Consider the following 111,757-nt stretch of genomic DNA (forward strand, 5'->3'; position numbering starts at 1 on the left):
CGCTGACGACTGTGCCGCCTGTGACACGAAGGCGGGCAAGATAGACAAGATCAGCCGGGAGATCATCATTGAGGGGCCGCTCGACGCGGAGCAGCGGCAAAAGCTCCGGGAGATTGCCGACAAGTGCCCGGTCCACCGGACCCTGCATTCGGAAATCGTGATCGAGACAGAGATGGTCGAAATCGTTTGATGATGGCTTGAGGAGGGGCGGAGCTTGCCACTTTGCCGGCAGCCTGTAGCTCAAGCGTCACCCCGGTGCGCTTTTTGCTCCAGGATTTTCTCGACCATCGCGGTGATTTCAGAGCGCTCTACACCGATATCCAGGAGCTGACGGTCGCTCATGCCTTGAAGTTCCTGGATGCTGGCGCGCCGCTGTCGCTCGCGGGCGATCTTGCGGAAGCCCCGGCGTATCGCTGTATCCGCGGCCTGGATGAGCCGTGACACGCTTCCAAAAATCGGGTGCCCGAGCTGATCGAGACGCGGTTGCTGGAAGTCGCAGGCGGGTTCGGGGTGCTGGTGGCGTAGGTGCATGATGTCCTCCAACGGCTTAAGGTTTCACCGGCCGTCGACTTTTTATGGGAGAGATTTATTTGATGATTTCATCCGCCATTCCTATCGGGGGGGAGGCGCGGTGTTTGATGTATTGTTGGGAAATTATTGAGTATTATCGTTGCCGACAAACGAGAAGATCTCGGTTGATGTATTAGAAAAATTTGGGTGTAAGTCATGGGGCGACCGCAGCCGCCGCTTAATGCGCTGAGGGCTTTCGAGGCCGCCGGGCGGCACCTCAGCTTCACAAAGGCGGCGGCCGAGTTGAACGTCACGCCGGCCGCAGTCAGTCATCAGGTCAAATCGCTTGAGGAGCTGCTTGGGGTGCCATTGTTCCGGCGCCTGACCCGGGCGCTTCGGCTCACAGAGGCGGGGCAGGTCGCCCTGCCAACATTGGGGCAAGGCTTTGACAAGTTGGCCCAGGCGGTGGATCAGATACGCAGCCATTGCGAAAGCGGGGTTCTGACGATCAGCGTCAGCCCTTCGTTCGGCGGCATGTGGCTGCTGCCTCGGCTTGAGCGGTTCCGCAGCAGGCATCCGGACATCGAAATTCGCATTAACGGAACCGATCGTCTGGTTGATCTGACGCGCGACGATGTCGACGTGGCGGTGCGCTATGGGCCCGGCGGCTATGAGGGGGTTCGGGTCGACCGTTTGTTCGGTCAGCGCAACACGCCGGTCTGCAGTCCGGCACTGCTGGAAGGGGAACACCCGTTACGCAAGCCCGAGGATCTGCGCCACCATACCCTGCTGCATATTGACTGGATCGAAGCCGAAGCGAGCTGGCGCATGTGGTTGCTGGCGGCCGGCCTGCACGATATCGACCCGGCCCGGGGCCCGCGCTTCAGTATGGAAAGCATGGCTGTTCAATCTGCGGTCGATGGCCACGGTGTGGCTTTGGTGGGCGAGTTACTGGTGGCGGATCACATCGCGGCGGGCCGTCTCGTGCGTCCCTTCGATCAGAGCCTGAGTACACCGCTGACCTTCGCCTTCTATCTGCTGAGCGCGAAGGATCGTGCCGATATTCCAAAGATTGCCGCGTTTCGCGACTGGCTGATGGAGGAAGTGCGGGCGGTGAATGGGGAGTGAGGCCCGTACCTATATCGTCATACCGGCCGAAGAGCCGGGACCTGGGCGATCATAAAGCTGCACACTCCGTCCCTGGGTCCCGAATCAAGTGCGGGATGACGATGAGGGGTAGATGATCCGCTCAGTCGTCGTAGGCGATCAACGACGTAAGGGGATGTCGAGCCAGTCGCGGCCCTTCAGGAAAGTCAGTTCCATGATGCCGGCGCCGCCGGTGACTTTCCTGCGAATTAAGTTGTGTGTCCCCTTAATTGAGGTGAGGTGAGGTGATGTGAGGGAGGGCGGCGGAGCAGGCCGCTTCGCCGACGACCTGCACATTGAAACGTCATCCCGAAACCGTGGAAGGCGGGCGCGGTTCTAGAGAATTAAGTTGTGTGTCCCCTTAATTGCCTTAATTGCAAAAGTTGTGTGTCCCCTTAATTGCAATGAATACTCTTCTGGAGTAAAATTGTATGAAACAGGAATTGTTTGTTGATCAGTCATATTCACTCAACCTTCTTGAATTCGTCACTAATTGAATTAGAATAAAAATCGATAAATTCGCCAAACTTCTCCTCACTATCAAATGGAAAACCGCCTTTACCGCGAATAAGGATCATTATGCCGATACTCATATGAAATCTAACTGAAAAACTTGACGCATAATCCATCCCATCAAATAAATTTATCTTAAGAGATGACCTATTTTTGTATTTTGGTCGAACAATATAACTTGTTACTATTCCTTCTCTTTTTTTAAATACCCTAGAAAAGCCTGAAAACCCGCCACCTGAAGTATCAAATTCTTGTAATTTCTTGTATTTTCCGATAATTTTAACTGCTCTATCAATTATTTCATAATCACAATCCTCAAACATAGTAACCAAAAAAATTTTCGAACGAAAAAAATTGGACATATCAATATTTTTTGAATCAATGAATGTATTTTTTGAAAATTCTGTAGATCCATGTTTTGTCTTTATGAAAATACTTCTATTATGCGAGTAAACATCTCCACATATATCAATATATTCAGTATTGGATTTTTCTTTATTATTTTCGCCAGATAAAATTCCTTTAGAAAGAAATAAGCATGATAACAATGGAAGATAAGCAAGATTTTTTATTTTTATAAATGAGCTTATGTTTTTCCTCACATCCCTCATCGCTCCCGCATCCCTTCGCTCGCATAACGCAGCACCGGCTGCAGCACATATTCCAGCACCCGTCTCTCTCCCGTCAGCAGGTCCGCTGTCACGGACATGCCCGGCTACCAGGCGCACGTCCCTGCCGTCCACGTTCAGATGTTCCCGTTCGATTTCGATCCGCGCCGTGTAGGACAGCATTTGCGGGGCCGCCTGCGGGCCCGTGGTGGCGGCACCCGCCGCGCCGGCGGCGTTGTTCGCGTCCTGGGGCACGACTGCATCGGCGCTGAGGCTGATGATCGTGCCCTCGATGCTGCCGTAGCGCATGTAGTTGAAGGCATCGACCTTCACCGCCGCCCGCTGGCCGATCTCGATAAAGCCGATATCCCGGTTCGTTACCGTCGCCTCGACCGTCAGACGGTCCCCGTCCGGCACGATCCGCATCAGCGGCGCGCCCGGCTGGACAGTGCCGCCGAGCGTGTGCACCGAGAGGCCGGTGACCTCCCCCGCCACCGGGGCCGCGAGGGTCAGGCGGCCGACCCGGTCGCCGGTTTTCCGGTAACGCCCCATTCATTCGGCTCCGACGCTGTTTCGACGCCAGGAATATTGGGCGGTGCGGTTCTGTCTGTCTTCAGCGAACAGCGAGGATGACGGATGGAAGTCAGGAGGCCGGGACATGGCGTCCCGTGTCGCCTCAGTCGTCGTAGGCGATCAGGGAGGTGAAGGGGATGTCGAGCCGGTCGCGGCCCTTGAGGAAGGTGAGTTCCATGATGCTGGCGGCGCCGGTGACTTCGCCGCCGACCTTCCGGACCAGTTCGATGGCGGCAGCAAGCGTGCCGCCGGTGGCGAGCAGGTCGTCGAGGATGACCACGCGCTGGCCGGGCTCGATGGCGCCGTCCTGCACTTCGATCGTGTCGCTGCCATATTCCAGGTCATACGTATAGGGAATGGTCTTGCCGGGCAGCTTGCCCTTCTTGCGGACCATGTGGAAACCGAGGCCGAGCTCCAGGGCGAGCGGGGCGGCGACCAGGAAGCCGCGCGACTCGATACCGGCCAGCACGTCGGGCTTGTAGCCGTCGACGACGGTTTTCAACTGGTCCACGGTCGCCTTCCAGGCTGCCGGATGGGCGAGCAGGGTCGAGATATCGTAAAACAGGATGCCCGGCTTCGGAAAATCGGGCACTTCGCGGATATGATTCTTGAGGTCCATGCTCGGATTCCCATGCCATCTGTTAAGCAGCGGCCTTGATAGGTGAGAGTTGCGATGAATTCCAGTATCTTGTGAAATCTTCGCGTTTTCAGGCGCATGGGCTGTGCCTGAAATAATCTTTGCGTCGATCGGCCAAGTGCCGGTGTCCTTGGGCTGGGGGGAACAAGACGTGGCGGCTGTAGCCGAAACCTCGCTTTCGATCACGGAAGCCGGTGGTGAACTCAAGCTCGGCATTGCCGGGCCGTTGACCATTGAAGCGGTCGCACGGCTCGACCGGCAGTTCCGCCAAGCTGTGAAAGCCTCCCCGCGTCAGGTGGTGATAGACGCTGCGGGGGTTACCGCGCTGGATAGTGCAGGGGCCTGGACTCTTCGCCGCACGTCCGAGGCGTTCTCCGGGCGCGGAATCGAGGTTCGGCTGGACGGTTTGCAGGCGGAATATTCAGCGCTGCTGGAGAAAGCCTTCATTCCCGATCCGGACGTGCCGACGGATGAAGACAGGCCGAACCCGCTGATCGTGATTACTGCCCGGGCCGGGAAGGCGATGTTCGACATGGCCCATGTCGGGCGCGATTTGTTCGGCTTTTTCGGACTGACCATCGTCTCGCTGCTGGCTTTGCTGACGGGCCGTACGAAGCTCCGATTCGTCGCGCTGGTCAGCCAGCTTGAATATGTCGGTCTCAATGCCGTCGGTATCGTTTCGCTCCTCTGCTTTCTGGTTGGCGTGGTGCTGGCCTATATGGGCTCTCTGCAGCTTGAGCGGTTCGGCGCCGCGATCCTGACCGTGAACCTTGTCGGCATTTCAGTCCTGCGCGAGATCGGCGTGCTGCTGACGGCGATCATCGTCGCGGGCCGGTCCGGCAGCGCCTTTACCGCCCAGATCGGCACCATGAAGGTGAACCAGGAGGTGGATGCGCTGGAAACACTCGGCCTCTCGCCGGTGGACGTGCTGGTCCTTCCGCGCCTGATCGCGCTGTTCATCGCGCTGCCGATCCTTGTCTTCATCGGCGATATCGCCGGGTTGGCAGGGGGCGCGATGATCTCGGTCATGAAGCTTGATCTGACGATCCAGCAGTTTCTGATTCAGCTCAAGGGGTCTGTCGATTTCTGGGATTTCGGCACCGGCATCCTGAAAGCGCCGGTCTTTGCCTATGTCATCGCGGTCGTCGGCTGCCATCAGGGCCTGAAGGTTTCGGGCAGTGCCGAAAGTGTCGGCTTCCGGACAACCAAGGCCGTGGTTGAATCCATCTTCATCGTGATCGTGCTCGATGCGCTGTTCGCGATCTTCTTTGCCGAAGTCGGGATCTGAGCGATGGCGGCGATGACGGACGAGAGCTTTACAAGCGAGACGGCGAGCCAGCCTGCCATCCGGTTGCGCGGCATCCGGAACGCATTCGGCACACAGGTCGTGCATGACAATCTCGATCTGGATGTTCTGCGCGGCGAGGTGCTGGGGGTTGTCGGCGGGTCCGGCTCCGGCAAGTCCGTTTTGCTCCGCACCATCATCGGTCTGCAGATCCCGGCGGCGGGCGAGATCGAGTTGCTTGGCGAGAAGATCGAAGCCGGGCGCGGCGAGATGCCGACGCGCAAGCTGCAGGGCCGGTTCGGCATGATGTTCCAGGACGGAGCCCTGTTCAGCTCCTTGACGGTGGCGCAGAACATCATGGCGCCGATGCGGGAGCGTGGCGGTATTCCGAAGTTGCTGATGCGAGAGCTCGCACTGCTGAAGATCAACATGGTCGGCCTGCCGCCGAACGCGGCGGACAAGTTCCCCTCGCAGCTATCCGGCGGTATGCGCAAGCGGGCAAGCCTCGCCCGGGCGCTGGCGCTCGACCCGCAGGTGGTCTTTCTGGATGAGCCGACGGCCGGTCTCGATCCGATCGGCGCCTCCAATTTCGACATGCTGATCCGGGACCTGCAAAGCAGCCTCAACCTGACTGTGGTCATGGTCACCCACGATCTCGACAGCCTTGTGGCAATCTGCGACCGGATCGCGGTGCTGCTCGACAAGCAGGTGACGGTGGGGACCATGTCGGAGCTGGTTGCCAACCCGCACCCCTGGATACAGGAATATTTTCACGGGCCCCGCGCGCGGGCCGCTTTCGAAACCCCGGGCCTGAAGGGCTAGGGGAGGGAGACGGAACTGCCATGGAAACACGCGCAAGCTATGTCGTCGTCGGAGTGTTCGTCTTCGCGATGTTCGCGGCCGGGATGGGGTTTGTCGTCTGGCTCGGCAAGGTCGAGCTGGACCGGGATGTCGCCACCTACGAGATTACGTTCGAGGAGCAGGTAACCGGCCTTTCGGTCGGCAGCCCGGCCCGCTATCGGGGCATTCCGGTTGGCCAGGTGACCGATATCACCATCGACCCGGACAATATCGAGATCATCCGGGTCCGGGTCGAAATCGACAGCAAGGTGCCGATCAAGCGGGACGTCTATGCCACCCTTGAGAGCCAGGGGCTGACGGGCGTCGGCTATATCCAGCTTGCTGGCGGCTCCAAAGACGCTCCCTTGCTGGCGGCACGTCCAGGCGATGACGTGCCGGTGCTGGAATCCCGACCATCGGTCTTGCAGGAAGTGGCTGAGGCCGCGCCCGAGATCGCCTCGCAGCTTGTCGTGCTGGTGAACCGGGCCAATCAGCTGCTGAACGAAAAGAACAGAACGTCGATCCAGAACACGCTGAAGAATCTTGAGAGCGTTTCCGCCATTCTCGCGAACCGTAGCAGCGAGATCGAAGCAATCATCGAGAACGCCCATACGACAATGCTGGTGCTGGACGAGACCGTGGCGCAGGTCGGCGGTGATATTTCGGTGATGAGCGAGGAAATATCCCAGACCATGGCAACGACGCGGGGCACGGTTTCAGCCGTCGATGCGGAGATCGCGATTGTCTCGGCCGATCTTCGCGACACTCTGAAGAATATGAGCAAGGCGTCTGGCGAAGCGGCGACCCTGATTTCGGAGAACCGCGAGGCGGTGAACGATTTCGCGGTGACCGGGCTATACGAGCTGACGGAGTTCCTTGTCGAGGGGCGCCAGCTGATGAATGACCTTGACCGTTTGGTGCGGCAGGTCGAGGCGGATCCGGCGCGAATCCTCTTTGGCAACAGAAACAAAGGTGTGGAGACAGACTAATGAGTGAGCAAAACGTCCCCTCCCTGAGCCGCCGCCGGCTGCTTGTCCTTGCCGGAACAGCCTTGCCGGCTGCGGCTGTTTCCGCCTGCGGCGTCATACCGACGCCACAGGCGCCATCGCAGCTCTATCGGTTGTCGCCGAAAAGCACGTTCGCCGACGATATTCCCAATGTGTCATGGCAGTTGGGTGTGGAGCCGCCGCTGGCCCCGGCGGGCCTCAATTCCTCCCAGATCGCGGTTATGCGCGGTGAGCTGACGATGGATTATTTCGCGCGGGCGAAATGGGTCGATACGGCGCCCTCCATGGTCTATCGGCTGTTGGTGGAGTCTTTCGAGAATTCGGAGAAAATCGTCGGGGTCGGCCGCAGCGGTGTGGGGCTGCGCAGCGATTACGAGTTGCAGACCGAGTTGCGGGAATTCCAGGCCGAGTATCTTGGGGGGGCGACTGTTCCGACCATCAGGGTCCGGATCAATTGCAAGCTGGTGAAGATTCCGCAGCGGGTCATTATCGCATCGCACTCTTTCGAATCCCTTCGGGAGGCTCCGGACAACCGGATGGAGAGCATCGTGAAGAGCTTCGATCTGGCGCTTGGCAGCGTGATGAAGAAGATCGTCGGCTGGACCCTGAAGAGTGCCGCGGCGCTCTGAGCCGATGGCTTGACCGGAAGCGGAATCCGGGAGCACTGTCTCAGAGTATTCAAACGCAACGCCCCAATCGAAAGTGTCCGTCATGAACCACGTCTTTCATCGCAGTGCGGTTGCCTCCTATCCCGTCGCAGCAAGCGGCGAGGGTGTCTACATCAAGGATACGGACGGCAAGAGCTATCTTGATGCCTGCGGTGGGGCTGCGGTGTCCTGCCTCGGTCACAGCGACAAGCGGGTGATCGAGGCGATCAAGGCGCAACTGGACGAAATTCCGTTCGCCCATAGCGGCTTCTTCTCGAACGAGCCGATGGAGCGTCTGGCGGATCACCTGATCGCGCGGGCGCCTGGCGACCTCGACAGGGTTTATTTCGTCTCCGGCGGCTCCGAAGCCGTCGAGGCGGCGTTGAAGATGGCACGCCAGTATTTCATGGAGATCGGCCAGCCGGAGAGGCACAAGATCATCGCCCGCAAACAGAGCTATCATGGCAATACGCTCGGCGCGCTGGCGGTCGGCGGCAACGAATGGCGGCGCGAGCAGTTCCGCCCGCTGCTGATCGACATCACCCACGTCTCACCCTGTTATGCCTATCGGGGCCGGCAGGATGACGAGAGCGAAGAGGCTTACGGTGAGCGGGTCGCGAACGAGCTGGAGACGGCCATCCAGGAGCATGGTCCCGAGACTGTCGCGGCGTTCGTATGCGAGCCGGTCGTCGGTGCCACCCTCGGTGCGGTGCCGCCCGTTCCCGGCTATCTGAAGCGCATCCGCGAGATCTGCGACACTCACGGTATCCTGCTGATTTTCGATGAGGTCATGTGCGGCATGGGGCGCACAGGCTATCTCTTCGCGTGCGAGGAAGACGGCGTTGCGCCGGATCTTCTGACCATCGCCAAGGGGCTCGGTGCCGGATATCAGCCTATCGGGGCGACCCTGGTCTCGAAAAAGATCTTCGAGGCGATCCGCGACGGCAGCGGTTTCTTCCAGCATGGCCACACCTATATGGGCCATCCGGCCGCTTGCGCCGGGGCACTCGCGGTGCAGCAGGTTATCGAGGAAGACGGTCTGCTGGATAAGGTCCGCGTCATGGGAGAGAAGCTGAAGGCGGCCCTTGAGGAACGGTTCGGCAACCATCCCCATGTCGGCGATATCCGTGGTCGCGGTCTATTCATCGGCATCGAGTTGGTGGAGGACAGGGCGAGTAAACAATCCTTCGATCCGGATCTGAAGCTCCACGCAAAGGTGAAAGCCAATGCCATGGCGAACGGGCTGATGTGCTACCCGATGGGCGGCACCATCGACGGCCGGGTCGGCGATCATATTCTGTTGGCCCCGCCGTTCATCATTGATGACAGCCATGTCGCTGAAATCGTCGAAAAGCTTGGTGTGGCGGTGGAGAGCGCACTGTCTTCCCGCTAGCGACAGCCGGTAGCTTGCTCGGGCCGAATGCGGCGCGGGTGGTGCGCCATGCCAGTTGTTCGGTCCTGGTGGTCCGCTAAACGAAAAAGCCCCGCCGGTCAGGAACGCGGCGGGGCTCTCTATAATCTATTGATCTAGGTACGTGGCGGCTGAAGCCGTTCTGTTAAGAGCGGAACAGGCCGAGAAGTGCTTGCGGGCTGCGGTTGGCGATCCCGAGCGACAGTGCGCTCAGCTGGCCGCGGACCTGATCTGCCGCAAGCTGGGCTGCTTCCCGACCGAGATTTGCATCGACAATATTGCCGAGGCCTTCTTCGGTTGCATCCGCGATGCCCTGCAGCTGATCGTTCTGCGCGGTAATACGGCGGCCGCTTGCGCCCAGCTCTCCGAGCGAGGTGTTCAGGGCTGCCTGGAAGTTCGTGAACTCATTTTCAAGAACCGCAGCGGGATCGCTGAAATCGGCGGCAGCCAGCGCTGCGAGGCTATCCGCGACAGAGCCCTGGCCGGAGACGGTCAAGACGTCCCCGTCGCCGTTCTGAAGCGTGTTCAGATCTCCGGCTCCGGACTCCAGCAGATTGGTTCCGTTGAAGCTGCTGTTGTCGACAAAGCCCTGAGCCTGTCCCAGGAGTGCATCCAGATCGTTCTGCAGGATGCCCTGTTGCTCAGTCGTGTTTGCGGGGTTGGACAGCTCAACCAGCTTGCCCTGAATGTCGGATGTCAGATTTGAGATAGCCGTCGCGCCGGCTGTTGCGACTTTCACCGCGCCTGACGTCTGGTTCAATCCCTGCTGCACGGCTGCATTGGCGCTCAGCTCACCCCGGATGCTCTGCGCGATAGCAAACAGAGACGCCTGATCCAGCGCGCCTGCAACATTTTTGCCGGTCGAAATACGGTTCTCAGTTTGGCTCTGATCGTTACGCGCGGAGTTGAAACTCCGGAGCGCCGAAAAGGCGCCACCATTCGTATTGATCGAATTGTTAATAGCCATATCTACGCACTCTCTCTAACGGTGCACGAACAGGGATGTCCGATAGTCGCTTAAATCTCAACTTATAATATAGCATTTTTTCCGTCGTTTGTAAGTCGTGATCGGAAAACCACCCCAAACCAGTGTGACACAAGTCACTCGACCAGCTCTGGGGAGGGTTTGCTTGCTATCTCTGTGGCTCCGAGGCGTCGTTTCCACTCGGGTCAATTTGAGCGCGAATTGGCGTGGAATTAGCGCGGAAGTCGCGGTCAGATTCACAGAAATTTTGAGATCCGGATGATGTGCCGATACCTCCGAAGACAACGAATCTACGTCGGCATGACGCGGTTTATACTTGCTTAATTTTTATTAAATAGTTGCTTTAGAGCGGTTTATTTCCGTACCGGGGCGCTTAGTGATTCGATTGGCTTACTGGCAATACGCTTACTTTTTGTTAATGAAATTTTAGGACAACTTTAAAATATGACTGTCTATGTGTTTAATCGCATTGTTTTGGGTGACTGCGATACGCACATCTCTGGTTGTGGAAAGTTGTGTAATTTGTGGCACTTGCGGCAATGTGTTGCGACATAGCATTGAGGGTTGCATTTCTTTCTGCTAATGTAGAATTCACTTGTTGATTGTGGGAGCGCCCTTCAGGGGCACTCTTTGGGCGGGATTTAGATCAGTGGCCGTTTGGGAACAGACAGAAGACAGCGTCGCGGAAGCACTTTTCCGATCAGTTATGCGTGTGGTCGCTCTGGTTTCTTTAGCTGTTATTCTGGTTGGTCCGATTGTGGTCGGCGGGTGGATGGCAAATGCCTATATCGTCTACCGCACGAGTGCTGACGAATTGCAGCTGCCCGTGATTGAGAAGCAGATCAAATCACCGGCTGAACTGATCAGCGCTGCAATCGACGACAGATCCCAGCTTCACCATTAAGCCTTTTGTCTGCGAACGACGTTTTCAAGAAATGTCACGGCGGCGGTAGTCGTCGCTGCCATGTTCGATTGAGCTGTGTGGCCTGAGGCTTTTCGTGGCGACAGGTCATGATTGCCGTCCGGGATCCACTCAAGGGTGATCGCTTCCGATAACCGATAGCTCTCGACTTCTGTTCGGTTCCCAAAAGGATCCCGCTCGCCCTGAAGGATCAACGTCGGGCAGGTGATGCCCTCCAGATGCTCCGTGCGAAGCTTGTCCGGTTTGCCTGGCGGATGAAACGGGTAGCCGAGGCAGATCAATCCATCGACACCGCTCTCGTCGGCGACAAGGCTCGCCATGCGGCCACCCATGGATTTTCCGCCTATGACGAGGGCGCGGTCTGCTGCCGCTGCCGCAATAGCGTTCCGCCAACTTTCCAGAAGAACGGGTTGCCGGTCGGGCGGCCGTTTGCTGCCGCCAGTACGTCGTCCCGCCATATAGGGGAATTCAAAGCGGAGCACCCGGAAGCCGGCCGCGGCGACGCCTTCTGCGATCTGGTTCATGAAGGGCGCGTCCATCGGCGCGCCAGCGCCGTGGGCCAGAACGAAAGAGGCCGGCGCATCCGCCGGCCCGTCCGTCAGAAAATCAGGCGCTGTCATACGCGTCGCATCGTCAGATACATGCGCACCGCATCGTCAGATATTGGCGAAGAAGTCATTACCCTTGTCGTCCGTAACGATAAAGGCGGGGAAATCTTCGACTTCGATACGCCAGACCGCTTCCATGCCGAGTTCCGGAAACTCCTGAACCTCGACCTTTTTGATGCTTTCCAGCGCCAGTTTGGCGGCGGCCCCGCCGACGGAGCCGAGATAGAAGCCGCCATATTTCTTGCAGGCTTCGCGTACCTGGGGGGAGCGATTGCCCTTTGCCAGCATCACGAAGCTGCCGCCGGCAGCCATGAAGGGATCGACATAGGAATCCATCCGTCCCGCCGTGGTCGGACCGAACGAGCCGGAGGCATAGCCTTCCGGGGTCTTGGCCGGGCCTGCGTAATAGATCGGATGGTTCTTCACGTAGTCAGGCAGGCCTTCGCCGCTGTCGATCCGTTCTTTCAGCTTCGCATGGGCGATGTCGCGGGCAACGATGATCGTGCCAGACAGTGAAACCGGGGTCTTGATCGGATACTGGCTGAGCGTCTTGCGGATCTCATCCATTGGCTGACCGAGGTCGATTTTGACGACATCGCCCTCGAACTCGCTCGGATCGATATCCGGCATGTACTTGGACGGATCTGTTTCCAGCCGCTCGACGAAAATGCCGTCCTTGGTGATCTTGGCGAAGCACTGGCGGTCGGCGGAACAGGAAACCCCGATGCCGACGGGCAGGGATGCGCCATGGCGCGGCAGGCGGATAATCCTGATGTCGTGGCAATAATACTTGCCGCCGAACTGGGCGCCAATGCCCATGTCCTGGGTCATCTTCAGGACCTGCTGTTCCATCTCCACGTCGCGGAAGGCGTGGCCGGACTCGCTGCCCTTGGTCGGCAGACCGTCGAGATACTTGGTTGAGGCGAGCTTCACGGTCTTCATGTTGAACTCGGCCGAGGGGCCGCCGATCACGATGGCGAGGTGATAGGGCGGGCAGGCTGCAGTGCCGAGTGTGCGGATCTTGGTATCCAGGAACTTCATAAGCGCGTCCGGATTGAGGATCGCCTTGGTTTCCTGGAACAGGAAGCTCTTGTTCGCCGAGCCGCCGCCCTTCTGGCAGAACATAAACTTGTAGGCATCGCCTTCGGTCGCATAAAGCTCGATCTGCGCCGGCAGGTTGTTGGACGTGTTCTTCTCGGTGAACATGTCCAGCGGTGCCATCTGGCTGTAGCGCAGATTGTGGTTTGTGTAGACGTCGTAAACGCCCTTCGCGATGGCTTTTTCTTCGTTGAAGCCGGTGAAGACGTTCTGGCCCTTTTTGCCCATCACGATGGCGGTACCGGTATCCTGGCACATCGGCAGCACGCCGCCGGCGGAGATGCCTGCATTTTTCAGCAACTCGTATGCAACGAACTTGTCGTTGTTGGTCGCTTCGTCATCCTCGAGGATATTGCGCAGTTGCTGCAGATGCGCGGGGCGGAGCAGGTGGGAGATGTCCCGGAAAGCCTGTTCCGTCAGCATCGTGAAAGCTTCGGGCTCTATGGTCAGGATATCCTGACCGCGAAACTTTTCCACACCGACATAATCGCTGGTGAGCTTACGATATTCCGTTGTGTCCTCCGCAAGCGGGAACATCTCGGTGAAATTGAAGTCGGCCATTGGGGCTATTCTCCAGCGTATATCTCTCTTGCGGAAGCGGTGCCGCCTCCGTCGAAATGTATCCGGTCTTTACCGTGAGGCGGCCGCCGGACTTATTTCTTCTTCCGAAAAGTATCGAGGGAGACGACTTGGCCCATGGCCGCACCATCGTCTTCACCCTCTGGCGTTGGATCGTCGGTCTCGTCGTCGGACGTCTCTAGCAGCTCCGCTTCGCTGAGCTCACCGTCCTCCAGTGTCTGGAACTGAAGGCCGAATTTCACCGACGGGTCGGCGAAGCCGGTGATCGCGGCGAACGGGATCACAAGCCTTTCGCGAACATCGTTGAAGCTGAGCGCGACGCTGAAGAACTCTTCCTCGATTTCCAGGTCCCAGAACTGGAACTGGAGCACGATGGTCATCTCGTCCGCATATTTTTCAAGCAGGTAGGGAGGGATCGAAACGCCTTCTCCCCGGGTCTTGAAAGTGATGTAGAAATGGTGATTTCCGGGGAGGCCGTGCTGGGCGACCTGCTTCAGCGCGCGCCGAACAACGCCGCGCAGCGCTTCATCCACCATCATATCGTACTGGAAAGGTTCTTCCAAAATTTCCCCCGGTATTCGTCCGTCAGCATACTCAAATTCAGCGGGACGCTTCTGTTGCCAGGTGCGCCCCAAACCCCGCCTAAAGGTGCGAACCCTTAGGACTTAAATGAAGACATCTGACTGCTTACGCAGCGAGACGTGCTTCCGCATAGTTGTTGTCATTTGCAACTACTATAATGGCCCGATATCGGTGGTACCATGCCGAGCGAAAGTTCTGTCTTTACTACACGCGTCGATCCTATTTCGCCCCCAAGGAGCCGGTCGAGAGACCGGAGATCTTTGGTGGAGGCGCCGGGTACCGCCCCCGGGTCCGCAATGCCTATTCCACAGGCCGTTTATCGCCATAGTCGGTTTCCCGACGCACTGAATATAGGCGCTTGTTGCCTCAGGAAAAAGAGGAGAGTTGGCAAGATCGTGGGGGGTTACCGTTTCCGTAGGTGCGTCAATGCAAGCTCTCGCACCCTCTCGACGGGATAAATCCAGTCACCAAGCTGCTGTTGCGCCACCCGGTGGGTCGCCCCAAGAAAAGAATCCCGATCGTTCAGAAGAGGGACCCAACCCGGAGATGCCAGTAATTCCAATGTTTTTGTGCCCACCGCACCTGAGAGTGCGGCAGTGGCATTCCCGACGGACAGTACCAGATCAAGCGATGCTTCGAGTGCGGCCAGTGCTTCCAGATCGTCGCGCAGATCGAGTTCCTCAAGCTGTAAAACCTTGTGGCCAGTCGCTTCTTCTATCTCTTTCACGGCCCGGGCAGCCGCGCCATATTGAAGAGAAACGAGGCATATATCCGGCAGGTCCAGCAGGCGCCGCCATGATTCGGGAGGTGGGTAGTTGGTTGCCCTTCCGAATTGCCGGGCGCTGCTCGCCCAGGACAAGCCGACGAGGGAGCGCCCCTTCGCGGCCACCCTCAGCTTGTCGTCGATCTCGTCCTGTAATGTGACCGACGGCACCAGAAAGCCGCCCACATTCTCGGGCATGGTAAGTCCATGGCCGAGCATCAGCGGCAGGCTACCGATTTCAATATAGCATTCCGGGCCGCCGTCGCGCGGGAGCCAGCCATAAGTGTAATGTCCGCGACCGCTTTTTTTGATCCGTGAAAAGGCGTGAAAATTTACGCTCGGGATGGACCGTTTGAAAAGAGAAACCAGGCGAGGATCGCATTCAACAGTGAGGGCACGCGCCTTCCCGGCAAGTTCCGGCAACATCGCGGCCAGTCTGATCTCATCGCCCAACCCTTGCTCGCTAACGACTAGAATATGCTTGTCGGCAAGCGTGTTACCGTCCCAGCGGGGCAGGGAGAGTATCCGGATGGGGGCGTCGGCGACATCGGGATGAAGGCGTGCCTCGAAATATTTCCAGCCTTCGTTGGTTTTTCCCTGCGTGAGCAAATGGACCGCATAATTCAGCTGCAGTTTGGCCGAGCCGGGCGCTTTGGCGAGCGCCCTCTGGTAGTGCTGTTCGGCCAGTTCGAAGGAGCGTTGGAGGCTGAGGGATTCTGCGAGGTTGCCGAGATTATCCGCTGTGGGAGCGAGTATGGCTGTTGCCTTGAAAGTGCGTGTCACTGCAGCGAAAACACCGGACTTCATCCAGATCTCCGCAAGCGCCCCGTAAGCCGAAGCCTGCTCCGGATGCCGCACCAGATACTGGCGGAGTAGATTTGTTGCCTCGTTGGCCCTGTTGAGTTCGGCGAGGCTGAAGGCCAGTCCGGTCGCCGCCTCTGCCATATCGGGGAGGGCGGTGTGGATGGCGTGGAATAGCAGCGCGGCACGATCCGATGCGCCTGAAAGGCGACAGGCCGATGCGAGGGTATAGGCAATCAGAACATCGTTGGGGGATGCCGTGAACGCATTTTCCAGACGGGAGCGCGCCTCATTCCACTTTCCGTTGGCCATGAGCTGTTGGCAGTCGGCCAAAAGGGAGTCGCGGTTTTCTGGCATTTAGGCGGTCCCGGTCCGGTTTCGGAGCGAAGGAATTGCGAGGCAAAAGTGCGAGCGGATTCAGGGATCTGTCAATCGTCATTGCCATACTGTCCTGCAACCTCTTGCGTTAGCGTGGTCCCGGTTCACAATATGTGCCGTTTCTCAATGAGCGTGACGGGACTGTCTATCCATGCGGCAATATCTCGATCTGATGGCGAAGGTACTGGAGGAAGGCGCCGACAAGACTGACCGGACCGGGACCGGTACGCGGTCGATCTTCGGCCATCAGATGCGCTTCGACCTGGCGCAGGGCTTTCCGGTTTTGACGACCAAGAAGCTGCATCTGAAATCCATCATCCATGAGCTGCTCTGGTTCCTCGCGGGCGATACCAACATCGCATACCTGCAAGAGAACGGTGTCCGGATCTGGAATGAATGGGCGGACGAGAACGGTGACCTCGGGCCGGTCTACGGGCATCAATGGCGCTCCTGGCCGGACAAGGATGGCGGGACTATCGACCAGATCCGGAACCTGCTTGACGATATCCGCGAACGGCCGGATTCTCGGCGCCTGATCGTTACCGCCTGGAACCCTGCAGACGTGCCGAAAATGGCCTTGCCGCCGTGTCACTGCCTGTTCCAGTTCTATGTTGCGGACGGCAAGCTGTCCTGCCAGCTCTACCAGCGCAGCGCGGATATCTTTCTCGGCGTGCCGTTCAATATCGCATCCTACGCTTTGCTGACCCTGATGATGGCTCAGGTCACCGGTTTGCAGCCCGGCGATTTCGTCCATTCTTTCGGGGATACCCACCTCTACCGTAACCATTTCGATCAGGCCCGCGAGCAGTTGCAGCGTGTACCCGGACGTCTGCCCATCATGCGCATCAACCCGGAGGTTACTGACCTGTTTGCGTTCCGCTATGACGATTTCGAGCTTGTTGGCTACGAGGCCGCACCGCATATCTCCGCGCCGGTCGCGGTCTAGAGATGGGCATGGACGATAAGGTTGTGCAGTTTCCGGTGCCGGTCATCGTTGTTGCAATGTCCGACAATGGCGTAATCGGGGATGGCGAGAAGATGCCCTGGCACCTGCCGGCGGACCTGAAGCGGGTGAAGCGGATGACCATGGGGAAACCCCTGGTGATGGGCCGCAAGACCTTTCAGTCAATCGGCAAACCCCTGCCGGGCCGAACCAATATTGTCGTCACCCGTGATCGTGGCTTCAAGGTCGAGGGCGTCGAGGTGGTGCATGATCTCGACGAGGCGCTGGACGTCGCCCGCCGTGTGGCGCTGACGGATGGTGTCGACGAGATTATCGTCTTTGGCGGTGCCGAGATCTATCGCCAGGCCTTCGACAAGGTGAAGCGCCTGCATTTGACGGAAATCCACGTCGACGTGGAAGGTCAGACCCGCTTTCCCGATTTCGACCGGGCAGAGTGGCACGAGACGGAGCGGGAAGATCACCCGGCGGACGGCGATACGCCTGCGCACAGTTTTGTCACGCTGGAGCGGGGCTGAGAAATGAACGACAGAGTGGTCAGCCTGCGCGCCATGGAGCCGGGTGACGCGGAGCGGGTGCTTGCGATCTATCAGGCCGGGATTGATACCGGCCATGCAACTTTCGAAGCGCAGGCACCGGACTGGGCCGCGTTCGATGCGAAATATCTGTCCGAATGCCGGCTGGTGGCGCTTGCTGACAATGTTGTCGTCGGTTGGCTCGGCTTGACGCCGATTTCAAGCCGCGCAGTCTATCGCGGGGTCGCGGAGCACAGCATCTATATCGCGCCGGAGGCGCGCGGTATGGGGGTCGGGCGGATTCTGCTCGAAACGCTCATCAAGCAGTCCGAGCAGGCCGGGTTCTGGACCCTGCAAACCAGCATCTTCCCGGAAAACAAAGCCAGTATCCGGCTGCATGAAGCCCATGGCTTCCGTATCCTCGGTACGCGTGAACGGATCGCGAAGATGACCTATGGCCCGATGGCAGGGCAATGGCGCGACACCACGATCATGGAGCGGCGCAGCGCCATTGCCGGTCTCTAAGTTAGCGCCTAGTTGAAGACGATGTTCGGAGCCGCCCGGCTCCCGGTGTCACCGCTGCCGATCTTGCTCCAGACCTTCTCTGCAATTGCCTTGTAGGCAACTGAATGCGCGCTGTCCGGGGCCGAGACCACGATCGGGTTTCCGGCGTCCGAGGTCTCGCGGATATCCATGTGCAGCGGGACTTCGCCGAGGAAGTCGACACCGATCCGCTCCGCTTCGTCGCGGGCCCCGCCATGCCCGAAAATGTCTGAGCGTTCGCCGCAACTCGGGCAGAGGAAGTAGCTCATGTTCTCGATGATGCCGAGCACCGGCACATCGACTTTGCGGAACATGTTGAGGCCCTTGCGGGCATCCAGCAGGGCAATGTCCTGCGGTGTCGAGACGATCACCGCGCCGGCCAGCGGAACACGTTGGGACATGGTGAGCTGGGCATCGCCTGTGCCCGGCGGCATGTCGACGACGAGCACGTCAAGCTCGCCCCAGAGCACATCACGCAGCATCTGTTCCAGCGCGCTCATCACCATCGGGCCGCGCCAGATGGTCGGGGTGTCTTCCGGCACCAGGAAGCCGATCGACATGCATTTGACGCCGAACCGCTCGAGCGGCTTCAGGATCTTGCCGTCATCCGTCGTCGGGCGGCCGGAAATACCCATCATGCGGGGCAGGGACGGGCCGTAAATGTCCGCATCCAGAATGCCGACGGTGAGGCCCGAGGCCTTCAGCGCGAGAGCGAGGTTGATGGCGGTGGTGGATTTTCCGACACCGCCCTTGCCCGAAGCAACGGCAATGATCGACTTGATACCGGGTACCAAGGTCTTTTGCGTATTTTGCGCCGGGCGGGACTGCGGGGCTCCTGCCGGGGCCTGTGCCTGCGCTTGAGCCGGCTGCGGGGCCTGCTGACCTTGGCCACCCGGATTGTGCGCCGTCAGCACGGCGGTGACAGAAAGGACTCCCGGAATTGTGTCCACGGCCTTCTCGGCGGCCTGACGCAGTGGCTCCAGCTGAGGGCCCCGCTTCGGGTCGACCTCGATAGCGAAGCCGACATTGCCATCTTTCACGACAAGGCCGCTCACCATGCCTAGTGAGACGATGTCCTGCCCCTTGTCAGGGTCTTCTACAGCCTTCAGGGCTGCCAGGATCTGATCTTCGGTTACCCGTGCCATGCTTGATTTCTCCGGCTTTTGGCCAATATGCGGTTGCACTGTATTGTCGTGCGCAAGCAGATATACGCTTCCCCTATTCCTTTGCAACAGGTGGGGCATCTGCTAAGAGCGACGAGCGCTTTATGATGAGGGGAAACATAGATGCCTTGGAGTAATCAAGGTGGTGGTGGCGGCGGCGGTCCTTGGGGCGGCGGCGGTGGTAACGGGTCTGGCGGCGGCAGCGGCGGTGGCGGTAAGTCCCCGTGGGGTGGTCGCGGGCCAGGCGGAGGCGGTCAGCAGCCGCCTGACATTGACGAGGTGATCCGTCAGGGTCAGGAACGGCTGAAGCGCTTTTTGCCGCGCGGCATGGGCGGGCCGACGGGAGTTACACTGGTCGTCATCGGCCTTCTGGCTCTTTGGCTGTTTTCCGGACTTTATCGGGTGCAACCGAACGAACAGGGCATCGAGCTTGTGTTTGGCCGCTATACCGGTGTGCCGACGGAGCCTGGTTTGCACTGGAATTATCCGGCTCCGATCGGAGGTGTGATCCGGCCTGACGTGACCCGCGAAAACCGGGTCGAAATCGGTTATCGCAGTTCTGGCGACGGCTCCGGCCGCAGCTCGGTTCAGCGCGACGTGCCGGAAGAGAGCCAGATGATTACCGGCGATGAAAACATCGTCGATATCGATTTCGTCGTGTTCTGGCGGATCGCCGAAGCCGGCGACTTCCTGTTCAATCTGCAGGATCCCGAGGAAACCGTGAAAATGGCGGCGGAATCGGCCATGCGCGACGCCATCGGCAAGCGGCCGATCCAGGTCGCTCTGACCGAAGGTCGTCAGCTGATCGAAAGCACGGTGCAGGAAGATCTGCAGAACTTGCTGACTGAATACGGTGCCGGCGTTTCTGTGCGGCAGGTTCAGCTGCTGGCGGTCGATCCGCCGAAGCAGGTGATCGATGCCTTCAACGAAGTGCAGCGTGCCCGTCAGGATAAGGACCGGCTGAAGAACGAAGCCGAGACTTTCCGCAATGACGTGGTTCCGCGGGCTCGCGGTGAAGCGGCGCAGATGATCGAAGAGGCGGACGCTTTCCGTCAGGAAGTCACCAACCGCGCTATCGGTGACGCGGACCGTTTCGAGTCGGTCTACAAGGCCTATTCGGCTGCCAAGGAGGTCACCCAGAAGCGTATCTATCTGGAGACCATGGAAGAGGTCCTCGGAAACGTGAACAAGATCATCATCGACAGCGCGGACGGTGGCTCCGGCGTGGTGCCTTATCTGCCTCTGCCTGAAGTGCAGAAACAGATGCAGAAGAACAGTACGACCTCGGGAGGCACGCAATGAATAAGGGCCTCGCAGTCTTAGGCGTCCTGGTACTGGGCGCCGGGTTTGTCGCTTTCACGTCGCTTTTCGTCGTGCCGCAGGTTCAGCAGGCCATTGTCCTGCAGTTCGGTGCACCGATCGAAGCGGTCAAGGATCCTGGCCTGAAGGTCAAGTTGCCTTGGCAGAACGTGGTCTATTACGACAAGCGCGTGCTGGATCTCGATCCGCCGAAGCAGCAGGTCATCCTGTCTGACCAGAAGCGTCTCGACGTGGATTCCTACGCACGCTTCAAGATCGTTGACCCGTTGCTGTTCTTCCAGACCGTGAAGGATGAGATGGGCGCCCGTTCGCGTTTGAGCCCGATCATCAACTCCGCACTGCGTCGTGTGCTTGGTAACGAAACGCTGCTGAGCATTCTCTCGGATCAGCGGATCTCGATCATGGCCAGTATTCGCCAGCAGGCGAATGACGGTGCCCGGCCGCTCGGTATGGAGCTGGTCGAGGTGCGAATTCGCCGTGCGGATTATCCGGAAGAAACCAGCCTCAACATTTACAACCGGATGAAGTCCGAGCGTGAACGAGAGGCCAAGGAATTCCGGGCACAGGGTCAGGAAGAAGCGCAGAAGATCCGCGCCGATGCCGACAAGCAGCGTGTCGTGATCGTCGCTGAAGCCAAGAAGCAGTCCGAAATCCTGCGTGGTCAGGGCGACGCTGAAGCGATCCGTATTTATGCGAAAGCGTTCGGCAAGGATCCGGAATTCTTCGCTTTCTACCGGTCGATGCAGGCCTATCGGAAGGCGATGACCGGCGGCGATACGACGATGGTACTGTCCCCGGATAGCGACTTCTTCAAATTCTTCAAGAACATCGAAGGCGCGCCGGCTCCGCAATAGCGGAGCCGACGCGGCTCGGAAACAGACGAGGGCAGTGCCGTGACGGATTTCCTGACGGCGCTCGCCCTCGTTTTTTTTATCGAAGGCTGTCTTTACGTACTGATGCCGGGCCGAATGAAGGCAATGATGCGGATGGCGCTGGAGCTGGATGAAGGCGTGCTGCGGCGCGTTGGCCTCGCGGCGATGGTCCTCGGCTTCGTGCTTGCCTGGTTTTTGCGCGCCGTTTAAGGCGTTCGCTGCTTCCCGGAGAGGGAGGGGATGGCAATTGCCCCAATTCAGACACAGTTGCTCGATCCTCACCACATTGCCGCCACACACGGTCGCTATACCTGACATTATTGAGGGGCAGCGTTGAAAGCCGTTCGATCGTCCCTACCTTTGTTGGCGTATAAAGCGGGGCGAAAAGATTTACTTCTGTTGACGGGCCAAAGGTCCGCCGCTTCCGGGCCGGGATAGAGTCCCGATACCCAAAATAGATACAAGCTTTGCCAAGGAGCGTTCAAACTATGACAGGCGTCCCCACGGAAATCTCACACTCGGTCAGCCGAAGCCTGAGGAACGGTTTGGTGGCCGGTTTCATGGCGGTTGCCGTGGCCGTGCCGGTGTTTATGCCGGTAAACCCTGCGATTGCCAGGGCTGCGCCGGAGACCTTTGCCGATCTTGCGGAGAAGTTGCTTCCGGCCGTGGTCAACATCTCGACGACGCAGACCATTACAGCATCAAGCGATGATCGCGCATTACCGCCAGGCACGCCGTTCGAGGAATTCTTCAAGGAATTCGAGGACCGGATGCGTCCGAACGGTGAGCCGCGCTCCCGTCGGGCACAGTCCCTCGGTTCCGGATTCATTGTCGACAAGGCTGGCTATGTGGTGACCAACAACCATGTCATCCGCGACGCGGACGAAATCGTGGTCCGCATGCAGGACGATAGGGAGTTCGAGGCGACTCTGGTCGGCACCGATCCGAAAACAGACATTGCCGTGCTGAAGTTCGATCCGCGTGAGGTTGATCTGCCGGTGGTGAAATTCGGCAACTCGGACAAGATGCGTGTCGGCGACTGGGTTGTCGCTATCGGTAACCCGTTTGGTCTCGGCGGAACAGTCACGGCTGGGATCGTTTCGGCCCGGGGCCGCGATATCGGGCAGGGCCCGTATGATGACTTCATCCAGACGGATGCAGCCATCAACAAGGGTAATTCCGGTGGCCCGCTGTTCAATATCGATGGCGAGGTGATCGGTGTGAACACCGTGATCTTCTCTCAATCGGGTGGTTCGGTTGGCATCGGCTTCGCGGTTTCCGCGGCGTTGGCCGACCCTGTCGTCAAGCAGCTGCGTGAATTCGGTCGGACCCGTCGTGGCTGGCTCGGAGTGCGGATCCAGGAAGTGACGGATGAAGTTGCCGAAAGCTTGTCTCTCGACAGTGCACGTGGCGCTCTCGTCGCTCATGTCAACGACAAGGGCCCGGCGAAGTCGGCGGGTATCCGCGCTGGCGACGTGATCCTGAAGTTCAACAAACGTGACGTCGACTCAATGCGTGAGCTGCCGAAGATCGTCGCCCAGACGCCGATCGGCAAGGACGTGCCGGTAGAACTCTGGCGTGGAGGCAAGCTGGTCAAGGTCACCGCGAATATCGGTGAGCTTGAGGAAGCCGAGAAAAAAGCCCTGCTTACCAGTGGTGGTCCGCAGCCGGAGCCGGCTAAACCTGACCGTGTTGAGTCGCTGGGCCTTGAATTGTCAGCGATCAGCGACGACATGCGGGGTAAGTTCTCTCTTGGAGACGATGCCAAGGGCGTAGTGGTCACGGATGTTGACCCGAATGGCCCGTCGGCCCGCGATCTGCGGGTAGGCGATGTGATCGTCGAGGTGCAGCAGACGCCTGTGATGTCACCGTCCAGCGTCCAGAAGGGTATCGCGAAAGCCAAGGACGCTGGCAAGAAGTCGGTTCTACTTACCGTCAATCGCGGTGGTGAAATGAGGTTTGTCGCACTCCGCATTACTGAGGGCTAATTCTCCCCCGCCCCCCCAGGCAGCCCTAGCGGGTGCGACGCGCGGCGCCGGTCGAAAGACCGGCGCCGTTGTTTTTAGCGCCGTTCAATCGGCAAAATCGGATCGCTTGTATCCTTGCAGGTGGAGCAGCGCACTAAGGTCTCCGTGATCGATCCGGAAACCTGCCGCCTCGCGGACGGCCGGTTTGCCACGGAAAGCGACACCCATGCCCGCGGCCTGCAACATGGCCAGATCGTTCGCCCCGTCGCCGACAGTGACGGCGTTGGCCGGACCAATGCCGAGTTCGGCGCAGAATTCGTTGAGGGCAACGAGTTTCGCATCCCGTCCCAGGATCGGCTCGCCGACGGTCCCGGTAAAACTGCCATTGGCGACGTTCAGCGTGTTGGCACGGTCGGTATGGAAACCCAGCCGCTCGCGCACCGGGCCAGTCAGCGATGTGAAGCCGCCGGAGACAAGGGCGGTATAGGCTCCGTCGCGCCGCATGGTGGCAACAAGGGCCTGTGCCCCCGGAGTGATCTCGACCTCGGCCAAGAGGCGGTCAAGCAGGCTGGAGGGATGCCCCGCCAACATCGCGACCCGTTCCTTCAGGGCTTCCTCAAAATCGAGCTCACCGCGCATGGCACGAAAGGTGATCGGGGCGATCTTGTCGCCGATCCCGGCATAGGCAGCGAGATCATCGAGGGATTCGGAGGTGATGACTGTGGAATCCATATCGGCGATGAGCAGCTTCTTCCGACGGTCCGAAGCGCTCTGCAGGTTCACGTCCACATCGATCCCGGAAAGGGCCTCTTGCAGAGTTGCTGTCAGGTCGGCCGGCATGGCGCCGTCGAACGGAAGATCAGCGGCTGCGTCGGGATCGAGCCAGTCGATTACGCCGATTGTCAGACCGCCATCGCGCAAGGCCGTCTCTACTATGGAGACGACGGCGCTGTCGATTGCTGGGGCGGCCGGATTTGACGTCAGAGTGAGGACATATTGCATGGGCCCGGCTTATCGCGTAATCGCCATGGGCATGTCCAGCGAAGTTTCAGATATGGAAGACGGCCCCGGCACAATCCGGGACGGTGCGATCCGGGCCATTGTCATCGGCGGTCCGACCGCGAGCGGTAAATCTGCGCTCGCCGTCGATCTCGCCGCGGAGTTGGGCGGGACTGTCATCAATGCGGATTCGATGCAGGTTTACCGGGAGTTGGACATCATCACCGCCCGGCCCGATCCGGTCGATCTGGAGCGGGCGCCGCATCGGCTCTACGGATTTCTTGGCGCGGCAGAAGTCTGCTCGGCTGCACTCTGGCGCGACCATGCCCTTGCCGAAATCCACGAAGCCGCGCAGGCGGGTAGGGTGCCGATCCTCTGCGGCGGTACCGGACTCTATCTGCGCGCCCTGACACACGGTCTTTCCGAAATGCCCGAGGTCTCACCCGCCGTGCGGACCGAGGCGCGTGCGCTTCATGCTGAGATCGGTGGGGCAGCACTCCGGCAAAGGCTGGCGGAGGGGGACCCTGTACTGGCTGCGCGCCTGCACGATGGTGACAGCCAGCGGCTGATCCGGGCCTGGGAAGTGCTGCAGGAAACGGGGCAGCCGCTTTCCGCCTGGCAGGAGCGCGCGGCGGAACCGCCGGAAGGCATCGACTTCTTCACTGTCACACTGTTGCCGGAACGTGCGTCTTTGTATCGCAGTTGCGATGGACGCTTCGAAAAAATGCTGGAGCGCGGCGCATTAGAGGAGGTGGAGGCTCTGATGGCGTTCGATCTCGATCCTGCCTTGCCAGCTATGAAGGCTTTGGGTGTTCCGCAACTGATTGAATTTATTAAGGGAAAGTCGTCTCGTGAGGAATGCATTCGGATCGCGCAACGGGACACGCGGCGCTATGCGAAACGTCAAATGACATGGTTCCGTAATCAGGTTCATGCAAATTTGACCCTGCACGAGCAATATTCGGAAAGATCGGATGAAAAAATCTTTAATAATATTCGTCAGTTTCTGTTGACCGGTCATAGCTGACGGTCTAGGTTCCGGCCCGTCGCGACGCCTTTGGTGTCGCGATATTTGTCTGAGTTTCTGTTGATCTTACTGATTTGACAGAATTTTATCTGATCAATCCCGCCCGGTGGCGGGCGCGGTTTATACCGCAACTGCGAATGTGATTTGAGAGAGGAACGGTAAAATGGCTACCCCGCGCACGCCGCATACCCGAAAACCTGACGCCCAGATGAATGGGGCGGCGATCATTCTCAAAGCGTTGCAGGATCAGGGCGTAGAAGTAGTATTCGGCTATCCCGGCGGGGCGGTATTGCCGATCTATGACGAGATCTTCAAGTCCAATCGTATCCGTCACATTCTTGTGCGCCATGAACAGGCGGCCGTGCATGCGGCGGAAGGGTATGCGCGTTCGACCGGCAAGGTCGGTTGCGTTCTGGTTACCTCTGGCCCGGGCGCGACCAATGCAGTGACCGGTCTGACCGACGCGCTGATGGACTCCATTCCGATTGTCTGCCTGACCGGCCAGGTGCCGACGCATCTGATCGGCAATGACGCTTTCCAGGAAGCGGATACGACGGGCATCACCCGGCCGTGCACCAAGCATAATTACCTGGTGAAAGACATCACCCGGCTGGCCGACACTATTCATGAGGCGGTCTATGTCGCCACCACCGGCCGTCCGGGTCCGGTCGTGGTCGATCTGCCGAAAGACATTCTGTTCGCGGAAGGCCCTTATTATGCCCCGAACGGGAACGCGCATCCCAGCTACAAGCCGCAGGTAAAGGGTGACGAGAGCGCCATCGAGCGTGCGGTCGATCTGCTCGCAAAAGCCAAGCGGCCGATCTTCTATGGCGGCGGTGGCCTGATCAATGCCGGCCCGAAGGCCTCCAAACTCTATGCCGAGCTGGTGCGTCTGACCCAGGCACCGACAACCCTGACGCTGATGGGCCTCGGCGCCTATCCGTCGCAGGATCGTCAGTTCCTCGGCATGCTCGGCATGCACGGGACCTACGAAGCCAATCTGGCGATGTATAATTGCGACGTGATGATCAATATCGGCGCGCGGTTTGATGACCGGGTGACGGGCCGGATCGCCGACTTCTCGCCGAATTCGACCAAGGTGCATGTCGATATCGACCCGAGTTCGATCAACAAGAATGTGGTTGTTGATCTGCCGATCATCGGCGATGCGGCGAATGTCCTGGAGCAGATGATCAAGGTCTGGAAAGCCAAGGGCTACAAGGCCAATGCCAAGCCGCTTGAAAAGTGGTGGGCGCAGATCGAGAAATGGCGCGCGCGCAAGTGTCTGGCGTTCACGGAAGATACCTCGATCATCAAGCCGCAGCACGCGATCAAGCGGCTGTATGAGCTGACCCGTGATCGTGACACCTACATCACCACCGAAGTCGGCCAGCACCAGATGTGGGCGGCCCAGTATTTCGGTTTCGAGGAGCCTAACCGCTGGATGACCTCCGGTGGTCTCGGCACGATGGGCTACGGCCTGCCGGCGGCGATGGGCGTGCAGATCGCGCATCCGGACTCAACGGTGATCGATATTGCAGGCGAAGCCTCATATCTGATGAATATTCAGGAGCTGTCGACGCTCGCCCAGTACCGGCTGCCGGTGAAGTCCTTCATCGTCAACAATCAGTGGATGGGCATGGTCCGGCAGTGGCAGGAGCTGAACCATGGCGGCCGTTACTCCGAGAGCTATTCGGAGAGCCTGCCGGATTTCATCAAGGTCGCGGAAGCCTTCGGTGGCGTCGGCTTGCGGGCCGAGACTGTCGACCAGCTCGACGATGTCATCATGGAGATGCTGGAGACAGACCGTTTCGTGCTGGCCGATATCATGGTCAAGAAGGACGAGAACTGCTTCCCGATGATCCCGTCCGGCGCTGCGCATTACGAAATGCTGCTCGGACCGGACGACAAGGCGGAACTGGAGACGTCGGAGAACGGGATGGTTCTGGTCTAGAAATCCCGCCTGAAGGTGCGTCGCCCGCTTGCCGGAAAAGGCGCGGGCGCCATCCGTCCATTCACTCTATAAGGTATCGGCGGCCGGTCGGCCGCCCAGAATTCGGAGCGTATCGTGAACGCAACCACTGAAATCGCAGAAGCGACCCACACTCTTGCCGTGCTGGTGGACGACGAGCCGGGGGTTCTTGCCCGTGTCATCGGCCTGTTTTCCGGCCGCGGCTATAATATCGAAAGCCTGACGGTCTCTTCAGTCGACACGGCGGCGCACTTGTCCCGGATCACCATCGTGACCACCGGGACGCCGCTGATCATTGCTCAGATCAAGGCCCAGCTCGGCCGGCTCGTGCCGGTTCATTCCGTGCACGATTTGACCCTTGAGGGCCCGCACTTGGAACGCGAGCTGGCGCTGATCAAAATCCGCAATGTCGGCGAGCACCGTATCGAGGCACTCCGGATTGCGGACATGTTCCGTGCCCGTGCCATCGACAGCACGCTTGAAAGCTTCGTCTTCGAGCTGACCGGCAGCCCGTCCAAGATCACGGCGTTTGTCGAGCTTATGAGCGGGCTTGGCGCAATCGAGGTGTCCCGCACCGGCGTCGTCGCTATCGCCCGGGGAAGCAATCTGGACATGCCTGTGTTCAGCACGCTGGAGGTCAACCGCAAGAAGGCCAAGCAGCCGGCGGGGAAGAAGGCACAGAAAAAGGCCTGAACGGGCCTGAGGCAGCGGGATCTATCGGAGCCCGACCCGTTGCTCGATTAATTCTGCCCGGCGGCATTCGTCGGGTGGGAGCCAGAGGGCTGCACTAAAATGTTGAGTTACAGGAACGGAAACGAGAGGGCCTAGAAATGCGCGTCTATTACGATCGGGATGCCGACGTCAATCTGATCAAGAACAAGAAGGTTGCGATTGTCGGTTACGGTAGCCAGGGCCATGCCCACGCCAATAACCTGAAAGACAGTGGCGTGAAGGACATCGTCGTCGCGCTGCGCGAAGATTCGTCCAGCCGTGCCAAGGTCGAAGCCGCTGGTCTGAAGTGCATGACCGCAGCCGAAGCCGCTGCCTGGGCTGACGTTGTCATGATGCTGACTCCGGATGAAGGCCAGTCCGACATCTATGATCAGGACCTGAAGGACAACATGCGCGAAGGCACTGCCATCGCATTCGCGCACGGCTTCAACATCCACTTCAGCTTCATCGATCCGCGTCCGGACCTCGATGTCTTCATGATCGCACCGAAGGGCCCGGGTCACACCGTGCGCTCCGAGTATGTGCGTGGCGGCGGTGTGCCGTGCCTGGTCGCTGTGCACCAGAACGGCTCCGGCAATGCGCTCGAGATCGCGCTGTCCTATTCCTCCGCCATTGGCGGCGGCCGGGCCGGCACCATCGAGACCAGCTTCAAGGAAGAGTGCGAAACCGATCTGTTCGGCGAGCAGGCTGTCCTCTGTGGCGGTCTCTGCGAGATGATCAAGGCTGGTTACGAAACCCTGGTCGAAGCCGGTTATGCGCCGGAAATGGCCTATTTCGAGTGCCTGCACGAAGTGAAGCTGATCGTCGATCTGATCTTCGAAGGCGGCATCGCCAACATGAACTACTCCATCTCCAACACGGCCGAGTATGGCGAATACGTCACCGGCCCGCGCATCATCACCGCTGCGGTGAAGGCGGAGATGAAGAACGTTCTCGAAGACATCCAGTCCGGTGACTTCGCGCGCCGCTGGATGCTGGAAAACCAGGTCAAGCAGGCCGGCTTCAAGACCATGCGCCGTCGTGCTGCCGAGCACGACATCGAAGTGGTCGGCGAGAAGCTGCGCGCCATGATGCCCTGGATCTCCCAGAACGCTCTCGTCGATAAGGCGAAGAACTAATCTGCCAGAACTAATTTGGCAGAACTAACCTGAAGGTAGCGCGGCGGCGATTCTATCGTCGCCGCGCCGCCGCTTTCGTGCATTAGAAAATTTTTTGCTAAAGCGGCGCGACAATTAAATTACATAGTAAGCTGATTCTTTGATATGATTCCCCGGTGGCGTCACCGATTTCGGATAGACTGCGTGGGGTAAATGCAATGGGTGACCGTTTTCCGTTGCAAGGCCGATCCGAACTTTGGTCTATTCCGGCGGCGGCACTGTATGTGAACCGATTCCGAAGCGCGCGACCGGGCTGAACGTAAATGTTTTTTGCAAACCTACTTGGCATGCTCTCCGCCGACATGGCGATTGACCTTGGGACCGCGAATACGCTGGTCTACGTGAAGGGCCGGGGCATTGTTCTCAATGAACCGTCGGTTGTTGCTATCGCCACTGTGCGCGGCAAGAAACAGGTTCTCGCCGTCGGTGATGAAGCGAAACAGATGCTTGGCCGAACGCCGGGCAACATTCAGGCAATCCGGCCGCTGCGCGATGGCGTCATTGCGGATTTCGAAGTCGCCGAGGAAATGATCAAGCACTTCATCCGCAAAGTGCACAACCGGCGCAGCTTCGCCAGCCCGCAGGTCATCGTCTGCGTGCCGTCCGGCTCGACGGCGGTTGAGCGTCGGGCGATTCAGGAGAGCGCAGAGAGCGCGGGCGCCCGCCGTGTGTTCCTGATCGAGGAGCCGATGGCTGCCGCGATCGGTGCGAACCTGCCCGTGACGGAGCCGACCGGCTCCATGGTCGTCGATATTGGTGGCGGCACCACCGAGGTCGCCGTGCTTTCGCTCGGCGGTATTGTCTATTCCCGTTCGGTCCGGGTCGGCGGCGACAAGATGGACGAAGCCATCATCGCCTATATCCGCCGCAACCATAACCTGCTGGTCGGTGAGGGCAGTGCGGAACGGATCAAAAAGGAAATCGGCTCTGCGTTCCCGCCGGAAGACGGCGTAGGCAAGACCCTTGAAATCAAAGGGCGCGATCTGATGAACGGCGTGCCGAAGGAACTGATCATCGACCAGAGCCAGGTCGCCGAAAGCCTGGCCGAGCCGGTTAGTCAGATCATCGAGGCGGTCAAGGTCGCCCTTGAGCAGACCCCGCCGGAACTCGCAGCCGACATCGTCGACAAAGGCATTGTGCTCACCGGTGGTGGCGCGCTGCTCGGCAATCTCGATTACGTGCTCCGGCACTCGACCGGCCTGCCGGTCTCCATCGCCGACGATCCGCTTTCCTGCGTGGCCCTCGGTACCGGGCGCTGCCTCGAGGAAATGAAAGTACTCCGCAACGTTCTCATCGGTGCCTACTGACCGGTGAGACTGCGGTGATGGCATTGGCGTAGGAAGGAGCAGGCAAGGAATGGGGCGTAGACCGGCATCATTTTCCCGTGTCGCCCAGCCTGTGCGAACCCTTTGGCAGCGCTTTGCCTTCACTGCACTTGTTTTGGCGGCTTTCGGTCTGATGCTGCTCGGCAAGGCCGACATCGTTATGGTCAAGCGATTGCAGATCGCTGCAGTTGATGCTGTCGCGCCTATTCTCGAAGCCCTCTCGCACCCCGCCGCAGCTGTTTCCAAAGGCGTGGAAACAGCGCTCTCTCTGCGGGACCTGCATGCGGAGAATGAGCTGCTGCGTGAAGAGAACAGCCGCCTGAAACAATGGCAGCATGTCGCGCATCTGCTGGAATCCGAGAACAAGGCCCTGAAGCGTCTGACGCATCATGTCGGGCCACCGCCGGTCAGCTATATTTCCGCCCGTGTGATAGCGGAGGCCGGTGGCCCGTTCGTGCGTAGCGCCCTATTGAACGCGGGGCGCCAGAGCGGTGTCCGGCGCGGCCAGGGCGTGGTCTCGGAAGACGGGCTTGCAGGAACCGTCGTCGAAGTCGGCGAGCTGCATGCACGTATGCTTCTGGTGACGGACTTGAACGCCCAGATCCCGGTCCTGATCGGCGCTGCGCGGGAGCCGGGTATTCTGGTCGGGGACAATACAAACCATCCGCGCATTCTGTATCTGCCGCAGAATAACCGGGTCTCTCCGGGGGATCTGGTGATCAGCTCCGGACATGGCGGGATGTTGCCAGCCGGTTTGCCGGTCGGCACCGTTTCCTCGGTCTCGGAATCAGGGATCCGCGTCAAGCCCGTGGTCGACTGGACCCATCTCGAGTTTGTCCGCATCGTCGATTACCTGATGCAAGGCGTGATCCCCGGCCCGATGGACCCGCCGCCTTTTACCGTGTTGGCTCCGGACCCTGAACCGACCCTGGTTGAACGGCTCGGTGTGACCCGCGGGAAGACTGATAGATGAAGACGAGTTTCGTCCAAAGAATGGATCTTTGGGCGCGCCATCTGATGCCTGCCGCGACGATGTTGCTGCTGGTGCTTGTGAGCGCGGTGCCGCTCGGCATTCCAGGATACGCGCAGGTCTCGCCCGCCTTTACGCTGATGGCCGTGTTCTATTGGGCTGTCTACCGGCCGGATCTGACACCGCCTTCCGTGGTTTTCCTGACCGGTCTGGCCGAGGATCTGGTGCATGGCTATCCGCTCGGCCTGACGGCCATCATCTTTCTCGCCGTCTATGGTGTAGCCACGACCCAGCGTCAGACATTCCTGACCAAACCCTTCTTCATTGCATGGGGCGGGTTCGTCATCATTTCCTTCGGTGCGTTCCTGCTGGACTGGATGTTGATGTCGCTGTTTTCGCTGGCATGGATCATCCCGGACACGGTACTGGCCCGCTTTGGGCTGACGGTCGCGCTTTTCCCGGCCATGGCTTGGCTCTTCGTTCGCATTCACCGCTATCTGGTGCGATAATATGCGGATGAAGAACCCAAAGGATCAGGATACCAAGCGGGCCTTCACCCGGCGCTCGCTGATACTCGGTGCGGGGCAGCTCGGTCTGGTCGGAGCGCTTGGCGCGCGGCTCTACTATCTGCAAGTGGTGGAAGCGGACCGATACCGGACGCTCTCCGAGGAAAACCAGTTCAATCTCGAGCTGCTGCCGCCGACCCGCGGGCTGATCCTGGACCGGAACGGGGTTCTGGTTGCCTCGAACGAGGACAATTTCCGCGTCGATCTCGTACCGGAACAGACCAGCGATGTGCGCGCGACGATCGATGCGTTGCGCCAGGTCGTCCATGTGGACGATTGGGACGTGAAACGGGTCCTCAAGGAGATCTCCCGAAAGCGCAGTTTCGTGCCGGTAACGGTGGTGGAAAACCTGACCCGGGAAGATATCAGCCGGGTTGCGGTGAACGCACCCTATCTGCCCGGCATCCGGATCGAGGAGGGGCGCTCCCGGGTTTATCCCTTTGGCTCCAAGGCGGTGAATATTACCGGCTATGTGGCGGCGGTTTCGGACACGGAACTGACCGGCGATCCGGTCCTTGAGCTGCCGGACTTCCGGATCGGCAAGAGCGGTATTGAAAAGCTCTACGATCAGGAAATGCGCGGCTCCGCGGGCCGTCGTCAGGTCGAGGTCAACGCGCTCGGCCGGATCATCCGGAAACTTCCGGGCGACGAGGGGCAACCGGGCAAGAACGTTCATCTCACCCTCGACATGGGCCTTCAGATCTTCGCCCACGAACGCCTTGAGCGCGGCAGCTCGGAGCGGGTTCCCATCGCGGATATCCGCGTGCAGGAAGCCATCGCGCGCTCCGGTGTGCCGAAGCGCTATCTGGAGAATGACGACGGGACGGTGTTCCTCGACAAAGGGGGCGACATCGTGCAGGGCGAAAGCGGTGCCGCCATTGTCATGGATGTGCATACCGGTGAGGTTCTGACCATCGCCTCGACGCCGGGGTTCGATCCGAACAACTTTAACAAGGGGCTGAGTGCCCGCGACTGGGAGAACCTGCTTTCCAATCCGCGCCACCCTCTGACCAACAAGGCGATTGCCGGGACATACCCGCCGGGCTCGACCTTCAAGATGATTGTGGCGCTTGCTGCGCTTGAAGCCGGTGTGATCGGGCCGGAGACGGAGGTTTACTGCAACGGCCATACGGATCTCGGCAATGCCCGCTTCCACTGCTGGAAGCGCTGGGGTCACGGCAAGATGGACGTCATGGATGCGCTTGAGCAGAGCTGCGACGTTTATTTCTATGAGGCGGCGAAGCGGGTTGGTATCGACCGGATCTCCGAAATGGCCCGCCGTTTCGGCCTTGGCGAGACACTCGAGATCGAGCTGCCGGGCGAGCGCAATGGCCTGATCCCGACCCGGGAATGGAAACTCGCCGTGCGTGGCGAGCGCTGGCAGAAGGGCGAGACTCTGATCACAGGCATTGGCCAGGGCTTCGTTCTGGTGACGCCGCTGCAGCTCGCAGTTATGACCGCGCGGCTGGTCAATGGCGGCTATGCGGTGAAACCAACTCTGATCCGGCGCGAAGAAGGCGACGAGCAAATCCCGAAAATGAATGTCTCGCGCGGCAATCTTGCCTATGTGCTTGAAGGCATGCGGCGGGTGGTCAATGGAGCGCACGGCTCGGCGCGCAGCGCTAAAATCCCGGAGTCCGGCGTCGAGGTTGGCGGCAAAACCGGGACCGCACAGGTCCGGCGGATCACCAAGGCGGAGCGTTTGACGGGTGTGATCAAGAACGAAGACCTGCCCTGGCGTGAGCGGGATCATGGATTGTTTGTCGGTTACGCGCCGGCTGAGGCGCCACGCTACGCGGTTGCGGTCGTGCTGGAGCATGGTGGCGGCAGCAAATACGCGGTGCCGATTGCCCGGGACATTCTCGCCCGTGCCATGGAAGCCGACGGGTTCGAAGCATCCGAGGCAGAACCAGTCGAGATCCTGCCACAAGCTCAACCTGAAACGGATCAGGGTTAGGCCATGGCGACCGGCATGCATTCAAACTCTCTCAACCGGCCGGAACTGACGCTCGGCATCAAGCTGCAGCAGATCAACTGGGGGCTTATCCTGCTCCTGACGCTGATCGCCTCTGTCGGTTTCGCCATGCTTTATTCGGCAGCTAATGGCAGCTGGACGCCATGGGCCATGCGCCAGGCTATCCGGTTCGGTATTGGCCTGGTGATCACGCTCGGCATTGCGCTGATTGATATCCGCTTCCTGATGCGTTGGTCCTATGCCTTCTATTTCCTGTCTCTCGGCCTCTTGGGAGTTGTCGAGATCGCCGGTGAGATAGGCATGGGCGCGCAGCGCTGGATCGATCTTGGTGTCTTTCGGTTGCAGCCGTCGGAGTTGATGAAGCTGGCGCTGGTACTTGCTTTGGCGCGGTATTTCCACCGTCAGACCTTCGAGGAGGTTGGGCGCATCCGCAGCCTGTTCATACCGCTGGTTCTGGTCTTTGCACCGGCGATCCTGGTTCTTCGCCAGCCCGATCTGGGCACGGCAGGCATGATCATCCTTGGCGGTGGAGCCATCTTCTTCCTTGCCGGTGTGCGGATCTGGAAATTCGTCACCGTTCTCGTGCTTGGCTTGTCCGCTATCCCCATCGGCTGGCAATTCTTGCATAACTATCAGAAGAACCGGATTCTGACCTTCATCAATCCGGAGAACGATCCTCTCGGCGCCGGGTATCACATCCTGCAGTCCAAGATCGCGCTTGGCTCAGGGGGACTCTTCGGCAAGGGATTTCTGCAAGGCTCCCAAAGCCATCTGAACTTCCTGCCGGAAAAGCAGACCGATTTTATCTTCACCATGCTGGCCGAAGAGCTGGGGCTGGCGGGAGCGTTGTTTCTGCTGCTGCTCTATGTTCTGGCACTTGGGTATGGCTTTGCCATAGCGCTGCGCTGCTCCAGCCAGTTCGGCCGCCTTTTGGCGCTCGGAACAACCACGACATTGTTCCTCTATATGTTCATCAATATTGCCATGGTGATGGGATTGATCCCGGTAGTTGGCGTGCCGTTGCCGCTGATCTCATACGGTGGGACAGCGATGCTGACGGCGATGATCGGCTTTGGTCTGATCATCAATTGCTACGTTCATCGTGACATCGAGATCGGCCGGCAAGGTTTCGAAGACGAAGACTGAAGCTGCTGCCCATCTGGAGCGGTGGTTGAAATGCCCTAAGGTTGAGCTTTTCGTAATCAAAAAAGCGCCTTAATAGACTTTTATGGGATTTTTCTGTTAAACTTTCACGAATGAGCTTTTTGTTGATGTTATGCCGTCCGTTGTTTCCGGAGCGGGACCGAACAGGTTGGTGATCCTTGGACAATATTGAACGCAAGAGCCTGAAAATTCTCGCCGATTCCGCCCGTGAGAATCAAGGCGAGAGCGACCTTACACGTAACCTTGATGCAGCAGCCGAAACCGGGGATCGGGTTGAGTATGACCGGGCCCGTGACAGCTTCGATTCCTTGCCGCCGGAAGAACGGCGCAGCATCGGTAGCGGTGCCGTAGAGCAGGCGGAAACAGCCCGGATCGAAGCCAAACTCTCCAAAGCGACCCGCGGTCGCCCGGTGCCTCCGGCCGAGCAAGCTGAAGAAGACCGGGATATGCTCGGACTGGATTGGGTTCTGGGAAAGTCTGAAAGCGTGCCGAAGGCGGTGCGCAAGAAGCAGACCCGGATGCAGGACCCCGAAGCACGCCGCCCGGCGGCTCAGGCGCCTCTGCCGGATGACGGTGAGGGGAATTGGAACTGGCAGGCCTTGCCAAACGATCCGACCCTGCGTGGAGGCAGCAAAGACAAGGACCCGTTGCAGGAGCTACGCGAACAGTTGCTTGGCCCGGGTTCGGAACACACTTGGCGTCGTTCTCAGTCCTCCGGGGAATAGTGCAAAACCCGCTTGCAATAGGGTCACGCCTTTAGTATCAATCCGCTCCCTCGACGGGCGGGCGCATAGCTCAGTTGGTAGAGCAGCTGACTCTTAATCAGCGGGTCGTAGGTTCGAGTCCTACTGCGCCCACCACTCTCCGCCTTGATTTTACTGGATAATTCGGCTAGTCAAACGGAAAAATGGTTCACACATTTCCGCCGAATTCTGCAAATCGGTTCACACTTGGCTGTTTGCGGATGTTGAGTATGATGCGCGCGCGATAAGCTCAAATCGCCTATAAGTTGCTGAAATTTAATCACTTTTTGTAGTGTCGCGCCCTGCTCCTGTTGTTTCCTTCACTCTTAGAACAGCTGATTCTTTGCCCAGCGGTTTTCTAGGGGGCAGTTATCGACAACACTATTCTTGCCCGTCAAAGCGGGGAGTGGGTGAACGGTATCAAAAGCCTGTTCCGACCGCTCCTGACGTTCGTGCTCGTCGTCGCCGAAGTCTTTATCTTCTGGAATATCTGTGAAGGGTATCGGTTGGGAGACGGATCCTCGATCCTGTCTCTTCTAAACGCATCGCAGAGTCCGGCGACGGATCTCTTGCAATATGTGGTCTACTCGATCGTCTTCGCTGCGCAAACGGCCGTTGTTTGGTGGTTTGGCGATCGTGCGTTCGCGCCGGCGGGCATGAAGAACCGATAAGCGGGTGGAGATTTATGCATTAGATAAGGGATGTATCCCCTCAGCATACGGGTGATTGACGATCTTGCCACACCAGCCTAGCGTACCCAACTCATGGGTGTGGAGGTGCGAATGGCTGATGAGAAAACCGAAACACAAGAAGAGTATGTTGCTCGAATATGGTCCGGGCCAGATGGGTTGAGGGAAGCCCAAGAGCGCGCGATAGAGGCTATGTCAAGTGGCCCGCACGTAAATCGCTTCTTTGTTTTTGAGGTCGACGGGTTGTTTGAAATGGCGTTTGGAAATTTTCGCGCGATGCGAGTTTCTGACGGCGAGGTTATTACGAATGTGCAATTCCCTGTCGGCGTGAAGATGGACCGATCAATGGCGATTTCGCTCAAAGACTATTTGGTCGAAATGCTGCCTGATGGCGAGGCTGCGGAAGATAAGGAAGATGGCTGACGCCGCAGCCCAAAATGTGGTTTATCCACATGAATTTTCTGTTCAGCCGGGTTGGAGCGAGTCAGGCGGCAGCGGGGGAATGGTTCGGACGGGGTCGGCGATCGGAAGCGGTACTGGGGGAGAGAGCGTAGCTTCCCCGAGCGAAGCTAAACCTCGACGCCCAACAGGTAAGGACTCAGGTATGGTAGGCCCAACGAGGGAAGAGATAGACGCCAAGCTTGCTGCGGTAGAGGCGCGAGTTGAGGCGAAGCTGGTTGGGATTGACGGCAAGTTGGACCGCATCGTCGACCAAATCGCTAATTCAGTTTCTGCAACTAATCAGAAAATCGACCTGCTTAGTGAAAAGGTAAGCACCGCCGGCGACGACGCGCGTGAGGCAAAAAAGGCTGCCGGCGATATAAAGTGGCACGTGCTCTACACGGCGTTGGGTGTTGTTGCTGTTATATTCGCGATGTGGGCGGTATGGGCTCAGGGAATTGAAATGGTCGCAGGACTGTTTGAAGGCATTAAGGGATGACCTCGCTTCGTGAGGCTCGCAAGCGCGGCAAGGTCCGGGAGCGCTATATCCGGACCGCACCGCGCAACAAGTTTCGCCTTTGATATCGACCAGGACTTATTGCAGTGCTCCCGCTTGCAACGAAGTTGCACTGTCTCGTGCGGGTATTCCCGCAACTTCACTGATCCCGATTTGTTCATGCCGGCTACTTTTCTCGGTCAGTCTTAGGCAAAGATCCGCGCGCTCGTTTGCCGATACGGTCGCCGGTACGAATATCACTCTTGCCATGTAGTCGGTGCAACGGGTTCCGTTGGCGATGAGGTCATAAGGCTCGATCTCGATCAGGGGCACGCCGTCAGCGCAGCGCAGGCCGATCGCGCGAACGGTTCCGGAAAGTAAGATCGTATGGTCGCTGGTCTTGTCGCAAAGGTCCACGCGGTCTCCTCTCTTGACGTCCGTGCGGATCTCGCTTTCGTCATTTGTGCCGCCGTTGGCGATCGCCCGGCCGTCCGGGTCCAGGACAACATAAATCTCCGCTTCCGGGATGGCGCGAATTTGCTTGCGGCCGAAAGCGATCAGTTGATCCGGATCTCGTTTTTCCATTTCGGTGATCAGATCACCATCTCTGGTGGTCACGCGGAGCTTGTGAAAACGTGCTATCTGGTCCATTGGTCTTCGCCTTTCGGTTGATATCGAAAGGGCGCGAAACAGGTTCACACTCGGTAAGTTTGGGCCGGTTTAAAGGCGCTGAAACTAGATGCCGAAGATGAACAATAAGCAGTAATATCAGGCGGATAAGAGCAAAAATTGCGCGCTCTTAATCAGCGGGTCGTAGGTTCGAGTCCTACTGCGCCCACCACTCTCCGCCTTGATAAAAAAGTGTTTTCAGCTTCGTACGGTGAACGGATCAGTCGCTCCGACAAGCTCCCATAATCTCATTCCGATACGCTGGCATGTACCCTTGCAGTCTAAGGCTCTTGAACTCTTTCGAAATCAAGAAATGCAATGAGCTTGTTAACGGTATTGTCGTCATCTGAAAGCGGGAAAATGGCCCGTTCAATAGTATGATGGTAGTCATTTAGTTTTCGGAAGTCATGATCCGAAAAAACCGGGCGCTTTTCAGAAATAGGAAGGTGGTACTCTTTCAGAACCTTGTTTCTGACATCTCCAAAATCAATTTCGTCCAAATATTTTCCAGTATAATCACTTCCATACATATCGACGATTTTCGTTCCGACAAGACGAATTCTTAACCGTGCACCGTCGTTTTCGACATCAATGAGGATGATGGAGGAGAGCAATCGAGGCATCTCCAACGGGTCGAAATCGGCCCGTTTGGCCATCCGGCGATTACCGCGCTTACTGTTCCAGAGCTTAAATGCCTCGCGAAGAAGCGGTGATCTCACTCTCTCGAACTGTTTTTCATCGACACTCAAGTGCAACACCACATCGGTTTGGGCCTGATTTAGTCAGTCTGGTTTTTCACGATACCAATCATGGCATGTAAATGTCAGGAGTCATGCGTGGATTGGGGAACCGTTACCGAAACCGGTCGACGTCTGGTTTGGCAGAAGGCTGCTCAGGAAACTGGCCCGCAGGCCTTGAGCTGTGCCGTTGCTCTCCCGTCCGACAGAAAAACAGCGGTCGCGGGTTCTTGTCCTAAGGTTGTTATGACGATCATTGCGCCTGCGATTTCTGACGAATCCACCACCGTCTGCCCGTAAGGCCCGTCGGGCAACGTGTCGTCGACATCCACTGTGAAGACGACGCGTCCGCGCCCTTCGAGCCTGTCAAACAGGATTGATACGACACGATCGCCGTCCGTGACGGGGGAGAAGCTCCGGACTGCGTTTCTCCCCTCGGCAATGCCGAAGGGTTCGTAGGCACTTGCGCCCGCGCCGCCTTCCGTAATGTCAAACAACAGGCCGCCGGCCGAGCTCCGTAGGTCGATCTGCATGCCGAAGTCGTAATATTCGCAATCGTTCCGGTTCTCGACGATGAACAGATCGGACGGGGAGGCTTCGATAAATGTCACGACGAGATCGGCCAAAGCCGCCGAGGGGAGCAGAGAGAGGAGGGCTGTGAGGAGTGCGCGGCCAGTCATAAGGACGGATATAGGGCTGCGCGCGGGATTGCACAGAGGGTAAAGGCTGTAATCACGTCACGGCAGCGATTGGCCTCCTACACCGTCGTGGATTGTTTCTCACCATACAAACACCGATGACCTTTTAGTGAATATACAAGAATTTCTGCTGTTGTAGCCTAAAGGTAGGCAAACTTGCCTGCAGTGGGAGATCGAACATGCAAAAAATCAAAACAATACTGACTGCCTTTGGCTTTTCCGCCGCACTCCTTGTGGCGGCTCCGGTATTCGCGGACGGCCATCTGGAAAAAGCCATCGAGGCGCGCCAGGCGGTCATGAAGCTCTATTCCTTCAATCTGGGCCAGCTTGGAGCGATGGCGAAAGGCAGCGTGGCATATGACGCAACGGCAGCCAGTGCCGCTGCCAATAACCTCGCCGCACTTGCCGCGCTGGATCAGGGGATGATGTGGCCAAAAGGCTCGGACGCGACGGCGATGCCCGACAAGACGCGCGCCATGGCGGAAATCTGGGCGACCTATCCAGAGATAAACGGCAAGAGCAAAGCGCTCGCCGATGCATCAATGGCGATGGCCAAGGTTGCTGGTGACGGGTTGCCGGCCCTGCAGGGGGCTCTCGGTGATGTCGGAAAATCATGCGGCGGCTGTCACAAACCTTTCCGTGCGCCTAAATAATCAGATCTGGTTCTGCCGGGGCCCGGGCTGCGACCGGGCCCCGCAAGACGCGCAGGAGAGGGTGTGATGACAGGTGGGATGCGCCGCGCATTGCTCGGGGTTGTGGCTCTTGCCGCCGCTGGAGCGGTTGCCGGATGGGTTCTGACGGCGCCTGAAACGGTTCCGCAAGGCAGCGTGCCTGCTGACGGCGGTGATGCTGAACGTGGCCAGGCGATTTTCACCATCGGCGGCTGCGTCTCCTGTCATGCGGCGGACGGTGCCAAGGGGGAGCAGAAGCTAATCCTCGCGGGAGGCCGGTCTTTCGTCACCGCATTCGGCATTTTCTATGCCCCGAACATTTCCCCGGATCCCGAAGCCGGCATCGGGGGCTGGCGTAGTGTCGATTTCGTTAATGCCATGAAGCATGGTGTTTCGCCGGACGACAATCATTACTACCCAGCTTTTCCCTACACTTCTTACGCCCGGATGAAGACCGAGGATCTACTGGATCTCTGGGCCTACATGAAGTCGCTGCCCGCGAGTGAGAAAGCGAACACGCCGCATGCAGTCGGCTTCCCGTTTTCGGTCCGGCGCGGTCTCGGGCTCTGGAAACAGCTCTACCTCGATCCGGCTCCGGTGGTGGAGGTCAGCGCAGACCTGGAGAGAGGGCGCTATCTGGTTGAAGGGCCGGGCCATTGCGGGGAATGCCATACACCGCGTTCCGTCATTGGCGGCCTTGATCTTTCGCGCTGGTTGGCTGGTGGCCCCAATCCGGACGGGAAAGGCTCTATCCCGAACCTGACCCCGGCTGGCGGCGATATTGCCGCCTGGTCGGAAGCCGATATCGCGGAGTATCTGAAATCCGGTTTTACACCGGATTTCGATACGGTCGGTGGTTCCATGACAGAGGTGGTGGAGAATACGGGCCTGCTGAGCGACGAGGATCGCCGTGCCATTGCCCGCTACCTCAAGGCTATTCCGCCGATTGGTGCGCCGAAATAAGAGGCCTTGAGGTGTGCTGGCTGCGAGGACAGCGGCCGTTTTGGCCAGACTGTTCCGTCAGGCGGCGAGTGCCGCTTGGTCCCATGCGCGGATGGTATCCCGGATGCTTTCGTCGAGCTCGATAAACTCAGCGCCGAACCCTTTGACACGTTTGCGTTGCCTCACGACCCGGGCCTGAACCCTGCCAAGACCGGTCAGGTCAACCTCGATTGTCGTGCCTTCCGGGATCTTTTCATCGGTCCCGATTTCGAGGCCGGTTTCCGAGATGTTGTGGATGACACAATGATACCAGTCTTCGCCGACGCGGAACCTGGACGCTTCCATGAGCGTTTTACGCTCCGCTTCACGCCGGTTGCCTGCCGCGGATTCCCGGACGATAGCCGTCAGCCTGGTCTGTAGCTCCTGCATCTTGTTTGTGATCGTGGTCGCTGAGGCACTAATCTCCTGGGACATGGTGCCGTTTTCCTCAGCCGATGCGGCGACGCCAGTGATTTTTCCCGAGACTTCCTGGGTGCCCATGGCCGCTTCCTGGACATTCTGGGTAATTTCATTGGTGGTGTCGGTCTGTTGCTCGATTGCGACCGTGATCTGTTCCGAGATCTCGTTGATCCGCACCACGGTCTCGCCAATCGCGCGCATTGCCTGGACCGCGTCGCTGGTAATGCTCTGGATGCTCTGGACCTGCCCCGCGATATCTTCCGTCGCGCTGCCGGTCTGGTTGGCGAGGGATTTTACTTCAGATGCTACAACCGCAAACCCCTTGCCCGCTTCGCCGGCACGTGCGGCCTCGATTGTTGCATTGAGAGCCAGAAGGTTGGTCTGCTCGGCGATGTCCGTGATCATGTTGACCACGGCGCCGATCTTTTCGGCCGCGCTTGCAAGCCCTTCGACCGTTGCGTTGGTTTTCTCGATCTCGGTTGTCGCTTCCCTGGCGATGTCGGTCGATGCACCGACCTGTCGGCTGATTTCCTGAATTGACTGCGCCATCTCCTGGGATGCCGCGGCCACGGTATTAACGTTCACGGTCGCTTCTTCCGACGCGGCCGCGACGGCCATGCTTTCCTGTCTCACGTTTTCCGCCGACCGGTTCATGGTTTCCGAGCGCTGGCGCATCTGTTCCATCTCTTCGGCGATGGAGTTGACGGCGGTTTTCAGTTCCTCTTCCAGCTTGTTACTAAGCGTCAGCATCTCTTCCTGCAGGCGGCGTTGCTGTTCTTCCTGCTCCTGCTGACGGGACTCTGTCATCTGCTCGAGCTCGATGCTGGCTTCCTTGAAGACCGAAACGGCTTCCGCCATGCTGCCAATCTCGTCTCTGCGGCCGCGCGCAGGCACGTCCACGCTGTAGTCGCCGGTGGAGAGCCGGGCCATGGCAGAGGTCAGCTTGACGATCGGTCCGGCGACCGCATTGCCGATTGCCGCACCGCTGGCAAGCCCGCCGACCAGACCCAGGCAGGCCAGAGCGACAATGATCTTCAAGCTTTGCTGTTCGTGCTCTTCAGCTGCATAGAGAGAGCGCTGCGTAAATTCCCCGATTTCACTCAGGATCTCTTCCATCTTGTGATCGAGAGTGGTTTCCAATGCCTCCGCTTTTTCAGCAAAGTTGGTTGCCGCGTCCATATCACCCGCTTCATGGGCTTTGAATGCGCCTTTCGCCTGAACCTCGTAATCAGCGTGGAGACGCTTTGCCTCTTTGACTTGTTCCGCGACCGAGGAAAATTCCTCAACGGTTTCGGTCGCCCCGTGGGAGGAACTCACCTCAATTGCATGCTCCAGTCTGCGTTCAAGGTCCAGAAACAGCGCATCCGCACTCTTGCTTTGTTCTTCGAATTTTTTGATTTCCTTGGCGAGCACCGCGCTGAGGTCGGCATCCTTCTTCTGAATGCCGGAAAATCGCATGGCTTTCTCAAAATGAATGGCTTGCTCAAGCTGCAAGACGGTCACCTTGGTCAATTGCCGTGTGATCGGCATGTCTTCTTCTGCGATTTCCTTGAGCTCAATGCCGATCAAATTCATCGAGAATACGGCATAGACCAAAGCCACTATCGGGAGAGGGAGAGTGACCAGACATACGCCAATGATTTTCTTCCGGATCGAGAGACTGGAAAACATCTAAACGGCCCTTTGCGTGATCTTCCATTGGAAGGATTTGTATCAAAAATTGTATAATCGAAACTTCGCCCATACCGTTACTTGATGCACAAACTGCCCATATTTCCAGTGTTTTTTCACGGGAAATTTTTACGTTTTAGAGTGCCAATGTCATCCGTTTGTATGGAATTCGCTATCTTGAGTTTATAAATGAAAGCATTAATAAGCCATTAATGTAAATATTTGTTAAGCTTCGACAGGTTTGGAGCTCTTCGCCGTTGAATAATGGCACACATTTTCTGTTCGTATTTCGGGAGGTATTTTACACTGTATTGTAGGACTAAATCTTTCATAGATTGCATGATTGCGGCCAAGTGATTTCCGTAGGCCAGATCCGACGTGAAGGATTGAGTGGGCCTCTTCGGCGATGGTGCGTTGGTTCTGAATTAGGGAAAGGTTCCTGCTTCCCGATAGGTGCTTGGTTGCAGTAGGATAGGATTTCTTTTCAGGCTGTAATTCGAACGGCCTTAAGGTCGTTGGACGACCGTTTCCCGGACTATTCAGACACGCTCGGCCTGCGCGGCAGCGCTATGGCTCCCTCTACGGCTTCCTCGCCGTGGCAGGAAATTGAAAGGAAGAGGTAGAGATGCCGATCAAGAACCGTATCGCCGAATTCGAAGGTGAAATGTGCGAATGGCGCCATGATTTTCATATGCACCCGGAGCTCTGCTACGAGGAAACACGGACGGCCGGAATTGTTGCTGAAAAGCTGCGTTCCTGGGGCATAGAGACCCATGAAGGTATCGGTAAAACCGGTGTGGTCGGAGTGATCAGGGGAAATGGCTCCGGCACTGGTTCCATCGGCATCCGGGCGGATATGGACGCCCTGCCGATGCAGGAAGTATCGAACCCGGAATACAAGTCGACTGTTCCCGGCAAGATGCATGCCTGCGGTCATGACGGCCATACGTCCACGCTGCTCGGTGCGGCAAAATATCTGGCGGAAACCCGGAACTTCGATGGCACCGTTAACCTGTTCTTCCAGCCTGCTGAAGAAGGGGGCGCCGGGGCCAGGGCGATGATCGAGGACGGCCTGTTCGACCGCTTCCCGACCGATACGGTTTACGGTCTGCACAACATGCCGCAGCTTCCGAAGAATACCTTCGGTATCCGCAAGGGGCCGCTGATGGCCGGTGCCGATAGCGTCACCATCACCATCAAGGCGCGGGGCGGTCATGCCGCCATGCCGCATCTGGCAATCGACCCGATTGCCATCGGCACGCAGATCTATCAGGCGGCGCAGACATTCGTGTCCCGCTCGATCAATCCGTTCGATACCGCCGTGGTCAGCATCACCCAGTTCCATGCCGGAACCGCGAATAACGTCATTCCGGGCGAGGCCATGCTGAACGCTTCTGTCCGCACCATGACCAAAGAGGTGCAGGCGTTGATCAAGGAGAAGTTCCAGAAACTCTGCGACGGTCTCGCACTAGCTAACGGGATCGAGATCGAGTGCGAATATCGCGAAGGCTATCCGGTCACCTCTAACCATGACGAACAGGTCGAGCGGATCATCTCCGCCGCGGCCAGCGTGGTCGGCATGGAGGCAGTCGATCCGGAGACCGAGGCGCTGATGGGCAGCGAGGATTTTTCTTTCATGCTGGAAGAGCGTCCGGGCGCCTATATCTTCCTTGGTGGTGGGGACGAAACCCACACCCACTCGGTGCACCATCCGGAATATGACTTCAACGACGAGACGCTGACCACAGGCGCCAGCCTGTGGGCGGCCTTGGTCGAGGCGGAGCTGCCGCGCGCCGGCTGATCGGGCGGGGCGCAGTCAAGAAAAGTCCCGCGGCTGATCTTTAGGCTCTAGGAGCCTGGCGATTAGCCGCCGGATTTCGGCTTTGGAAAACTAGTGCACCGCGCGTTTATCCGCACAGAGAGGTAGGCGGTCTATAGCGGTTAGCCAGTGGCTCCAGGTTCTTTTTAGAGGTTTCGACCTTGCCGCTTTCAAGATCGATGAGCGTAAAGTGTAAACCCGGGCCCGGTGCTGCGGACGGTTCCATGTCCGTGCGCAGCGGTGTCGTGGAGCTGAGGGCAAGTGTCCCAAGCAATTGAATTTCGCCGTTGCGCATGACCGGCAGCAATACCCGTTCGAATGACATGTATTCGCGATCCGGCAGTAAGACCCTTCCTCTGAAGATGCAGATGCATGGATCGAAAACGCTAAAGAAGTAGGGTGCGACCTCGCCGTAGATTTCGTTGGGGACAACCTCGTGGAGATAGCGGCCGGTATGGTTCTGTTCGAACAGCCGGTTAACTTCCTCACCGGATACCCTGTATTTCAAACGGTCGCCGTTGCGTTGCAGCAGATAGACAAAGGGCAGAAGGCTTGGAACCGCGATGGGGTCGAACCGGGGAACGATTCCTGTGCCTTCCGCACCCGAAAGATCGATCCAGTGATGTAGAATCTGAGCTGTTTTTTCGTAGCGGACCAGTTTGACTGACAGGCTCCGGACCTTGTCCAAAATTGAGGTCATTGATCGGCCCCTAGCCTGTTTAGGTAATCATCGTGTAAGGCGCGCGAAACAGAACAAGAAAATGGTCATTACTGGGGGCAGAATCCCCAAGTTGCGACGATCAAATACAACGACCATTAATTTCGTTTGAATTTAAAGGTATTTCCATAAAAAGCAACCTGATGTTCCTCAGGTTCGCCGGTTTTCGGCCAAGACCAGCCTCGGCTGGTTTGCACCTGGAGAGTGTTTCTGTTGCCGGACCCGAGCGGAGATGCGAGCTTTCCGTCTCAATCCGGTTATGTGTTTCCTCGCGGGGGCAAAATGAGTGGTGAACGACCGTCTCTGACGGAAATGCTCGACATAGACGTGACGATCGATGTCGTCGATATCGGCGCCAACCCGATCGCGGTCGATGGCCGCCCGCCGTACCAGGATCTTCTGGAAGCGGGGAAGGTGCGGCTCGTTGGGTTCGAGCCTAACCGGGATGCGCTGGCCGAGCTTCAGGCGCGGAAAAGCGCGCATGAAACCTATCTACCCCATGCGGTTTATGATGGAACGGAGCAGACCTTGAGGATCTGCAAAGCGCCGGGGATGACCTCCTTGCTGGAGCCCAACCCGGCGGTGTTGAGCTGCTTTCACGGCTTTGACGAATGGGGCCAGGTCATCGGCCGGGAGACAATCCAGACAGTCCGCCTCGATGATGTTGCCGAGATCGATAATCTCGATTTTCTGAAGATCGACATTCAGGGGGCGGAGCTCGAGGTTTTTCGGAACGGGACCGACAAGCTCGCAAACTGCCTGGTGATCCAGTCTGAAGTCGAATTCATGCAGATGTACGATAACCAGCCGCTGTTCTCCGACGTCGATCTGTTCTTGCGGGAGCATGGGTTCATGCTCCACCGCTTTGTCCAGCCGGTCAGTCGGGTGGTGAAGCCGCTTATTGTCGATAACAATCCTTACGCAGGTCTCAGCCAGTCCGTATGGGCGGATGCGATCTTCATTCGGGATTTCACGCGCTTCGATTTGCTGAACCCTGTGCAGTTGCTGAAAATCGCGCTGATCCTGCACGACGTATACAGTTCTTTCGATGTCGCGCTGCGGGCGCTGTTGACCCGCGATGCCATGCTCGGCACCCGCTTCGGTGAGGCATATCTTCGGAAACTGGAACGTCACTAGTGCGCGTCGTTCGTGCGTCCGGACCTTGTCCTGACCGCTGATCCCGGCCACGCTGCTTTCCAATTGGGGAATCATCAGGTGGGGAAGTGCGATGACATCGCAGGAGTTTGATTTTGAAGCCGTGGTGCGGCAGGACCTGCCGGCACCGGCCGGGCGCTGGAACGGTTTTCCGAACTTCAATTTCGTTGGCGGTCACAATGCGCCGGAAAGCATTCCGACCGATGCGCTGGTGGATGCGGCGACACGCGTCCTTCAGCGCGAGGGGGCGACTCTCGCCACCTATAGTCTGGAAAGCGGTCCCCAGGGCTATCGTCCGCTCCGTGAATTCCTTGCCGGGAAACTGGGCCGTGATGCGGGGATGACCTGTACGGCAGATGATGTGCTGCTGACTTCCGGCTCCCTGCAGGGGCTCGATCTTATCAATGAGGTGATGCTGGCGCCGGGGGATACGGTGCTTATCGAGGAAGCGACCTATGGCGGTTGCCTGACACGGTTCCAGCGCCTCGGCGTTACCCCGATCGGCATCAAGCTGGATGAGCAGGGCATGCGAGTGGACCATCTGGCCGAGACCCTGGCCAAACTGGCTTCCGAAGGAACGAAACCGAAATTCATTTATGTCATCCCGACTGTGCAGAACCCGACCGCCTCGATCATGCCGCTGGAGCGCCGCGAGGAATTGCTGCGGCTGGCCGAGCAATACGATGTCGCCGTGATCGAGGACGAGTGTTACTCGGACCTGATCTGGGACGGCAAGCGTCCCCCCGCCTTGCATGCGCTGGACAAGAGCGGACGTGTGGTCTTTGTCGGCTCTTTCTCCAAATCCATCGCTCCGGCCCTTCGCGTCGGCTTCATCGTTGCACCCTGGGCGTTCATGGCGCGATTGCTGTCCTGCAAGACCGACGCAGGCTCCGGCGCCCTTGAGCAAATGGTGCTGGCTGAATTCTGCAACACGCATTTCGAAAATCATGTCGCCGGGCTGAACAAGGTGCTGAAGCAGAAATGTGATGTGCTGATCGAGGCGATGGAGAAGAACTTCGGCACCGTGGCGGAATTCGAAGCGCCTCCGGGCGGTATTTTCCTCTGGGTCAAACTGCCGGCCGAGGTCGATACATCGCGTCTCGCATCGGAAGCGGCCAAGCATGGCATCCAGGTCAATCCGGGGGCCGAATGGTCCATCGAAGGGCCGGGAGCGAAGCGGGCGATCCGGATCTGCTACGCCAATCCCCCAGTCGAGACGATCCGGAAGGGCATTGCCGCGCTGGCGGAAGTCTGCCGGGAGGAGTTCGGCGTTCCGAAGACGATCGCGAACGCCTGAAGCAACTGTTAGTCCTTTGCCCTCCGCTGCCGATGTCCCTGGCTCCGGCAGCGGAAGGCGGCGAGGGGGCAGGCTCCGGATATCAGGCTGTAGCCGCCGTAGCCGGTGTATCACTCTGCAATATCCGCTCAAGATCGCCGAAACAGGCGTCCCAGCCGCCGCAGATATTGAGCCGCGAGCTTTCGCTTTCCACCATCGAATGGATCAACCGGACACGGGTGCCGCCGTCCACCGCCGTGAAATACACGGCGACCTCTGACGCGGGGGAAAGCTCGCCTTTTCCTGCCGCCGTCTCCTTATGGTGGCGCCAGCTGAAGACCAGAATCCGGCCCGGATCGATTTCCTCATACTGCCCATGCAGAATGTCGCGCGCTCCGTCTTTCTCCGCGAAGGTGAAAGTCCAGCTCCCACCGACCCTGAGATCGACCTCCGCCTTTTCCAGTGCGTGGTTGCCGAACCACTGAACCAGGTCTTCCGGCGTGGTGAAGGCCTGGAAAATCCGTTCGGGGGATGCCGGGAAAGTGCCTTCGACAATGATCGGATCGGCGCCGTGCGGCGATTTCAGATAGGCGAATGTCATTTCTCTTCCTCCAGGAAACGGGCGAGGCTTTTGAAGCCATCCTCCCAGAACTGCTTGTAGGTGTTCAGCCAGGCAGCCGCGTCTTTCATGGGCCCGGCATTGAGGGCGCAGTAGCGGGTCCGGCCGCGTTTGCGGACGGTGACGAGCCCGGCATCGGAAAGCACACGGACATGTTTGGAGACGGCCGTCTGGGACATGTTGAACGGTTGCGCAACTTCGGACAGTGCGGCCTCTCCCTCATGCAGGCGCGCCAGAATTGCCCGGCGTGTTTCGTCCGAAAGGGCTGCAAAAGTTTGATCGAGTGCTGGCATGGCCGACGTCCATTAGTGAACTTATTGGTTGACTGTATGATGCGCATTCTTATCAGTCAACCAAATGGTTCACTTAACGTTCGGGTCAGGCTCCGAGCCGGAAATCCGGGAAAGGCAGGAGGATGAGAGAGAGGGCCATGAATATCAGGGCGGAAATGACTGCGTATTGGCCAAACTTACGATAGGTCTGGCGCAGGATTTCACCAATGATCCGTTGCGCAACCGGCTTTGGCGGCCGGTCTTCCTTGGCGAGAATGATCCAGAGTTCCGTCTGCCGGTAGGGTCGCGACGGTGCGCGCATCGCATAGTGAAACAGGATGGCGGCAACGATCAGGCAGAGGATACAGCCGGCGCGCGCGGCGACGATCGGCTCGTAACTCAGACTCATGACAATGCAGATGATCGCCAGCGCGGCAAAGCCGGAGGCTCTGCCAACAGAGATGATTGCTGCATTCTCAATTGCTTCCATCGGACGTATCCGCGGCGTTATCGAGCTCACTCGTATCGCTTTTCGCGATCCATTTAGGCCGCGTCTCTTCAGAGGCAACCATGTGATGATCGCATTTCGGTGCGTGAAAACCAGGGTCCCGGATGACGTCAGGAATGGTTGAATGCTCTTTGTGCCGTTTCGTGTCCGGATGGTGCGGAATGCAGCACAGATTCAGATATTATCCCGAGGGAGGTAACAGTGCTTGTGAGATCCATAGGACTGGCAGTTGCTCTAGTTGGAAGTCTGGCCTTCTCGACAGGGGCTGCCGAAGCGCAAACCGTGAGCGTAACGCCGCTTGGCAGTCACGACGGTGAATTCTGCCGTTTCGACCGGGCGATGATGTTCGAAGATCCGGATGGCACGCGCATTCTTTACGATGCGGGGCGCACGGTTGCCGGAGCAGGTGATCCGCGTCTCGGTAAAGTGGATGCGTTGCTGGTCAGCCATATGCACGGAGACCATGTGGGTGACCGTCATATCGATGCGGTCAACGCCGGGGAATGCGGTGCGCCGGCCATGACGAAAGTGGATGCACCGAACACCAACAGCGTGAACATCGCGCTCGATAAATCCGCGCTGATTGTCACCGGAAGCGAGATGCCGAGATTTTTCGCGAGCAAGCTGAAGGCTCTTGGCGGCGATCCGAAAAAGTCCCAGCTCGTCCGCTTTGGTGCATCCCGCAAGGTTGGCGGGGTCACAATCACGACCGTGCCGGCTGTTCATTCCAATGGGGTGGCAGGCGCCTTTATCGGTGGGCAACTCGGAAAACTGCTGAATGAGTCGGGTCTGACGGCCTATGCCGGTCCGCCGACCGGCTATGTGCTGACTTTCAGCAATGGCCTTGTCGTTTATCTCTCCGGCGATACAGGCGTGACAGCGGAGCAACGTACCGTGGTCGGCGAGCAGTACGGTGCGGAGCTTGTGGTGATGAACATCGGTGATACTTTCACCACCGGCCCGACCGAGGCGGCTTTTGTCGTGAATGAGCTGATCAAGCCGGTTTCCGTGATTCCCTCGCACGCGAACGAGATAGGCACCAAGGGCGGCAAGGTTATTGCGGGCACCAAGACGGAGGCTTTCATCAAGGCGGTGAAGGTTCCGGCGCATGTGCCGCTCAGTGGCAAGGTCATGGCCTTCGACGGTGCCGGAAAATGCACATCAGGTTGCTAGAAGCCTGATCGAAGCGTTCGGCGTTTCGTCCTGAACTTCGCGAGAGGAGCTGCGTCCGGCTGCAGCTCCTCTCGTCTCAATTCCGCTTTGCTGCATCGATATCTCAAGCGGGGGCCTGGAGAGGCTCGCAGGTGAGTGATGCGTGAACTGGAGCACAATCAAAATGCGCTCAATATGCCCGGGTGAACCGAACGGCAGCATGAGAGACGTAAAGTATTTTTGCGGCCCGCTGGCCCAGGTTGCGGGGCCGCTGGCATAATACATGGCTTCCGCGTCGCGGCACTGGCGCAGACGATCCAAAGCACTTTCCGCACCGTCGATCTGGCTGACCCTTTGGCCGGTAATGTCCCTTCCAACCGCGTAATGGACGCCGGTGCCGACGATTCTGACCCGGAAATCGTTACCGTCTATCGGTTCCATCACAGCAAGCGATGGCAGGCTCCGGCGAGGCAACTCCACGGGGTCGAGCGTTGATTTTGGAGGCAGGGCGGCGTTGCCTCGCGCGATCTGCCAGTACTCATACATGGCGCGTTGTGCATCGCTGGCGAGGTCATCCATCGAAAAATCCGGAGCGATATTCTGTAAATCCATAGTCTTTTTCATGCCAACTGGATGGTTGTTTTCGCTCTTCGGAAGATCCGGATGAGAGAGTTTATCCGGAGCGGTACCAGTATGAATCAATTTTAACGGTAACTCTTTCCTCAGGCGCAGAATGATATTTTTGAGGCGGTTGCGTGGCGCTCTGCATGTCTGTGTCGCAGCAATGTGATCGGGGTTTGAAGGCATTCGGACCGGCAATCGTGGCAAAATAGCGGTTATCAGAAATCCAACATTGGAGGTGCTTGATGTCACTACGTCTGGTTTTGCGTTCCGGATTGGTCGCCGCCGGGATTGTGACCGGAATGCTGTTGCTGACCCCGGCGCCGGCCGGAGCAGGAGAGGCCCCGGTTTATACAGGCTTCCTCTCCAATCTTGCCGTGAATGGGTACGATCCCGTCGCCTATTTCAAGGAAGGGCGGCCGGTCGAAGGCACGGCCGACTATACGCTCGAGTACAAGGGGGCCGAGTGGCGCTTTGCCTCTGCGGAAAACCGTGAGGCATTCCGTCAGAACCCCGAGCATTATGCCCCGCAATATGGCGGCTATTGCGCATGGGCTGTGGCGCAAGGGAGCACGGCCAAGGGAGATCCCCTGAATTGGAGGATCGTCAACGACAAGCTCTACCTCAACTACAATGCGGAGATTCAGACGCGTTGGCAGAAGGATGCCGCAAAGAACATTCAATCAGCGGATCGGAACTGGCCGCGGATTATTGAATGAAATTCTGAAGTTCTGATTTGCGGGCCTAAGCCCGCTCGCCTTCGTTCTGCCGCTCGACTACCCTCATCGCAAAATCGATAAATGGGGGAAACGATGTCGGAAGCAACAGGGATAGTCGGACTCGGCAACGCGGGCCTGGCGGTCGCGTCGGCGCTACTGAAGCATGGTCCGGTGCTGGGATATGACCGCTCCAAAGAACGCTGCAAGCTGGCGCAGGATGCCGGCGTCAATGTGGTGGAGAGTTTGGATGATCTCGATGGCCGCACGCCCGTCGTGCTGCTGTCTTTGCCCAAACCGGAAGCTTCTCTGGCGGTAGCCGGTGCCATCGCTGCATGGTCGAGCGTTCCGGAGCTTGTCATCGAGACCAGCACGGTGACCCCGGATACCGCACAGAAATCGGCGGCGCTACTGGAAGTCGCCGGCGTGGGCTTCGTAGATGCGGCGATCGCCGGCGGTGTTGCCAGCATGGCAGCTGGAGAGATCACGTTTTTCCTTGGCGGGACAGATGTAAACAAGGCGGCGGCAAAACCGGTACTGGACCGCATCGCCAGCCGCATCTTCGATCTCGGTCCGGTGGGGGCGGGGATGGGAACGAAGGTCGTCAATAACGGCGTCATGCATGCGGTCATGGTGGTCCTGATCGAGGCTTTCGCCATGTCACGCAAGCTCGATATTCCGACGGATACGCTGGTTGAAATCCTGAACCGGGAGGAAGGCTTGCTGAGGCCGCTGATCCATCGGGTCGGGGAGCGGATGCAAGACGGCAATTACGCGGCCGGGATGTCCGTCAGCAACGCGCGGAAGGATTCCGTGCTGGCACTCGAAACCGCGCAACAACTCGGTGTTCCGTTATTTGCGACTCTGGCCTCTCACACACCCTATGAAATTGCCGAGGCGAAAGGAATGGGTGATCAGGACTACGCGGCCTTGGCCAAATTATGGGAAGATTGGTGTGGCATCGACTTCGAGCGCTGAGCGATCCTGTCAAACCATTCAGAAACTCTGCGACACGGACTGAATTACGCGTTTCGAATGCTGCTCTTTATAGTGCGCCCGGGGTAGTTTGTGCTAGGACCGACTAGTTAACGCGGCGGTGAAAGTGGCGGCCTTTATCGGGTTTCCATAGCTTTATCGTGTTCAGGTGGAGCGGTCAGAACAATGACCTATGGAGACTCGGGATCGCCAATTGGCGATGCACTTGACCAGATTGCGGGAAGGTTGCGCACGGACAGTACGCGCAACCTGCTGGATCATTGGCGCACGATCAAGGGCACGGATCTGGCGCCAAGCCGGCACCGGATCGACCCGTCCCAATTGGCGCAGATTCTGTCGAGTGTCTGGTTGTGCGACTATGAGCGGGAAGCAGATCGGTTCCGCTACAGGTTGACCGGTGAGAGAGTGGCAACACGGTTCGGCCACAAACTCTCCAAGCACTATCTGGATGACAATACGGACCCGGACTATTATCCGCGGGTACATCGCTACTACCGAAATGTCATCGATTTCCCGGCGGTATTATATATTTATGGGCGACTCTACGCGGAAACGGATGATCCGATTCATGGCGAGCGGATCTTGCTGCCGCTATCCGACGATGGGCAGACCGTGCACGGGCTCATCGGAGCAACAGCGGAGATCGTTCCGAGGAAAAATCCGGAACCGCGCTATTTGCCTGAATTCCAGAAACATATTTACGTCACTTTAGAAACCGGTGCCGTCGTCGAGGAATCCCTTCCGGTTTGAGCCTGTTATCGCCGAAAAGATGAATAACCGTTAACCTTGACGCGAGATTTTGCTAATATTCGCCCATAGTTTGTTAAATAGTGACCAGCGCCAAGGCGTTTGGGGGGGCTGATGTCCGCAATTCTTGTCGTGGACGATGATAAATCTCTCAGGGATTTGCTGTCAGTAGTGCTTCGGGAACGAGGCCATGACGTGGAAACCGCAGAAGAGGGAAATGCGGCGCTTGAGTTGATGGCGCAAGCGCGTTTCGAAATGGTGATCTCCGATATCATCATGCCGGGCAAGGAAGGCATGGAAACGATCAAGGAGATCCGCGCGCTCTATCCGGATGTTCAGATTATTGCGATGTCCACCGGCGGGTCGATGGGGAATTCTCAGGTTCTCGAATATGCCCGTATGATCGGGGCTCATGAATCGATCCGGAAGCCGGTCGAGCTGCCAAGCCTGCTTACCACCGTCGAGCGGATGCTGTCCTAGAACCCTATTTCTGGTGAATGTTACCTGGGTATATTCCGGCCTTCTTCAGGCTTCCGTAGCCTGAAAAGATCGGCATAGTGCCCGCCGAGGGATGTGTTGGAGACAGTAAGGTTTCCGTCCTCGGCCTGGCGCTCTACCCAGAGACGTATGCCGGGGCGGTGCTCGACGTGGAACCAGGAGAGCCAGACGAACAGCAGCCTCCGGAACCAGCCAGGCATGCCGCGCTGATTTCCGAAATCCACAATATGCAGCGTTCCACCCGGCCGAAGCAGGGCAACGGCCCGCTCCAGCGAGTCCCGCCACGGCGGGATCATGGAGAGTGAATAGGAAAACACGATGTGGTCGAAACCGCCGGCCTCGTCGAAAGTCGACTCCGGATCGAACTGTTCCGCATAGGCGAGCCCCAGACGCACTGTCGCCTCAAGGCCCGCTCGGCGGAGGGAGGTCTCTGCCGTCTCCAGCATCTCCGCCGAGGCGTCGATGCCGAAGTACCGGCAGTCCGGATAGCGCCGGGCCATTTTCACCAGATTGCGGGCCGTGCCGCAGCCGATCTCGCAGACGGTCTGGCCCGGAAGCGGCTCCAGCTCCCGTATCAGGCGGTCCCGGCCCAGCAGGTAGTATTTCCGGGTCAGATCGTAGAAATGCCGCTGGACCCGGTAGATCCGGTCCATCTTCTCCCCAGCATCCTCGGGGCCATCTTCCCCGGAATGATCAATCTCTGCGGATGTAGAGATGGAAGCCTCCATAGATGGACGAGCGGTCGCGCCGGCCGAGATCGAGGGACTGTTCGGCCTGATAATCCCATCGGTCGAGAATTTCCGCCGGAACGCGTCCGGGCAGCGGGCTTTCCTCGCCAGCGGTGCGGAAGATAACCCGTGCGCCCGGCGCCGAGGTGCGCAGGATCTCGGACCAGAGGGCGGTCAGCTGCTCTGTGTTCATCCAGTCCTGTGCGTCCAGCAGGATGTAGCGGTCCCGGCTTTCGGCATCGCAGTCGGCCAGGAAGTCCGTCATCGAGGCCTGCACGACATCGACCTTCGAAGCATTGTCCCGCAGGGTCTGGTGGTTACTGTCCCTGAGATAGCGCGGGATGGCCTGGCGCTGCTGACGGTCATAGCCGCGTCCGAATGCCTGCCAGGCGAAGTAGTTATCGTCGATCGAGAAATCGCAGGCCAGCCGCTCCAGCCGCGAGCGCATCAACCCTGCCATGTCGCCCCCCGCCGAGGCCGAAAGCGCCTCGAACTGTGCAGGCGGAATGCCGAGCCCGTAGAAGGAGACTGGCATCCGGCAGAGCGCTTTGACGATGCGGCTGTCGAAGACCGGGCCGATCACGTCCTCGAACAGGGTACGCTGCTCTTCCATGGTCTCCGCCCGCAGAATGTGACGGGGGTTTTTTCCATGCAGCCGGGCCACGAAATGCAGCAGACCGATGAAGCGGCCGAGCAGGCCGAACTCGTAGACATTGCGGGTGAACATGTCGATCCGCCGGCCGCGCAGCCCGCGCTTGCTCCAGTAGGCCCGTGTCTCCGGATCAAGATGCGGGGCGACATTACGGAAATAGACCCGCTTGTTTTCCTGCTCGTCCGCATGGCCGAAGAAGCGGAAGAAGGTCTCGTGGTCGGGCAACTGTTCCAGCGCCGTCAGTTTTAGCCGGGTGAGGGCGACATGGGCGGGATTGAGATCGACCGCCTGGATATGCGCCGGTTGCTCCGTCAGGTAGTTCAGGATGTTGCAGCCGCCCGATGCGATGGTGAATATCCGGCTGTTCTCGTCGAGCTGCAGTGCTTCCAGATCGACTTCGGGATCTTCCCAGATCTGCGGATAGACGAAGCCCTTGAAGGCCATCGTGAACATCCGCTCAAGGATGCCGCGCTTCGATAATTGCTTGTTCTTGATGACTGCGTCGGTGAGGAGGCTGTTGGCGGTCATGGGGGCGAACTCTCCCGGATGGCGCGGTTCCGCGCGAACGCCGCCGGACCGGTCCATATCTCGCCCTCCCTCATACGGGATTCGTGTTGCAGCTTTATTGCGACCATGCGGACAGGTGAGGATTGTGAGGTCAGGATCGCACGCGACAAAAGTGATGAGAAAAGTTAACTTTATAGATTAATAAAATTGTTTAGTGATTTGATAAAATGAAAATTTAAGGAAATTTAAATTGGCGTGATCTGATACAGGAACGCCAGCAAGAAAATCAGTAACCGCATGGTCACGGGGCAACCCGGTGCGCTCGCGGAGAGGTTGGTTTACGGCAACTCGAATCGGAGGTCAGGCGCGTCCGTGACTGACGAGAGCGTCCCTGCCGCTCTGGCTTGCCTCGACGATTGCGCCGGTGCCGCAGACGTAGCGCCGGACGACGAGGCCCTGATCGACAGCTTCTTCCCAGACGGTGAGGCGGGGGCAGGAGGTGCGCCAGGCATCCATGACCTCGCCATAGGGGCGGGGTTTTTCGGCGACCCATTCCACAAGGTCGAGGATCAATGGCATCGGTGTGTCGCTCATGATGTACTCCTTGACCGACCAGAGACCGGTTATTCTAACACGCTTGGAATGCGTATCTGCAATTCGGGTTTCGAGACTGCGAATTTAGTTTCGGGCGATGGCGATGGCGGCGATGGCATACTCTGTTAAACGTGCGGGGTTAAACGTGCGGGACCGATCAGCGGGAGACACTCCGGATGAATGACATTGGCCGAATGGTTGCCGCAGCATGTCTCGCTGCCGGGGTACTGTTCATGGCGGCGGACGCCCGGGCCCAGACCGACGCGCGGCTTGCCTGGGCCACTGCCTCGCCATCGATCTTCGAGGTGGAGCCGACCTGGCCCGGCTACCAGAAGCCGGGCTTCGGTGCCCCGGCTGGCACCGCGCCGGAGGGAACGGGTGTCGCGATCCTGCGTTCGGGCTTGCTGGTAACGGCGGCCCATGTCGTCTCCAAGGCAACGGAGGTGCATGTCCGCGCGCCGGACGGCACCCGGTTGCCGGCCACCATCCTCGCCATCGACCAGAAGACGGATGTCGCCTTCCTGACCGTCGATCTTCAGACCTCTCCCATCACGCTGGCCGAAGCCCGTCCGGAAACCGGCGCGCCGGTCTGCACACTCTCGAACGCGTTCGGTCTTGGCATTGGCATCACCTGTGGCGTGGTCTCCGCCAACAAGCGGTCGGGCATCGGCTTCAATCACACGGAGGATTTCATCCAGACCGATACCTCGGTCAATCCGGGCTCGTCCGGCGGAGCGCTGGTCGATCTGGAGGGCAGGCTGGTCGGGATGCTGTCGGCGATCTTCACCAAGGATTCCGATTCCGACATCGGGGTGAATTTCGCGGTTTCGACGGACCTGATGTTGAAGAGCCTGCCAGCGGCGTCGCGCTAACGCTGCCCTTTGCTCGCACCCTGGCCCATTTCTCCCGCAGCGGATTGGGTGAGGTGCCGGGAGCGGACTTGTTCCGGAGCGGCCGAGACGGGATTATGCCGCCATCGGTCGCGTGACCGGCCAGAATAAAATTATGGAGGAATAAAGATGCCCGCCAGCCTTCCGGGTCCGTTCGAAACCCTGAGTCTCGAGATGCCGTCCGAGCACGTCCTGTTGCTCACCCTGGACCGGCCGGAGCGCGGCAACGCCCTCAACACCCAGATGGGCTTCGATCTCCGTGATCTCTTCACTGCGCTCTATCACGACCAGCAGGGCATCCGCTGCATCGTCATCACCGGGCGCGGCGAGAAGATCTTCTGCGCGGGCGGGGATCTGAAAGAGCGCAACAACATGACGGATGAGGCCTGGCAGACGCAGCATGCGCTGTTCGAGCAGGCGGTCCGGGCGATGATGGATTGCCCGATCCCGATGATCGGGGCTGTGAACGGTGCGGCCTTCGCGGGCGGATTGGAAATCGCGCTCTGTTGCGATTTCGTCTATTGCGCGCCGAATGCCCGGTTTGCCCTGACCGAAGTCACCCTCGGCATCATGCCGGGCGCGGGCGGCACCCAGAACCTGCCGCGCGCGGTCGGCGTCCGCCGAGCCAAGGAAATCATTCTGACCGGCACGCCTTTCAGCGCTACCGATGCGATGGACTGGGGCCTCGCCAACAAGCTCTGCGAGGACGGCAAGCTGCTGGAAGACGCGCTGGCAACGGCGGAAAAGATCGCGGGCAACGCGCCGATCTCCACCCGCCAGGTGAAGAAAGCCATCGACATGTCGACCCAGCTTGACCTGAAGAGCGGCTACGCCTTCGAGATCGAGGCCTATAACCGCATGGTCCCGACGGAAGACCGCCTGGAGGGCGTCCGCGCCTTCAACGAGAAGCGCAAGGCGGTCTTCAAGGGGAAATAGGGAGGCCAATCTCTATTAACACCGTCATCCCCACGCACGTGGGGGGCCAGGGAACAAGGGCGGCACTCTATGATCCCTGGGTCCCCGCTTTCGCGAGGATGACGGTTTTGGAGGGTTGGGCTCAGCTCACAACCCCGCGCCCGCCCGCCACTCCGAGAGCGGCAGGAAACTCGGGATCGGCCGTGGTTCTTCCGGCAGCATCGAAATGAATTCCAGAGAATGCCCGTCCGGATCGTCGAAATAGACGCTGGCGGCGGGCATCCAGCTCAACACCACTGGCTCGTCAATCGGCTCTTCGCCGTTCTTGGTCGGCGTCAGCCCGGCCGCTTTCAGCCTCGCGACCGAGCGCTCGACATCCTCCAGCGCGACGTTGAAGGCAATGTGCAGCTTCATCCCCATCGGCGCCGATCCGACACCCCAGAGCCCGAGCATCGCGGTCTCTGGCGCCGGCACCCAGAAGAACGCGACGTTGCGGTCCTTGACCACATGGGCCAGCGGCAGACCGAGCACATCCCGGTAGAAGGCGATCGAGCGGTCCAGGTCGCGGACAGTCAGATGGGCCTCGTACAGGCCTTTGATGGGAACGATCATAGCGCGCCTCTTGTTTAATCAAGTTTATTCTTGAATAATAGGCGTGACGCATGAGGAAGGCAAGTGCTGGAGCGACCCGCCCGCACCGCCGTCATCCCGACCGGAGATCCGGGATCCATTTGTTCATAGGGTGGGACGGCGCAGCCATGGATCACGGATCAAGTCCGGGATGACGGCTTTTGCTGGGGAGTTGAGCGGCAGGTCCCCTGAACTCTCTTCGCGTCCGGTGCCTTTCATTTCGCGACGGATCAAGGGGGAAACCGCTTCGGTTCCCACTTCAGGTGGGGATAATCTTAACTGAGGCAGCTTGAGCGGGACGTGCGGTTGGGGAGCGATATGTCAGCAAAGAGGGGCAGTGAAGGAGCAGCTCAAACAGTATCCCCTCTGCATTGGTTCAGGTTAGTCGCGGTGTATCTCCTGATTCCGCTGATTTTATTCGTATGTGGCGGGGACCCCGGTTGGTGGCAGGCGTGGCTCTATTCTGTTCTGATCGTTACAGTCGGTTTAGGCGGACGCATCTTGGCGGAACAGCGGCATCCCGGATTGACGGCCGACCGGCAAAATACTGAGATTATCCAAAACGCAAAAGCCTGGGACAAAGTGCTCGCGCCGTTGATGGCGGTGAGTATCGCTTATCCTCTGGTCATCGTGGCGGGGCTGGACCACCGCTACAGCTGGTCTCCTGAATTTCCGCTCTGGCTGAATGCCATTGGCTTCGTTTTAATCTCGCTCGGATACGCTTTCGCTGCATGGGCGCTGGCCGAGAACCGCTTTTTCTACAGCGTTGTGGTCATCCGGACGGAACGGGGGCATGTGGTGTGTGACACTGGTCCATACCGAATTGTCCGGCATCCGGGCTATGCCGGAACTATCTTTGCACTGTTCGGTATCGTTCTCGCCCTGGGCTCGGTATGGACACTGATTCCCGTGGCGGTGGCCTTGGTTATTTCGGTGTCCAGAACGGCACTTGAAGACCGGACCTTGCAGGAGGAGTTGCCGGGTTATCGGGACTACGCGCTTCGGGTTCGGTGCCGGTTGATGCCCGGAATCTATTGAGGAACCGCTCTCGGTGCCAAAATTAAGCGTGTGTCTTTTTGTTCTCTTCATGATTTTTCTCTCTAAACTCTTGATGATTTAATGCGTGATAATTATAATTAAAATGCTATCTAAGAGAGCGGTATTCGCAATTTCTACCTCGTTTTGGAGTGATTAATGTCATCAGACAATGAGCTCAGACCCACGGTTTCGCCGGACGACGAGGGTGTCGCTTCATTGGAACCTTTTGAGGATTTAAAAAGGCGTGTAGAGATTACTAGGGATGCTAGATTTCAGGCGAACTTAAGGTTGGAGAGAAGGCAGAAATCTTCATATTTTTTAACTTCCGTATTGTCGTTGTTTGTCATTGTTTTATCTCTTATACCAAATATTTATTCACTGAATCAGGCGTCTGCCCAGACTTTGTTGGCTTTGACGATTGTTAATTCTGTTTTCATTATAATCACAACATTTCTTGAAGCTTCGGGGAATTTTATTCACAAGGGAGAGCAGCTACATCGAAGCGCGCGAAAAATTGCTGCAGTATTTAATCGGTTGATGCTGTTGGATGAGGCAGAGAGATGCGAGAAAGAAAAAATTCGAAATCTTCAAATAGAATATCAAGATTCATTGGACGATTGCCCTTTTAATCATGACAATATTGATTACGATAAAGTAAAGGCGACAAAGCCTTCCTTGTTTAAGGGGAGGATTTATGGTGGTTTTGGTAGATCATTTTTTCCATTTTTTCGTTTATTTGCTTATAAATTTCACGAATATAGTTGGACGTTTCCTCACGCTGTTGTGTTTTTGGTTACGATAAGCGTCCTGTATTGGATGCTGGTTTTGGATGGGTTTGGCGTCGCGACTCTCGTTACGTCGCCGTAACGTGATTTTTATTTGCGAGTATTATGCTCGGGGTTGTTTCTTGATTTCAATCACACCTTCAACTGCCGCCACCACATCCCCAACCGGGATCAGCTCCGGGTCCTTCCCGCCATAATCCTTCGCATCGACGATCTTCAGCCGCACCGCGCTGGGCGCGTATTTCGCCGGGTTGTGCTTGCTGAAGAGCGAGACCAGCGGGGCGCCGCCTGTGGCCATCATGTGGCCGGTGCCGCTGTCGTTGGCGAGGGCGGCGTGCAGGCGTCCGGCGAGCGCCATGGCGAGGACGGGGCCTTTCAGGTGGGGCTGGTTGTCCGTCCGGTTCCATTCCGGGAAGAGGGCTTCGGGCACCGCCGCGCGCCATTCAGGGACTTTTGCGGCTTCCTCCGGTCCGGCAAAGAAAACTGGGGTCCGGCCTTTTGCCACCTGCATTTTCGCCACGGTGAGGAAGTTCGCTTCCGGCCAGACCTTCACCTTGTCACCTGCGCCGGGAGCGATGCCGATATAGACGGGGCCGTCCGGCAGCAGCTCGGCGGCGAGAGCCTTATATTCCGGCGCCACCATGTCGATCAGGCCTTTATGAGCATGCGCCATCCGCTCCGGGGCGGCGAGGTCGAGCAGCAGGGTGAGGTTTTTCAAGAGGTGGCGGCCCGGTTTCTGGGCCGCAGCCGGGCGCTCGTCGGAGAGCCAGTAGCCCGCGCAGGCGCTGATAAACCGGCTGTGCCGGATACGACGAACGGAGAGAGTGCGGCGCAAAGTGATCTGGGTGTCGATCACAAGATCGAAGTGGCGGCCGTCCAGAGGGCGCGATCCCCAAGGCAGGATGTGGTTCATATCGTCGCCGATCCCTGCTTCGGTGATCACCTCATCCAGCAGGGGGGCGACCACGGGGGCGAGGGGGCCCGCATACATGGACGGGCCAAGCCCTGCCAGCCATGTGATCTGCGCCTCAGGGAAACGCGTCCGGAGATCTTTCAGAAAAGGCAGCTTGAACAGACCGTCGCCGATGGTTTCCCCGCAGGAATAGATCAGGATCGTCTCGGGATTTTGCGAAGTGGCGGGCTTGGATGTCATGACGCGTGATCGGCTCATTTTGTCGCGGGTCCGCACTATTACGAATCTTTGCTTCCAAAACCACACATGGTAGCCAAGCGGACCATTTTTTGTTTGGTCGGCATATACTCGGCAGATAACTGGAAAGCCCTTATGAGCGATACAATTCTGGTCCCCGTTGCGCCCGGCGAGATGCTGGATAAGATCACGATCCTGGAGATCAAGCTGGAGCGGATCGAGGACGCGGCGAAGCGTGCCAATGTCGAACTCGAACACACGATGCTGCAGAAGGTACGCGGAGAGAAGATCCCGGAGAGCCCGGAGCTGGCCGATGCCTATGCACGGCTGAAAGCGGTGAACGAGACGCTCTGGGTGATCGAGGACGATATCCGCGATTGCGAGCGCGGCGGCGATTTCGGGCCGAAATTCATCGAGCTGGCGCGTAGCGTCTACCGCGTCAACGACCAGCGGGCGGCGATCAAGAAAGAGATCAATCTCCTGCTTGGCTCCGCCCTTGTCGAAGAGAAGTCCTACAAGGATTATCTCCCGCCGGAGACGGCTGGCCAGTGAGGCGGGCATGACAATTTCCGGCGCGATGGCGCCCGATCCCCGCTTCGTGCGGTTCCGGTTCTGGGTGCTGGCAGTCGTGCTGCTGCTGTTCGTGCCGGTCGGCGTGCTGGCCAAGCAGGCGATGGCGACGCTGTTCATCGCGCTGGTCATCTTGCTGCTCGGCGCCGTCTGGGTGGAGAGGCGGCGGATCGCAAGGCCGGCAAAACCGATCCTGATCGCTTTTGCCGCTATCGTCGCCCTGTCTCTACTCGGCGCCTGGTTCGGCGGAAATGGTCTGCATCTTGTCGGAATGCTGAAAAAGCTCGGCATGCTTGCCCTGCTGCTGGTGTGCGTCTCCGCCGCGCCGGAAATCCGGGCGGGGCTCTCGACACAGCCGCTTGTGCTGTGTCTGGGTGCCGGGATTCTTCTCGGTGCGATGATTTTCACAATCGAGCTGAATTTCGATGCACCGCTCTACCGGTTCTTCTCCGGCAAGGGATGGGACGTTGACGTGGCGCCGTCCCGGTTCAACCGGGGCAGCACCGCACTGGTCCTGCTGAGCTGGCCTGCCGCGGCAGGGCTGTGGCTCGCCGGTCGCCGTGCGGTAGCGCTGGTGCTTGTTCTGGTCGGGTTGGCCGTCGCTTCTATTGGAGAGTCGGCTTCGGCAATGCTCGCGGCTGTGGCCGGAGTGTTGGTGTTGCCATTGGCGGTTCTGAGCGGCCGGATCGCGTCGCGGCTCGTGTTCCTGCTCGCGGTGCCGTTGATGATTGCCGCGCCCTGGCTGCTCGGCAACCTGCTGGTCTGGATTCCGGATTATGTCGCCGTTTTCCCGCCGTCTTTCGCTGACCGGCTGGAGATCTGGCACAGCGCATCCACGACGGCGCTGGAACAGCCCCTGGTCGGCCTCGGTCTCGGGGCGATGCGCAGCCTTGAGGTGCCGGAGGCGGTGAGGGCGACATACAGTTTCTTCAAGCACGGCACGATCCATCCGCATAATGCGGCGATCCAGATCTGGCTTGAGCTTGGCCTCGGCGGCATTCTGGCGGCGCTGGTGCTGCTCGGCCGTCTGGTCGTGGCCTCGGACCCGTTGCCGCGCCCGGCCCGGGCAGCCGCGATCTCGGCGCTGTCCTGCGGGCTGGTGATTGCCGCCGTCTCCTACGGGCTGTGGCAGGAAACATGGCTCGGCATCATCGGCTTCACCATCCTTTCCTTCGGCGTGCTCTGCCGCAACGAAAGCCCTTCCGACTGATCTCTTTTCCAGCGCGTCTCCCTGGTGTTTAGTTGTTCCAAGAACAGTAAAAAAACAGGGAGGCCCAAAGTGGCTCAGTATCCGGCGGTCGACGCAGTCCGCAAAATTGGCATTCTCGGTGGCGGTACGATCGGCGCGAGCTGGTCCGCTTTCTTTCTCTCCAAAGGCTATGACGTCGTGGCTTGGGACCCGGGGCCGGATGCGGAAGCCAAGATGCGGGCTTTCATCGACAATGCGTGGCCGCAACTGACCGAACTTGGACTTTCCGCCGGTGCCGCAGTGGCGCGGCTCAGGTTCGTCGCGACGCCGGAAGAGGCCGTCGCGGGCTGCGATTTCATTCAGGAAAGCGCGCCGGAACGGCTTGATATCAAGCAGGAGCTGTATGCGCGGGTCGATGCGGTGATCGAGCCTCGGACGATCTTCGCCTCCAGCACATCCGGGCTTGTGATGAGCGATCTGCAACAGGGCCTGAAGAATGCGAGCCAGTTCGTCGTCGGCCATCCGTTCAACCCGCCACATCTGATCCCGTTGGTCGAGGTGGTCGCCGGGAAAGATTCTGATCCGGTGGCGGCGGACTGGGCGATGGATTTCTACCGGCATGTCAGAAAGTACCCGATCCGCCTGAAGAAGGAGCTGAAAGGCCATCTGGCGAACCGATTGCAGGCTGCACTCTGGCGTGAGGCTCTGATGGCGGTGAAAGAGGATGTCGCCTCCATAGAGGATATCGACGCCGCAATGGCCCAGGGGCCGGGGCTGCGGCTCGCCCTGATGGGCCCGCACATGATCTTCGGGCTCGCCGGGGGCAAGGGCGGCATGGGCCATTTCTACGATCACATCGGCCCGGCCATGGAAGCCTGGTGGGAGACCATGCAGGAGACGCCGAAGCTGGATGCGGACCTCCGGGCGAAACTGATCGAGGGCCTGGATGAGGAAGCGGCCGGCCGGTCCATCGGCCAGCTTGAGGCCGAGCGAGACGACAAGCTGATCGCCTTGCTCAAGATGCTGCAGGCGAAAGGGTAGACCCTGAAATGACCGGTTCCGGGAAATCCGTGATCGTTATCGGCGCCGGGATCGTCGGCGTCGCCACCGCGCTCTGCCTGCAGATGGAGGGGCACCGGGTGACGGTGCTCGACCCCAAGGCTCCCGGAACCGCGACCTCTTTCGGCAATGCCGGATCGATTGCCATTGGCGGGATGTATCCGACGGGCTCTCCCGGCAACCTGAAACAGGTGCCAAGGATGCTGATGGACCCGGCCTCGGCCGTTTCCATCCGCTGGTCCTATCTGCCGCGGATGCTGCCTTGGCTCGTGCGTTTCTTCGCGGCGAGCCGGCCGTCCCGGGTGGAACAGATATCCCGGGAGCTGGCGAGTATCGTTCCGTCCGCTGCCGAGGCGCACCTGTCGCTGATGAAGGCGCACCGGATCGAGGGCATCGTCAAGCCGCTCGGCTGGCTCAAGGTCTATACCGGCGAGAAGTCTTTCGCGGGCACGCTCGAGGAGCGGCAGACCATCGAACGGCTGGGCGCAAATGTGCAGATCCTGAATCAGGACGAACTTCGCCAACTTGAACCCGCCCTGTCGCCGCGTTTCACTCATGCTGCCTTCCAGCCGGACAACCAATTTGTTACCAGCCCGATCAAGCTGACCGAAGCCTATGCAAAAGCCTTCATCGGTCTGGGCGGTCGGTTTCTGGCAGAGAAGGTGACGCGGTTTGAGTTCGACGGTGGCCGGGTTCGGAAGGTCGTCACGGATCTCGACATGCATGAAGCGGACGATGTTGTTGTCTGTGCCGGCGCCTGGTCCGGCAGGATCTGCGAAATGCTCGGATTCGGCGTTCCGCTGGACACGGAACGCGGGTATCACCTCAATATTGTTTTGGAAGACGGCCCAAAACTCAGCCGCCCGGTGGTGATCGGGGACCACAGTTTCGTGCTGGCGCCGATGCAGGATGGCATCCGGCTAACCAGCGGCGTCGAGTTCGCCGGTGTCGATGCCCCGCCGGACTTCAGGCGGATCAGGCGGATGCTGCCGCTGGCCCAAAAAGCACTTCCCGGTCTTGGAGATATAATCAATCGAGAGTGGCTCGGATATCGGCCGTCAATGCCTGATAGCAAACCTGTAATTGGTCTTGCACATGGAATGCATAACGTTTTCCTCGGGTTTGGTCATGGACATATCGGGCTCACTCTGGCGGCCCGTACCGGATACCTATTGGCCGATCTTGTGTCCGGCCGGGTGCCTTCCGTTGATCTGATGCCGTTCAGCGCGGGGCGTTTTTAATCTTTTTCTGTCAGAATATTCATATTAACGGTTTCTTATTAATCCATTCTATAGGCTTCTATGGAGAGAAAACCATTGCTTGCGATGCATCGCGGGTGGAGAGTCCTATGGGGACTCACCGGCACTTACGAGATTCCAGTACGAAAGGGAGAAGCATGAAACGCTTTCAGAACCCAATATTGAAAAAGTCCGCAGCCGTATTTGGCGCGGTACTTCTATCCGGCTGTGCCGGTATGCAGCTCGATAATGCCCGCATGGTTGAGCCTGGGGGAAGCGCCTTCAGCACAGCGCTGTACAAGGAATACATGGCTCTCTCCGAGCTTGAATTCCTGGAAGGCGATTACAAGGACTCCGATGTGTTCGCGCTTCGGGCGATTTCCGCCGCGGGCAACAACCCGAGCACGCCTGAAGAAATGAGCGCGCGTAATCTGCCGCCAGCCAACAAGGGTGAGCTGGCAACCGCCCGGCGTGAACTGGTCGAGGCTCTGGCCGCCACGGCGACCGAGAAAGCCTCTGTCAATGCAGCGCAGGCCCAGGCCGCATTCGAGTGCTGGATGCAGGAGCAGGAAGAAAACTTCCAGCCTGACGATATTGCCAAATGCCGCGCGGATTACATGGCGTCGATGAAGGCAGTGCGTTCCGCGCTTGCACCGGCTCCGGCAACCGCCGCTCCGGCACCGGCTCCGGCGCCGAAGGCTCCGCAGCGGATGGCCGCGACCTACACTGTCAATTTCGACTTCGACTCTGACAGCATCACCGGCAAGGCGAGCCAGATCATCGCCGAAGCCGGTATGGCAATCGATGAAATGCAGGCGAGCACCATCATCCTGTCCGGTTATGCTGACCGTGCCGGTTCGGAAGCTTACAATATGAAGCTCTCTGATCGCCGGGCGAAGTCCGTTCTGGGTGCTCTCGACATTCGGTCTCGCAAGAAGATCGCTGAGTCGACCCAGATCAAGGTCTATGGCGAGAAGAACAACAAGAAGAAGACCGAGGACGGTGTCCGCGAGGCGGAAAACCGCCGCGTGAAGATCGAAATCATTCGCTAAGAAGCGAGCAAAGAATACGAATAAGGCCGCCCTCGGGCGGCCTTATTTTTTGTTCCGGATTATCCGAGTTTGGCGAGGCCTTCCAGGGTCTGCCGAATGATCTGGCGGGAACGCCACAGCACCATTTCCTTCCAGTCGGCCTTGTCCGGGGAGTAATGATCCCGGATCTGCTGCTTGATGCGCTTGGTCTCCGGTGCAGACCAGTCAACGTCCCCCTGATTGTGCAGCCAATGGTCTTCGCGCAGCACAAGGAGCCCCCGGTCGGTGGGGAAGGTGCCGTATTCAAGGGCGACATAGGTGTAATTGTCGCCTAGCTCGGCATTCCACATTTCCCGGGATGTGCCGTGTAGCGGAATCGAGGACGATGTGCCCAGTTCCGGCACGCCGACGGAATCTCCGTACATTTCAACAACCCGCTTCATGCCCGCGCTGCCAGGCAGGTGCGCGCAGATCGGCTCGCCATAGCCATACGGGCCAAGACCCGTGTGGTAATCGATGACGCTGACCAGGGCGCGGTCAGCCAGCTTGAAGTCACGGATAATCTTCTCCAGCGTCTGGCGCGCCCATGACGGACCGAAACCACCGAAGAACATGCTGTGTGGGTGCTTGTACTGTCCGGCCTTGCGAGCCGTCTGGAAGGCGCTTTCGCCATGCTCGGCACGGTACTTGGCGATCTTCTCCTTTGCCTTTGCCATGGTCTCGTCATCGAGGGACGGCGGAACGAGGGCATCGACCAGCTCATCGTGGCCCGGGTTTTCCGGAATGGGTTTCGTGAAGTCGATATAATTCCGGTTCAGGTCGCAGCCTTCTTCCGTCACCCGGCGCAGCCAGGCGAAGCCGTGCGGGTTCAGCGCATGGATATGCAGCGCCGCCATATCCGCATCGAGACCCTGCCGGGCGCCGGACAGGAACCAGTCGATCTGCGCGCCCGAGCCGCAGAAACCCTCCACGCCATGGGTGGAGGAGATCGTTACCAGAACTTTCTTCGCATCCTTCGGCCCAACCCAGGCGGCGTCACAGGCGAGGGTTTCGCCATAGGGACCCTTGTTGGGGTTCTCGTAGGTCGTGACCGTGGCGCCTTCGCGCTCGGCTGCGGCGAGGAAGCGCTCACGGGCCTGACGGTAGTCTTCGGAAAACGCGTGATCGATGAATTCGAGGATGCTCATCTGGTCCAGTCCATGGGGAAGGTGGCGAAAGCCGTGAAGGAGGAGAGACTAGCAAACAGCCGGACCCCGGCGCCATTGCTGTAACGGAAATATCTGTTGAGCTGATCGGGACAAGTTGGCAGCGTGGCCGCCTCAGTATCCAGAAGTATGTGCCAGAAGTTTATGAATGCGAGGCGTCATGGCGTTACCCGGAAACATCCTGCTCATTACCGCCGATCAGTGGCGCGGCGACTGCCTCTCCATCCTCGGTCATCCGGCGGTACGAACGCCTAATATCGATGCGCTTGCGGCCGATGGCGTGCTGTTCGAGCGGCATTATTGTCAGGCCGCTCCGTGCTCGCCGGCCCGCGCGTCGCTCTACACCGGGCTTTACCAGATGAACCACCGGGTCTGCCGTAATGGCAGTCCGCTGGATGCGCGTTTCACCAATATTGCGCAGGAAGGGCGGCGGGCCGGGTACGGACCGGTCCTGCTCGGCTATACGGATCAGACCCTCGATCCGCGGACCCGGCACGCCAAGGACCCGCGTCTCACCACGTATGAAGAAGTCCTGCCGGGGTTTGAGCGGCACACCCGATACGACGAACACGCACTCGACTGGCTGGACTGGCTGAAGGGCAAGGGCGAGGACGCCTCCGGGGGGCTTAAAGGGGTTTATGGCTCGGTGCCGCAGGACGGTCCTTTCAGCCGGGCGGATCTCACTCCCAAGTTTGCGTCAGAGCATACAGAGACCGGGTATATTACCGAACGTTTCCTCGATTATCTGGGGCAGCAGGACGCGGACAAGCCCTGGTTCGCCCATCTCTCCTTCATCCGTCCGCACCCGCCGTTTTCGGTGCCGGAGCCCTACAATTCCATGGTCGAGGATGCGTTGGTCCCGGCGCCAAATCGAGCGGCATCGGTGGAAGCGGAAGCGGCACAGCATCCGTTCCTGCGGTTCATGCTGGAGAGGGTGACCGGAAAATCCTTTGTGCCCGGCGGTGGCGATCGGTTGGTAACGGACTGGAACGACGATGAGATCCGGGCCGTTCGGGCGGTTTATTTCGCCATGGTGGCGGAAGTCGACGCGCAGCTTGGGCTGCTGGTCGACGGGCTGAAGAAAGCTGGCGCTTATGAGGACACGCTGATCGTGCTGACCAGCGATCACGCGGAGATGCTGGGCGACCATCATCTCTTCGGCAAGCTCGGCTATTTCGAGCAGAGCTATCATATTCCGCTCATTGTCCGGATGCCGGGAGCGAATAATCCGCGCGGCGTCAGGATTGACCGGTTCACGGAATCAATCGATATCGCGCCGACCCTGGCCGAATGGTCCGGCATCCCGACACCCCTGCAATATGACGGCCGGTCCCTGCTGCCCTTCCTGAAAGGCAAGGAGCCGGTCACCTGGCGCGACGCGGCCCATTGGGAGTTTGATTTCCGGGATGTTGTCGGCGGAGTACCCGAAAAAGAACTCGGCTTGCGGCTCGATCAATGCCAGCTCGCGGTGCGTCGGGAGGGCAGGTTCAAATACGTCCATTTCGCCGGTTTAACGCCGCTGTTTTTCGATCTGGAAAACGATCCGCATGAACTGGTGAACCTCTCCGGTAACCCGAACTATGCGACCGAGGAACTGGCGGCCGCGCGAGGCATGCTGTCCTGGCGCCAGGCGATGAGCGAACGCACTCTCAACGGGATCGAGGTGACGGCGGAGGGGCCGGTAGAGCGGAGCTTTGCGGAGCGTTTTTAAACCAACCCAGCGGAGCTTTGCGGAGCGCTTTTAAACAAACCCAGCGGAGCTTTGCGGAGCGTTTTTAAACGAGTACAGCGGAGCTTTGCGGCGCGCTTCTGACGGCGCCGCGCCATCGTTCGCGGATCGATACTGATCCGGTTCCGTGCGGTATCTTGGCGGTGCGCGAAAAGCGCTGCTAAGTTACTGAAAACAGCGAGCGCATTCGGGGGATGCTATGAGCGACGCGGCTGACTATTCGATTGATCCGCAGATGGCGCAGGCCATGGAACGGATGCTGAAGATCGCTGAAGAGGAAGGGCTTCCGCCGCTTCCCCTGGACCCGAGCCCGCCGGAATCCCGTGTCCGGATGGAAGCCGAGCGATCCTGGTGGAACCAGGACCTGCCGGAAATGTCGGATGTGCGAGAAGAGCATATCGACGGCCCGAACGGCCCGATCCGTGTGCGTCTGCTCTATCCGGATGTGCCGCGTCCAGCTCCGGTTCTGGTCTATTTCCATGGCGGTGGCTGGGTCGTCGGCTCTCTTGAAACCCATCACCGGGCGATGCGTTATCTTGCGCTACAGAGCGGATGCGCCGTTGTTGCGGTCGATTACCGTCTCGCGCCGGAGCATAAATTTCCCGCACCGCTGCAGGATTGCGTCGCCGCGATTGAGCATGTCCGCGATAACGGCGGGGACTGGGGCCTGGATGTCGAGAAAATCGCTGTCGGCGGCGACAGCGCTGGCGCCAATCTGGCACTTGGATCGGCGCTGGCGATGCGGGACAAGGGGGACAGCCCGATCCGCTCTCTGACCCTGTTCTACGGCTGCTTTGATCGAGACCTTGAAGATGAGTCCCATACGCTGTTCGGTGACGGCTCTTTCGGGCTCTCGACGGCCTCCATGCGCTGGTACTGGAACCATTATCTTCGCGATGATGCGGATTCAACCAACCCGCTGGCTTGCCCTTTGAAAGCGGATCTCGCGGGATTGCCGCCGACGCAGCTCTACCCGGCGGGCCTCGACCCGCTGCGGGATGATTCCATCGTTATGCACGAACGGATGAAAGCGGCAGGCGTACCCGTGGAATACAAACTCTATCCCGGGGTCTGCCACGCTTTCATCAATCTGACCCGGATGGTCGATCAGGCGCATGAGCTGATCGGCGATGCCGCGACCGCAATCAGGCGCAACCTGGCCTAAGCCGACGTTTCGGGCCGTTCGTTTGGCAGGCCCAAGGTCAGGATATTGGTCACCAGAATGGTGCCTGCCAGCATGTAGAAGATAGAGACCAGTCCGTAGGCGTCCGCCAGCATGCCGCCGACCAGCGGCATCGCCATGGAAAAGCCGCTTTGGGTTCCGAACATCAGGCTGGTCGCCGAACCGCCGAGATGATCCGGCGTGAGGTCCATCATCCAGCTGTGCACCACCGGGCGGACCGCGTAGAGCACGAAGCCGAGCAGAGAGATCCCCGCGATGAACGCGGTCTCGCTGCCGAGGAAGGTAAGGCTGGCGATGATCACGGTCGAGGCACTGAGCCCGGCCAGTACCACGGTGCGGCGCCCGGCCCTGTCGGACCAGACACCGGCCACCGGGGTGGCAATCACCCCACCGACCTGCATTGCTGCCATGGCGATTCCGATCATTACCGGGCCGGAGCCCATATCGTGCGCCAGATAGAGTGGCAGAAAGGCGAGCAGGCCTGACTGGGTCATGGAACGGAAGCCGCTCATCACGCAGAGCCCAAGAATGGCGCGGTTGGCGATGACGGTCCGGATGCCCTGGAAATACTCGGCCACGCCGATGCCGTGTGCAGCGCCGGTCTTGGGACGCACGGTCTCGTAGCGTAACAGGCCGACGGCCAGGATAGCGGCGACGGCCAAAACCGGAAGCGCGGACAATTCAGCCGCCTTGTGCCAGCCGAACGCGGCAATCAATGCTCCCGCTGCGAGCGGGGCGATGGTGTCGCCCGTGCTGGCGCCGAGCCCGTGGATCGAGAGCGCGTAGCCGCGGTTCTTCGGATAGCGGTTAGAGAGAAAGGAGATTGCCGGTGGATGCCAGGCATTGCCGGTGACGCCGATCACGGCGACGAGCCCGACGAGCGTGAGGAGAGTGCCGGCGAGCCCTATAGCCGCCAGCGCCGTGGCGCCGATGGCGACCGACAGGATCTGGAACAGCACCTTGCGCCCGGTGATGTCGACCAGCGGACCGCTGAAGAAGTTCGAGACGAAGGAACTCACGTGGAAGACGCTGACCAGCGCGCCAGCCTCGGTGTAGCTGAGGCCGAGGGACATCGACAGTGGCGGCAGCAGCAGGTAGAAGGTCGCAGCCGTCCAGTGGATAGCGCCGTGGCCGAGGCCGACGAGGGCGATCGGAATATTTTCCCGGAGCGGGAGGCCGGTTAGGCGTTCGGAGAAGGTCATGGACGTTCCGGGTTACAGGGAGGCTGGCGCCTCGGTCGGTCGTGCAAGGGCACAAGAAGATGGGCGATCAAATTAGCACGCAAGCGCCGTCTCTGGGCAATCTCATTGGCGAGTTGCTCGACCACGGGATACCCGAAGCAATATTGTTTGCCGTCCTGCTGCTGGCCGGGATGTCGATCCTTTATTACACGCTGCGCACCGGCGTTCCGCCTATGCCCTCACACCCATCAGCCCGGCGGGCCGTGTTCCGGCTGATCCCGGAGAGTTTCGCTCCGGTGACGATTTATGAGCTCGGGTGCGGCTGGGGTGGGATGGCATTCGAGCTGGCCGCGCGCTATCCGGAAGCGCGTGTGGTCGGCATCGAGCTCTCGCCGCTTCCATGGCTTGTCTGCCATATACGGAAGCTTTTCCAGCGGCGGCCTAATCTCGAAATCCGCAGGGCCGATTTCCTGAAGTGCGACCTTGCGGACGCGGATCTCGTGTTCTGCTACCTGATGGTCGCGCCGATGCGCGGTCTGGAGCGGAAACTCGCCGGAGACATGCAGCCGGGCTCTCTGGTGATTACGAGTACCTTCGCAATGCCCGAGTGGATGGCAGAGACTGTGGAAACAGTGCCAGAAGCCACAAGCGCGCAGATTTATCGCTATCGCGTGCCGGGCTGATCGCACCGCTCAGTCCAGTTCGGCTTCCAGTTCAGCGGTACTTGTCGGGACGTCGTCTGCTGCCTCTAATGCACTGATATCGCTCAAGTGATGGGCAATACGCCAGACGTGATAGGCGCTCCGGTGAAGCCATCGGATGCTGTCCAGCCGATTGATTGTGTCATCGACCGACAGCAGACCTGCCGCAGCGTTGTAGGCTGCGTCCTCCCGAATACGGTGACGCTGTTCTCTCAGTCCTTTTCGGAGGGCATCGAAGTCACGTTCCGCGGCTTTCAGGTCCTCGCTCCGGGTAATATTCGCGAGCAGGGTCACAAATTGTGCACTTACTTCCCGAAGCGCCGGATCGTGGGCGATCGTCACGATCCGTTGTGACTGGGTTGCCCGGTGGCAAAGCCTGCGAAGGTGATCGAGAGCGTGAATTGCGGCAGTAAACCGGCCAATCCCTGCGGGGGGAGCGCGCCGTGCTTGAATGTCGGCGGTATAGAGTTCGGACTTGCTTATGGCATCCTGAATTCTTGCCAGATTAAGTCTGCTTTTCCTTCTGTGGGAGCGATCTATCGCACCATGCAGGTGATCGAAGAGGATCAAGGCGCATTCATTCAAAGTGCCGGCCAGCGCATCCGTTGCGGCGGCGGTATCTGGCAGCAGCCTGTTGTCAAGCCGGCGCGAAAGATCGGTCCCGTCGTCGGGTATCAGCCACAATATCAGTCGTGCAAACAGTCCGGTGACCGGCAAAATGAGCAGCACCCCAAGAGTATTGAACGTGGTGTGAAAGGCGGCCAGCGCCAGCTGGTCGGAACCGGGCGCGGCTGGATCCGTGAAATGTGCGGCGATGCTTGCGAAGGGTGTCAGCAGGGAAAAGGCGAGGATGCCGGTCAGGACGTTATAGATCATGTGGGCAAAGCCGGTCTGACGCATGGCGGTCGATCCACCGGTGGCGGCGAGCACGGCTGTGAAGGTGGTGGCAACGTTCATGCCGATGATCATTGCGGCGGCCTGGGGCAAGTTGATCGTTCCGCTGGCGAGCGCAACCATCGCCGCTGCGATACCGGCGCTGGAGGACTGGGTCAACAGGGTGATCGCGATGCCGATACCGACAAGCTGCAGGCGGCCGAAGAATGTGTCGGACGGAAAGTCGTCCGGCGTGACCACGCTGCCGAACAGCTCCATCCCTTCCTGCATCGTGTTCAGCCCGATGAAAATCAGGCAGAACCCGGCCAGAGACCATCCGGCGAGGGCGGTCCGTCCCTTGCTGAAGAACTTCACCAGAACGGCAACCAGGAGAACGGGTAACGCGATCGCGCCGAGCTGCAGCTTGAAGCCGAGGACGGCCACGATCCAGCCGGTCAGGGTGGTGCCGATATTCGCGCCGAAAATGATACCCAATGCCTGGGTAAAGGTCAGCAGACCGGCGCCGACGAAACCGACTGCCGTTACTGTCGTCGCGCTGGAGGACTGGACAACCGCAGTCATGAGCGCCCCGGTCAGCGCTCCCGTCGCGGGGCTGTTCGTCAATTGCGCCATGACACGGCGCTGACTGTTCCCGATCAGGCTTTTCAGGCCGTCGGTCAGAATCAGCATCCCGATCAGGAACAAGCCGATTCCGCCGATGGCAACGGCAGCGCTTGCGATCATGGTCTTATAATCACCCCCTTAATCGCTCCGGGGACTAGTCGAGTCTTTTCAGACCAGCCTTTCCGCATGCCAGCGCATGTGATCTTCCATGAAACTGGCGATGAAATAGTAGGAATGATCGTAACCTTCCTGGCGCCGCATGGTCAGGCGGATTCCGGATCTATCGCAGGCCGCCTCCAGAAGCTCGGGCTTCAGCTGACCTTCGAGGAAGCCGTCCGCCAGTCCCTGGTCGACCAGGATATCAGCCACCCGGGCGCCATCCTCGATCAGGGCGCAGGCATCATACTCGCGCCAGTCGGCCTTGTTAGCGCCGATATAGCCGGTCAGCGCCTTGTCACCCCACGGGCAGTTGATCGGCGAGCAGATTGGGGCGAAGGCTGAAACGCTTTTGAACCGGTCCGGGTTTCTCAGAGCGATGGTGAGCGCGCCATGACCGCCCATTGAGTGTCCCGTGATCGCCTGCCGCGTCATATCGAGCGGCAAAGCCTGTTCAACAAGAGCCGGCAGCTCCTTCTCGATGTAGCTGCGCATCCTGTAGTTGGTGGACCACGGAGTTTCTGTTGCGTCTACATAGAAACCGGCTCCAAGGCCGAAATCGTAGGCGCCATCCGGATCGTCAGGGACGCCGTCGCCGCGCGGGCTGGTGTCCGGCGCGATCAGGGCGATTCCCAACGCAGCCGCATCGCGCTGGGCGCCGGCCTTCACTGTGAAATTCTCCTCGGTGCAGGTCAGTCCGGAGAGATACCAGAGCACAGGGACTTTGGCCGTTTCGGCCGCCGGCGGCAGGTAGACCGCAAAACGCATATCGGTCCCGGTCTCTGCCGAGGCGTGGGAATAGACAAACTGCTTTCCGCCAAAGGCCTTGGCTTCGGAGACATTTGTCAGGGCCGGTGTAGTCATTGCTCTTTATCCTTTATCGATCACTCGCGCCGGAGGCTACACCATGGCGGCGGTGCGCGGAACGGTTCCGCATGAAAACGGCGGCGAGGGGCCAGGAAGGGTCCCGTTCAGGTTATCGGGGTTATGTCCGGCGGCTTAGATCTTTAGGATGCCCGCTGATTTTCCGAGAGGGACCGATGCCTAAGATAAATGCCGAGCGTTTGCTGAACGATCTGAAAACCCTGCGCTCAATTGGAGCGGTCGAAACGGGGGTCGTCAGGCCTGCCTTGAGCGAGAAGGATATGGAGGCGCGGCGCTGGCTGAAAAAGCGGTTCGAAGATGCCGGTCTCGATACCACTCTGGACGGTGTCGCCAATGTACTCGGCCGGTCTCGCAAGAACGGCCCGGCCCTGATCGTTGGCTCTCACTCGGACACGCAGCCGCGCGGCGGTTGGCTGGACGGTGCGCTTGGCGTGATTTATGGGCTGGAAGTCGCGCGTGCGCTGGCGGAAGATCCGGAAACGTCCGATCTCGCGGTCGATGTGATTTCCTGGCAGGACGAGGAAAGCCGGTTTTATGGCTGCATCGGGTCTCGGTCGTGGATCGGCGCCCTTGATCCCGAAGTGGAAGCGAACGCGACCGACCGGGATGGTGTGAAGCTGACCGATGCGTTGCAGGACGCGGGGCTTACCGATGTACCGCGCCTGCGCATGGAAGAGGGCCGCTATGTCGGTTATCTCGAGGCGCATATCGAGCAGGGCGCCTGGCTGGAAGATGCCGGTGAGCAGATCGGTGTCGTCACCGGCATCGTCGGTATCCGTGGCATGACCCTGAAATTCGTCGGCGAGCAGAACCATGCCGGCACAACGACGATGGCGCGCCGCAAGGATGCGGCGACGGCGCTTTTCCAGGTTGCGAGCCGGATCCATGAGGAATTCCCGAAACATGCCAAACCGACCACGGTCTGGACGCTTGGTCGAGTGCTGATCGAGCCGGGCGCGGCATCAATCGTGCCGGGCTATGCCGAGCTCACGCTGCAGTTCCGGGACAGCGAAGAGGCGTTGCTCGACAAGTTCGAGGAAATCGTCGCGGAGCTGATTGCGGACGTGAATGCGGAGGGCCGTATCACGGCCAGTGCCGAGCGCTCGCGCACACCGGTTCCGCCGTCGGACATGGATGAGGGTTTTCAGAACCATCTGGCGGCCGCTGCGGAGAAGACTTCGCCCGGAAAGTGGCGGCGGATGCCGAGCGCGGCCGGACACGATCCGATGGTGCTGAGCGAAGCTTTGCCCTGCGCCATGTTGTTTATTCCGTCCATCGGCGGCATCAGCCACGATTTTGCCGAGGACAGCCATGAGGAGGACATTGTCGCCGGGTGCCAAGTGCTCGCCGATGCGGCTGCGTCCATCCTCGAAACCTCCCTTAAGGAGACATTATGACCTCAGCCGAAAACACGGCGCGCGCTGTCGAGATCCTCGCGGCGGCGCGCCTCGGCGGTGGACCGACTGACCGTCTTCCCGACCCGCTCATGCCGGGTACGGTCGCGGAAGGATACGAACTGCAGAACCGTCTGAACGCGCATCTAACCCAGGCGGGTTTTGGCCCTGTCGTGGGGCACAAGATCGGCTGTACCACCAAGGTGATGCAGGATTATATGAAGATCAGCGAGCCATGTGCCGGCGAGGTATTCGCCACCATGGAGTTTCATGAGCGCGCCGATGTTCAGATAAAGCTGTATCACCGGATCGGCATTGAGGTCGAAATCGGGGTCCTGCTCTCGCATGACCTGCTCAAGGACGAGCCGTTTACCCGGGAAACAGTCGGTGGGTACGTCGAGGCAGTTCTGCCGGCGGTCGAACTCGTGGACGACCGCTATGTCGATTACCCATCCTTGCCGGTGCCGATGCTTGTGGCGGACAATTTCTTCAATTCCGGAGCGGTTCTCGGAGCCCCGGTAATGAACTGGCAGCATCTCGATCTAGCGGCCGTCACGGGCAATCTCTATATCGACGGCGACGAGGCGGGAGCCGGTGTCGGGGCCGATATACTCGGCCATCCGTTCGAAGCGCTAGCCTGGCTGGCAAATCTGCGCTGCAAACAGGGACGCCCGCTCAAGGCCGGAGAATTCGTGCTTCTGGGGAGTATCGTCAAGACCGTGCATTTCGACGGGCTTGCACAATGTGTTGCAGATCTTGGCGAACTCGGCCGTATCGAGGTGAATTTCGTCTGACTGGGGGAGCGGATCGCTTCGGAATTGGCGATTCGTGAGTCCTCTGCCGTCATCGAACGCTCATCTTGCGCGCTCGATTTCCGATAAATCGTGCCAGACGCTGTACAGCGCTTGTCGGACACACCTGCTGGTGTCACCATCCAGTGGCACCGCGCGACCATCATATTTGTGTGGGTTTGACGAACGATAGTTCAGGAATGGCTTGGTATGGCAACTTTCGTACTGGTTCACGGAGCATGGCATGGCGGTTGGTGTTGGCGGCGGGTTGCCGACCGCCTCCGCGCAGCTGGACATGATGTTTATACGCCGACCCTGACGGGGCTCGCCGACCGCTCGCATCTGATGTCTCCCTCGGTCAGGCTCCAGACCCATATCCTTGATGTCGCCAACCTGTTGTCCTGGGAGGATCTGGAATCTGTGATCCTGTGCGGGCATTCCTATGGCGGTATGGTGATCACCGGCGCTGCAGACCGGGAAGCATCCCGGATCAAGTCACTTGTCTATGTCGATGCCTTTGTCCCTTCGGATGGGGAAAGCGCAATGGATTCGCGCCCGCCCGAAAGGGTCAAGCTGGCCTTCGAGCAAATCAGGTCTGTCGGTGAGGGATGGTGGATGCCGCCAACCCCGGCAGCGTCTTTTCGCGTGAACGAGGCAGATCAGGCGTGGGTGGATGCGAAATGTACGAACTTCCCGATTTCCTGTTTTACGCAACCGGTCCGGCTGACCGGTGCAGTGGATACCATTTCCAGCAAATACTATGTCCGGGCAGGCGGGTATAGAGCCCCGCAATTCGATGCCTGTGTCGAGAAACTGAGCGGTAACCCGGACTGGGACGTCAGAAGCCTGCCTTGCGGGCATGACATCATGGTCGATATGCCGGATGAGCTTTCCGCAGTTCTGGAAGAAGCTGGTCGGTAACTATGCTGGTGTCAGCCACGCACCATGAGACGCCGTCATCGGAAACGTCGCTAAACGCGAAAATCGTTACCTCTGAAGACTCAGCGCCAAAGAAAGTTAAGTACGTTTACCGTTTCTTAGGTTCACGGGGGCTACACCTTTAAATTGACGGTTTGCGACAGTTCAAGCTGTTTTCGCTGGCTTGAATATTAAGCTTGCATAGGTTCCTGGACCAATTGATGAGTGACACAGATATCGCTGACCAGTTCAGTTCGTTCGATGCGTTGCACGATAGCGTGTTTCTGATCGATCAAGGCGGTCTTGTCGTTGCGGCAAACACGTCCGCGCTCGAAACGCTCGGGTTGCCGGCAAGGAAGCTGATCGGCAGCCCTTTCGCGAATTTTTTTCCGGATTGCGACATGCTTGTTCCCGGCGGTGACGGGGACGTTATCGAGATCAGCGGGCGGCGCAGCGACGGCTCCGGCTTGTTGCTTGAAGGCCGTTCTTCCGTTGTCTACCGCAATGCCAGCAGATGTTGTCTTCTGGTTTTGCGGGATCGGCATAGCAGGGTTTCTCTGGAAGAAAAACTTGTCTGGGCTGCATTTAACGATCCGGCAACCAGATTGCCTAATCTGGTCGGGTTCTGCACCCGGGTTGGACAACGCGTCCTTTCTCGTGAGTTTCCCCTCGACGGCACGGCAATGGTGATTGCGATCTCCCTGGGCCGCCTCGGGTTTTTTGCGGGCACGCTCGGCGAAGCAACGCGTTCACGGATTGTCAGGGAAGCGGGGGACCGACTGGGCCGCCTGGAGGCGGTCTCTGAAATTGCCTTGCTCGACGATTCAACCCTAGGAGTTGTGGTCTCGACCGAAGGCGAGGCTGACGATCTCGCGGGGCTGGTCGAAAAGCTGCGACACTGCGTCGAGGTCAGTTATTCACCGAGCGAAAACGCTGCGCGCATCGTTCCGCATTTTGGAATAAGCCGGATCACCGATCCGGGTCTCGATCCTGAGGACGTCGTGCGCAAGGCCCGTTTCGCCCTGAATGCAGCAATGCAGAAAGCGATAGGCAGCACAGAGATCTACGAGGACGAGACTCACCGTGAGGCGGTCCGGAACCTGGTTGTCGAGCATGATCTCCGGCGTGCGGTTTCCGAGCGTAAGGAAGAGTTCTGGCTGGCCTATCAGCCGAAAGTCGATTGTCAGACCGGAGAGATTTCGGGGCTTGAGGCGCTGATACGCTGGAACCATCCGAAGCGCGGTCTCGTTGGGCCAAGTGAATTTCTGCCAATTGCCGATCAGGCCGGTATTGCACCGGATCTGACATTTATTATGCTCGAACGGCTCGTAGCGCAGATCAAGGAATGGCAAGCGGCGGGGCTTAAGACCGTTCCGGTCGCCTTTAATATCGGTGCGGAGGATGTTCGTGAGAACCGGCTGGTGCCGTTTCTGTCGAATCTTCTTCGCGACGCGGGGGTCGCGCCAAGCGCGCTTGAGTGCGAGCTGACAGAGACAAGTATTGTTGCCGACATCCGGGCGGCGAAAAAGCTTTTCGATGAACTTGTTAAAATGGGCGTGCCGACAGCTGTCGATGATTTTGGCACCGGTTACTCCTCCCTTGTCCACATCACCGATTTGCCGGTCAGCGTTGTGAAGATCGACCGGTCATTCGTGCAAACGATGGAGACGAGCAAAGGCAGCAATGCAATCGTCCAGGCTATCGTTGCGATGACAAAGGCCATGGGCGCTGTCTGTGTCGCAGAAGGTGTCGAAACGAATAAGCAACTTGCCGATATTCAAATGCACGGGTGCGATCTGGCTCAAGGTTACCTGTTCGATAAGCCTTTGACGCCGGAGGCTGTTGAAGTCCGGCTGCGTGAATTGCACTCCTACCGCAACCAGATCGATCAAGACATGGCGATCCTTGTTTGAGATTACCGATATGACCCTCGGTTTCCTGCAAGCGCATCTGACTAACGCTCTTCAAGTAGTGAGGGAGCGCGTCTGTGTCTGAGGGTGAAATTCAAAAGCAGGATGAAAAGCCGTCAGAGGCAGACGGTCAAGCGTCGAGCCCTCTGCCGGCGGGGGGTGACAAAAAACCTGCCCCAAAAAAAACAACGTCCAAAAAAACCGCGCAGGCGCCGGCCCGGATTACCGGGCTTGATTTCAAGTACTTTCTTTGGCTGGCAACCATTGCGACAGCTATTCTTGCTTCCGTAAGTATGTTGATGGCCCTCGGGCTTTTCATGCTGAATTTCATCTGCGATCTGATTTTTGGGTTCCCTCTCGTCGGCAGCGCAAATTACATGGGTATGATGCGCGTGACGGGCGTATTCGCCGGTATGTCCGTGCTAACCCATCTGTTCCGGTTGCGCATGGTGGCGGTGGAAAATTCGATCCATGCCGTTCCGTTTCCCGATGAGATTGTCGCATCGCCAAATACGGGCGACCCGAGAGTCGACAAGTTCGAGTGTCTGGGGCGAGTCCTGATTAATGTCTACGATACCGAAGTTGCAGATCTTATTCTCGCGAACCGGGAGCGGATTAAAGAAGCGCTTTCTGCTGCGCTTACACTGGCTGTCAGCGATCCGGTCTCACGCTATTCGAAAGAAAAGATCGAACATACGCTGCGGATGGGGCTTGGCGGCCTGCTACCGCTCAAGAGCGTTTCCACCGTGAACCTTTCGGAGCTTCGCCACAGAGTTCGGTCCAGCCGACCGCAGAATTGACGGTGGCGGATTCTCTGTAGATTTTCGCGTGGAATTCGATGTGAGCTAGCTGGACGTGAACCGGGTCGGGGCTTGCCTCAGGATGCGATCCGAGGATCGTCCATCAGGACGTCATCCGGATTGAGCGGCCCAAGCAAAGTGTTCTCGAGGTTCGTCGCCCGCAGATTTGTTTTCTGGACGCGGCCGGCTTTTGAGCCGTCGCTTGAGCTGATCGGCGCGGGTTGGATGATTGTGTCCGTCAGGTCTGCGCGTCGCAGATTACATCCCCACAGGCAGGCTCCGGAAAGATTACAGCCTCGCAGACTCGCCATCTCGAAATCTGAGTTGGTGAGATTTGCCAGGATCAGCATGGAGCCGTTGAATTGAGCGCCGCGGAAACTCACGCCGCGCATTTGAGCACCGCTGAGATTGAGGTTTCTCAAGTCCGCATTATCGAGATTGGCGCCGTCAAGATCTGCCCGGGCGCCGCGGGCGCCACCGGTCGAGACCCAGAAATCATGCTCGATGAGCTGGCGATGCAGTTCCACGGACATCGGGTCCATGGCCGCGTGCAACCGGGCACTCGCCATATCGACCCCGGATAGGTCTGTGTCCTTGATCCGGGCCCCAATCATATTAGCGCCCTGAATTCTCGCGTTTTTGAGGGTGGCGCCGCTTAGGTCGGCCCCGGTCGCGATGGACTGGCTCAGGTCAGCAGCGTCAAGAGCAGCACCCACGAGTTTTGCGTTTCGCAGGGTAGCTCCGGTCAGTTTCGCATTAGAAAGATTGCTGCGCTCCAAGTTCGCGCCGGAGAGATCGGCGTTTTCCAGGATGGCCCCAGACAGGTCCGCTCTCTCCAAATTGGCATGATGCAGCTTTGCATGAGAGAGATTGAGCGGCGTTGTATCACTTTCGGTTCCGGACCATTTGGTCTCTGTCAACCGCCCCCGGGTGCGGGATAGATTTGCGCCACGCATGTCCGCGTCGGTGAAATCGACAGAAGCAATGACTGCCGACGTGAAATTGGTTTTTTCCAGTTTCGCGCCACGGAAGTTCGCGGACATCAGGTCGGCACCGGTCAAATCGGCTCCAGACAGGTCGGCGCCTTCAAGGTTTGCGCCCTGAAGACTGGCGCCGCGCATCACGACGTTCCGCATTTTCTTGCTGCGGAAGTCGCTGCCAAAAAGGTTGGTTCCCGAAAGATCTGCGGGCTTTCCGCACGTTGGATCATCCAGCCACAGCATGTGCTGGTGCAGGGTGTGTTCCAGCGACGCTTTCGAGATGTAATTGAGTGAGCTCATGCTCGCCATGCTACAGGATGCTGTTTAAGGGTTCGTTAAAGAGTGATTCTAACCAAGGGCTTGGGGTCAATAATCGAGGCTGGACGGAGCCGCACGGCATCGGCATAAAGGCTCTTCGATTGTCCAATAGAAATACATAAGGGGTCGGTTGTGGCGATTAACAAGATCGTTGAGGCGCGCGCTGATGCGGTGTCCGGTGTGAAGGATGGAAGTACGGTCCTGATTTCCGGATTTGGTGCTGCTGGCGTGCCGACGGACCTTATCCACGCGCTGCTCGATCAGGGTGCCCGTGATCTGACGGTGGTCTCGAACAATGCCGGGACCGGGGATCGGGGCCTTGCGGCTCTCCTGAAAGAGGGCCGGGTGCGCCGGATCGTCTGCTCTTATCCGCGTTCAGCAGGCTCGGTCGCTTTCGATGAGCTTTATGCTGCCGGAAAGATCGAACTGGAACTGGTCCCGCAGGGTACACTGAGCGAGCGCATGCGCGCTGCTGGTGCCGGAATTGCCGCATTCTACACGCCGACCAGCGTCGGAACTCAGCTTGCCGAGGGTAAGGAAGTCCGCGAGATCGATGGGCGGGAATACGTGCTGGAATATGCTCTGAAAGGCGACGTGGCGCTCGTTCAGGCCGAGAAGGCCGACCGTTGGGGCAACCTGATTTACAACAAGTCTGCCCGGAATTTCGGTCCGGTCATGGCCACTGCGGCCGACCTCACCATCGTTGAAGCACGCCAGATCGTCGAGCTGGGCGAAATCGACCCTGAAATTGTTGTGACGCCAGGGGTTTTCGTCGACCGGGTGTTCCACGTACCGGCAGTCGCCGCGGCCGCCTGAAGGCGGCCGGGCTCAGGTTAGCGGGTCTCGGCGCGCAGGCTCAGGCCTTACCGCCGCGCTTGCGGCATTCCACCAGATACTCGATGGCCTTGGTCACGCCACCCGGCGTGTAAGGGATGTCGAGATATGCGAAGGTGGCTTCGACACTCGCCAGCGCTCCGTAAAGCATCGGCTCGTTCATATCGCCCATATGGCCGATACGGAATGCCTTGCCGCTGAGGTTGCGCAAGCCGCCGCCGAGTGCGCATTGCAATTCATCGCGGCAGACATCGCGGATCTGCGTGCCGTCGATGCCTTCCTTGAGCAGGATGGTGGTGACGCCGTCCGCGCGCTGATCCGGATTGATCGCGTTCAGTTCCATGGCGCCGGCCTGGCCCCAATGCTCGACCGCCAGCCGGGTCGCCTGGGCCAGTCGCTTGTGCCGGGCGAAGACGTTTTCCAGCCCTTCCTCAAGCAGCATGTCGAGAGCTGCACGCAGGCCATAGAGCTGGGTTTGCGGGCTGGTGCCGCAGAAGGTCCGGTAGCTTTCCGAGGCGAGCCGCAAGGACCAATCCCAGTAGCGCCGCTGTGACGTTGCCTTCTTGTGAGCCTCAAGAGCTTTCGGTGAGGCGGCGACGAACCCGAGGCCCGGGGGCATCATCAGGCCCTTCTGGGAGGCGGCGACGGCAACGTCGACACCCCATTCATCCATCCGGAAATCGGTAACGGCGAGCGTCGGGATCGTGTCGACCAGAAGCAGGGCCGGGTGCCCGGCATCGTCAATTGCCTTGCGGATCGACGGGACGTCGCAGGTGACGCTGGTGGCGGTATCCGTCTGGATCACCAGGATGCCTTTGATCTCGTGGTTCTTGTCGGCGGCAAGGCGGTCCCTGATCTTGGCCGGATCGATCGCCTGCCGCCAGTCGCCCTTGATGGTTTCGGTGCGCATCTGCAGCGCTTCCGCCATCTCACCCCAGCCGGTCGAGAAATTGCCGAGTTCCGGAACAAGCAGCAAATCGCCGGGGGACAGGGTGTTAACCAGGGCAGCTTCCCAGGCGCCATGTCCGTTGGAGGCATACATGAAGACCTCGTGCTCGGTCTTGAAGATTTTCTTCAGGTCCTGGAAGCAGGTCTCGATCATGGAGAGCGCGACGGGATCGCCGAGATCCATCGGGTTTCGGACCATGGCTCGCAGGACCTGCTCTGGCACACTGGTCGGGCCGGGGGTGTTGAGCAGGCTCCGACCGCGCTTGACGCTGTAACCAGACATATCCGTAGCTCCTGTTTCTCCGCGCCGGAACGCGGGTACAGCAAGCTTCACCCGGCAACAATCCGGCACTATCCACGTTTCTCTTTGGGTGATCCGTAAGGAATCCCGTCTATTCGGGACGTGCAAGCTGAGTTATATGGTCAGTCGCGCGAGGCGGCAACACTTCAAAAGCAGGAGTGAGCCTCTATTATACGGCATGATTTAAAACGCAGCTGGAGTACCGGTATGGCAATGGAAGCGGCGGCTCAGGATATCGCAGCGACAAAATTGACGCGGAATCAGGTCGCTTGGCGTGCAGCCAACGAGATTCCCGACGGCAGTTACGTCAATCTCGGGATCGGCTTGCCGACCACCTGCGCGAACTTCATGCCCGAGGATCGCGAGATTGTTCTGCATAGTGAAAACGGTATTCTCGGAGTCGGTCCGGCCCCCGAGCCGGGCACGGAAGACCCCGAGCTGATCAATGCCTCGAAAGACCCGATCACCCTGGTTCCGGGCGGCTCCTTCTTCGTGCATTCCGATGCCTTCGTGATGATCCGCGGCGGCCATATCGATCTCGCCTTGCTCGGCGCTTTCGAGATCTCTGAGACAGGCGACCTTGCGAACTGGACCACCGAGAATCCGAAATTCCCGCCCGGTGTTGGCGGTGCGATGGATCTGGCAGCCGGTGCCAAGCAGGTCTGGGTTCTGACCGACCATGTGACCCGCAAGGGTGAGCCGAAGATCGTCAAAAACTGCAGCTATCCGCTGACGGCGAAGCAGGTTGTGACGAAGATCTTCACGGATCTTGCCGTGATCGACGTGACGGACAACGGCCTGGTTGTCCGCGAAATGGTCGAGGGTCTGACCCTCGCGGGGCTTCAGGAGCTGACCGAGCCGAAACTCACCTTGGCGCCGGACTGCGGTATCCTGTCCGCTCCCGCGCTCTAGTATTCGCGTGGGTCGACGTGAGCGCGTTGGTTGACTTGGTCCGGCTCCCCGGTTTCACTGCCTCTCCGAATGCGGCAGGATCCGCGCAGCTATCCCGGGGATGTTCCTAAGTCATGGATGCAGTAGAAATTTTGCCGGCTCGCGCAAGTGACAGGGAAGGGCTGACCGACCTTGTGCGCGAGTTGAAAGATTTCGAGCGCTACCTGCATCAGGCGCGGCAGCCGGGCGACAGGGTCGCGGCGGAACATGTCGATTATCTGATCCATTCCGCGGAAGAGGGCGCCGGGGCCATCTTCATTGCCTGGGTTGGCGCCGATATCGCCGGTTTCGTCGCCGGTTGGATGGCGCTGGATCAGGACCCTTTGAATTTTCCGGAACTGGCCTCGCATGGCTATGTTTCCGATGTCTTCGTATTGCACCGTTGGCGCGGCAAGGACATTGCCCTGCAGCTTCTTGGGGCCATTGAAGACCATCTGAAAAATCAGGGAGCCCGACGGCTCCGTATTCATACGCTCGCGCGCAATGCTGCGGGACTCGCCGCTTACCGGGGATTTGGCTTCGATCCAATGGAGCTCGTCCTGGAAAAACCACTCTAAAGAACACGCCGAAAAGGCGGACCCGGCCCGCCGCGGGCTTCATTCGGCGGAGATAATGGGAGGAATTCATGGCGCGCAAATCCTATGAGGAATTGCGGAGTTACCGCTGGTATGGTGTCGATGATCTGCGCTCGTTCGGGCACCGCTCCAGGGCAAAGCAGATGGGCTATGCCCGCGAGGACTGGGCCGGAAAGCCAGTCATTGCGATCATCAACACCTGGTCGGACATCAATCCCTGCCACACCCATTTTCGCGACCGCGCGGAAGAGGTGAAGAGGGGCGTCTGGCAGGCAGGTGGCTTTCCGGTCGAGATGCCAGCGATCTCTCTGTCGGAGCCGTTCCAGAAGCCGACCACGATGATGTACCGCAACCTGCTGGCGCTGGAGACGGAGGAGCTTCTGCGCTCCTATCCTTGCGACGGCGCGGTGCTGCTTGGCGGCTGCGACAAGACCACGCCAGCGCTTTTCATGGGCGCGGCCAGCATGAACATTCCGGCGCTTTTCGTGCCTGCGGGCCCGATGCTGCGCGGTAACTGGCGGGGCAAGACCCTCGGGTCCGGCAGCGATACCTGGAAGTACTGGGCCGAGCTGCGCGCCGGTAACATCACCGAGGATGACTGGGAAGAGATCGAGGACGGCATTGCCCGGACGCCCGGCACCTGCATGACGATGGGTACGGCGGCGACGATGATGTGCGCCGCCGAGGCGCTTGGCCTGACGCTTGCCGATGCAGGCTCCATACCGGCTGCGGACAGCAATCATTCCCGGATGGCGACCCGCTGTGGCCGCCGGATCGTCGACATGGTTTGGGAAGACGTCAAACCTTCCGATGTGTTCACCGAGAAGTCATTCGAGAATGCGATCACCACGGTGATGGCGATGGGCGGCTCTACCAATGCTGTGGTCCATCTGATCGCCATGGCCGGGCGTCTCGGCGTTGAGCTTGATCTCGAGCGGTTTGACGAGATTTCCAAGCGGACACCGTTCCTCGCCAATATTCGGCCGTCGGGTAAGTACCTGATGGAGGACTTTTTCTACGCCGGCGGCCTTGCGGGGCTCCTGAACGAGATCAAGGACATCCTGCATCTCGACTGCATGACGGTGAACGGCAAAACCCTGGGCGAGAATATCGAGGGCAAGGACATCTACAATGAGGACGTCATCCGGCGGCGGGGCAATGCCTTGTCGGGTGAGGGCGGACTGGCTGTGTTGCGCGGCAACCTGGCGCCGGGCGGTGCGATCATCAAGCACATCGCCGCCGATCCGTCGCTGCATACGCATACAGGCCCGGCCGTCGTGTTCAAGGATTACAATGACATGGCGGCACGGATCGACGACCCCGACTTGCCTGTGACGAAGGATTCGGTCCTCGTTCTGCAAAATGCCGGACCGCAGGGCGGACCCGGTATGCCGGAATGGGGCATGTTGCCAATCCCGAAGAAGCTGCTGGAGCAAGGCGTTCGCGACATGGTGCGGATCTCGGATGCGCGAATGAGCGGGACCAGCTACGGCACCTGCGTGTTGCACGTGGCGCCGGAAAGCTTCGTCGGCGGGCCGTTGGCTCTTGTCCGGGATGGCGACATGATTGCCCTCGATATTCCGGGGCGGACGCTGGAATTACAGGTGGACGAGACGGAACTCGCGACCCGGAAAGCGGCATGGAAAGCTCCGGAAGCTAAGTTCGCGCGCGGTTTCGGGGCCATCTATGCGGCTCATATCACCCAGGCGGACAAGGGCTGCGACTTCGACGTGCTTGAAGGCACGGCACCGACGCCCGAGCCGGAAATCCACTAGAAGTACGCATATATTCCGGCGACATATTCGCAAATGCCGCCGTCATCTTTCCGTTAAAGAGGCAATCTCTGAAGCGCCCGGACTTGCACAGGACGCCCTTGTCCTGAACTATGGGCGCCGAGATTGCTTCCCTTCCTGGGGAGCGTCACGAAAGCGGCCACAAGGTCGCGCTCAATGGGAGGAAATTATGAAGCATGTCTTGAAGGCAGCGCTTATCGCTGCCCCGTTGGCCTTTGCTGGCACTGCCGCAAGCGCCGATACATTTGTCCGCATGGTGTCCGGCCCGGCCGGCGGTTCCTGGTATCCGCTGGGCGCCAAAATCATGCAGGTACTCGGTGACGAAGTGCCCGGTATCTCGACGTCCAACACGTCCGGTGGTGGCATTTCCAACGTGAAGGCCGTTGATGGCGGCGATGCGGAAATCGGCTGGTCCTATGCTCACACGTCTTACAACGGCTTTGCCGGGCGCGGAAAATTCACTAAAAAACATGAAAATGTCCGCCACTTCGCAACGCTTTATCCGGCTACCTTCCAGGTAGCGGTGCGAGCCGATTCACCGATCAAGACCTTCGACGACATGAAGGCCGCCAATATCAGCCCGGGCAAGGCCGGCTGGACCGGTACGGCATTCGCTGAATCGATCCTGAAGGCCTACGGCTTCGACTTCGCCAAAATCAAGGAAAACGGCGGTACGGTTCACTACGTGAGCTACACCGAGTCTGTTGCGCTGATGAAAGACGGCCACGTCGACGTATTTATGGCGGCGACCTCGGTGCCGCAGGCCTCCTTCATTGAACTGCAGCACAGCCCGGGCATCCGTTTCATCGGCCTGTCTGACGACAAGTTGAAGCAGATCCTGAACGACAACCCGGGTTTCATCACAGGCTCAATTCCGAAGTCTGCATATGAAGGCCTGTCCAGCGACATCCCGTCCCTCGGTATCGTCACCAACATGGTGGTGAGCAAGGATCTGCCGGATGAAACCGTCTACCAGATGTGCAAGTCCTTCTGGAAAAACCATGCAGCCTTCGCCGAAGTGAAGAAGGTGTGGAACCGCGTGAAGGTGGAGAACGCTCTGAACGGCGCGGCCATCCCGGTCCATCCGGGTGCGCAGAAGTGCTACGACGAGCTTGGTGTGAAAACCGGCAGCTAAGCTAACTCTTATGCATGGACCGGGGTTCGCCCCGGTCCATGATCTTCTTTCAGAACATCGGACCTATCATGAGCGAAACCAGCCAGCCCGCGCCGGCAGGGCGCTTGGAGTACGATGAGGTCAAGGAATACTCCTTCCTAGAAGACCTTCTCGTCTCCCGGCGCGTGAACCTTGCCTATATCGTCACGCTCGTTTGCTGCACCATCAGCATCGCGCTGGCGTTGTTCCATCTCTATGTCGCGCTGTACGGCACACCGGAGGGACGGTCCTTCCGATCCATTCATTTGACGGTGATGCTGGCCCTGGCGGTTCTGGTTAATCCGCTCTTCCGTAAAAGCCACAAGGATCCGATCCTGCTGCCCGGCGATCCGCGTAATGTTTTACGCGCTGCGGGCTTCGGCATCGATATGATCCTTGTCGGATTCGTGATCGTGATTCAGGTCTGGACGCTTTTGGACATCGACGCTTTCCATATGCGTCTCGGCTCCAAGGAGCCCCTGGATATGTTCTTTGGCGCAATACTGATTGGGCTGGTGCTTGAGAGCACGCGTCGGGCCGTTGGTCTGGCTATGGTCTGCGTGACCGGGTTTTTCGTCGTGCACACGCTCTATTCGCACTATTTCTTCGGGATCTTCTATGGGCCGCCGACCCGGTTCTCGAAATATATCGACACCATGTTCATGAGCAGCAACGGCGTGTTCGGCATTCCGCTTTATGTGGCGTCGACCTATATCGTGCTCTTCATCGTTTTCGGAGCCATCCTGATCAGGTCTGGCGCCGGTCGCTTCTTCATCGATCTCGCGGTCGCTCTCACGGGTCACCGTGTCGGTGGCCCGGCCAAGGCCGCGACCCTTTCGAGCGCCTTCATGGGGACCGTCTCCGGCTCCGCCGTCGCCAATGTGGTGACCACGGGCTCTTTCACTATTCCGCTGATGCAGAAGACCGGATATCGCGGCCGTTTCGCCGCCGCCGTTGAGGCCTGCGCCTCGTCCGGCGGGCAGATCACGCCGCCGATCATGGGGGCCGCCGCCTTCATCATCGCGGAGAACCTGCAGGTCAGCTATTTCGCGGTAATCATCGCCGCCGCCATTCCAGCCTTCCTGTACTTCGTCACCGTCTATTTCATGGTTCATCTGGAAGCCGAGAAGCACGGCATCCAGAGCATTCCGGTGGAGCGCCTGCCGCAGGCCTGGGAAGTGTTCAAGGGCGGCTGGCACCTGCTGTTGTCGCTTGCCATTCTGATCGCCTTCCTGATGGTCGGCTATACGCCGATGAAGTCCGCCTTCTGGGGCATTCTCAGCCTTATAGCGCTCAGTTTCATCAACCCGCACACCCGGATGAGTCCCGTCGATATCCTCGCGGCTTTTGAATCCGGCGTACGGTCAACGGTGGCGGTATCGGTCGCCTGCGCCTGTGCGGGGATTATCATCGGCTCGATCTTCGCTTCCGGCTTCGGCCTGAAGTTCACCCAGTCGGTGATCGAGCTGTCGGGAGGCAATCTCGCGTTGCTTCTGAGCATGACCGCGGTCGCCGCGATCCTGCTCGGCATGGGGATGACGACGACAGCCGTCTATATCACCGTCGCCGCACTGATTGTGCCATCACTGGAGAAGATCGGCGTGAATCCGATTGCGGCGCATATGTTCGCCTTCTACTTCGGTGTGGTCTCGACCATCACGCCTCCGGTGGCACTAGCGGCCTTTGCGGCGGCGGCGATCGCCCGGACGCCGCCGATGGCAACAGCCTTCGAGGCGTCAAAGGTGGGGATCGCGAAATATCTGGTACCCTTTGCCTTCGTCTATAACCCTTCGTTGCTGGTCGAGGGACCGACCTGGATGACGATCCTTTCGACCGCTCTGGTGCTGTTCGGGCTCTGGGTGCTTTCGTTTGGGCTCGAAGGCTGGTGCCGGGGGCGGATCGGACCGGTGCAACGCGCGGTGTTCCTGGTGTCGGCCCTGTTCCTGATGGTGCCGGTCACGGGAAGTCCGTTTGGTATCCCGGGTGTCCTCATCGTTGGTATCGGGCTGGTTGCGTCCGGATCGATCTATGCCTGGCGGCGCGCTGTTCCCGCCATTCAGCCAGCACGGTAGGAGGTGTGAGATGAGAGAGATATTTCTCGGCAAGGCCCGGCACTGGTTGCTTTTGGTCGTCGTTGCTGTCTGTTTCTTCCTGACCGGCATTTATCACCTGCATGTCAGCCAATTTAACATTTTCGTCAGCATCACAATGGTCATGGCCGTCATGCTGGTTTTCTCGGTGATCCTCGATTACCGTCCGGGCGACCGCATCACGCGTGAGGACCTGCCAGAGCCTGATGGTGACTAATCCAGACGGACATAAACATCAGGGCCGCGCCGTGCGCGGCCCTTTTTGTATGCGGGGACAGGATGAGTGATTTCGAAAGCTTCAACGAGCGCGACGCGGCAAGCTACGGCTACTGGATCGAAGAGAAGATCCGCTTCGCCGATCTGGATCCCGTCGGCCATGTGAATAACAACGCGATCGGAGTGTATCTGGAGTCCGCTCGCGTGATGCTGTTCGCGGATGCGGCCGGTGAAATGTACGGCGGGAACCGGGGCGGTTTTTCCTGGGTGGTGGCCCGGATCGAGGTCGATTACCTGAAGGAAATGCACTATCCGGGGCAGGTTCGCGTCGGCACTCGGATCGAGAAGCTGGGCAACAGCTCCCTGATCATGCGCCAGGTCATTCTGTTTAACGGCGAAGTCACCGGGCTCGCTCGGGTCGTCGGTGTCTGTTTCGATATGCAGGCCCGGAAATCAATGCCTATTCCGGCCAATGTTCGATCGGGTCTGATGACGCTCGCGGGGCCGGCCGGCGCAAGCTGAAGCTTTACATCACGGCATCGAAGACCCATCCGGCGACGAGTGAGCCGGTGAGGGCCGTCAACAGATAAAGCAGGAACGGCTTGAGCTTCAGGACGGGCAGGATCGCCATGGCCCCGTAGATGCTGACGACACCGCCCGAGACCAGAAACCCCATGGCTGCTCCCGGCGACATGCCGTGGTCCAAGAGCGAGCGCGTCAGGGGCAGGGCGGCGAAGCCGTCGAGATAGAGCGGACCGCCGACCAGCACGGCCAGCGGTATCGACCACCAGTTTCCCGAGCCGACATAGGCAGACAGGGATTCAGGCGTCAGCATGAAGCTCAGCAGATGCTCCATGGCGAAAGCCGGTATCAGGCAAATCAGGACAAGGCGCGCCGTCGCCTGGATCTCGCGATAGAAGCCCGTTCTTCTTTCTGCATCCTTCCATATCGCTGGAGCGAATCTGTCCGGCAGGCAAACCTGGCCGAGACCGCCGACGATTGTGTTGTCCCGCAAGGCGGCAATGGCCCAGTGCCTGTGCGCCATCATAGCCGTCAGACTTCCCCCGGCCAGCCCGATACAGAAGGCGGCAAGCGTTTTACCGACAGCAAATTCGACACCGATCGTGGCAGCGGTCGTGGCCAGCATGGCCGGATCGGTGACGGGCGAGGAAAGCCAGAATGCCATCACCGGAGCGAGCGGGACGCCGCCGGCGAGGAGGCCGACCATCAGGGGCAGGACGGAGACACCGCAGACCGGCGTGACCGCGCCAATCGCGGATGCGGCCAGGATCGTGCGGTGAATGTTGCCTCTGAATATCTCGGATATCCGTCCGCTGGCACCGCTGGCCCGTACCCAGGCCGACAGCAGTACACCGGGAACAACGAGGGGAGAGACCTCCAGAAGGCTCCAGCCAACGAAATGGATCGTGGCGATGCTGCGGGCCGGAAATACCAGCGCGACGGCCAACAATACGGCCAATGCGGCACTGAGCAGCCAAATGGTTCGGCGCTTCATAACCGGCGCGGTGGATGCACAATCGCTCATCTTCTCGGCTCCTGCCTTTGTTCGTTCGTATTTGTGTTCATGGGCAGATTGTTGCTTGAGGAGGGTTTTGAAAAACGAATAATATAAAATCTAGGTATTCAATTAATCGATGGATTTGAATGTCTCATCTTGAAAGCGATTTGCTGCGCACATTCCTGGCGATCAGTGATGCGGGAAGTTTTGTTGGCGGCGCGGCGCGGATTTACCGCTCCCAGTCTGCGGCCAGCACCCAGATTGCCAAGCTTGAAACCCTGCTAGGGGCGAATGTGTTCGAGCGCCATGGCCGTGGTGTTCGCCTGACAGCGACCGGAGAAAAGCTGGAGCCGGTCGCGCGCGGTGTGGTGCGCCAGCTCGATGAAACCCTGGCAGAGCTGACCGGGAATGCGCTCTCGGGCACGTTAAGGGTCGGTATTCCTGACGATGATCGGGAAGGCCGGTTGTCTCGTGTGGTCGCCGACTTCGCCCGCACCTATCCCGGGGTGGAACTCAGCGTGCATTGTACCTTCAGCGCCGGGTTTCCAAAGGCGCTGGCCGATGGACGTCTGGATCTTGCGGTGCATGAGGTCGGCAGCGTCGGCCCTGGGATGGAGCAGCTCTGGGCCGAGCCCATCGCCTGGGCGGGGTCACGTGCGCATTCAGTGCAACGGGACGACCCGCTACCGGTCGCGTTGTTCGATCGGGCTTGCTGGTGGCGTGACGTGGCGATCTCGTCGCTGCGAGACAGCGGACGCCGGTATCGGATTGTCTATTCCAGCGAAACCGCCGTCGGCGTGGCGGCGGCCATCCGTGCCGGGATTGCCGTTGGCGTCCTGAACCGCTCAGCGATCCAGGACGAGCTTGTCATGCTTTCAACCGCGGACGGCTTTCCGGATCTGCCGCCGTCCTTCCTGGTGATCGAGCGGCGGGAAGGCGCTGACCCGGAACTGTGTGCCGCCATGAGCGACAGTTTGCGCCGCGCTTTCTCCCGCGTTTGAGAGGGCCGCTCAGTTGACCGGTGTCAACAGCTCCTCGCCCGCGAAGTAAGCCTTGATGTTATTGTAGACCAGCATGCCCATGGCCATGCGCGTGTCGTGCGTGGCGCTGGCGATATGTGGCGTCAGCACCACGTTCTCGGTCATGCTGAACAATTCTTCCGGCACGTTCGGCTCGTCCGGATAGACGTCCAGGGCAGCTGCACCGAGACGGCCATCCTTCAAGCAGGCGATCAGTGCATCCGTGTCGACAACGGAGCCGCGTGCGACATTGACTAAAAGCCCGTCTGGACCGAGTGCCTCGATCACCTTTTCGTCGACCAGCTTTTCGGTCGCCGGGCCGCCGGGTGTAATGATGATCAGGATTTCGGAGTCGCGGGCCATCTCGACCAGGTCGGGATAATACCGATATGGAACGTCCGGTTTGATCGAGCGATTATGGTAGCTGACATCCATCTTGAAAGCGGCGCAACGGGCCGCAATCTCGGCGCCGATCCGGCCAAGTCCAACGATCCCGACTTTGCTGTGGTGTACTTTTTGGGTGAACTGGAAATGCCCCTCCGGCCATTTCCCTGCTCGAGTGAAGGCGTCGGCCAAGGGGAGTTTCCTGCGGCCGGAAATAGTCAAGCCGAGGGCGAGGTCGGCAACGCAATCATTCAATACGTCTGGTGTGTTGGTGACCTTGATGCTGCGCTCTGTTGCTGCATCTACGGCGATCCCATCATAGCCGACACCGAAATTGGCGATCAGCTTCAAATTGGGGAACCGCTCGACCATCTCTCGATTACAGCCTTGGAATGTTGCGATGGCGTCGATCTTGTCTGCTGTCTCGGCGAGGAAGGCAGTTTTGTCATCTGCTAAGTGCAAATGATGCACGATCGCGATCTCATCTAGTCTGTCCAGAGCGGGCTTGTAATAGGGTATGATTGTCAGAACATGCGGTTTATCACCCATGATCGTTTCCTTTCGGCCATCTTGTTGTTCCGGGTATCAGAAAGAAGAGCCCGGTTGTTTGAGAAATTCCTGCTCAGCGTCGGTGCTTTTGCGTCCGAGAACGTCATTGCGATGGGGGAAGCGTCCGAAGCGGGCGATGATGTCGCGGTGCCGTATGGCGTAGTCAGTCAATTTGTCATCGCCAAGCGCCTCGAACAAGGCAACGCTGCGCTCCTGGTCCTCAAGCTCCTCGCTATGTTCGAAAGGCAGGTAGAGAAACGCTTTCTCCCTGTCGGGTATATCCTGGTCGTAACCTTCGACAAGGACCTTGATGGCAGCGGCCCGGGCCTTCGCATCGGCGGCGAAGGCCTGGCCCGAGCCGCGATAGATATTCCGGGTGAACTGATCCAGCAGCAGGATGTAGGCGAGGGCGCCGCGCGGGGTCTCCAGCCAATCCTCCAGCTGCCCATTGGACGCATCCTCGACAAGAGCGCCGAAACGTTCCCGGATCTGCCGGTCGAATTCCGGGTCTTTTTCGAACCACTGCTTCTCAGTGGATTCTTCGAACCAGAAGCTGTGTATTCGATCGATGTCGCGCATAGTCCTGCCTTGCTTCCGCTCCGTTGAACCGGAACGATAAACCGGCCACGCCGACAAGGTAAATGCGCTGGACTTCCGCTTTGCGGATATCCAAGTGATGACAGGATGGAACCCGCCATGGGACAGTCGCCTGCCAGCGGTCCAGACTTGGAGAGAACATGATCCGCCCCCTCGGTAAATGCTTTGCATCCCTTCTCATTTTTTTTCTCGTTGCCGGGTGTGGCACGTCCGTTGTTCAGTCTCCAACCGGGGTGAGCGGTGGTGCAAAGAAACGCGTCCTGGCCTTTGCTGGAAAACAAGGACCGGTGCTGCTCCAGGTTTCCGGTCAGCCGTTCCGGGAAGGCAAGGGGGAAACGGCGGCTGCTTCTGCACGCATTCTCTCCGGTTTTTATCCCGAGGTGCCGCGTGGCTTCACGCTGAACCCGGCTGCTGCCGGGGCGCCCCAGTTCCGCTTTCGGCTCGCATTCGATCCGCCGGTCTCGACCAGCGCGGATCAAATCTGTGCCGCCAACGCCGAAATGCCGCTAGGCTATGACCGGCGTGGAGACAGGCAGATCCTTTTCATGGTGTTTTGCCGGCAGGATGTCGCAATCGCGGCCGTTATCGCGCGCTCGGACCGGATGACTTCTCTGACGGATCCGAACTACCGTAAGTTGCTGCTTCAGGCAGCACGCGAGATGTTTCAAGCCGATCCGAATGACACTGGCAGCCTCGGGATTCTCGAATTTGACCCGAAGCCCGGGATCAAACTCAATCCATTCGAGGGAATTTTCTAAATCGGCGGGTGCAATACCGTGCCGCGTCAATCTGTCTTGATTGATGTCGTAAAGCCGTGTGCCCATATCTCATACGGAAGCGCTGTCAGGGCGTGGGACCATAGGGAGAATGTTGTGGGACAGAAAATCAAAACCCGGATGCTTACAGCCGGTGCGGTATTGTCCGTTGTTATACTCAGTGGTTGCGTAACCGCGATGCGTGGATATTCCGGTGTCGACAATGAAGGCAAGCGCGATTACCTGCGCTATGCGGCTTCGACGACGCCTGTCTGCCTGACCCTTTCCGGTTCGGCATTTGTGGATGGCAAGGCGACGGCCTCTGAAGTGGCCGTGGCTGCCGCCAACGATGCGTCCGGCTCTATTTTCGGCTCTCCGGCGCGCTTCACTGCCGATTGCGCCAGTACGGCCCATCCGGACTATCGGATCGTCATTCTGGCAAATGCTGCAATAGTCGGCTCACCAGATCAGCTGTGCAAAGACGAACCCATTGCGACCCGTCAGACGGCGGGCAAGTTGCAACTGGATGCTGCTTTTTGCGCCAAATCGGAGGTTCTCAGCACGGCGTGGTCCAAAGGGCCTGATCCATCGGGAATCAGCGATCCCGTGTTCGGTCAGATGATCCGGAGCTTAATGAACGAACTTTTCCCGATTAACCGGGAGCGTGAAAGGGGAGGCGGGGTTTTTCAGTTATCGGATAGCTAGTAATCCCGTTGCCACAACGCTGATACGGAACGGTTGCTTATTCACTTTCGTACCAAGAGACGCGGGCAACCGCGTCTCTATCTGCGTCATCGGCTGATCCGAAGTTAAGAGCGTTGAAGCCACCCACCGCATACCAGCCTGATGCATCCTCCGGATCGCGGCGGAATTCCTCAAAGCCGAAACTGCCGTCCTGCCTCTGAAAAACATCGACACAAAGCAGCCCGTCCGCGCTGTTCCGCGATGTGATGACCAGAGGCTTCGTCACTGCGTGATCAGAACTGGTCCAGCGCCATGGCCATCACGCTGTCGCCGGATTCCGTCATCTGCGTTAGCAGGGACGGGGCTTGGCTCAGGTGATAGTCGGCGAAAAACCGGGCGCTGATCAGTTTGCTCTCCAGGAAGGCCGCGTTTCCGTTGGCATTCTGTTTCTGCTCGGACGCTGCTTTTACGCCACGGGCCAGCAGCCAGCCGGCACAGAGCAGCCCCATCAGGTTCTGGAAGGAGACGCCTCCCGAGGCGGCTTTGCCGGTATCGGCCGGGAAGGTCGTGACCAGCCATTGAACGGCGCTTTCCGCCGCCGCGAGTGCCGCGTCCATGTTCCGGACGATGGCGCGGGCGGACAGCTCGTCACTGGCCCGCAGCGGCTCCAGGTCGGCGCGAATGTCGGCGAACAGCTCTTTCGCCGCTTCGCCGCCGTCTCGGGCGACCTTGCGGCCGATCAGATCCATTGCCTGCACGCCGTTGGTGCCTTCGTAGATCGTGGTGATCCGGGCATCGCGATAATGCTGTGCGGCGCCGGTTTCCTCAATGAAGCCCATGCCGCCATGGATCTGGATGTTGGTTGAGGTAATGGCGAGTCCGGTGTCCGTGCACCAGGATTTCACCACAGGTATCAGCAGATCGACACGGCGCTGCGCGCGGGCTTTGATTTCGGGGGATTCTTCCCGGTTGGCCCGGTCGATCTGGGCGGCGGTGTAATAGCAGAGACCGCGCATGCCCTCGATCTGGCTTCTCATGCCGAGCAGCATGCGCCGAACATCGGGATGCTGGATAATTGCGACCGGCCCGTCGCTGCCCTGAATGGCGCGGCTCTGTACCCGGTCGCGGGCAAATGCGACAGCCTGCTGATAGGCCCGTTCGCCAATTGCCAAGCCTTGCAGGCCGACGGCGAGCCGGGCGTTGTTCATCATAACGAACATGTATTCGATGCCGCGGTTCTCTTCACCGATCAGATAGGCGACAGCGCCTTCATTGTCGCCATAGGACATGACGCAGGTCGGGCTGGCATGAATGCCGAGCTTGTGTTCGAGCGAGACAGGGCGAACGTCGTTCCGCGCACCCAGACTGCCGTCGTCATTCACCATGAATTTCGGCACGATGAAGAGAGAGAGACCCTTGCTGCCGGGAGGGCCGTCCGGTGAGCGGGCGAGGACGAGATGGACGATATTGTCCGTCATGTCGTGGTCGCCCCAGGTGATGTAGATCTTCTGGCCTTTCAGAAGATAGTGATCGCCCTTGCGCTCGGACCGGGTACGGATGCTGCCGAGATCGGTGCCTGACTGCGGCTCGGTCAGGTTCATGGTCCCGGTCCATTCGCCGGAAACCAGTTTGTGCAGGTATTTCTCCTTCTGCTCGGCACTCGCATGCTTGGTCATGGCCTCGATACCGGCCTGCGTCAGCAGCGGGCAGAGAGCGAAGGCGAGGTTCGAGCTGTTCCACATTTCCCAGACCGCCGTGGTCAGGGAGATCGGCAGGTTCTGGCCGCCGAACTCTTCCTCGAACGGCATGGCGTTCCAGCCACCTTGCCAGAACTGGCTGTACGCCTCGGAGAATCCGTCGACCGGCCGGACAACACCATTTTCCAGCCGTGCCTTTTCCTTGTCGCCTACTTCGTTCAGAGGCGCCAAGACATCGCGGGAGAATTTCCCCGCTTCTTCCAGGATCTGGTCTGTGAGTTCTTGATCGGTGCCATCGAAACCCGGTAGCGCAGCAATCTTGTCGAAGCCGACAATCTCGCGCAGCGTGAAGCGCATATCGTCAAGCGGGGCAGAATAAACAGACATCGGTTTCCTCACACTTAATCGGACCAGGCTGTGGCACCCGGCTCTCAATTGTTTGCCGCAGTTTAGTGCCTGCGGCCCGCGTTGTAATCCAAATAGGGCAGAACGCAAGATGAGGAAGTCATGAGAAAAGCCCGGCTCGCGAATGGAGCCGGGTAAGAGGATCAAGCGCCTATCTTGATCCGGCGCTCGACGTGAGTGCCATCCTTGCTCTTCGGCATCTTGATGGTGAGAACGCCTTTATCGAAGGTGGCTTTGATCTTCGCCTCGTCGATATTGTCCGGAACCTTGAAGGAGCGCTGGAACTTGCCGTAGCGGCGTTCCGTCAGGTGGTAATTGTCCTTCTCGTCCTTCTTTTCCTCGGTCTTCTCGCCTTTAACGGTAAGTGTGCCGCTCTTCACAGTGACCTCGACATCCTCCTCCCCCATGCCGGGGAGTTCTGTCGTTATGGTGATCTCCGAGTCACCTTCCTTCATGTCCGTGGTGGGAACGACAAGGCCGCCATGCGTCCCTGTGAACGGCAAAGACATGGACATGGCGGGAGATTGCAGGAAGTTATGAAACATGCGGTCCATTTCTGCACGAAAGGCGGAAAAGGGATCGGCATATGTTTTCGCGGGTTCCGAACTTTTACTCTCAGTGATGTTTCCCATGGCGTTCTCCTTCGCTCAGAAACATTAGGTAATGCTCAGAGTTGGGAGGATAGGTTGTCGCCGCCGGGCGCTCATTGAGCTAGGTCAATCAGCACCCGGGGCAGGCAAAAAAGTCAGATCACCTTGCCGGGATTCATGGTGCCGTTCGGATCGAGCGCCGCTTTGATCGTGCGCATCAGGTCGAGGGCAACCGGGTCCTTGTAATGGGCCAGTTCGTCACGCTTCAGGCGGCCGATACCGTGCTCCGCGCTGATCGAGCCGCCGAAGGACATGACGACATCGTGGACAGCCCTGTTGTACTCGTCCCAGCGATCGACGAATGCTTTTGAATCGCCGCCCTCCGGCTCTGCCACATTGTAGTGCAGGTTGCCGTCACCGGCGTGCCCGAAGGCAACGATCCGGGCTTTCGCGTCCACTTTTCTGATGGCCTCCGCAGCGGCCTTGTAGAAAGCGGGCAGGCTGGCAACCGGTACGGAGACATCGTGCTTGATGGACGCGCCTTCGATCTTCTGGGATTCGGACGCATTCTCGCGCAGCTTCCAGAATTCCTGACGTTGCTGCTCATTCTGGGCGAGAGCGGCGTCAAGGATCAGCCCGTCTTCCATGGCGGCACCGAGAATGGCTTCGAACCGTTCCTCGATGCCCGTGTCATTGTCCGACGTGGTGACCAGCTCGATCAGCGTGTACATCTCGTACCGCTCACCCAACGGGTCCTGGCAGTCCGGCATGTGTTTAAGCACAAGATCGATGACCAGTCGCGGGATCAGCTCGAACGTCTCGACACTGTCGCCACTCTCCGCCCGGGCCCGCTGCAGCAGCTCGATGGCGGCGTCTACGTCGCGGATCGCGCAGAAGGCAGTGCGGATATCGCGCGGCTTCGGGAACAGCTTGAGGACTGCTGCAGTGATGATGCCGAGGGTGCCTTCGGAGCCGACGAAAAGATGCTTCAGGTCGTATCCGGTATTGTCTTTCCTGAGCCTGCCCAGGCCGTTCCAGATCCGGCCATCCGGCAGCACAACCTCGAGACCAAGCGTAAGATCGCGGGTGTTGCCGTAACGCAGGACATTCGTGCCGCCCGCATTGGTACTGAGATTGCCGCCAATCATGCAGCTACCCTCGGCGGCAAGGCTGAGCGGGAAATAACGGTCCGCCTTGGCGGCTTCTTCCTGCAGGCTCTGCAGCACGCAGCCGGCTTCGACGGTCATAGTGTAGTTCAGCGGGTCGATCGACCGGACCTTGTTCATCCGCGACAGCGACAGGACAATCTCGTTACCCGTCTCGAACGGCACGGACCCGCCGCACAGGCTGGTATTGCCGCCCTGTGGGACGACCGGGATGCCGGCTTCGTTACAGAGCTTCAGAACGCCGGAGACTTCAGCAGCGGTCGTCGGCTTCACCACCATCTGCGCGCGTCCATGGAAAAGCCCGCGATCCTCGACAAGATTGGGCTCCATGGCGGAGGGGTCGGAAGTCCAGCCCTTCGGGCCGACGATTTCCTTGATCTTCTCAAGGGCGGCGATTTCGGCTGCGGTCGGCGCATAAGGAGCGTCGGAAAGGGCCATGGTGCGCGGGGCGGACATAAAACGGATCTCCGGTGCGTATGAAGTCGGCAGCAATATTAGGCAGTAGCGCCAGCACGACAACCCGCCGCGCTGAGAAGGCACCTATGCGCGCGGCGCAGCGGCGCGGCGCAGTCGGTCGTTAATGGCGACACCGAGGCCCGCCTCCGGGATCGGTGCGATTGCGATGCCGGTTGCACCGGGCTGATCGAGTGTGCGCAACAGAGCGAACAGGCGGGCGGCCGCCTCGGTCAGATCGCCGGATGCACTGAGGGTTTCCGAGCCGGCGGGCCCTGAAACCTCTCCAAATCCAAGAAACAGCTCGCCCTCCTTTGCCGTCTCGGCATTCAGGCGAACGGGAAGCACCGGTGCGTAATGGCTTTCGAGCATGCCCGGCGCGACGATTTTCGAAGTGGCGTCGGCGGTCGTGACCGGTCCCAGAAGGGGGCCGAGCATCTCCGCCGTGACGGCACCTGGCCGCAGGATGGACAGCACATTGCCGGAAAGATCCAGCACGGTGGACTCGAGACCGACGGAGCAGGGGCCGCCATCCAGGATGATCGAGACCTTGCCTGCCAGACCGGCAAGCACATGCTCTGCCGTGGTCGGGCTGACCCGTCCGGAGGGATTGGCGCTCGGAGCGGCGATGGGCCGGCCGACGGCGCGCAGCAGTTCGGCGGCGAGCGGGTGTGCAGGCACCCTGATGGCGATGGTGTCCAATCCGGCGCTGGCCAGCAGTGATATCGGACAATTATCCCGCCGCCGGACCACGAGGGTCATCGGTCCCGGCCAGAACGCCTCTGCGACGGCGCGTGCACGTTCGTTAAAGTCGCCTAGCATGAAGGCCGCGTCCAGATCCGGGACATGGGAAATCAGCGGGTTGAAACTCGGGCGCGCCTTCGCCTCGAATATCTTGGCGACGGCCGTGTCGCTGGTCGCATCGCCGCCGAGGCCGTAAACGGTCTCGGTCGGGAACGCCACAAGCTCGCCGGCCGCAAGCGTTGCGGCGGCCTCGTAGAGCGCCGCGTCGGTTGGTTTCAGTACCCGTGTTTTGATCATGACCGCCGCTTATTCGCCGGTCCGGCGGGATCGGTCAAGAGGTGGTCTTATGTTGCGATGCACAATAATGGTGTTAATCTGATGCTTGCGATACAGTCGTGATGCAGTCCGGGAGTGCGGCCATGACGGGAATTATCATCACTATTGCGCAGCAGAAGGGTGGGGCGGGCAAGACCACGCTGGCGGCCCAGCTCGCTGTTGCCCTGGCCCATAGCGGCAAGCGGGTCGCGGCAATAGATATCGACCCGCAAATGAGTCTTTCGACCTGGTTCGACATGCGCGCAGAGATGCATGGAGATCTTGTCTATAAAGGCAAGGGCGCGCTGGAGATCCTCCAAGTCACCGGCTGGCGCGCGGCGTCGGAGATCGAGCGCCAGGCCAGGGAAAATGACGTGGTTATCGTCGATTCCCCTCCGCATGCCGAGACCGAGGCGAGGATCGCTGTGCGCAATGCACATCTGGCTGTCGTGCCGGTGCAGCCGAGCCCGATGGATGTCTGGGCGACGAAACCGACACTGGAGATGGCTGCCAAGGAGAAAACACCGGTGCTGCTGGTGTTGAACCGGGTACCGCCTCGGGCAAAATTGACGGAACGCATGGTGGCGGCGCTGACCGAGTTGAATCTGCCAGTGGCCAAAACACAGGTCGGTAATCGCGTAGCGTTGGCGAGCAGCATGGCGGACGGTCTGGGCGTTGTGGAATTCGCAAGAAGCAGCGTCGCCGCGAAGGAAATCAACGCGCTGGCCAAGGCTGTGCTGAAAGCCGCCGGTTAAGCGGCTCTACGCGTTAAACGTTACGGCCCTTGGCGATGAACATCCCGTTCAGGAACTTTTCCCCGGATTTGCCATAGCGGAACGGCGTGCCGTCGAACGCGGTCATGGTGCCGCCGGCGGCATTCAGCACGGCATGGCCGGCAGCGGTGTCCCATTCGCAGGTCGGGCCGGTGCGCGGGTAGACATCTGCTTCGCCGCGGGCGACGAGGCAGAATTTCAGCGCAGAGCCGCGCGATATGGACTGGGCTGGCTTCAGGGTCTTGATATATTCCTCAAGCTCCGGTGAGCGGTGGGAGCGGCTGCCAACAACTGTCAGTGCCTCCGGCTTGGCCTCGCGTACTGAAATCGGTGTGCGGGTGCCGTCGGCCTCTTCCTCGAAGGCGCCGCCACCGACGAAGCCAGCGGAAGCCCGGCCATCGACCGGGGTCAGCACCACGCCGAGAGTAGGCTCGCAATTCTCCACCAGGCCGATATTCACCGTGAAGTCGCCGTTGCGGCGGATATATTCCTTGGTGCCGTCCAGCGGGTCGACCAGCCAGAAGGTGCCGCCGGAGACATCCGGATTGTGACCGTCGGCGAAACTCTCCTCAGAGATGATCGGGATTTCCGGCGTCAGCTTCTCAAGCGCCGGAAAAATCAGCGCGTCGGCTGCCCGGTCGGCTGCGGTGACCGGCGAGCCATCGGTCTTCTCGTCGACCTCGATCTCACCCTCATAATATTTCATTATCAGTGCGGAGGCGTCCCGGGCAATCAGGATGACTTCGTTCAGCAGCGTCTGTTTGTCCATGATCTGTCCGGCTGAGTGTTGATCGGGGTGCATGAGCGGTCGTAGTTTCGATCTGGAATACCGGAACCGAGTGGATTTGAACAGGCATGTGCGGTCGCTACAGTATCACTACGGCACCAGAGGCCCTGCGCCGCCTATTCGCGGTGACGGACATGCTCAATCTGGAGCCGCGCTACAACATGGCGCCGATGCAGACCGCGCCCGTGATCCGGGAGCGTGACGGAAAACGCCATATGGACGGGCTCCGCTGGGGACTGGTTCCAAGCTGGGCACCGGACGAGAGCCGGGCCGCATCATTGATCAACGGGCGGTCGGAAACGGCCGCTGAGAAACCGTCTTTCCGCGATGCTTATGCGAAGCGGCGCTGCCTGGTGCCGGCGGACGGATTTTATGAATGGCGCAAGGTCGGGAGCGGGAAGCAACCTTACAGGATCTCGCTTGAGGGAGAGCGCCCATTTGCGTTTGCCGGTCTTTGGGAGCGCTGGGAAAAAGGTGCTGAGCCACTCGAGACATTCACCCTGTTGACGACGGATGCGGACCCCAGAATCGAGCATATTCATCACCGGATGCCGGTGATGATGTCGCACCCCGAGGAATTTGCCCTCTGGCTTGAGGGCGATGCGGAGGAGATAGCTGTGCTGCTGCGACCCTATGGGGAAGATGATCTTGTTTTCACGCCGGTCTCAAGCCGTGTCGGCAATGTCCGGAACGACGATCCGGGCCTGATCGAGCCAGTCGCCGAGATGGAGCAAGACAAAGCTCAACCTCCTGCTCCCCGGCAGGGTTCCCTGTTTTAATTCAGGCTGGCGTTATTCCCGGGGGCAGCGGTTCAGAATCTGGATCGTGTTGCCGCTTGCCATGAAGCCAGCGGTGCCGGTCGATCCCGCCATCTGAATGTCGTTCGGGCCGAGCTTCTGCAGGTGCTCGACGAGCGTCGGAGACCGCCGCAGATAGAACTGGAAATCGTCTTCCAGAGTCTCGGTGATATTGACGGTTTCGGGGGAGGTCTTGCCCTCGCGGGTCACGGTGTAGCCGGTCTCCGTGAAGATCACGTAATTCTGCCCGCAATTGTCCGGAGACCAGCGGCCGACCAGCGTCGGCGCGATGCCGCGATACCGGATCACACTGCCTGTGGTCAATGGCATCACGACGGGCTCGTCCGCAGTCTGGCCCCCCATCTCCGGCTCGCCTGGTGCCACTGACGCATGCGGGAACATGCGTGCGTAGCTGCCAAGCCCGGCCTTGTCGGCGAGAGAGAGCATTGCCGGATGCTGCAGATACAGCAGCACCGACACTGCGCCGCCTCCGAGGAGAAGCAATACCAGCAGCAGCAGAATGATGGTTCTGAAGGCGGAGCGTTTCTTCCGGGGTACAGGTTTCCGGAAGACAGGCGGGAGGTCATCGTACGCCGGACGCCCGGATTCTTCGCCCTGTCCGCTCTGCCAGGAATCATTGTCCTCGCTTTCCGGCGGGGACTCGTAGCTCATCGAGATACTTTCGTCCCGGCGCGGCGCCTCGGTGCGTTCCGAGTAAGGATCGTCCGGTTCGGACTCCTCGCCGAAACCGTCCACTGCATCATCGTCGAGGTCTGGCTCGAAATCTGCGGCGGATTGATCCGCGATTATCGCCAGATCGATGCTGGACTGATCGAGATAGAACAGCTGGGCATATTGCCAGTCGCCGGATGCGTCGTCGTGGTAGGCACCGACCAGCCGTATTTCCGCGCCGCGATCGTTCGCGATTTCCCGCGCCAATCCGGACTTCAGGACGGAGTAGGCACGAGCCTGCTCGACGGTTTCCCAAGGGCCGCTACGATTGGTGGCGGGGCGGGACTGGAGATAATAATGCGCATATCGCTTCATGACGGACCCGATGATAACCGTGCTACCAACTCTTGTCTTCCGCAAGAAACACCGTTGCATGCTCGGCGTTCATGGGTCTGGAGAAAAGATACCCTTGAGCGTAGTGACAATCGAGCGCGCGCAATTGCGCAAGCTGCTCCGGTGTCTCGACGCCTTCCGCGATCACGTCCAGGCGCAAATTCTGTCCCAGCATCGTGATAGTGCGCACGATCTCCAGGTTCTGGAAGTTGCTGGTCATGTCCTCGATAAAGGATTTGTCGATCTTCAGGGTATCGATCGGAAAAGTGTGCAGATAGGAGAGGGATGAGTAACCGGTGCCGAAATCGTCGACGCAGATCCTGATATCCGCCGATTTCAGCCGGTCCAGCATCTGGGTCGACAGCGCGACATCCTGCATCAGGGTGCTTTCGGTGATCTCGATCTTGAGCTGGGTCGCCGGCAGGCCAACGCCTTCCAGGCAATCGATAATCCCGGAAACGACTTCCGGGCGGGCAAACTGCCGGCCCGAGAGGTTGACGCTGATTTCAAGCTGATCGTCCTCTGGACGGTCGGCGTTCCAGGCGGCCATCTGCATGCCGCCAGTGTGCAGGGCCCACTTGCTGAGCGCGAAAATGGTTCCCGTCTCTTCAGCGACGGGGATGAACTCTACCGGTGAAATCTCCCCGCGCTCGGCATGGAACCAGCGGAGCAATGCTTCGAAACCGGCAATCTTCCCCCGTCGCATATCGATGATCGGCTGGTAATACAGCTGCATCTCGTTGCGTTCCAGCGCGCGACGAAGATCTGAATCGAGGTCGAGTGGCGTCACCGGCCAGACCCGCATGGTGTCCTGGAAGGCGATGCTCTGGGCCTTGCCGCGTTCCTTGGCTTGATACATGGCGAGCTCGGCATCGCGCAGGATGTCTTCCGGCCGCCCGTATCCCTGTTCGGAATGAGCAACGCCGAGGGATACCGAGACGAAGATCTCCTTCCCGCCGAGACGGAAGGGCGTATCCAGTGCCTGATGCAGGCTCTCGGTCAGACGGGTTGCCTCTTCGGGAGTCTTGATGTTCTCCAGCAGGATGGCGAACTCGTCTCCGCCCAGGCGGGCTACCGTGTCGCTGTCGCGCAGGGCGCTCTCGAACCGCCGTGCGGTGGCGAAAATTAGGTCGTCACCATGAACGTGTCCAAGACTCTCGTTTACGATCTTGAAACGGTCGAGGTCGAGGAAGGCGATGGCAAAGCGGGCGTCTGGCTCCTTGCGCAAGCGCGCGAGCGCCCTGCGTACGAGGTCGAGGAACAGTGTCCGGTTGGCAAGGCCGGTCAATGCGTCGTGCAGGGCATCGTGCACAAGTTGCTGTTCGGTCTGCTTGCGCCCGGTGATGTCTGTCTGGCTGCCGGCGACGCGGTGTGCCGAACCATCCGGACCGCGCACGGCGAGGCCCCGTGTCAGCATCCAGAGGAACGTACCGTCGGCATGCCGTACCCGGAATTCGCATTCGAAGTGGGAAATCGTCCCGGCCAGATGGGCGTCCATTTGTGTGGTGACGCGGGCAACATCGTCCGGATGAATCCGGCTGAACCATTCGACGGGATTATCCGTGAGATCCTCGTCGTCCAGCCCGAGCATCTCTTTCCAGCGTGGCGACAGATAGATCTTTTCCCGCCGGAGATCCCAGTCCCACAGGCCGTCGTTGGAGCCGGCTGCGGAAAGAGCGTACCGCTCTTCGCTCTCCGCGAGGCCCTGGCGCGCCGTTTCGGTCAGGGTCACGTCCGTACTGGCCATGATGACATCGCCATTCGCCATCGCCGTGAAATAATGCTCGAGGATGCGGCCCGAAGCCAGACGGTGGTTGCTGGTCATGGAGCGTTCCAGCCGCAGATAGCCGACCACCTCTTCGAGAACCTTCTCCCGGTCGGTTTCCAGGAAGTCGCCCCGCACCATCATGTAATCGACCAACTCGGAGACCGGCGTGCCGATGCGCATCAGGTGTTCGGGGAAATCGAACATCTCAACCAGCTTGGCGTTCCACACCCTCAGCGTCAGTGCCGAATCAAACACCGCAATGGACTGATCAATGCTGTCCAGCGTGGCGCGCAGCAGCATGGTCTGATCTTCGGCGTGTTTACGGGCGGCTTTTTCCTCGGTGATATCCCGGTGGAAGCTCAGCAAACCGCCACTGGCGGTCCGGAGTTCGGTAATCTCGATCCAGCGGTTCTTGTGGTCGTGCAGCAGGACGCGTCCGCCAGGCTCCCGGTGCGCCTGCAGTCGTCTTTCACGCCATAGCTCGGGACGGTCAGACGGGGCGTCGGTAACCCAGCGCTGTATTATTTCCGGCTCGCTCAGCAGGCTGTCGAGTGTTCTTCCGACAAGCGCAACACCGTTGAGTTCAGGATAAAGATCGAGAAACGGAGCATTCCAGGAGGTGATGCAGCCGTTCTGGTCGAAATGGCAGAGGCCGACCTGAATCTCTTCCAGGGCGCCGAGCAGTTCGGTCGGGTGGTTTTCCAGAGCTGCCGGCTTGGTCATGCCCATTGCGTCACTTTACGTCTCATCTCGCGCAATTCCGGTTCACGACGGATAACAGGAGCAGGATGGGCTGCGTCATTCTGACTCTCCGTTCCGTTGCTTGGAGGTGTTTGCTGAACCGATGCTGGCAGTAAGGAGATCGGCTGTTCAGGATTTCTAGTGCCCTGGTTTCGTATCAATTTCCCGAAAGATATCAGGGTGATGCCGCGTCTGTCACGGGAAACACTCCAATTCCGGCGGTTTTACCGCCAAATTTCAGCATCCGATAGTACTGCCAGAGTAATTGCGCCGCAGCGCCGCGATATGGGCGCCAGGGTTCGGCAATCGGGTGGGTGTCTTTTTCCCGCGGGCGGACGTCCAGATTTTTCAGTGCACGCACGGCTTCCTGAATGGCGAGATCGCCGCCTGGCCAGATGTCCAGTCTGCCGAGACAAAACAGAAGATAGATGTCCGAGGTCCAGCGTCCGATCCCAGGAACCTGCGTCAGAGCCTTGACGACGGCTTCGTCATCCAGATTGTGCAGGTTTTCAAGATCGAGCCGCCCGTCCAGCACGTATTCGGCAAGGGCGCGGGCATAGCGAACCTTCGGGCGGCTGAAACCGGCCCGCTTGAAATCCTCGTCTGTCGCGGCAGCAATGGCGGTGGGGGTGACGTCGAGCTGTTGATTGAGCCGTGTCCATATGGCGCTTGCGGAAGCCAGTGAGACTTGCTGAGCCGTAAGGATCCGGATCAGGGACGCGAATCCCGGAGGCTCGCGCCTTGATGGTGGAGGGCCGAGCGTCTCGTAAAGAGCCTGTATGTCAGGATCGCGCCGGGTCAATTCGATCACAGCCTTGTGGAGAGCGCTCTTCTGACTGTCAGTGCCTGTCATGGCTGCCCTCTGTTGTGCCGTTGCAATGTCATGAGCATAGTTGCGGCTCGGGGATTTGACCCGTGGATTTGTTAAGAACGGTAATGGGAAGGCGCGGCCATGTTGAGTGTGGATCGGCAGGCACAGGATGTTCTGACTGTTCGTACGGCGGGGCACGGCTTCTACGACCTGACGCGGGATGCGTCCTCCTGGCTTGAGGCGGCCGGCATATCGACGGGATTGCTGACTTTTTTCGTTCGCCATACCTCGGCCTCTCTGACGATCCAGGAAAATGCCGATCCGGATGTATGCGCCGATCTGGCGGACTATCTCGCTGATATCGCGCCGGAAGACCCGGGCCGCTACCGGCACGGGATCGAAGGGCCGGACGACATGCCCGCGCATATCCGCACCATGCTGACCCAGACATCGCTGCCGGTTCCAGTTGCTGACGGACGGATGCTGCTCGGCACATGGCAGGCGATCTATCTGATTGAACACCGCCGTGCACCGCACCGCCGCGAGGTGGTCCTACACTTGCTGGGCAACTGAGTAGGACAGGTCGCGGATCACGCTTGACCTTCCAGTAGCTAGAAGCTTTATGCAGTGAGATGAAGCCGGAAACTGCCGGCTGAAGGAACCATCCGACGGAGCCATCATGTCCTGCCACGAACCTGAAAAAGCCGAGGCACCGAAGTCCTGCTGCCACGTTGCGGCGGTGAAGCCAGTCAGTACCTGCTGTGGTCACGGTCACGGCGGCGGCGGTGTCAGTTCTGGCAAGGCAGTCATGACTGGGAAGCCGGAAGGTGCTGGCCCCGGCTATATCTGTCCGATGTGTCCGAGTGTCTGGAGCCCGGAGCCGGATAGCTGTCCAATGTGCGGGATGGCGCTTGAGCCGGAGATGATCACCCGGGACACGCCGCCCAATCCCGAATATCTCGACATGCGCCGGCGGTTCTGGATCGGGGCCGCTTTGACCTTGCCTGTATTCATCCTCTCGATGGGGGAGATGGTGCCCGGGCTGGCCGATCTGGTTGCAGGCCCCTGGAATGCCTGGATACAGGCCGTGCTGGCAACCCCGGCTGTGCTCTGGGTCGGATTCCCGTTCTTTCAGCGTGGCTGGACGTCCCTGCGCACCGGCCATTTCAACATGTTCACGCTAATCGCCATAGGCACCGGGGCTGCCTATCTCTACAGCCTTGCGGCCTTATTGCTGCCGGATCTTTTTCCTGAGGGTTTCCGCGGCGCCGACGGACATGTCGGTCTGTATTTCGAATCCGCCGCCGTCATCATCTGCCTGGTGGCGCTGGGACAGGTCATGGAACTCGGCGCGCGCGAGCGCACGTCCGATGCTCTGAAAGCATTGCTCAGTCTTGCTCCGGAGACGGCCAGACGCCTGACCGATGGTGGAGATGACGAAGAAATCGGCGTGGACGATATCCGGCAGGGCGACCGTATCCGCATTCGCGCTGGGGAACGTATTCCAGTGGACGGCCGCCTTCTGGAGGGCACCGGCGCGGTCGACGAGTCGATGCTGACAGGCGAGCCTTTGCCGGTTGAGAAGAATGTTGGTGACAGCCTTGTCGGCGGCACACTGAATGGCCGTTCGACGCTGGTGATGGAAGTCGTAACTGTTGGGCAGGACACGGTGTTGTCCCGCATCGTGACGATGGTGGCGGAGGCGCAGAGGAGCCGCGCGCCGGTGCAGAAAATCGCCGATGCGGTGGCCGGATATTTCGTGCCTGCCGTGGTGCTGTCGGCGGTGGCCGCTTTTGTGGCCTGGGCGCTTTTCGGTCCGGAGCCGGCACTGGCACATGGCGTTGTCGCTGGCGTCTCGGTCCTCATCATTGCCTGCCCCTGTGCGCTTGGTCTGGCAACGCCGATGTCGATCATGGTCGGTGCCGGGCGCGGCGCGTCGGCGGGCATCCTGATCCGCGATGCAGAGGCTATCGAAGGGTTTGAGAAGATCGACACGCTGGTCGTCGACAAGACCGGCACCCTGACCGAGGGCCGGCCGGACATGAGCGATATCGCCACGGTGGCGGGTGCGAGCGAGGACCGGGTTCTCGGCCTCGCCGCCGCGATTGAGCGCGGCAGTGAGCATCCGCTAGCCGCCGCGGTCATCCGGGCTGCCATGGAGCGGGGAGTTCCCGTGGAGCATGCGGCGGGTGTCGAGGTGGAAGCTGGACTCGGCTTGC

General features: G+C 59.3%; 112 protein-coding genes, 1 tRNA gene and 1 other RNA gene (2 of these 114 cut by a window edge). 71 read left to right on the forward strand and 43 right to left on the reverse strand.

Features of this window, described 5'->3' with window-relative positions:
- Positions 1 to 190, forward strand: partial view of a bifunctional alpha/beta hydrolase/OsmC family protein gene (locus tag VOI22_RS02375; protein ID WP_323794993.1) — the 3' end only. 1,037 nt of this gene lie to the left of the window's left edge; the window shows 190 of its 1,227 coding nt (coding positions 1,038-1,227); its start codon lies beyond the left edge, outside the window; it ends in the stop codon at positions 188 to 190.
- 50 nt (positions 191 to 240) lie between these two features.
- On the opposite strand, the gene VOI22_RS02380 is transcribed toward VOI22_RS02375, so the two are convergent.
- A complete protein-coding gene (locus VOI22_RS02380) occupies positions 241 to 531 on the reverse strand; it encodes a DUF1127 domain-containing protein (RefSeq protein WP_323794994.1) in 291 nt (96 codons plus the stop codon).
- Between the two features lie 195 nt (positions 532 to 726).
- On the opposite strand from VOI22_RS02380, the gene VOI22_RS02385 reads away from it, so the two are divergent.
- A complete protein-coding gene (locus VOI22_RS02385) occupies positions 727 to 1,638 on the forward strand; it encodes a transcriptional regulator GcvA (RefSeq protein ID WP_323794995.1) in 912 nt (303 codons plus the stop codon).
- 482 nt (positions 1,639 to 2,120) lie between these two features.
- Here the strand turns inward: VOI22_RS02385 and VOI22_RS02390 are convergent, their stop codons facing one another.
- Together VOI22_RS02390 and VOI22_RS02395 are read right to left on the reverse strand one after the other, a co-directional pair.
- A complete protein-coding gene (locus tag VOI22_RS02390) occupies positions 2,121 to 3,329 on the reverse strand; it encodes an HlyD family efflux transporter periplasmic adaptor subunit (RefSeq protein WP_323794996.1) in 1,209 nt (402 codons plus the stop codon).
- A gap of 124 nt (positions 3,330 to 3,453) precedes the next feature.
- The gene (locus VOI22_RS02395) at positions 3,454 to 3,969 is read right to left on the reverse strand and encodes an adenine phosphoribosyltransferase (protein WP_323794997.1); all 516 of its coding nucleotides are present in this window, start codon (positions 3,967 to 3,969) and stop codon (positions 3,454 to 3,456) included.
- Positions 3,970 to 4,138: 169 nt separating this feature from the next.
- On the opposite strand from VOI22_RS02395, the gene VOI22_RS02400 reads away from it, so the two are divergent.
- The 5 genes from VOI22_RS02400 (at position 4,139) to VOI22_RS02420 (ending at position 9,159) form a co-directional block, all read left to right on the forward strand.
- On the forward strand, positions 4,139 to 5,275 hold the full coding sequence (locus VOI22_RS02400; RefSeq protein WP_323794998.1) for an ABC transporter permease: 1,137 nt from the start codon (positions 4,139 to 4,141) through the stop codon (positions 5,273 to 5,275).
- A 3-nt stretch (positions 5,276 to 5,278) separates the two neighbouring features.
- Positions 5,279 to 6,094 (forward strand): ABC transporter ATP-binding protein, encoded by an 816-nt coding sequence (locus VOI22_RS02405; RefSeq protein WP_416366063.1) that lies wholly within the window; start codon positions 5,279 to 5,281, stop codon positions 6,092 to 6,094.
- 20 nt (positions 6,095 to 6,114) lie between these two features.
- A complete protein-coding gene (locus VOI22_RS02410) occupies positions 6,115 to 7,101 on the forward strand; it encodes an MlaD family protein (RefSeq protein ID WP_323794999.1) in 987 nt (328 codons plus the stop codon).
- Positions 7,101 to 7,748, forward strand: coding sequence for an ABC-type transport auxiliary lipoprotein family protein (locus tag VOI22_RS02415; RefSeq protein ID WP_323795000.1), 648 nt, complete (start codon positions 7,101 to 7,103; stop codon positions 7,746 to 7,748). The genes VOI22_RS02410 and VOI22_RS02415 overlap by 1 nt, the downstream gene beginning before the upstream one ends.
- An 82-nt stretch (positions 7,749 to 7,830) precedes the next feature.
- Positions 7,831 to 9,159 carry an aspartate aminotransferase family protein gene (locus VOI22_RS02420; protein ID WP_323795001.1) on the forward strand — a complete coding sequence of 443 codons (1,329 nt, stop codon included), beginning with the start codon at positions 7,831 to 7,833 and terminating at the stop codon, positions 9,157 to 9,159.
- A 163-nt stretch (positions 9,160 to 9,322) separates the two neighbouring features.
- Here VOI22_RS02420 and VOI22_RS02425 read toward each other — a convergent pair whose 3' ends face one another.
- Positions 9,323 to 10,144: a flagellin gene (locus tag VOI22_RS02425; protein WP_323795002.1), complete on the reverse strand. Its 822-nt coding sequence runs from the start codon at positions 10,142 to 10,144 to the stop codon at positions 9,323 to 9,325.
- A gap of 667 nt (positions 10,145 to 10,811) precedes the next feature.
- Between VOI22_RS02425 and VOI22_RS02430 the strand changes: the two genes are divergently transcribed.
- Positions 10,812 to 11,066, forward strand: a complete 255-nt coding sequence (locus VOI22_RS02430) for a hypothetical protein (protein WP_028465518.1) — start codon at positions 10,812 to 10,814, stop codon at positions 11,064 to 11,066.
- Here the strand turns inward: VOI22_RS02430 and VOI22_RS02435 are convergent.
- The 5 genes from VOI22_RS02435 to VOI22_RS02455 form a co-directional block, all read right to left on the reverse strand.
- A complete protein-coding gene (locus VOI22_RS02435; RefSeq protein ID WP_323795003.1) occupies positions 11,063 to 11,704 on the reverse strand; it encodes an alpha/beta family hydrolase in 642 nt (213 codons plus the stop codon). The two genes, VOI22_RS02430 and VOI22_RS02435, sit on opposite strands and share 4 nt — an antisense overlap.
- A 36-nt stretch (positions 11,705 to 11,740) precedes the next feature.
- Positions 11,741 to 13,351: a fumarate hydratase gene (locus VOI22_RS02440; protein ID WP_028465517.1), complete on the reverse strand. Its 1,611-nt coding sequence runs from the start codon at positions 13,349 to 13,351 to the stop codon at positions 11,741 to 11,743.
- 92 nt (positions 13,352 to 13,443) lie between these two features.
- A complete protein-coding gene (locus tag VOI22_RS02445; RefSeq protein WP_416366140.1) occupies positions 13,444 to 13,908 on the reverse strand; it encodes an SspB family protein in 465 nt (154 codons plus the stop codon).
- Between the two features lie 63 nt (positions 13,909 to 13,971).
- Positions 13,972 to 14,331, reverse strand: a transfer-messenger RNA (tmRNA) gene (gene ssrA, locus VOI22_RS02450).
- 23 nt (positions 14,332 to 14,354) lie between these two features.
- On the reverse strand, positions 14,355 to 15,872 hold the full coding sequence (locus VOI22_RS02455) for a tetratricopeptide repeat protein (RefSeq protein WP_323795005.1): 1,518 nt from the start codon (positions 15,870 to 15,872) through the stop codon (positions 14,355 to 14,357).
- A 172-nt stretch (positions 15,873 to 16,044) separates the two neighbouring features.
- Here VOI22_RS02455 and VOI22_RS02460 point away from each other — a divergent pair, with 172 nt between their 5' ends.
- The 3 genes from VOI22_RS02460 to VOI22_RS02470 are packed head-to-tail and all read left to right on the forward strand — an operon-like array spanning position 16,045 to position 17,894.
- A complete protein-coding gene (locus VOI22_RS02460; protein WP_323795006.1) occupies positions 16,045 to 16,839 on the forward strand; it encodes a thymidylate synthase in 795 nt (264 codons plus the stop codon).
- A gap of 8 nt (positions 16,840 to 16,847) precedes the next feature.
- The gene (locus tag VOI22_RS02465; protein ID WP_323795007.1) at positions 16,848 to 17,372 is read left to right on the forward strand and encodes a dihydrofolate reductase; all 525 of its coding nucleotides are present in this window, start codon (positions 16,848 to 16,850) and stop codon (positions 17,370 to 17,372) included.
- Positions 17,373 to 17,375: 3 nt separating this feature from the next.
- Complete coding sequence (locus VOI22_RS02470; protein WP_323795008.1) at positions 17,376 to 17,894, forward strand: GNAT family N-acetyltransferase; 519 nt, start codon at positions 17,376 to 17,378, stop codon at positions 17,892 to 17,894.
- Between the two features lie 8 nt (positions 17,895 to 17,902).
- Here VOI22_RS02470 and apbC read toward each other — a convergent pair whose 3' ends face one another.
- Entirely contained in the window at positions 17,903 to 19,057 is a 1,155-nt protein-coding gene (gene apbC, locus VOI22_RS02475) for an iron-sulfur cluster carrier protein ApbC (protein ID WP_323795009.1), read from the reverse strand.
- 141 nt (positions 19,058 to 19,198) lie between these two features.
- On the opposite strand from apbC, the gene hflK reads away from it, so the two are divergent.
- The 4 genes from hflK (at position 19,199) to VOI22_RS02495 (ending at position 23,255) form a co-directional block, all read left to right on the forward strand.
- Positions 19,199 to 20,377 (forward strand): FtsH protease activity modulator HflK, encoded by a 1,179-nt coding sequence (gene hflK, locus VOI22_RS02480; RefSeq protein ID WP_323795010.1) that lies wholly within the window; start codon positions 19,199 to 19,201, stop codon positions 20,375 to 20,377.
- A complete protein-coding gene (gene hflC / locus VOI22_RS02485; protein ID WP_028465509.1) occupies positions 20,374 to 21,249 on the forward strand; it encodes a protease modulator HflC in 876 nt (291 codons plus the stop codon). The genes hflK and hflC overlap by 4 nt, the downstream gene beginning before the upstream one ends.
- A gap of 39 nt (positions 21,250 to 21,288) precedes the next feature.
- Entirely contained in the window at positions 21,289 to 21,477 is a 189-nt protein-coding gene (locus VOI22_RS02490) for a DUF2065 domain-containing protein (RefSeq protein WP_028465508.1), read from the forward strand.
- Between the two features lie 278 nt (positions 21,478 to 21,755).
- On the forward strand, positions 21,756 to 23,255 hold the full coding sequence (locus tag VOI22_RS02495; RefSeq protein WP_323795011.1) for a DegQ family serine endoprotease: 1,500 nt from the start codon (positions 21,756 to 21,758) through the stop codon (positions 23,253 to 23,255).
- 84 nt (positions 23,256 to 23,339) lie between these two features.
- Here VOI22_RS02495 and serB read toward each other — a convergent pair whose 3' ends face one another.
- Complete coding sequence (serB, locus tag VOI22_RS02500; protein WP_323795012.1) at positions 23,340 to 24,236, reverse strand: phosphoserine phosphatase SerB; 897 nt, start codon at positions 24,234 to 24,236, stop codon at positions 23,340 to 23,342.
- On the opposite strand from serB, the gene miaA reads away from it, so the two are divergent.
- The 14 genes from miaA (at position 24,235) to VOI22_RS02570 (ending at position 37,493) form a co-directional block, all read left to right on the forward strand.
- Entirely contained in the window at positions 24,235 to 25,260 is a 1,026-nt protein-coding gene (gene miaA / locus VOI22_RS02505) for a tRNA (adenosine(37)-N6)-dimethylallyltransferase MiaA (RefSeq protein ID WP_323795013.1), read from the forward strand. The genes serB and miaA overlap by 2 nt on opposite strands.
- Before the next feature lie 163 nt (positions 25,261 to 25,423).
- The gene (locus VOI22_RS02510; protein ID WP_323795014.1) at positions 25,424 to 27,214 is read left to right on the forward strand and encodes an acetolactate synthase 3 large subunit; all 1,791 of its coding nucleotides are present in this window, start codon (positions 25,424 to 25,426) and stop codon (positions 27,212 to 27,214) included.
- Positions 27,215 to 27,328: 114 nt separating this feature from the next.
- The gene (ilvN, locus tag VOI22_RS02515) at positions 27,329 to 27,925 is read left to right on the forward strand and encodes an acetolactate synthase small subunit (protein ID WP_323795015.1); all 597 of its coding nucleotides are present in this window, start codon (positions 27,329 to 27,331) and stop codon (positions 27,923 to 27,925) included.
- 137 nt (positions 27,926 to 28,062) lie between these two features.
- Entirely contained in the window at positions 28,063 to 29,082 is a 1,020-nt protein-coding gene (gene ilvC, locus VOI22_RS02520) for a ketol-acid reductoisomerase (RefSeq protein ID WP_028465502.1), read from the forward strand.
- A gap of 302 nt (positions 29,083 to 29,384) precedes the next feature.
- Entirely contained in the window at positions 29,385 to 30,428 is a 1,044-nt protein-coding gene (locus VOI22_RS02525; protein ID WP_028465501.1) for a rod shape-determining protein, read from the forward strand.
- A gap of 49 nt (positions 30,429 to 30,477) precedes the next feature.
- Positions 30,478 to 31,419, forward strand: coding sequence for a rod shape-determining protein MreC (mreC, locus tag VOI22_RS02530; protein ID WP_323795016.1), 942 nt, complete (start codon positions 30,478 to 30,480; stop codon positions 31,417 to 31,419).
- On the forward strand, positions 31,416 to 31,925 hold the full coding sequence (gene mreD, locus VOI22_RS02535; RefSeq protein WP_323795017.1) for a rod shape-determining protein MreD: 510 nt from the start codon (positions 31,416 to 31,418) through the stop codon (positions 31,923 to 31,925). Before mreC ends, mreD begins: the two co-directional genes overlap by 4 nt.
- A 7-nt stretch (positions 31,926 to 31,932) precedes the next feature.
- Positions 31,933 to 33,939, forward strand: coding sequence for a penicillin-binding protein 2 (gene mrdA / locus VOI22_RS02540; protein ID WP_323795018.1), 2,007 nt, complete (start codon positions 31,933 to 31,935; stop codon positions 33,937 to 33,939).
- Positions 33,940 to 33,954: 15 nt separating this feature from the next.
- On the forward strand, positions 33,955 to 35,103 hold the full coding sequence (gene rodA / locus VOI22_RS02545; RefSeq protein WP_323795019.1) for a rod shape-determining protein RodA: 1,149 nt from the start codon (positions 33,955 to 33,957) through the stop codon (positions 35,101 to 35,103).
- Between the two features lie 176 nt (positions 35,104 to 35,279).
- The gene (locus VOI22_RS02550; RefSeq protein WP_323795020.1) at positions 35,280 to 35,846 is read left to right on the forward strand and encodes a hypothetical protein; all 567 of its coding nucleotides are present in this window, start codon (positions 35,280 to 35,282) and stop codon (positions 35,844 to 35,846) included.
- A 59-nt stretch (positions 35,847 to 35,905) separates the two neighbouring features.
- Positions 35,906 to 35,981 (forward strand) — tRNA-Lys (locus VOI22_RS02555).
- 293 nt (positions 35,982 to 36,274) lie between these two features.
- Positions 36,275 to 36,535: a hypothetical protein gene (locus tag VOI22_RS02560; RefSeq protein WP_323795021.1), complete on the forward strand. Its 261-nt coding sequence runs from the start codon at positions 36,275 to 36,277 to the stop codon at positions 36,533 to 36,535.
- A 111-nt stretch (positions 36,536 to 36,646) separates the two neighbouring features.
- Positions 36,647 to 36,976: a hypothetical protein gene (locus tag VOI22_RS02565; RefSeq protein ID WP_323795022.1), complete on the forward strand. Its 330-nt coding sequence runs from the start codon at positions 36,647 to 36,649 to the stop codon at positions 36,974 to 36,976.
- Between the two features lie 181 nt (positions 36,977 to 37,157).
- Positions 37,158 to 37,493, forward strand: a complete 336-nt coding sequence (locus tag VOI22_RS02570) for a hypothetical protein (RefSeq protein WP_323795023.1) — start codon at positions 37,158 to 37,160, stop codon at positions 37,491 to 37,493.
- A 96-nt stretch (positions 37,494 to 37,589) separates the two neighbouring features.
- On the opposite strand, the gene VOI22_RS02575 is transcribed toward VOI22_RS02570, so the two are convergent.
- The 3 genes from VOI22_RS02575 to VOI22_RS02585 all read right to left on the reverse strand — a co-directional run bounded on the left by VOI22_RS02575 (position 37,590) and on the right by VOI22_RS02585 (position 39,522).
- Positions 37,590 to 38,141, reverse strand: a complete 552-nt coding sequence (locus VOI22_RS02575) for a hypothetical protein (protein ID WP_323795024.1) — start codon at positions 38,139 to 38,141, stop codon at positions 37,590 to 37,592.
- Positions 38,142 to 38,440: 299 nt separating this feature from the next.
- Positions 38,441 to 38,908, reverse strand: coding sequence for a PAS domain-containing protein (locus tag VOI22_RS02580; protein ID WP_323795025.1), 468 nt, complete (start codon positions 38,906 to 38,908; stop codon positions 38,441 to 38,443).
- A 143-nt stretch (positions 38,909 to 39,051) separates the two neighbouring features.
- A complete protein-coding gene (locus VOI22_RS02585; protein WP_323795026.1) occupies positions 39,052 to 39,522 on the reverse strand; it encodes a hypothetical protein in 471 nt (156 codons plus the stop codon).
- Positions 39,523 to 39,773: 251 nt separating this feature from the next.
- Between VOI22_RS02585 and VOI22_RS02590 the strand changes: the two genes are divergently transcribed.
- Positions 39,774 to 40,247, forward strand: a complete 474-nt coding sequence (locus tag VOI22_RS02590; RefSeq protein WP_323795027.1) for a cytochrome c — start codon at positions 39,774 to 39,776, stop codon at positions 40,245 to 40,247.
- 66 nt (positions 40,248 to 40,313) lie between these two features.
- A complete protein-coding gene (locus tag VOI22_RS02595; RefSeq protein ID WP_323795028.1) occupies positions 40,314 to 41,228 on the forward strand; it encodes a cytochrome c in 915 nt (304 codons plus the stop codon).
- A gap of 57 nt (positions 41,229 to 41,285) precedes the next feature.
- Here VOI22_RS02595 and VOI22_RS02600 read toward each other — a convergent pair whose 3' ends face one another.
- Positions 41,286 to 43,337, reverse strand: a complete 2,052-nt coding sequence (locus VOI22_RS02600) for a methyl-accepting chemotaxis protein (protein WP_323795029.1) — start codon at positions 43,335 to 43,337, stop codon at positions 41,286 to 41,288.
- A 625-nt stretch (positions 43,338 to 43,962) separates the two neighbouring features.
- Here VOI22_RS02600 and VOI22_RS02605 point away from each other — a divergent pair.
- Positions 43,963 to 45,138 carry a M20 aminoacylase family protein gene (locus VOI22_RS02605; protein ID WP_323795030.1) on the forward strand — a complete coding sequence of 392 codons (1,176 nt, stop codon included), beginning with the start codon at positions 43,963 to 43,965 and terminating at the stop codon, positions 45,136 to 45,138.
- A gap of 106 nt (positions 45,139 to 45,244) precedes the next feature.
- On the opposite strand, the gene VOI22_RS02610 is transcribed toward VOI22_RS02605, so the two are convergent.
- On the reverse strand, positions 45,245 to 45,856 hold the full coding sequence (locus tag VOI22_RS02610; protein ID WP_323795031.1) for a PAS domain-containing protein: 612 nt from the start codon (positions 45,854 to 45,856) through the stop codon (positions 45,245 to 45,247).
- Between the two features lie 300 nt (positions 45,857 to 46,156).
- Between VOI22_RS02610 and VOI22_RS02615 the strand changes: the two genes are divergently transcribed.
- On the forward strand, positions 46,157 to 47,011 hold the full coding sequence (locus VOI22_RS02615) for an FkbM family methyltransferase (RefSeq protein WP_323795032.1): 855 nt from the start codon (positions 46,157 to 46,159) through the stop codon (positions 47,009 to 47,011).
- A gap of 91 nt (positions 47,012 to 47,102) precedes the next feature.
- On the forward strand, positions 47,103 to 48,326 hold the full coding sequence (locus VOI22_RS02620) for a PLP-dependent aminotransferase family protein (RefSeq protein ID WP_323795033.1): 1,224 nt from the start codon (positions 47,103 to 47,105) through the stop codon (positions 48,324 to 48,326).
- Positions 48,327 to 48,408: 82 nt separating this feature from the next.
- Here VOI22_RS02620 and VOI22_RS02625 read toward each other — a convergent pair whose 3' ends face one another.
- The 3 genes from VOI22_RS02625 to VOI22_RS02635 all read right to left on the reverse strand — a co-directional run bounded on the left by VOI22_RS02625 (position 48,409) and on the right by VOI22_RS02635 (position 49,686).
- On the reverse strand, positions 48,409 to 48,906 hold the full coding sequence (locus VOI22_RS02625; RefSeq protein WP_323795034.1) for an SRPBCC domain-containing protein: 498 nt from the start codon (positions 48,904 to 48,906) through the stop codon (positions 48,409 to 48,411).
- Positions 48,903 to 49,217 (reverse strand): metalloregulator ArsR/SmtB family transcription factor, encoded by a 315-nt coding sequence (locus VOI22_RS02630; protein ID WP_323795035.1) that lies wholly within the window; start codon positions 49,215 to 49,217, stop codon positions 48,903 to 48,905. The genes VOI22_RS02625 and VOI22_RS02630 overlap by 4 nt, the downstream gene beginning before the upstream one ends.
- Positions 49,218 to 49,302: 85 nt before the next feature.
- Entirely contained in the window at positions 49,303 to 49,686 is a 384-nt protein-coding gene (locus VOI22_RS02635; RefSeq protein ID WP_323795036.1) for a hypothetical protein, read from the reverse strand.
- A gap of 219 nt (positions 49,687 to 49,905) precedes the next feature.
- Here VOI22_RS02635 and VOI22_RS02640 point away from each other — a divergent pair, with 219 nt between their 5' ends.
- Complete coding sequence (locus VOI22_RS02640) at positions 49,906 to 50,877, forward strand: MBL fold metallo-hydrolase (RefSeq protein WP_323795037.1); 972 nt, start codon at positions 49,906 to 49,908, stop codon at positions 50,875 to 50,877.
- Here the strand turns inward: VOI22_RS02640 and VOI22_RS02645 are convergent.
- The gene (locus VOI22_RS02645) at positions 50,866 to 51,663 is read right to left on the reverse strand and encodes a PAS domain-containing protein (RefSeq protein WP_323795038.1); all 798 of its coding nucleotides are present in this window, start codon (positions 51,661 to 51,663) and stop codon (positions 50,866 to 50,868) included. The two genes, VOI22_RS02640 and VOI22_RS02645, sit on opposite strands and share 12 nt — an antisense overlap.
- Positions 51,664 to 51,722: 59 nt before the next feature.
- Between VOI22_RS02645 and VOI22_RS02650 the strand changes: the two genes are divergently transcribed.
- From VOI22_RS02650 to VOI22_RS02665, 4 genes are all read left to right on the forward strand, one after another.
- Positions 51,723 to 52,196: a YHS domain-containing (seleno)protein gene (locus VOI22_RS02650; RefSeq protein WP_323795039.1), complete on the forward strand. Its 474-nt coding sequence runs from the start codon at positions 51,723 to 51,725 to the stop codon at positions 52,194 to 52,196.
- Between the two features lie 93 nt (positions 52,197 to 52,289).
- Positions 52,290 to 53,171 (forward strand): NAD(P)-dependent oxidoreductase, encoded by an 882-nt coding sequence (locus tag VOI22_RS02655; protein ID WP_323795040.1) that lies wholly within the window; start codon positions 52,290 to 52,292, stop codon positions 53,169 to 53,171.
- 183 nt (positions 53,172 to 53,354) lie between these two features.
- On the forward strand, positions 53,355 to 53,939 hold the full coding sequence (locus VOI22_RS02660) for a PAS domain-containing protein (RefSeq protein ID WP_323795041.1): 585 nt from the start codon (positions 53,355 to 53,357) through the stop codon (positions 53,937 to 53,939).
- 111 nt (positions 53,940 to 54,050) lie between these two features.
- On the forward strand, positions 54,051 to 54,416 hold the full coding sequence (locus VOI22_RS02665) for a response regulator (RefSeq protein WP_323795042.1): 366 nt from the start codon (positions 54,051 to 54,053) through the stop codon (positions 54,414 to 54,416).
- Between the two features lie 20 nt (positions 54,417 to 54,436).
- Here VOI22_RS02665 and VOI22_RS02670 read toward each other — a convergent pair whose 3' ends face one another.
- From VOI22_RS02670 to VOI22_RS02680, 3 genes are all read right to left on the reverse strand, one after another.
- The gene (locus tag VOI22_RS02670) at positions 54,437 to 55,087 is read right to left on the reverse strand and encodes a class I SAM-dependent methyltransferase (protein WP_323795043.1); all 651 of its coding nucleotides are present in this window, start codon (positions 55,085 to 55,087) and stop codon (positions 54,437 to 54,439) included.
- Between the two features lie 40 nt (positions 55,088 to 55,127).
- Positions 55,128 to 56,342: a DUF3419 family protein gene (locus tag VOI22_RS02675; RefSeq protein ID WP_323795044.1), complete on the reverse strand. Its 1,215-nt coding sequence runs from the start codon at positions 56,340 to 56,342 to the stop codon at positions 55,128 to 55,130.
- A 339-nt stretch (positions 56,343 to 56,681) separates the two neighbouring features.
- Positions 56,682 to 56,915 carry a hypothetical protein gene (locus VOI22_RS02680; RefSeq protein WP_323795045.1) on the reverse strand — a complete coding sequence of 78 codons (234 nt, stop codon included), beginning with the start codon at positions 56,913 to 56,915 and terminating at the stop codon, positions 56,682 to 56,684.
- Between the two features lie 176 nt (positions 56,916 to 57,091).
- Here VOI22_RS02680 and VOI22_RS02685 point away from each other — a divergent pair, with 176 nt between their 5' ends.
- A complete protein-coding gene (locus tag VOI22_RS02685) occupies positions 57,092 to 57,787 on the forward strand; it encodes a S1C family serine protease (RefSeq protein WP_323795046.1) in 696 nt (231 codons plus the stop codon).
- Between the two features lie 147 nt (positions 57,788 to 57,934).
- Positions 57,935 to 58,741, forward strand: a complete 807-nt coding sequence (locus VOI22_RS02690) for an enoyl-CoA hydratase/isomerase family protein (RefSeq protein ID WP_323795047.1) — start codon at positions 57,935 to 57,937, stop codon at positions 58,739 to 58,741.
- 126 nt (positions 58,742 to 58,867) lie between these two features.
- Here the strand turns inward: VOI22_RS02690 and VOI22_RS02695 are convergent, their stop codons facing one another.
- Positions 58,868 to 59,332 carry a VOC family protein gene (locus VOI22_RS02695; RefSeq protein ID WP_323795048.1) on the reverse strand — a complete coding sequence of 155 codons (465 nt, stop codon included), beginning with the start codon at positions 59,330 to 59,332 and terminating at the stop codon, positions 58,868 to 58,870.
- Positions 59,333 to 59,740: 408 nt separating this feature from the next.
- Between VOI22_RS02695 and VOI22_RS02700 the strand changes: the two genes are divergently transcribed.
- Positions 59,741 to 60,388, forward strand: a complete 648-nt coding sequence (locus VOI22_RS02700; protein WP_323795049.1) for an isoprenylcysteine carboxylmethyltransferase family protein — start codon at positions 59,741 to 59,743, stop codon at positions 60,386 to 60,388.
- Positions 60,389 to 60,544: 156 nt separating this feature from the next.
- Positions 60,545 to 61,255, forward strand: a complete 711-nt coding sequence (locus VOI22_RS02705) for an SLATT domain-containing protein (RefSeq protein WP_323795050.1) — start codon at positions 60,545 to 60,547, stop codon at positions 61,253 to 61,255.
- A gap of 21 nt (positions 61,256 to 61,276) precedes the next feature.
- Here the strand turns inward: VOI22_RS02705 and VOI22_RS02710 are convergent, their stop codons facing one another.
- Positions 61,277 to 62,344, reverse strand: a complete 1,068-nt coding sequence (locus tag VOI22_RS02710) for a glycosyltransferase family 9 protein (protein WP_323795051.1) — start codon at positions 62,342 to 62,344, stop codon at positions 61,277 to 61,279.
- Positions 62,345 to 62,458: 114 nt separating this feature from the next.
- On the opposite strand from VOI22_RS02710, the gene VOI22_RS02715 reads away from it, so the two are divergent.
- The 5 genes from VOI22_RS02715 (at position 62,459) to VOI22_RS02735 (ending at position 67,431) form a co-directional block, all read left to right on the forward strand.
- A complete protein-coding gene (locus VOI22_RS02715) occupies positions 62,459 to 62,875 on the forward strand; it encodes a DUF6165 family protein (RefSeq protein ID WP_323795052.1) in 417 nt (138 codons plus the stop codon).
- Between the two features lie 7 nt (positions 62,876 to 62,882).
- Entirely contained in the window at positions 62,883 to 64,103 is a 1,221-nt protein-coding gene (locus VOI22_RS02720; RefSeq protein WP_323795053.1) for an O-antigen ligase family protein, read from the forward strand.
- Between the two features lie 69 nt (positions 64,104 to 64,172).
- Positions 64,173 to 65,123 carry a 3-hydroxyacyl-CoA dehydrogenase NAD-binding domain-containing protein gene (locus VOI22_RS02725; RefSeq protein WP_323795054.1) on the forward strand — a complete coding sequence of 317 codons (951 nt, stop codon included), beginning with the start codon at positions 64,173 to 64,175 and terminating at the stop codon, positions 65,121 to 65,123.
- Positions 65,124 to 65,131: 8 nt separating this feature from the next.
- Entirely contained in the window at positions 65,132 to 66,382 is a 1,251-nt protein-coding gene (locus VOI22_RS02730) for an FAD-binding oxidoreductase (RefSeq protein WP_323795055.1), read from the forward strand.
- Between the two features lie 155 nt (positions 66,383 to 66,537).
- Positions 66,538 to 67,431, forward strand: a complete 894-nt coding sequence (locus VOI22_RS02735; RefSeq protein WP_323795056.1) for an OmpA family protein — start codon at positions 66,538 to 66,540, stop codon at positions 67,429 to 67,431.
- A gap of 59 nt (positions 67,432 to 67,490) precedes the next feature.
- On the opposite strand, the gene VOI22_RS02740 is transcribed toward VOI22_RS02735, so the two are convergent.
- On the reverse strand, positions 67,491 to 68,597 hold the full coding sequence (locus VOI22_RS02740; RefSeq protein WP_323795057.1) for a M14 family metallopeptidase: 1,107 nt from the start codon (positions 68,595 to 68,597) through the stop codon (positions 67,491 to 67,493).
- A 178-nt stretch (positions 68,598 to 68,775) separates the two neighbouring features.
- Here VOI22_RS02740 and VOI22_RS02745 point away from each other — a divergent pair, with 178 nt between their 5' ends.
- The gene (locus VOI22_RS02745; RefSeq protein ID WP_323795058.1) at positions 68,776 to 70,326 is read left to right on the forward strand and encodes an alkaline phosphatase family protein; all 1,551 of its coding nucleotides are present in this window, start codon (positions 68,776 to 68,778) and stop codon (positions 70,324 to 70,326) included.
- Positions 70,327 to 70,543: 217 nt separating this feature from the next.
- A complete protein-coding gene (locus tag VOI22_RS02750) occupies positions 70,544 to 71,509 on the forward strand; it encodes an alpha/beta hydrolase fold domain-containing protein (RefSeq protein ID WP_323795059.1) in 966 nt (321 codons plus the stop codon).
- Here VOI22_RS02750 and VOI22_RS02755 read toward each other — a convergent pair.
- Positions 71,506 to 72,729 (reverse strand): MFS transporter, encoded by a 1,224-nt coding sequence (locus tag VOI22_RS02755; RefSeq protein WP_323795060.1) that lies wholly within the window; start codon positions 72,727 to 72,729, stop codon positions 71,506 to 71,508. The genes VOI22_RS02750 and VOI22_RS02755 overlap by 4 nt on opposite strands.
- Positions 72,730 to 72,788: 59 nt before the next feature.
- On the opposite strand from VOI22_RS02755, the gene VOI22_RS02760 reads away from it, so the two are divergent.
- A complete protein-coding gene (locus VOI22_RS02760) occupies positions 72,789 to 73,391 on the forward strand; it encodes a class I SAM-dependent methyltransferase (protein WP_323795061.1) in 603 nt (200 codons plus the stop codon).
- A 9-nt stretch (positions 73,392 to 73,400) separates the two neighbouring features.
- Here VOI22_RS02760 and VOI22_RS02765 read toward each other — a convergent pair whose 3' ends face one another.
- On the reverse strand, positions 73,401 to 75,026 hold the full coding sequence (locus VOI22_RS02765) for a Na/Pi symporter (RefSeq protein ID WP_323795062.1): 1,626 nt from the start codon (positions 75,024 to 75,026) through the stop codon (positions 73,401 to 73,403).
- Between the two features lie 48 nt (positions 75,027 to 75,074).
- Positions 75,075 to 75,926 carry an S-formylglutathione hydrolase gene (fghA, locus tag VOI22_RS02770; RefSeq protein ID WP_323795063.1) on the reverse strand — a complete coding sequence of 284 codons (852 nt, stop codon included), beginning with the start codon at positions 75,924 to 75,926 and terminating at the stop codon, positions 75,075 to 75,077.
- Positions 75,927 to 76,102: 176 nt separating this feature from the next.
- Between fghA and VOI22_RS02775 the strand changes: the two genes are divergently transcribed.
- The 5 genes from VOI22_RS02775 (at position 76,103) to VOI22_RS02795 (ending at position 81,760) form a co-directional block, all read left to right on the forward strand.
- Positions 76,103 to 77,344, forward strand: coding sequence for a hydantoinase/carbamoylase family amidase (locus tag VOI22_RS02775; RefSeq protein WP_323795064.1), 1,242 nt, complete (start codon positions 76,103 to 76,105; stop codon positions 77,342 to 77,344).
- A complete protein-coding gene (locus VOI22_RS02780; RefSeq protein WP_323795065.1) occupies positions 77,341 to 78,135 on the forward strand; it encodes a 2-keto-4-pentenoate hydratase in 795 nt (264 codons plus the stop codon). Before VOI22_RS02775 ends, VOI22_RS02780 begins: the two co-directional genes overlap by 4 nt.
- 207 nt (positions 78,136 to 78,342) lie before the next feature.
- Positions 78,343 to 79,053 carry an alpha/beta fold hydrolase gene (locus VOI22_RS02785; protein WP_323795066.1) on the forward strand — a complete coding sequence of 237 codons (711 nt, stop codon included), beginning with the start codon at positions 78,343 to 78,345 and terminating at the stop codon, positions 79,051 to 79,053.
- A gap of 218 nt (positions 79,054 to 79,271) precedes the next feature.
- Positions 79,272 to 80,963 carry a putative bifunctional diguanylate cyclase/phosphodiesterase gene (locus tag VOI22_RS02790; protein ID WP_323795067.1) on the forward strand — a complete coding sequence of 564 codons (1,692 nt, stop codon included), beginning with the start codon at positions 79,272 to 79,274 and terminating at the stop codon, positions 80,961 to 80,963.
- Between the two features lie 74 nt (positions 80,964 to 81,037).
- Entirely contained in the window at positions 81,038 to 81,760 is a 723-nt protein-coding gene (locus VOI22_RS02795) for a hypothetical protein (RefSeq protein WP_323795068.1), read from the forward strand.
- A gap of 77 nt (positions 81,761 to 81,837) precedes the next feature.
- Here the strand turns inward: VOI22_RS02795 and VOI22_RS02800 are convergent, their stop codons facing one another.
- A complete protein-coding gene (locus tag VOI22_RS02800) occupies positions 81,838 to 83,040 on the reverse strand; it encodes a pentapeptide repeat-containing protein (protein ID WP_323795069.1) in 1,203 nt (400 codons plus the stop codon).
- A gap of 150 nt (positions 83,041 to 83,190) precedes the next feature.
- On the opposite strand from VOI22_RS02800, the gene VOI22_RS02805 reads away from it, so the two are divergent.
- Positions 83,191 to 83,874: a 3-oxoacid CoA-transferase subunit A gene (locus tag VOI22_RS02805; protein WP_416366067.1), complete on the forward strand. Its 684-nt coding sequence runs from the start codon at positions 83,191 to 83,193 to the stop codon at positions 83,872 to 83,874.
- Between the two features lie 40 nt (positions 83,875 to 83,914).
- Here the strand turns inward: VOI22_RS02805 and VOI22_RS02810 are convergent, their stop codons facing one another.
- Entirely contained in the window at positions 83,915 to 85,123 is a 1,209-nt protein-coding gene (locus tag VOI22_RS02810; RefSeq protein ID WP_323795070.1) for a pyridoxal-phosphate-dependent aminotransferase family protein, read from the reverse strand.
- Between the two features lie 231 nt (positions 85,124 to 85,354).
- Here VOI22_RS02810 and VOI22_RS02815 point away from each other — a divergent pair, with 231 nt between their 5' ends.
- The 7 genes from VOI22_RS02815 to VOI22_RS02845 all read left to right on the forward strand — a co-directional run bounded on the left by VOI22_RS02815 (position 85,355) and on the right by VOI22_RS02845 (position 92,441).
- Complete coding sequence (locus VOI22_RS02815; RefSeq protein ID WP_323796280.1) at positions 85,355 to 86,053, forward strand: 3-oxoacid CoA-transferase subunit B; 699 nt, start codon at positions 85,355 to 85,357, stop codon at positions 86,051 to 86,053.
- A gap of 113 nt (positions 86,054 to 86,166) precedes the next feature.
- The gene (locus VOI22_RS02820; RefSeq protein ID WP_036553230.1) at positions 86,167 to 86,649 is read left to right on the forward strand and encodes a GNAT family N-acetyltransferase; all 483 of its coding nucleotides are present in this window, start codon (positions 86,167 to 86,169) and stop codon (positions 86,647 to 86,649) included.
- Positions 86,650 to 86,717: 68 nt separating this feature from the next.
- Positions 86,718 to 88,442, forward strand: coding sequence for an L-arabinonate dehydratase (gene araD / locus VOI22_RS02825; RefSeq protein WP_323795071.1), 1,725 nt, complete (start codon positions 86,718 to 86,720; stop codon positions 88,440 to 88,442).
- A 187-nt stretch (positions 88,443 to 88,629) separates the two neighbouring features.
- Positions 88,630 to 89,595: a TAXI family TRAP transporter solute-binding subunit gene (locus VOI22_RS02830; RefSeq protein WP_323795072.1), complete on the forward strand. Its 966-nt coding sequence runs from the start codon at positions 88,630 to 88,632 to the stop codon at positions 89,593 to 89,595.
- A 68-nt stretch (positions 89,596 to 89,663) separates the two neighbouring features.
- Positions 89,664 to 91,685 carry a TRAP transporter fused permease subunit gene (locus VOI22_RS02835; RefSeq protein WP_323795073.1) on the forward strand — a complete coding sequence of 674 codons (2,022 nt, stop codon included), beginning with the start codon at positions 89,664 to 89,666 and terminating at the stop codon, positions 91,683 to 91,685.
- 10 nt (positions 91,686 to 91,695) lie between these two features.
- On the forward strand, positions 91,696 to 91,920 hold the full coding sequence (locus tag VOI22_RS02840; protein ID WP_323795074.1) for a hypothetical protein: 225 nt from the start codon (positions 91,696 to 91,698) through the stop codon (positions 91,918 to 91,920).
- Between the two features lie 62 nt (positions 91,921 to 91,982).
- Positions 91,983 to 92,441 carry a thioesterase family protein gene (locus tag VOI22_RS02845; protein WP_323795075.1) on the forward strand — a complete coding sequence of 153 codons (459 nt, stop codon included), beginning with the start codon at positions 91,983 to 91,985 and terminating at the stop codon, positions 92,439 to 92,441.
- 4 nt (positions 92,442 to 92,445) lie between these two features.
- On the opposite strand, the gene VOI22_RS02850 is transcribed toward VOI22_RS02845, so the two are convergent.
- Positions 92,446 to 93,465, reverse strand: coding sequence for a permease (locus tag VOI22_RS02850; RefSeq protein ID WP_323795076.1), 1,020 nt, complete (start codon positions 93,463 to 93,465; stop codon positions 92,446 to 92,448).
- A gap of 119 nt (positions 93,466 to 93,584) precedes the next feature.
- On the opposite strand from VOI22_RS02850, the gene VOI22_RS02855 reads away from it, so the two are divergent.
- Positions 93,585 to 94,439, forward strand: a complete 855-nt coding sequence (locus VOI22_RS02855) for a LysR substrate-binding domain-containing protein (RefSeq protein ID WP_323795077.1) — start codon at positions 93,585 to 93,587, stop codon at positions 94,437 to 94,439.
- A gap of 9 nt (positions 94,440 to 94,448) precedes the next feature.
- Here the strand turns inward: VOI22_RS02855 and VOI22_RS02860 are convergent, their stop codons facing one another.
- Together VOI22_RS02860 and VOI22_RS02865 are read right to left on the reverse strand one after the other, a co-directional pair.
- The gene (locus tag VOI22_RS02860; RefSeq protein ID WP_323795078.1) at positions 94,449 to 95,390 is read right to left on the reverse strand and encodes a 2-hydroxyacid dehydrogenase; all 942 of its coding nucleotides are present in this window, start codon (positions 95,388 to 95,390) and stop codon (positions 94,449 to 94,451) included.
- Between the two features lie 36 nt (positions 95,391 to 95,426).
- On the reverse strand, positions 95,427 to 95,969 hold the full coding sequence (locus VOI22_RS02865) for a DUF924 family protein (RefSeq protein ID WP_323795079.1): 543 nt from the start codon (positions 95,967 to 95,969) through the stop codon (positions 95,427 to 95,429).
- A gap of 158 nt (positions 95,970 to 96,127) precedes the next feature.
- Between VOI22_RS02865 and VOI22_RS02870 the strand changes: the two genes are divergently transcribed.
- Together VOI22_RS02870 and VOI22_RS02875 are read left to right on the forward strand one after the other, a co-directional pair.
- Complete coding sequence (locus VOI22_RS02870; protein WP_323795080.1) at positions 96,128 to 96,745, forward strand: hypothetical protein; 618 nt, start codon at positions 96,128 to 96,130, stop codon at positions 96,743 to 96,745.
- 114 nt (positions 96,746 to 96,859) lie between these two features.
- Positions 96,860 to 97,447, forward strand: a complete 588-nt coding sequence (locus VOI22_RS02875) for a hypothetical protein (RefSeq protein WP_323795081.1) — start codon at positions 96,860 to 96,862, stop codon at positions 97,445 to 97,447.
- Positions 97,448 to 97,484: 37 nt separating this feature from the next.
- Here VOI22_RS02875 and VOI22_RS02880 read toward each other — a convergent pair whose 3' ends face one another.
- The 5 genes from VOI22_RS02880 to VOI22_RS02900 all read right to left on the reverse strand — a co-directional run bounded on the left by VOI22_RS02880 (position 97,485) and on the right by VOI22_RS02900 (position 102,778).
- Entirely contained in the window at positions 97,485 to 97,712 is a 228-nt protein-coding gene (locus VOI22_RS02880; RefSeq protein ID WP_323795082.1) for a hypothetical protein, read from the reverse strand.
- Between the two features lie 7 nt (positions 97,713 to 97,719).
- Positions 97,720 to 99,510, reverse strand: a complete 1,791-nt coding sequence (locus tag VOI22_RS02885) for an acyl-CoA dehydrogenase (RefSeq protein ID WP_323795083.1) — start codon at positions 99,508 to 99,510, stop codon at positions 97,720 to 97,722.
- A 161-nt stretch (positions 99,511 to 99,671) separates the two neighbouring features.
- On the reverse strand, positions 99,672 to 100,160 hold the full coding sequence (locus VOI22_RS02890) for an Hsp20/alpha crystallin family protein (protein ID WP_323795084.1): 489 nt from the start codon (positions 100,158 to 100,160) through the stop codon (positions 99,672 to 99,674).
- 113 nt (positions 100,161 to 100,273) lie between these two features.
- Positions 100,274 to 101,740, reverse strand: coding sequence for an FAD-binding oxidoreductase (locus tag VOI22_RS02895; RefSeq protein WP_323795085.1), 1,467 nt, complete (start codon positions 101,738 to 101,740; stop codon positions 100,274 to 100,276).
- 84 nt (positions 101,741 to 101,824) lie between these two features.
- Positions 101,825 to 102,778, reverse strand: coding sequence for an L-threonylcarbamoyladenylate synthase (locus VOI22_RS02900; protein WP_323795086.1), 954 nt, complete (start codon positions 102,776 to 102,778; stop codon positions 101,825 to 101,827).
- 122 nt (positions 102,779 to 102,900) lie between these two features.
- Between VOI22_RS02900 and parA the strand changes: the two genes are divergently transcribed.
- Positions 102,901 to 103,551, forward strand: a complete 651-nt coding sequence (parA, locus tag VOI22_RS02905) for a ParA family partition ATPase (protein WP_323795087.1) — start codon at positions 102,901 to 102,903, stop codon at positions 103,549 to 103,551.
- A gap of 13 nt (positions 103,552 to 103,564) precedes the next feature.
- On the opposite strand, the gene cysQ is transcribed toward parA, so the two are convergent.
- Positions 103,565 to 104,338, reverse strand: a complete 774-nt coding sequence (cysQ, locus tag VOI22_RS02910; protein ID WP_323795088.1) for a 3'(2'),5'-bisphosphate nucleotidase CysQ — start codon at positions 104,336 to 104,338, stop codon at positions 103,565 to 103,567.
- A gap of 86 nt (positions 104,339 to 104,424) precedes the next feature.
- Between cysQ and VOI22_RS02915 the strand changes: the two genes are divergently transcribed.
- Positions 104,425 to 105,135 (forward strand): SOS response-associated peptidase, encoded by a 711-nt coding sequence (locus VOI22_RS02915; RefSeq protein ID WP_323795089.1) that lies wholly within the window; start codon positions 104,425 to 104,427, stop codon positions 105,133 to 105,135.
- Positions 105,136 to 105,147: 12 nt separating this feature from the next.
- Here the strand turns inward: VOI22_RS02915 and VOI22_RS02920 are convergent, their stop codons facing one another.
- From VOI22_RS02920 to VOI22_RS02930, 3 genes are all read right to left on the reverse strand, one after another.
- Entirely contained in the window at positions 105,148 to 106,200 is a 1,053-nt protein-coding gene (locus tag VOI22_RS02920; protein ID WP_323795090.1) for a hypothetical protein, read from the reverse strand.
- A gap of 22 nt (positions 106,201 to 106,222) precedes the next feature.
- Positions 106,223 to 108,709 carry an EAL domain-containing protein gene (locus VOI22_RS02925; RefSeq protein WP_323795091.1) on the reverse strand — a complete coding sequence of 829 codons (2,487 nt, stop codon included), beginning with the start codon at positions 108,707 to 108,709 and terminating at the stop codon, positions 106,223 to 106,225.
- A gap of 193 nt (positions 108,710 to 108,902) precedes the next feature.
- Positions 108,903 to 109,580, reverse strand: a complete 678-nt coding sequence (locus VOI22_RS02930; protein WP_323795092.1) for a DNA-3-methyladenine glycosylase — start codon at positions 109,578 to 109,580, stop codon at positions 108,903 to 108,905.
- 99 nt (positions 109,581 to 109,679) lie between these two features.
- Here VOI22_RS02930 and VOI22_RS02935 point away from each other — a divergent pair, with 99 nt between their 5' ends.
- Positions 109,680 to 110,111, forward strand: coding sequence for a secondary thiamine-phosphate synthase enzyme YjbQ (locus VOI22_RS02935; RefSeq protein WP_323795093.1), 432 nt, complete (start codon positions 109,680 to 109,682; stop codon positions 110,109 to 110,111).
- A 106-nt stretch (positions 110,112 to 110,217) separates the two neighbouring features.
- Positions 110,218 to 111,757, forward strand: the 5' portion of a protein-coding gene (locus tag VOI22_RS02940; protein WP_323795094.1) for a copper-translocating P-type ATPase. The gene runs 725 nt beyond the window's last position; the window shows 1,540 of its 2,265 coding nt (coding positions 1-1,540); its start codon is at positions 110,218 to 110,220; its stop codon lies off the right edge, out of view.

Origin of the sequence: Nisaea sp. (assembly GCF_034670185.1) — a bacterium.
Classification (GTDB): domain Bacteria; phylum Pseudomonadota; class Alphaproteobacteria; order Thalassobaculales; family Thalassobaculaceae; genus Nisaea.

Excerpts from the sequence above, each read along its gene's own strand:
- VOI22_RS02565 (WP_323795022.1), top strand. The coding sequence starts at position 36,647 with ATGGCTGATGAGAAAACCGAAACACAAGAAGAGTATGTTGCTCGAATA.
- VOI22_RS02835 (WP_323795073.1), top strand. The coding sequence starts at position 89,664 with ATGAGCGAAACCAGCCAGCCCGCGCCGGCAGGGCGCTTGGAGTACGAT.
- araD (WP_323795071.1), top strand. The coding sequence starts at position 86,718 with ATGGCGCGCAAATCCTATGAGGAATTGCGGAGTTACCGCTGGTATGGT.
- VOI22_RS02750 (WP_323795059.1), top strand. The coding sequence starts at position 70,544 with ATGAGCGACGCGGCTGACTATTCGATTGATCCGCAGATGGCGCAGGCC.
- VOI22_RS02690 (WP_323795047.1), top strand. The coding sequence starts at position 57,935 with ATGCCCGCCAGCCTTCCGGGTCCGTTCGAAACCCTGAGTCTCGAGATG.
- VOI22_RS02730 (WP_323795055.1), top strand. The coding sequence starts at position 65,132 with ATGACCGGTTCCGGGAAATCCGTGATCGTTATCGGCGCCGGGATCGTC.
- VOI22_RS02820 (WP_036553230.1), top strand. The coding sequence starts at position 86,167 with ATGGATGCAGTAGAAATTTTGCCGGCTCGCGCAAGTGACAGGGAAGGG.
- VOI22_RS02710 (WP_323795051.1), bottom strand. The coding sequence starts at position 62,344 with ATGAGCCGATCACGCGTCATGACATCCAAGCCCGCCACTTCGCAAAAT.
- VOI22_RS02605 (WP_323795030.1), top strand. The coding sequence starts at position 43,963 with ATGCCGATCAAGAACCGTATCGCCGAATTCGAAGGTGAAATGTGCGAA.
- VOI22_RS02760 (WP_323795061.1), top strand. The coding sequence starts at position 72,789 with ATGGGCGATCAAATTAGCACGCAAGCGCCGTCTCTGGGCAATCTCATT.
- VOI22_RS02740 (WP_323795057.1), bottom strand. The coding sequence starts at position 68,597 with ATGAGCATCCTCGAATTCATCGATCACGCGTTTTCCGAAGACTACCGT.
- apbC (WP_323795009.1), bottom strand. The coding sequence starts at position 19,057 with ATGGCACGGGTAACCGAAGATCAGATCCTGGCAGCCCTGAAGGCTGTA.
- VOI22_RS02705 (WP_323795050.1), top strand. The coding sequence starts at position 60,545 with ATGTCATCAGACAATGAGCTCAGACCCACGGTTTCGCCGGACGACGAG.
- VOI22_RS02845 (WP_323795075.1), top strand. The coding sequence starts at position 91,983 with ATGAGTGATTTCGAAAGCTTCAACGAGCGCGACGCGGCAAGCTACGGC.
- VOI22_RS02415 (WP_323795000.1), top strand. The coding sequence starts at position 7,101 with ATGAGTGAGCAAAACGTCCCCTCCCTGAGCCGCCGCCGGCTGCTTGTC.
- VOI22_RS02455 (WP_323795005.1), bottom strand. The coding sequence starts at position 15,872 with ATGCCAGAAAACCGCGACTCCCTTTTGGCCGACTGCCAACAGCTCATG.
- VOI22_RS02465 (WP_323795007.1), top strand. The coding sequence starts at position 16,848 with ATGGACGATAAGGTTGTGCAGTTTCCGGTGCCGGTCATCGTTGTTGCA.
- VOI22_RS02425 (WP_323795002.1), bottom strand. The coding sequence starts at position 10,144 with ATGGCTATTAACAATTCGATCAATACGAATGGTGGCGCCTTTTCGGCG.
- VOI22_RS02420 (WP_323795001.1), top strand. The coding sequence starts at position 7,831 with ATGAACCACGTCTTTCATCGCAGTGCGGTTGCCTCCTATCCCGTCGCA.
- VOI22_RS02790 (WP_323795067.1), top strand. The coding sequence starts at position 79,272 with ATGAGTGACACAGATATCGCTGACCAGTTCAGTTCGTTCGATGCGTTG.
- VOI22_RS02715 (WP_323795052.1), top strand. The coding sequence starts at position 62,459 with ATGAGCGATACAATTCTGGTCCCCGTTGCGCCCGGCGAGATGCTGGAT.
- VOI22_RS02625 (WP_323795034.1), bottom strand. The coding sequence starts at position 48,906 with ATGACATTCGCCTATCTGAAATCGCCGCACGGCGCCGATCCGATCATT.
- VOI22_RS02590 (WP_323795027.1), top strand. The coding sequence starts at position 39,774 with ATGCAAAAAATCAAAACAATACTGACTGCCTTTGGCTTTTCCGCCGCA.
- VOI22_RS02780 (WP_323795065.1), top strand. The coding sequence starts at position 77,341 with ATGACCTCAGCCGAAAACACGGCGCGCGCTGTCGAGATCCTCGCGGCG.
- VOI22_RS02390 (WP_323794996.1), bottom strand. The coding sequence starts at position 3,329 with ATGGGGCGTTACCGGAAAACCGGCGACCGGGTCGGCCGCCTGACCCTC.
- VOI22_RS02935 (WP_323795093.1), top strand. The coding sequence starts at position 109,680 with ATGTTGAGTGTGGATCGGCAGGCACAGGATGTTCTGACTGTTCGTACG.
- VOI22_RS02840 (WP_323795074.1), top strand. The coding sequence starts at position 91,696 with ATGAGAGAGATATTTCTCGGCAAGGCCCGGCACTGGTTGCTTTTGGTC.
- VOI22_RS02885 (WP_323795083.1), bottom strand. The coding sequence starts at position 99,510 with ATGTCTGTTTATTCTGCCCCGCTTGACGATATGCGCTTCACGCTGCGC.
- VOI22_RS02460 (WP_323795006.1), top strand. The coding sequence starts at position 16,045 with ATGCGGCAATATCTCGATCTGATGGCGAAGGTACTGGAGGAAGGCGCC.
- VOI22_RS02695 (WP_323795048.1), bottom strand. The coding sequence starts at position 59,332 with ATGATCGTTCCCATCAAAGGCCTGTACGAGGCCCATCTGACTGTCCGC.
- VOI22_RS02495 (WP_323795011.1), top strand. The coding sequence starts at position 21,756 with ATGACAGGCGTCCCCACGGAAATCTCACACTCGGTCAGCCGAAGCCTG.
- VOI22_RS02765 (WP_323795062.1), bottom strand. The coding sequence starts at position 75,026 with ATGATCGCAAGCGCTGCCGTTGCCATCGGCGGAATCGGCTTGTTCCTG.
- VOI22_RS02895 (WP_323795085.1), bottom strand. The coding sequence starts at position 101,740 with ATGTCCGCCCCGCGCACCATGGCCCTTTCCGACGCTCCTTATGCGCCG.
- VOI22_RS02575 (WP_323795024.1), bottom strand. The coding sequence starts at position 38,141 with ATGGACCAGATAGCACGTTTTCACAAGCTCCGCGTGACCACCAGAGAT.
- VOI22_RS02395 (WP_323794997.1), bottom strand. The coding sequence starts at position 3,969 with ATGGACCTCAAGAATCATATCCGCGAAGTGCCCGATTTTCCGAAGCCG.
- VOI22_RS02800 (WP_323795069.1), bottom strand. The coding sequence starts at position 83,040 with ATGAGCTCACTCAATTACATCTCGAAAGCGTCGCTGGAACACACCCTG.
- VOI22_RS02410 (WP_323794999.1), top strand. The coding sequence starts at position 6,115 with ATGGAAACACGCGCAAGCTATGTCGTCGTCGGAGTGTTCGTCTTCGCG.
- hflK (WP_323795010.1), top strand. The coding sequence starts at position 19,199 with ATGCCTTGGAGTAATCAAGGTGGTGGTGGCGGCGGCGGTCCTTGGGGC.
- VOI22_RS02810 (WP_323795070.1), bottom strand. The coding sequence starts at position 85,123 with ATGTCTGGTTACAGCGTCAAGCGCGGTCGGAGCCTGCTCAACACCCCC.
- VOI22_RS02890 (WP_323795084.1), bottom strand. The coding sequence starts at position 100,160 with ATGGGAAACATCACTGAGAGTAAAAGTTCGGAACCCGCGAAAACATAT.
- VOI22_RS02385 (WP_323794995.1), top strand. The coding sequence starts at position 727 with ATGGGGCGACCGCAGCCGCCGCTTAATGCGCTGAGGGCTTTCGAGGCC.
- VOI22_RS02755 (WP_323795060.1), bottom strand. The coding sequence starts at position 72,729 with ATGACCTTCTCCGAACGCCTAACCGGCCTCCCGCTCCGGGAAAATATT.
- VOI22_RS02680 (WP_323795045.1), bottom strand. The coding sequence starts at position 56,915 with ATGAGCGACACACCGATGCCATTGATCCTCGACCTTGTGGAATGGGTC.
- VOI22_RS02925 (WP_323795091.1), bottom strand. The coding sequence starts at position 108,709 with ATGACCAAGCCGGCAGCTCTGGAAAACCACCCGACCGAACTGCTCGGC.
- VOI22_RS02900 (WP_323795086.1), bottom strand. The coding sequence starts at position 102,778 with ATGATCAAAACACGGGTACTGAAACCAACCGACGCGGCGCTCTACGAG.
- VOI22_RS02380 (WP_323794994.1), bottom strand. The coding sequence starts at position 531 with ATGCACCTACGCCACCAGCACCCCGAACCCGCCTGCGACTTCCAGCAA.
- VOI22_RS02445 (WP_416366140.1), bottom strand. The coding sequence starts at position 13,908 with ATGATGGTGGATGAAGCGCTGCGCGGCGTTGTTCGGCGCGCGCTGAAG.
- mreC (WP_323795016.1), top strand. The coding sequence starts at position 30,478 with ATGGGGCGTAGACCGGCATCATTTTCCCGTGTCGCCCAGCCTGTGCGA.
- fghA (WP_323795063.1), bottom strand. The coding sequence starts at position 75,926 with ATGACTACACCGGCCCTGACAAATGTCTCCGAAGCCAAGGCCTTTGGC.
- VOI22_RS02685 (WP_323795046.1), top strand. The coding sequence starts at position 57,092 with ATGAATGACATTGGCCGAATGGTTGCCGCAGCATGTCTCGCTGCCGGG.
- VOI22_RS02510 (WP_323795014.1), top strand. The coding sequence starts at position 25,424 with ATGGCTACCCCGCGCACGCCGCATACCCGAAAACCTGACGCCCAGATG.
- VOI22_RS02630 (WP_323795035.1), bottom strand. The coding sequence starts at position 49,217 with ATGCCAGCACTCGATCAAACTTTTGCAGCCCTTTCGGACGAAACACGC.
- VOI22_RS02660 (WP_323795041.1), top strand. The coding sequence starts at position 53,355 with ATGACCTATGGAGACTCGGGATCGCCAATTGGCGATGCACTTGACCAG.
- VOI22_RS02620 (WP_323795033.1), top strand. The coding sequence starts at position 47,103 with ATGACATCGCAGGAGTTTGATTTTGAAGCCGTGGTGCGGCAGGACCTG.
- VOI22_RS02595 (WP_323795028.1), top strand. The coding sequence starts at position 40,314 with ATGACAGGTGGGATGCGCCGCGCATTGCTCGGGGTTGTGGCTCTTGCC.
- VOI22_RS02860 (WP_323795078.1), bottom strand. The coding sequence starts at position 95,390 with ATGGGTGATAAACCGCATGTTCTGACAATCATACCCTATTACAAGCCC.
- VOI22_RS02525 (WP_028465501.1), top strand. The coding sequence starts at position 29,385 with ATGTTTTTTGCAAACCTACTTGGCATGCTCTCCGCCGACATGGCGATT.
- VOI22_RS02610 (WP_323795031.1), bottom strand. The coding sequence starts at position 45,856 with ATGACCTCAATTTTGGACAAGGTCCGGAGCCTGTCAGTCAAACTGGTC.
- VOI22_RS02775 (WP_323795064.1), top strand. The coding sequence starts at position 76,103 with ATGCCTAAGATAAATGCCGAGCGTTTGCTGAACGATCTGAAAACCCTG.
- VOI22_RS02920 (WP_323795090.1), bottom strand. The coding sequence starts at position 106,200 with ATGAAGCGATATGCGCATTATTATCTCCAGTCCCGCCCCGCCACCAAT.
- serB (WP_323795012.1), bottom strand. The coding sequence starts at position 24,236 with ATGCAATATGTCCTCACTCTGACGTCAAATCCGGCCGCCCCAGCAATC.
- VOI22_RS02650 (WP_323795039.1), top strand. The coding sequence starts at position 51,723 with ATGTCACTACGTCTGGTTTTGCGTTCCGGATTGGTCGCCGCCGGGATT.
- miaA (WP_323795013.1), top strand. The coding sequence starts at position 24,235 with ATGGGCCCGGCTTATCGCGTAATCGCCATGGGCATGTCCAGCGAAGTT.
- VOI22_RS02615 (WP_323795032.1), top strand. The coding sequence starts at position 46,157 with ATGAGTGGTGAACGACCGTCTCTGACGGAAATGCTCGACATAGACGTG.
- VOI22_RS02665 (WP_323795042.1), top strand. The coding sequence starts at position 54,051 with ATGTCCGCAATTCTTGTCGTGGACGATGATAAATCTCTCAGGGATTTG.
- VOI22_RS02830 (WP_323795072.1), top strand. The coding sequence starts at position 88,630 with ATGAAGCATGTCTTGAAGGCAGCGCTTATCGCTGCCCCGTTGGCCTTT.
- VOI22_RS02865 (WP_323795079.1), bottom strand. The coding sequence starts at position 95,969 with ATGCGCGACATCGATCGAATACACAGCTTCTGGTTCGAAGAATCCACT.
- VOI22_RS02855 (WP_323795077.1), top strand. The coding sequence starts at position 93,585 with ATGTCTCATCTTGAAAGCGATTTGCTGCGCACATTCCTGGCGATCAGT.
- VOI22_RS02470 (WP_323795008.1), top strand. The coding sequence starts at position 17,376 with ATGAACGACAGAGTGGTCAGCCTGCGCGCCATGGAGCCGGGTGACGCG.
- VOI22_RS02600 (WP_323795029.1), bottom strand. The coding sequence starts at position 43,337 with ATGTTTTCCAGTCTCTCGATCCGGAAGAAAATCATTGGCGTATGTCTG.
- VOI22_RS02930 (WP_323795092.1), bottom strand. The coding sequence starts at position 109,580 with ATGACAGGCACTGACAGTCAGAAGAGCGCTCTCCACAAGGCTGTGATC.
- VOI22_RS02405 (WP_416366063.1), top strand. The coding sequence starts at position 5,279 with ATGGCGGCGATGACGGACGAGAGCTTTACAAGCGAGACGGCGAGCCAG.
- VOI22_RS02435 (WP_323795003.1), bottom strand. The coding sequence starts at position 11,704 with ATGACAGCGCCTGATTTTCTGACGGACGGGCCGGCGGATGCGCCGGCC.
- VOI22_RS02870 (WP_323795080.1), top strand. The coding sequence starts at position 96,128 with ATGATCCGCCCCCTCGGTAAATGCTTTGCATCCCTTCTCATTTTTTTT.
- VOI22_RS02915 (WP_323795089.1), top strand. The coding sequence starts at position 104,425 with ATGTGCGGTCGCTACAGTATCACTACGGCACCAGAGGCCCTGCGCCGC.
- ilvC (WP_028465502.1), top strand. The coding sequence starts at position 28,063 with ATGCGCGTCTATTACGATCGGGATGCCGACGTCAATCTGATCAAGAAC.
- mreD (WP_323795017.1), top strand. The coding sequence starts at position 31,416 with ATGAAGACGAGTTTCGTCCAAAGAATGGATCTTTGGGCGCGCCATCTG.
- mrdA (WP_323795018.1), top strand. The coding sequence starts at position 31,933 with ATGAAGAACCCAAAGGATCAGGATACCAAGCGGGCCTTCACCCGGCGC.
- VOI22_RS02675 (WP_323795044.1), bottom strand. The coding sequence starts at position 56,342 with ATGACCGCCAACAGCCTCCTCACCGACGCAGTCATCAAGAACAAGCAA.
- hflC (WP_028465509.1), top strand. The coding sequence starts at position 20,374 with ATGAATAAGGGCCTCGCAGTCTTAGGCGTCCTGGTACTGGGCGCCGGG.
- VOI22_RS02570 (WP_323795023.1), top strand. The coding sequence starts at position 37,158 with ATGGTAGGCCCAACGAGGGAAGAGATAGACGCCAAGCTTGCTGCGGTA.
- VOI22_RS02720 (WP_323795053.1), top strand. The coding sequence starts at position 62,883 with ATGACAATTTCCGGCGCGATGGCGCCCGATCCCCGCTTCGTGCGGTTC.
- VOI22_RS02670 (WP_323795043.1), bottom strand. The coding sequence starts at position 55,087 with ATGGACCGGATCTACCGGGTCCAGCGGCATTTCTACGATCTGACCCGG.
- VOI22_RS02635 (WP_323795036.1), bottom strand. The coding sequence starts at position 49,686 with ATGGAAGCAATTGAGAATGCAGCAATCATCTCTGTTGGCAGAGCCTCC.
- VOI22_RS02645 (WP_323795038.1), bottom strand. The coding sequence starts at position 51,663 with ATGCCTTCAAACCCCGATCACATTGCTGCGACACAGACATGCAGAGCG.
- parA (WP_323795087.1), top strand. The coding sequence starts at position 102,901 with ATGACGGGAATTATCATCACTATTGCGCAGCAGAAGGGTGGGGCGGGC.
- cysQ (WP_323795088.1), bottom strand. The coding sequence starts at position 104,338 with ATGGACAAACAGACGCTGCTGAACGAAGTCATCCTGATTGCCCGGGAC.
- rodA (WP_323795019.1), top strand. The coding sequence starts at position 33,955 with ATGCATTCAAACTCTCTCAACCGGCCGGAACTGACGCTCGGCATCAAG.
- VOI22_RS02440 (WP_028465517.1), bottom strand. The coding sequence starts at position 13,351 with ATGGCCGACTTCAATTTCACCGAGATGTTCCCGCTTGCGGAGGACACA.
- VOI22_RS02745 (WP_323795058.1), top strand. The coding sequence starts at position 68,776 with ATGGCGTTACCCGGAAACATCCTGCTCATTACCGCCGATCAGTGGCGC.
- VOI22_RS02850 (WP_323795076.1), bottom strand. The coding sequence starts at position 93,465 with ATGAGCGATTGTGCATCCACCGCGCCGGTTATGAAGCGCCGAACCATT.
- VOI22_RS02785 (WP_323795066.1), top strand. The coding sequence starts at position 78,343 with ATGGCAACTTTCGTACTGGTTCACGGAGCATGGCATGGCGGTTGGTGT.
- VOI22_RS02815 (WP_323796280.1), top strand. The coding sequence starts at position 85,355 with ATGGAAGCGGCGGCTCAGGATATCGCAGCGACAAAATTGACGCGGAAT.
- VOI22_RS02735 (WP_323795056.1), top strand. The coding sequence starts at position 66,538 with ATGAAACGCTTTCAGAACCCAATATTGAAAAAGTCCGCAGCCGTATTT.
- VOI22_RS02655 (WP_323795040.1), top strand. The coding sequence starts at position 52,290 with ATGTCGGAAGCAACAGGGATAGTCGGACTCGGCAACGCGGGCCTGGCG.